The 96,093-nt window shown below is 70.1% G+C and carries 89 protein-coding genes and 1 pseudogene (1 of these 90 running past the window's edge); 57 read left to right on the top strand and 33 right to left on the bottom strand.

What is annotated here, in order from left to right; genetic code table 11:
- Positions 1–98: 98 nt before the first annotated feature.
- Positions 99–803 (bottom strand): SDR family oxidoreductase, encoded by a 705-nt coding sequence (locus tag ABD235_RS36635; RefSeq protein WP_344182689.1) that lies wholly within the window; start codon positions 801–803, stop codon positions 99–101.
- A 99-nt stretch (positions 804–902) separates the two neighbouring features.
- Between ABD235_RS36635 and ABD235_RS36630 the strand changes: the two genes are divergently transcribed.
- Positions 903–1,493: a TetR/AcrR family transcriptional regulator gene (locus tag ABD235_RS36630; RefSeq protein ID WP_344182687.1), complete on the top strand. Its 591-nt coding sequence runs from the start codon at positions 903–905 to the stop codon at positions 1,491–1,493.
- Positions 1,494–1,497: 4 nt separating this feature from the next.
- Here the strand turns inward: ABD235_RS36630 and ABD235_RS36625 are convergent, their stop codons facing one another.
- The gene (locus tag ABD235_RS36625; RefSeq protein WP_344182685.1) at positions 1,498–2,616 is read right to left on the bottom strand and encodes a glycoside hydrolase family 88 protein; all 1,119 of its coding nucleotides are present in this window, start codon (positions 2,614–2,616) and stop codon (positions 1,498–1,500) included.
- A gap of 180 nt (positions 2,617–2,796) precedes the next feature.
- Here ABD235_RS36625 and ABD235_RS36620 point away from each other — a divergent pair, with 180 nt between their 5' ends.
- Positions 2,797–4,011, top strand: a complete 1,215-nt coding sequence (locus tag ABD235_RS36620) for an alginate lyase family protein (RefSeq protein ID WP_344182683.1) — start codon at positions 2,797–2,799, stop codon at positions 4,009–4,011.
- A 54-nt stretch (positions 4,012–4,065) separates the two neighbouring features.
- Here the strand turns inward: ABD235_RS36620 and ABD235_RS36615 are convergent, their stop codons facing one another.
- A complete protein-coding gene (locus ABD235_RS36615; RefSeq protein ID WP_344182681.1) occupies positions 4,066–4,893 on the bottom strand; it encodes a siderophore-interacting protein in 828 nt (275 codons plus the stop codon).
- A 121-nt stretch (positions 4,894–5,014) separates the two neighbouring features.
- Here ABD235_RS36615 and ABD235_RS36610 point away from each other — a divergent pair, with 121 nt between their 5' ends.
- From ABD235_RS36610 to ABD235_RS36600, 3 genes are read left to right on the top strand one after another with little or no spacing between them, the layout of a single operon-like run.
- Complete coding sequence (locus ABD235_RS36610; RefSeq protein WP_344182679.1) at positions 5,015–6,091, top strand: FecCD family ABC transporter permease; 1,077 nt, start codon at positions 5,015–5,017, stop codon at positions 6,089–6,091.
- Positions 6,091–7,140, top strand: coding sequence for a FecCD family ABC transporter permease (locus ABD235_RS36605; protein ID WP_344182677.1), 1,050 nt, complete (start codon positions 6,091–6,093; stop codon positions 7,138–7,140). The genes ABD235_RS36610 and ABD235_RS36605 overlap by 1 nt, the downstream gene beginning before the upstream one ends.
- Positions 7,141–7,143: 3 nt before the next feature.
- A complete protein-coding gene (locus ABD235_RS36600; protein WP_344182675.1) occupies positions 7,144–8,049 on the top strand; it encodes an ABC transporter ATP-binding protein in 906 nt (301 codons plus the stop codon).
- On the opposite strand, the gene ABD235_RS36595 is transcribed toward ABD235_RS36600, so the two are convergent.
- The 3 genes from ABD235_RS36595 to ABD235_RS36585 all read right to left on the bottom strand — a co-directional run bounded on the left by ABD235_RS36595 (position 8,050) and on the right by ABD235_RS36585 (position 10,037).
- The gene (locus ABD235_RS36595; RefSeq protein WP_344182673.1) at positions 8,050–8,661 is read right to left on the bottom strand and encodes a DUF2238 domain-containing protein; all 612 of its coding nucleotides are present in this window, start codon (positions 8,659–8,661) and stop codon (positions 8,050–8,052) included.
- A gap of 105 nt (positions 8,662–8,766) precedes the next feature.
- Positions 8,767–9,138 (bottom strand): FKBP-type peptidyl-prolyl cis-trans isomerase, encoded by a 372-nt coding sequence (locus ABD235_RS36590; RefSeq protein ID WP_344182671.1) that lies wholly within the window; start codon positions 9,136–9,138, stop codon positions 8,767–8,769.
- A 29-nt stretch (positions 9,139–9,167) separates the two neighbouring features.
- On the bottom strand, positions 9,168–10,037 hold the full coding sequence (locus tag ABD235_RS36585; RefSeq protein ID WP_344182669.1) for an alpha/beta fold hydrolase: 870 nt from the start codon (positions 10,035–10,037) through the stop codon (positions 9,168–9,170).
- A gap of 76 nt (positions 10,038–10,113) precedes the next feature.
- On the opposite strand from ABD235_RS36585, the gene ABD235_RS36580 reads away from it, so the two are divergent.
- Together ABD235_RS36580 and ABD235_RS36575 are read left to right on the top strand one after the other, a co-directional pair.
- Positions 10,114–10,821 (top strand): hypothetical protein, encoded by a 708-nt coding sequence (locus ABD235_RS36580; protein WP_344182667.1) that lies wholly within the window; start codon positions 10,114–10,116, stop codon positions 10,819–10,821.
- 23 nt (positions 10,822–10,844) lie between these two features.
- Positions 10,845–13,046, top strand: a complete 2,202-nt coding sequence (locus tag ABD235_RS36575) for a DEAD/DEAH box helicase (protein ID WP_344182665.1) — start codon at positions 10,845–10,847, stop codon at positions 13,044–13,046.
- 50 nt (positions 13,047–13,096) lie between these two features.
- On the opposite strand, the gene ABD235_RS36570 is transcribed toward ABD235_RS36575, so the two are convergent.
- From ABD235_RS36570 to ABD235_RS36560, 3 genes are read right to left on the bottom strand one after another with little or no spacing between them, the layout of a single operon-like run.
- On the bottom strand, positions 13,097–14,506 hold the full coding sequence (locus ABD235_RS36570; RefSeq protein WP_344182663.1) for an ABC transporter substrate-binding protein: 1,410 nt from the start codon (positions 14,504–14,506) through the stop codon (positions 13,097–13,099).
- 17 nt (positions 14,507–14,523) lie between these two features.
- Positions 14,524–15,375: a carbohydrate ABC transporter permease gene (locus ABD235_RS36565; RefSeq protein WP_344182661.1), complete on the bottom strand. Its 852-nt coding sequence runs from the start codon at positions 15,373–15,375 to the stop codon at positions 14,524–14,526.
- The gene (locus ABD235_RS36560) at positions 15,372–16,289 is read right to left on the bottom strand and encodes a carbohydrate ABC transporter permease (protein WP_344182659.1); all 918 of its coding nucleotides are present in this window, start codon (positions 16,287–16,289) and stop codon (positions 15,372–15,374) included. Before ABD235_RS36560 ends, ABD235_RS36565 begins: the two co-directional genes overlap by 4 nt.
- A gap of 86 nt (positions 16,290–16,375) precedes the next feature.
- Between ABD235_RS36560 and purD the strand changes: the two genes are divergently transcribed.
- The 8 genes from purD to ABD235_RS36520 all read left to right on the top strand — a co-directional run bounded on the left by purD (position 16,376) and on the right by ABD235_RS36520 (position 25,163).
- Positions 16,376–17,653, top strand: a complete 1,278-nt coding sequence (purD, locus tag ABD235_RS36555; RefSeq protein ID WP_344182657.1) for a phosphoribosylamine--glycine ligase — start codon at positions 16,376–16,378, stop codon at positions 17,651–17,653.
- Positions 17,654–17,722: 69 nt separating this feature from the next.
- A complete protein-coding gene (locus tag ABD235_RS36550; RefSeq protein WP_344182655.1) occupies positions 17,723–19,168 on the top strand; it encodes an alpha/beta hydrolase in 1,446 nt (481 codons plus the stop codon).
- Between the two features lie 44 nt (positions 19,169–19,212).
- Positions 19,213–20,649 carry an adenylosuccinate lyase gene (gene purB / locus ABD235_RS36545; RefSeq protein WP_344182653.1) on the top strand — a complete coding sequence of 479 codons (1,437 nt, stop codon included), beginning with the start codon at positions 19,213–19,215 and terminating at the stop codon, positions 20,647–20,649.
- A 3-nt stretch (positions 20,650–20,652) separates the two neighbouring features.
- On the top strand, positions 20,653–21,009 hold the full coding sequence (locus ABD235_RS36540; RefSeq protein ID WP_344182651.1) for a hypothetical protein: 357 nt from the start codon (positions 20,653–20,655) through the stop codon (positions 21,007–21,009).
- Position 21,010: 1 nt separating this feature from the next.
- Positions 21,011–21,403, top strand: coding sequence for a hypothetical protein (locus ABD235_RS36535; protein ID WP_344182648.1), 393 nt, complete (start codon positions 21,011–21,013; stop codon positions 21,401–21,403).
- A 66-nt stretch (positions 21,404–21,469) separates the two neighbouring features.
- The gene (locus ABD235_RS36530; protein WP_344182646.1) at positions 21,470–22,687 is read left to right on the top strand and encodes a bifunctional glycosyltransferase family 2/GtrA family protein; all 1,218 of its coding nucleotides are present in this window, start codon (positions 21,470–21,472) and stop codon (positions 22,685–22,687) included.
- Positions 22,687–24,642, top strand: coding sequence for a glycosyltransferase family 39 protein (locus ABD235_RS36525; protein WP_344182644.1), 1,956 nt, complete (start codon positions 22,687–22,689; stop codon positions 24,640–24,642). Before ABD235_RS36530 ends, ABD235_RS36525 begins: the two co-directional genes overlap by 1 nt.
- A 98-nt stretch (positions 24,643–24,740) precedes the next feature.
- On the top strand, positions 24,741–25,163 hold the full coding sequence (locus ABD235_RS36520) for a hypothetical protein (protein WP_344182642.1): 423 nt from the start codon (positions 24,741–24,743) through the stop codon (positions 25,161–25,163).
- Here the strand turns inward: ABD235_RS36520 and ABD235_RS36515 are convergent.
- Positions 25,147–25,812, bottom strand: coding sequence for a TetR/AcrR family transcriptional regulator (locus tag ABD235_RS36515; RefSeq protein ID WP_344182640.1), 666 nt, complete (start codon positions 25,810–25,812; stop codon positions 25,147–25,149). The genes ABD235_RS36520 and ABD235_RS36515 overlap by 17 nt on opposite strands.
- Before the next feature lie 46 nt (positions 25,813–25,858).
- Between ABD235_RS36515 and ABD235_RS36510 the strand changes: the two genes are divergently transcribed.
- Positions 25,859–26,926, top strand: coding sequence for an FAD-dependent monooxygenase (locus ABD235_RS36510; RefSeq protein WP_344182638.1), 1,068 nt, complete (start codon positions 25,859–25,861; stop codon positions 26,924–26,926).
- Entirely contained in the window at positions 26,923–27,798 is an 876-nt protein-coding gene (locus ABD235_RS36505; RefSeq protein WP_344182636.1) for a phosphoribosylaminoimidazolesuccinocarboxamide synthase, read from the top strand. The genes ABD235_RS36510 and ABD235_RS36505 overlap by 4 nt, the downstream gene beginning before the upstream one ends.
- Here the strand turns inward: ABD235_RS36505 and ABD235_RS36500 are convergent.
- The gene (locus ABD235_RS36500; protein WP_344182634.1) at positions 27,762–28,619 is read right to left on the bottom strand and encodes a helix-turn-helix transcriptional regulator; all 858 of its coding nucleotides are present in this window, start codon (positions 28,617–28,619) and stop codon (positions 27,762–27,764) included. The genes ABD235_RS36505 and ABD235_RS36500 overlap by 37 nt on opposite strands.
- Positions 28,620–28,719: 100 nt before the next feature.
- On the opposite strand from ABD235_RS36500, the gene ABD235_RS36495 reads away from it, so the two are divergent.
- Complete coding sequence (locus tag ABD235_RS36495; RefSeq protein ID WP_344182632.1) at positions 28,720–30,291, top strand: tannase/feruloyl esterase family alpha/beta hydrolase; 1,572 nt, start codon at positions 28,720–28,722, stop codon at positions 30,289–30,291.
- A gap of 18 nt (positions 30,292–30,309) precedes the next feature.
- On the opposite strand, the gene ABD235_RS36490 is transcribed toward ABD235_RS36495, so the two are convergent.
- The 5 genes from ABD235_RS36490 to ABD235_RS36470 form a co-directional block, all read right to left on the bottom strand.
- Entirely contained in the window at positions 30,310–30,801 is a 492-nt protein-coding gene (locus ABD235_RS36490) for a hypothetical protein (RefSeq protein ID WP_344182630.1), read from the bottom strand.
- Positions 30,802–30,907: 106 nt separating this feature from the next.
- The gene (locus ABD235_RS36485; RefSeq protein ID WP_344182628.1) at positions 30,908–31,531 is read right to left on the bottom strand and encodes a CDP-alcohol phosphatidyltransferase family protein; all 624 of its coding nucleotides are present in this window, start codon (positions 31,529–31,531) and stop codon (positions 30,908–30,910) included.
- Entirely contained in the window at positions 31,531–32,868 is a 1,338-nt protein-coding gene (locus ABD235_RS36480; RefSeq protein ID WP_344182626.1) for an FtsX-like permease family protein, read from the bottom strand. Before ABD235_RS36480 ends, ABD235_RS36485 begins: the two co-directional genes overlap by 1 nt.
- Entirely contained in the window at positions 32,865–33,545 is a 681-nt protein-coding gene (locus ABD235_RS36475) for an ABC transporter ATP-binding protein (protein WP_344182624.1), read from the bottom strand. Before ABD235_RS36475 ends, ABD235_RS36480 begins: the two co-directional genes overlap by 4 nt.
- The gene (locus ABD235_RS36470) at positions 33,545–34,066 is read right to left on the bottom strand and encodes a PadR family transcriptional regulator (RefSeq protein WP_344182622.1); all 522 of its coding nucleotides are present in this window, start codon (positions 34,064–34,066) and stop codon (positions 33,545–33,547) included. The genes ABD235_RS36475 and ABD235_RS36470 overlap by 1 nt, the downstream gene beginning before the upstream one ends.
- A gap of 127 nt (positions 34,067–34,193) precedes the next feature.
- Between ABD235_RS36470 and purS the strand changes: the two genes are divergently transcribed.
- Genes purS through ABD235_RS36440 form a run of 6 tightly spaced genes read left to right on the top strand, consistent with a single transcriptional unit; the run spans position 34,194 to position 40,771 of the window.
- Positions 34,194–34,445 carry a phosphoribosylformylglycinamidine synthase subunit PurS gene (purS, locus tag ABD235_RS36465; protein ID WP_344182620.1) on the top strand — a complete coding sequence of 84 codons (252 nt, stop codon included), beginning with the start codon at positions 34,194–34,196 and terminating at the stop codon, positions 34,443–34,445.
- A complete protein-coding gene (purQ, locus tag ABD235_RS36460) occupies positions 34,442–35,110 on the top strand; it encodes a phosphoribosylformylglycinamidine synthase subunit PurQ (protein WP_344182618.1) in 669 nt (222 codons plus the stop codon). The genes purS and purQ overlap by 4 nt, the downstream gene beginning before the upstream one ends.
- Before the next feature lie 14 nt (positions 35,111–35,124).
- Entirely contained in the window at positions 35,125–37,203 is a 2,079-nt protein-coding gene (locus ABD235_RS36455; RefSeq protein WP_344182616.1) for a hypothetical protein, read from the top strand.
- A 3-nt stretch (positions 37,204–37,206) separates the two neighbouring features.
- On the top strand, positions 37,207–39,468 hold the full coding sequence (gene purL / locus ABD235_RS36450; RefSeq protein ID WP_344182614.1) for a phosphoribosylformylglycinamidine synthase subunit PurL: 2,262 nt from the start codon (positions 37,207–37,209) through the stop codon (positions 39,466–39,468).
- Between the two features lie 52 nt (positions 39,469–39,520).
- Positions 39,521–40,201, top strand: a complete 681-nt coding sequence (locus ABD235_RS36445) for a tyrosine-protein phosphatase (RefSeq protein WP_344182612.1) — start codon at positions 39,521–39,523, stop codon at positions 40,199–40,201.
- Between the two features lie 45 nt (positions 40,202–40,246).
- Positions 40,247–40,771, top strand: a complete 525-nt coding sequence (locus ABD235_RS36440) for a DUF1707 SHOCT-like domain-containing protein (protein ID WP_344182610.1) — start codon at positions 40,247–40,249, stop codon at positions 40,769–40,771.
- Between the two features lie 27 nt (positions 40,772–40,798).
- Here the strand turns inward: ABD235_RS36440 and ABD235_RS36435 are convergent, their stop codons facing one another.
- Together ABD235_RS36435 and ABD235_RS36430 are read right to left on the bottom strand one after the other, a co-directional pair.
- A complete protein-coding gene (locus tag ABD235_RS36435) occupies positions 40,799–41,671 on the bottom strand; it encodes a hypothetical protein (protein ID WP_344182608.1) in 873 nt (290 codons plus the stop codon).
- On the bottom strand, positions 41,658–42,263 hold the full coding sequence (locus ABD235_RS36430; RefSeq protein WP_344182606.1) for an RNA polymerase sigma factor: 606 nt from the start codon (positions 42,261–42,263) through the stop codon (positions 41,658–41,660). Before ABD235_RS36430 ends, ABD235_RS36435 begins: the two co-directional genes overlap by 14 nt.
- 128 nt (positions 42,264–42,391) lie before the next feature.
- On the opposite strand from ABD235_RS36430, the gene ABD235_RS36425 reads away from it, so the two are divergent.
- From ABD235_RS36425 to ABD235_RS36410, 4 genes are read left to right on the top strand one after another with little or no spacing between them, the layout of a single operon-like run.
- Positions 42,392–44,692, top strand: coding sequence for a beta-L-arabinofuranosidase domain-containing protein (locus ABD235_RS36425; RefSeq protein ID WP_344182604.1), 2,301 nt, complete (start codon positions 42,392–42,394; stop codon positions 44,690–44,692).
- A 15-nt stretch (positions 44,693–44,707) separates the two neighbouring features.
- Positions 44,708–45,370 carry a hypothetical protein gene (locus ABD235_RS36420; RefSeq protein ID WP_344182602.1) on the top strand — a complete coding sequence of 221 codons (663 nt, stop codon included), beginning with the start codon at positions 44,708–44,710 and terminating at the stop codon, positions 45,368–45,370.
- Between the two features lie 22 nt (positions 45,371–45,392).
- On the top strand, positions 45,393–45,944 hold the full coding sequence (locus ABD235_RS36415; protein ID WP_344182601.1) for a GNAT family N-acetyltransferase: 552 nt from the start codon (positions 45,393–45,395) through the stop codon (positions 45,942–45,944).
- Positions 45,941–46,597 carry a cupin domain-containing protein gene (locus tag ABD235_RS36410; RefSeq protein WP_344182599.1) on the top strand — a complete coding sequence of 219 codons (657 nt, stop codon included), beginning with the start codon at positions 45,941–45,943 and terminating at the stop codon, positions 46,595–46,597. Before ABD235_RS36415 ends, ABD235_RS36410 begins: the two co-directional genes overlap by 4 nt.
- On the opposite strand, the gene ptsP is transcribed toward ABD235_RS36410, so the two are convergent.
- The 5 genes and pseudogenes from ptsP to ABD235_RS36385 form a co-directional block, all read right to left on the bottom strand.
- Positions 46,582–48,519 carry a phosphoenolpyruvate--protein phosphotransferase gene (gene ptsP, locus ABD235_RS36405; RefSeq protein ID WP_344182717.1) on the bottom strand — a complete coding sequence of 646 codons (1,938 nt, stop codon included), beginning with the start codon at positions 48,517–48,519 and terminating at the stop codon, positions 46,582–46,584. The genes ABD235_RS36410 and ptsP overlap by 16 nt on opposite strands.
- Positions 48,520–48,567: 48 nt before the next feature.
- Positions 48,568–48,978, bottom strand: a pseudogene (gene dhaM / locus ABD235_RS36400) (dihydroxyacetone kinase phosphoryl donor subunit DhaM); the annotation flags it as partial.
- A gap of 61 nt (positions 48,979–49,039) precedes the next feature.
- On the bottom strand, positions 49,040–49,660 hold the full coding sequence (dhaL, locus tag ABD235_RS36395) for a dihydroxyacetone kinase subunit DhaL (RefSeq protein WP_344182716.1): 621 nt from the start codon (positions 49,658–49,660) through the stop codon (positions 49,040–49,042).
- A 2-nt stretch (positions 49,661–49,662) separates the two neighbouring features.
- Positions 49,663–50,667 (bottom strand): dihydroxyacetone kinase subunit DhaK, encoded by a 1,005-nt coding sequence (dhaK, locus tag ABD235_RS36390; RefSeq protein WP_344182597.1) that lies wholly within the window; start codon positions 50,665–50,667, stop codon positions 49,663–49,665.
- A 115-nt stretch (positions 50,668–50,782) separates the two neighbouring features.
- On the bottom strand, positions 50,783–51,343 hold the full coding sequence (locus tag ABD235_RS36385; protein ID WP_344182595.1) for an RNA polymerase sigma factor: 561 nt from the start codon (positions 51,341–51,343) through the stop codon (positions 50,783–50,785).
- A 107-nt stretch (positions 51,344–51,450) separates the two neighbouring features.
- On the opposite strand from ABD235_RS36385, the gene ABD235_RS36380 reads away from it, so the two are divergent.
- Together ABD235_RS36380 and ABD235_RS36375 are read left to right on the top strand one after the other, a co-directional pair.
- Positions 51,451–52,776 carry a serine/threonine-protein kinase gene (locus tag ABD235_RS36380; RefSeq protein ID WP_344182593.1) on the top strand — a complete coding sequence of 442 codons (1,326 nt, stop codon included), beginning with the start codon at positions 51,451–51,453 and terminating at the stop codon, positions 52,774–52,776.
- A gap of 94 nt (positions 52,777–52,870) precedes the next feature.
- Entirely contained in the window at positions 52,871–52,993 is a 123-nt protein-coding gene (locus ABD235_RS36375) for a hypothetical protein (RefSeq protein WP_344182591.1), read from the top strand.
- Here ABD235_RS36375 and ABD235_RS36370 read toward each other — a convergent pair.
- The 3 genes from ABD235_RS36370 to ABD235_RS36360 form a co-directional block, all read right to left on the bottom strand.
- The gene (locus ABD235_RS36370; RefSeq protein ID WP_344182589.1) at positions 52,985–53,689 is read right to left on the bottom strand and encodes a hypothetical protein; all 705 of its coding nucleotides are present in this window, start codon (positions 53,687–53,689) and stop codon (positions 52,985–52,987) included. The genes ABD235_RS36375 and ABD235_RS36370 overlap by 9 nt on opposite strands.
- 76 nt (positions 53,690–53,765) lie before the next feature.
- Entirely contained in the window at positions 53,766–54,464 is a 699-nt protein-coding gene (locus tag ABD235_RS36365) for a hypothetical protein (RefSeq protein WP_344182587.1), read from the bottom strand.
- Positions 54,461–55,072: a TenA family protein gene (locus ABD235_RS36360; RefSeq protein ID WP_344182585.1), complete on the bottom strand. Its 612-nt coding sequence runs from the start codon at positions 55,070–55,072 to the stop codon at positions 54,461–54,463. Before ABD235_RS36360 ends, ABD235_RS36365 begins: the two co-directional genes overlap by 4 nt.
- Positions 55,073–55,267: 195 nt before the next feature.
- Here ABD235_RS36360 and ABD235_RS36355 point away from each other — a divergent pair, with 195 nt between their 5' ends.
- From ABD235_RS36355 to ABD235_RS36330, 6 genes are read left to right on the top strand one after another with little or no spacing between them, the layout of a single operon-like run.
- The gene (locus ABD235_RS36355) at positions 55,268–56,566 is read left to right on the top strand and encodes an ABC transporter substrate-binding protein (protein ID WP_344182583.1); all 1,299 of its coding nucleotides are present in this window, start codon (positions 55,268–55,270) and stop codon (positions 56,564–56,566) included.
- Entirely contained in the window at positions 56,563–57,492 is a 930-nt protein-coding gene (locus ABD235_RS36350; RefSeq protein WP_344182581.1) for a carbohydrate ABC transporter permease, read from the top strand. The genes ABD235_RS36355 and ABD235_RS36350 overlap by 4 nt, the downstream gene beginning before the upstream one ends.
- Positions 57,489–58,316, top strand: a complete 828-nt coding sequence (locus tag ABD235_RS36345; RefSeq protein ID WP_344182579.1) for a carbohydrate ABC transporter permease — start codon at positions 57,489–57,491, stop codon at positions 58,314–58,316. Before ABD235_RS36350 ends, ABD235_RS36345 begins: the two co-directional genes overlap by 4 nt.
- 4 nt (positions 58,317–58,320) lie before the next feature.
- Positions 58,321–62,130, top strand: coding sequence for a hypothetical protein (locus ABD235_RS36340; protein WP_344182577.1), 3,810 nt, complete (start codon positions 58,321–58,323; stop codon positions 62,128–62,130).
- Positions 62,131–62,134: 4 nt separating this feature from the next.
- A complete protein-coding gene (locus ABD235_RS36335; protein WP_344182575.1) occupies positions 62,135–63,751 on the top strand; it encodes an alkaline phosphatase D family protein in 1,617 nt (538 codons plus the stop codon).
- On the top strand, positions 63,748–64,593 hold the full coding sequence (locus ABD235_RS36330) for a galactose-binding domain-containing protein (protein ID WP_344182573.1): 846 nt from the start codon (positions 63,748–63,750) through the stop codon (positions 64,591–64,593). Before ABD235_RS36335 ends, ABD235_RS36330 begins: the two co-directional genes overlap by 4 nt.
- Here the strand turns inward: ABD235_RS36330 and ABD235_RS36325 are convergent.
- Complete coding sequence (locus ABD235_RS36325) at positions 64,590–66,029, bottom strand: family 43 glycosylhydrolase (RefSeq protein ID WP_344182571.1); 1,440 nt, start codon at positions 66,027–66,029, stop codon at positions 64,590–64,592. The genes ABD235_RS36330 and ABD235_RS36325 overlap by 4 nt on opposite strands.
- 61 nt (positions 66,030–66,090) lie before the next feature.
- Positions 66,091–66,939, bottom strand: coding sequence for a hypothetical protein (locus ABD235_RS36320; protein WP_344182569.1), 849 nt, complete (start codon positions 66,937–66,939; stop codon positions 66,091–66,093).
- 570 nt (positions 66,940–67,509) lie between these two features.
- Between ABD235_RS36320 and ABD235_RS36315 the strand changes: the two genes are divergently transcribed.
- The 12 genes from ABD235_RS36315 (at position 67,510) to ABD235_RS36260 (ending at position 79,447) form a co-directional block, all read left to right on the top strand.
- Positions 67,510–68,895, top strand: coding sequence for an FGGY-family carbohydrate kinase (locus tag ABD235_RS36315; RefSeq protein ID WP_344182567.1), 1,386 nt, complete (start codon positions 67,510–67,512; stop codon positions 68,893–68,895).
- Complete coding sequence (locus ABD235_RS36310; RefSeq protein WP_344182565.1) at positions 68,892–69,509, top strand: histidine phosphatase family protein; 618 nt, start codon at positions 68,892–68,894, stop codon at positions 69,507–69,509. The genes ABD235_RS36315 and ABD235_RS36310 overlap by 4 nt, the downstream gene beginning before the upstream one ends.
- A complete protein-coding gene (locus ABD235_RS36305) occupies positions 69,506–70,300 on the top strand; it encodes a DeoR/GlpR family DNA-binding transcription regulator (RefSeq protein WP_344182563.1) in 795 nt (264 codons plus the stop codon). The genes ABD235_RS36310 and ABD235_RS36305 overlap by 4 nt, the downstream gene beginning before the upstream one ends.
- Before the next feature lie 10 nt (positions 70,301–70,310).
- Positions 70,311–71,801 (top strand): FGGY family carbohydrate kinase, encoded by a 1,491-nt coding sequence (locus ABD235_RS36300; protein WP_344182562.1) that lies wholly within the window; start codon positions 70,311–70,313, stop codon positions 71,799–71,801.
- A gap of 43 nt (positions 71,802–71,844) precedes the next feature.
- On the top strand, positions 71,845–72,831 hold the full coding sequence (locus tag ABD235_RS36295) for a 2-hydroxyacid dehydrogenase (RefSeq protein WP_344182560.1): 987 nt from the start codon (positions 71,845–71,847) through the stop codon (positions 72,829–72,831).
- Positions 72,828–73,520: an MgtC/SapB family protein gene (locus ABD235_RS36290; RefSeq protein WP_344182558.1), complete on the top strand. Its 693-nt coding sequence runs from the start codon at positions 72,828–72,830 to the stop codon at positions 73,518–73,520. Before ABD235_RS36295 ends, ABD235_RS36290 begins: the two co-directional genes overlap by 4 nt.
- 69 nt (positions 73,521–73,589) lie before the next feature.
- Positions 73,590–74,390 (top strand): inositol monophosphatase family protein, encoded by an 801-nt coding sequence (locus tag ABD235_RS36285; protein WP_344182557.1) that lies wholly within the window; start codon positions 73,590–73,592, stop codon positions 74,388–74,390.
- Positions 74,387–75,337, top strand: a complete 951-nt coding sequence (locus ABD235_RS36280; RefSeq protein WP_344182556.1) for a carbohydrate ABC transporter permease — start codon at positions 74,387–74,389, stop codon at positions 75,335–75,337. Before ABD235_RS36285 ends, ABD235_RS36280 begins: the two co-directional genes overlap by 4 nt.
- Entirely contained in the window at positions 75,334–76,149 is an 816-nt protein-coding gene (locus ABD235_RS36275; protein ID WP_344182554.1) for a carbohydrate ABC transporter permease, read from the top strand. Before ABD235_RS36280 ends, ABD235_RS36275 begins: the two co-directional genes overlap by 4 nt.
- Positions 76,146–77,468, top strand: coding sequence for an ABC transporter substrate-binding protein (locus ABD235_RS36270; RefSeq protein WP_344182552.1), 1,323 nt, complete (start codon positions 76,146–76,148; stop codon positions 77,466–77,468). Before ABD235_RS36275 ends, ABD235_RS36270 begins: the two co-directional genes overlap by 4 nt.
- A 25-nt stretch (positions 77,469–77,493) precedes the next feature.
- On the top strand, positions 77,494–78,177 hold the full coding sequence (locus ABD235_RS36265; RefSeq protein WP_344182550.1) for a glycerophosphodiester phosphodiesterase: 684 nt from the start codon (positions 77,494–77,496) through the stop codon (positions 78,175–78,177).
- 73 nt (positions 78,178–78,250) lie between these two features.
- Positions 78,251–79,447 carry a Gfo/Idh/MocA family protein gene (locus tag ABD235_RS36260; RefSeq protein WP_344182548.1) on the top strand — a complete coding sequence of 399 codons (1,197 nt, stop codon included), beginning with the start codon at positions 78,251–78,253 and terminating at the stop codon, positions 79,445–79,447.
- A gap of 50 nt (positions 79,448–79,497) precedes the next feature.
- Here the strand turns inward: ABD235_RS36260 and htpX are convergent, their stop codons facing one another.
- Complete coding sequence (gene htpX / locus ABD235_RS36255; protein ID WP_344182546.1) at positions 79,498–80,367, bottom strand: zinc metalloprotease HtpX; 870 nt, start codon at positions 80,365–80,367, stop codon at positions 79,498–79,500.
- A gap of 81 nt (positions 80,368–80,448) precedes the next feature.
- On the opposite strand from htpX, the gene ABD235_RS36250 reads away from it, so the two are divergent.
- On the top strand, positions 80,449–82,092 hold the full coding sequence (locus ABD235_RS36250; RefSeq protein WP_344182544.1) for a phosphodiester glycosidase family protein: 1,644 nt from the start codon (positions 80,449–80,451) through the stop codon (positions 82,090–82,092).
- A gap of 83 nt (positions 82,093–82,175) precedes the next feature.
- Here ABD235_RS36250 and ABD235_RS36245 read toward each other — a convergent pair whose 3' ends face one another.
- Positions 82,176–82,859, bottom strand: a complete 684-nt coding sequence (locus tag ABD235_RS36245) for a GntR family transcriptional regulator (RefSeq protein ID WP_344182542.1) — start codon at positions 82,857–82,859, stop codon at positions 82,176–82,178.
- A 126-nt stretch (positions 82,860–82,985) separates the two neighbouring features.
- Here ABD235_RS36245 and ABD235_RS36240 point away from each other — a divergent pair, with 126 nt between their 5' ends.
- From ABD235_RS36240 to ABD235_RS36205, 8 genes are read left to right on the top strand one after another with little or no spacing between them, the layout of a single operon-like run.
- The gene (locus ABD235_RS36240) at positions 82,986–85,703 is read left to right on the top strand and encodes a UxaA family hydrolase (protein ID WP_344182540.1); all 2,718 of its coding nucleotides are present in this window, start codon (positions 82,986–82,988) and stop codon (positions 85,701–85,703) included.
- An 11-nt stretch (positions 85,704–85,714) separates the two neighbouring features.
- The gene (locus tag ABD235_RS36235; protein ID WP_344182538.1) at positions 85,715–86,605 is read left to right on the top strand and encodes a fumarylacetoacetate hydrolase family protein; all 891 of its coding nucleotides are present in this window, start codon (positions 85,715–85,717) and stop codon (positions 86,603–86,605) included.
- The gene (locus ABD235_RS36230) at positions 86,602–88,056 is read left to right on the top strand and encodes an aldehyde dehydrogenase (NADP(+)) (protein WP_344182536.1); all 1,455 of its coding nucleotides are present in this window, start codon (positions 86,602–86,604) and stop codon (positions 88,054–88,056) included. The genes ABD235_RS36235 and ABD235_RS36230 overlap by 4 nt, the downstream gene beginning before the upstream one ends.
- Entirely contained in the window at positions 88,053–90,020 is a 1,968-nt protein-coding gene (locus tag ABD235_RS36225) for an IlvD/Edd family dehydratase (protein WP_344182534.1), read from the top strand. Before ABD235_RS36230 ends, ABD235_RS36225 begins: the two co-directional genes overlap by 4 nt.
- Before the next feature lie 53 nt (positions 90,021–90,073).
- Entirely contained in the window at positions 90,074–91,330 is a 1,257-nt protein-coding gene (locus ABD235_RS36220) for a nickel pincer cofactor-dependent isomerase, group 22 (protein ID WP_344182532.1), read from the top strand.
- Positions 91,327–92,187 (top strand): hypothetical protein, encoded by an 861-nt coding sequence (locus ABD235_RS36215; protein WP_344182530.1) that lies wholly within the window; start codon positions 91,327–91,329, stop codon positions 92,185–92,187. The genes ABD235_RS36220 and ABD235_RS36215 overlap by 4 nt, the downstream gene beginning before the upstream one ends.
- Positions 92,187–93,551, top strand: a complete 1,365-nt coding sequence (locus ABD235_RS36210) for an FAD-binding oxidoreductase (RefSeq protein WP_344182528.1) — start codon at positions 92,187–92,189, stop codon at positions 93,549–93,551. Before ABD235_RS36215 ends, ABD235_RS36210 begins: the two co-directional genes overlap by 1 nt.
- Before the next feature lie 54 nt (positions 93,552–93,605).
- Entirely contained in the window at positions 93,606–94,307 is a 702-nt protein-coding gene (locus tag ABD235_RS36205; RefSeq protein WP_344182526.1) for a class I SAM-dependent methyltransferase, read from the top strand.
- Between the two features lie 109 nt (positions 94,308–94,416).
- Here the strand turns inward: ABD235_RS36205 and ABD235_RS36200 are convergent, their stop codons facing one another.
- The 3 genes from ABD235_RS36200 to ABD235_RS36190 form a co-directional block, all read right to left on the bottom strand.
- Positions 94,417–94,614 carry a hypothetical protein gene (locus ABD235_RS36200; protein ID WP_344182524.1) on the bottom strand — a complete coding sequence of 66 codons (198 nt, stop codon included), beginning with the start codon at positions 94,612–94,614 and terminating at the stop codon, positions 94,417–94,419.
- Between the two features lie 30 nt (positions 94,615–94,644).
- Entirely contained in the window at positions 94,645–95,838 is a 1,194-nt protein-coding gene (locus ABD235_RS36195; RefSeq protein ID WP_425553216.1) for an RtcB family protein, read from the bottom strand.
- A 138-nt stretch (positions 95,839–95,976) separates the two neighbouring features.
- Positions 95,977–96,093: the end of an HNH endonuclease gene (locus ABD235_RS36190; RefSeq protein WP_344182522.1), read on the bottom strand. The gene runs 330 nt beyond the window's last position; only the last 117 of its 447 coding nucleotides appear in the window; its start codon lies off the right edge, out of view; its stop codon occupies positions 95,977–95,979.

The following is a 96,093-nucleotide window of genomic DNA, read 5'->3' as shown; positions in this document are numbered from 1 at the left end:
GTTCCTTAGACAGCTCCACTTCACAACCGGAGGCCTTCACCTGTCTCAACGACCCGCCGACTCACCAACCAACGGGACAACCTCCCTGGACATCACACCTAGGCCTTGAGCGCCTCGTAGACGTCCTCGATCGCGGCGGACGGGGCGCCCTTGGCGAAGCGGGCGGTGGCGTCGGCGAGGACCTCGTGGGCGCCGCTCTCGACGCCGTCCAGCGCGGCCTTGGCGATGTCGGCCGGGTTCTCCTTGGGGGCCGTGACGGCGGAGGCCATGTCGGTGTCGACGTAGCCCATGTGCAGGGAGGTGACGCCGATGCCGCGGCCGAGCAGCTCGATCCGCAGGGCGTTGGACTGCGACCAGAAAGCGGACTTCGTGGCGGCGTACGCGCCGTGGTACGCGACCCAGGACAGGGCGGACAGCATGTTCAGGATCTGGCCGCCGCCGTTGCGCTCGATCACCGGCACGAAGGCGCGGGTCAGCTGCAGCGGGCCGAAGAAGTTGACCTCCATCAACTGCCGGACGTCCTCGATCGGGCTGCCCAGGTAGGTGTTGCCGGGGATGTCGAGGCCGGCGTTGTTGACCAGCACGGTGACATCCGGCGCCGCCTTGACCAGGGCCTCGATCGAGGCCTCGTCGGTAACCTCGAGCGGGAGCGTCACGACGCGCGGTTCGGTGCTCGGCTCGGGCTTGCGGGAGGTCGCGTACACCTTGGCGACGCCGCGGGTGAGCAGGTCGTCGACGACGGCCTTGCCGATGCCGCGGTTGCCGCCGGTGACGAGGACGACGGCGCCTTGCAGTGAGGTCATGGGGTGCTCCGGGGTTCGAGGATGCGGGAAACTGATCTGTTTCCTCAAAACATACACCGATCGGTTTCTTCGATCAAAACGGGACGGTACGCTCGACGTATGAAGAGCCAGGCGACATCCCGTGAGCGGCTGCTGGAAGCCGCGAGCGAACTGTTCTACCGCGACGGCGTGAGCATCGGCGTCGACGCACTCTGCAAGGCGGCCGGAGTCTCGAAGAAGTCGATGTACCAGCTGTTCCGGTCCAAGGACGAGGTGATCGCGGAGAGCCTGGCCGCCCGCGGTCCCTACTACAACGCCCTGCTGCTGCCGAGCCCGGACGACGAGCGCTCGCCGCGGGAGCGGATCCTGTCGGTCTTCGAGCGCGAGGACGAGCTCGCCGCCAGCAACGAGTACTTCGGCTGCCCGTTCGTGTCCACCGCGACCGAGCTGAAGAACCCGGAGCACCCCGGCAGCGTCGTGGCCCGCCACTTCAAGCAGGCGCTGACCGACTTCTTCCGCGCCGAGCTCGTCCGGGCCGGCGCCGAGGACGCGGACACCCTCGCGATCCAGCTCACGATGATCTTCGACGGCGCCGGCGCCCGTGCGGTCGTCCGCGCCCAGCCGCTGCGCAACGTCGGCGTCCAGCTCGCGAGCACGGTGCTCGACGCAGCCGGCGTACGCGACGAGCAGCTCGCCGCGCACGCCCGCTAGACCCTCAACTGGCCAGCGCCGCCAGCTCAGCACCCGCCAGCAGGAACGCACCCACCCCGAAGTCCGCCGTCGAGTCGTAGGTGACCGGCTGGCTGGACTCCGGCCGGTCGCCGACCTTCTGCACGTACCCGAGGAACCCGTCGGGATGGACGGCCGTGGCCACCATCCCGTTCCACGCCTTCGCCGCCGTCGCGCGATAAGTTGCCGAGGGCACCAATCCGGTCCGGACGGCGTACGCCGTCGCGTAGCAGAAGAACGCCGTCCCGCTCGTCTCCGGCCCCGGCAGGTGGTCGGGGTCGCCGAGGTTCACGTTCCAGAACCCATCGGTCCGCTGGATCGGCCGCAACGCACTCACCAGCTGCGTCAGGGTGCTCTTGTACTCGGCAACGTTCGCTTGCCCGGAAGGCAACGCCTGAAGGGTTTTCGCGTGCCCGGCCGCGACCCACCCGTTGCCGCGCGACCACAGCACCGGCTTGCCGTTCGGCGACACGATCTTGCCTGGCAGGAAACGGTCGTCGCGGTACCAGAGCCCGCTCGACGGCGCCCACAACCCGCGCCGCCGCTTGGTGTCGTTGTAGAGCTGGTAGAGCTTCGACCAGTACGCCGGATCGTTGCGCAGCCGCCCGATCCGGGCGAACGGCGGCATCGCCATGTGCAACGCGTCGTCCCACCACCAGTCGTCGACCTTGGTGCTGTTGACCATCCGCCGCAGCGTCTCGGTCGCGGCGGTCAGCTTGTCGGGTGACGGCTCCACGTCGTACAGGTCGAGGTAGGCCTGGATCGCGTTGTGGTTGTCCGCGTGCCGCGTCTGCACGCCCTCGCGGATCCCGTACCGGTGCTTCTCGGCCCAGCTGCGCGTGTAGTCGAGGTAGCGCTTCTCTCCTGTGAGGCGGTACGCCGCCATCAGGCCGCTGAAGAAGGTGGCGCGGGCCCAGCCGTTGTCACCGGAGTCGGCGTGGCCTGCGATCCACAGGTCGGCGACCCGGCGGACCAGGGCGATGATCTGCGCCCGCGACGGGACGACGTCGGAGGGCGGTCCGGCGTACGCGGTGCTGGTGACGGAGGGTAGTGCCGGGGCGGCCAGAGCGACGGTTCCGAGGGTCAGGAACTGGCGTCTTCTCATGGGACAAGACCTCACTTCGTTCCAGAGGAGTGGGACAAAAAAGTCTTTCGTTCCACAGTGAAGTTTCTTCGTCTTTGGATATTGACGGGTTCACCCTGCGTCGTCAAACTTCCGAAAAGACCCTGCGGTAATGGGGGAATCGCAGCGTCCTCCCGCCCCCGGAGAACAGGACATCCGCCCATGCGAAGCAAGCCCATCCTGCTGGCCGCGGCCTGTGCCGCGCTGGTCGCCGGCACACTCAGCAGTCCCGCCGTCGCCGCGACCAAGGCCGAACCGGCCCCGGCCGCGCCGTCCGCCGTACTGGCGCCCGCCGCCTTCACCCACCCCGGCGTCGGGGTGAGCAGGCCACAACTCGACTTCGTCCGCGCCAAGGTGCAGGCCGGGGCGCAGCCCTGGACGAACGCCTTCAACCAGGCGAAGAACAGCGCGTACGGTTCGCTCAGCCGGACCGCGAAACCGCGCGCGGTGGTCGAGTGCGGCTCGTACTCGAACCCGAACTACGGCTGCACGGACGAGCGCGAGGACGCCATCGCGGCGTACACCGACGCGCTGATCTGGTACATCACCCGCGACGACCGGTACGCCCAGAAGGCGATCCAGCTGATGGACGCGTGGTCGGCGACGATCCGCGACCACACCAACAGCAACGCCCCGCTGCAGACCGCGTGGGCCGCGTCGTCGTGGCCCAAGGCGGCCGAGATCATCAAGCACGTCTACGGGAACTGGCCCAACCAGGCCCGGTTCGGCACGATGCTGCGCAACGTGTACCTGCCCGAGATCATCAACGGCTCCAACTCCAACGGCAACTGGGAGTTGAGCATGACCGAGGCGATCCAGGGCATCGGCGTGTTCCTGGACGACCGGGCCGTGTACGACAAGGCGATCTCGCTGTTCCGGGTCCGGACGCCCGCGTTCGTGTACCTGGAGTCCGACGGCGCGCTGCCGCGGACGAAGCCTTCGCAGAACCTCGACACCCGGGACAAGATCATCGCGTACTGGCAGGGCCAGAGCACGTTCGTCACCGGCCTGACCCAGGAGACCTGCCGCGACTTCGTCCACACCGGGTACGGCATCTCGGCGATCTCGCACGTGATGGAGACGTCGTACATCCAGGGCGAGAACCTGTACCCCGAGTTCGGTGAGCGCCTGCGCCAGGCGCTCGGCTTCCAGTCCAAGTGGGAGCGCAACCTCGAGCCGGTCCCGTCCTGGCTCTGCAAGGGCACCCTCAACCGAGGCCTCGGCCCGATCACCGAGGTCGGCTACAACGGCCTCCACACCCGCCTCGGCATCGCGATGTCCAACACCCAGGCCCTGACGGAGTCCCGCCGCCCGGCGGGCTCCAACAACCTCTTCGTGGCCTGGGAAACCCTCACCCACGCAGAGAACCCGAGCTAGTCGGTCCACGGCACAGCGCCCCCGGATGATCTCCGGGGGCGCTGTGCTGTCCGCTCAGACCTGGGGTTCGCCGCGTTTCCAATAGCCCTGGAAAGAGATCGCGGTCTTGGGGAGGCCGACGGTGTCGACCAGGTGGCGGCGGACGGCCTTGATCATGCCGGACTCGCCGGCGACCCAGGCGTAGTCGACGTCGTACGGGAGCTCGGCGGCTTTGAGGGCCTCGGGCAACGACTTGGGTGCGCCCTCGACGGGCGCGATCCAGGTGATGTCGGCGGTGCCCGGGGTCGGGAGCGGGCGGAGGTCGCGCAGGTCGGGGACCTGGACGAAGACCGTGGCGTGGACCGTCGGGGGGAGCTGCTCGAGGATCGACGCGAGGGCGGGGAGCGCGGTCTCGTCGGCGACCAGGACGCGGCGCAGGCTCGTGGCCGGGGGCACGTAGTCGACGCCCGACTGGAGCAGCCCGCGGGTGCTGGTGGTGTCGACCTCGAAGGGGACGATCAGCCCGACCGTGTCCCCCAGCTCGACCGAGCTGACCCACGCCGAGGCCGGGCCGTTGACCCCGTGCAGGACGAACTCGATGTCCAGCTCGGCCACCTCGGGCCGCAGCGCGCGGATCGTGTACGTGCGCATCACGAACCGCTCGTCGGCCGGCATCGCGCACCACTCGGCGTACCACTCAGGTCCCTGGGGCAGGATCAGCTCGCCACCGTCCGGCGGCGTGAGCAGCACCTTGATCCGCTGGTCCGGCCCGGCCGGTACGACGTCCGCGAGCCGCGGCGCGACGAACGTCACCTTCCGCAGGTGCGGACTGAGGTCTTCGACCGCCGCCACGCTCACCAGGACGGAGTCGAACGTGATGGGACGCTCGAGCACTGTGGTCATCGCAGGGTCTCCGCACCGAAAGTAGTGACAAAGCAGGGGTCCCCAGATGCGGCCCGGTAGCGAGCGGGCTATTCTGAGGCGTCTAGAGGTAAGCCTTACCTAAGAGGATCCCAAAAGTCCAATGACCTCGCCGCCCGCCGCCGTCTCCAGGCCGGCCACCACCCCCCGTTCGGACAGCGCGAAGCGCCGGCCGGCCGTCCGCCGGACCACCCTGGTCGCCGGGCTGCTGGTGGCGGTCGCGCTGCTGCTGGTGGTCTGCCTGCTCAGCATCGCCGTCGGGTCGAAGCAGATCCCCCTCGGTACGGTGCTCGACGCCCTCCGCCACTACGACGAGACGAACACCGACCACGTGATCGTCCACTCGCTCCGGATCCCGCGGACTCTGATCGGTTTGCTGGTCGGCGCCGCCCTCGGCCTGTCCGGCGCGCTGATGCAGGGCGTCACCCGCAATCCGCTGGCCGATCCCGGCATCCTCGGCGTGAACGGCGGCGCCGCGCTTTTCGTTGTCGGCGGCATCTACTGGTTCGGCCTGACCAGCCTGACGGCGTACGTGTGGCTCGCCTTCGCCGGCGCCGCGGCCGCGTCCGTCGCGGTCTACACGCTCGGCTCGCTCGGTCGTGAGGGCGCGACCCCGGTCAAGCTTGCGCTGGCCGGCGCAGCTCTGACCGCGATGCTCGGCTCGCTGACCACCGCGCTCCTGATCGGCGACGTGGACACGTTCGACCAGTTCCGGTTCTGGTCGGTCGGCTCACTGGCCGGTCGCGGCTCGGACATCGCCGCGCAGGTCGCGCCGTTCATCCTGATCGGCATCGTGCTCGCCCTGGTCTCCGGCCGCCTGCTGAACGCGCTGTCCCTCGGCGACGACGTCGCCCGCTCTCTCGGTCAGCGCGTCGGCCTGGCCCGCGTGTTCACCGCGGTCACCGTCGTCCTGCTCTGCGGCGCGGCCACCGCTGCCGCTGGACCGATCGGTTTCATCGGCCTGACGATCCCGCACGTCGCCCGCCTGATCACCGGCCCGGACTACCGCTGGATCCTGCCGTACTCGATGATCCTGGCCCCGATCCTGCTGCTCGGGTCCGACGTGATCGGCCGCGTCGTCGCCCAGCCCGGCGAGCTCCAGGTCGGCATCGTCACCGCCGTGATCGGCGCGCCGTTCTTCATCGCCCTGGTCCGCCGCCGGAAGCTGGCGGACCTGTGATGACCCAAGTCACCGACCTCACGCCCGCCCAGATCATCACCCGGGCCCGCACGGTCCGCCAGGCCCGCAACCTGGCCGTCACGCTCGTCGTCGCCGTACTGGTGTTCGCCGCGTTCTGCGTCTCGCTGTCGCTCGGGGACTTCAAGATCCCGGTGATCGACGTGGTGAAGACGCTGTTCGGCCAGGGCGACAAGGCGACCGAGTTCATCGTCAACCGGCTCCGCCTGCCGCGGGCGCTGACCGCGCTGCTGGTCGGCGCCGCGCTCGGCATGTCCGGAGCGATCTTCCAGAGCATCGCCCGCAACCCGCTGGCCAGCCCGGACATCATCGGCGTCACGTACGGCGCCAGCGCGTTCGCCGTGTTCGCGATCGTCACGCTCGGGCTGACCGGGCCGGCCGTGGCCGGGATGGCGATCCTCGGCGCGTTGCTGACCGCGTTCACGATGTACGTGCTGGCCTGGCGGCGCGGTGTGTCGAGCTACCGGCTGATCCTGGTCGGGATCGGCATCGGCGCGATCGCGACCAGTGTCACGTCGTACCTGCTGACCAAGGCGCGGGTCGAGATCGCGCAGCAGGCGCTGATCTGGCTGACCGGCAGCCTGAACGGGCGGGACTGGTCGCACGTCCGGATGATGGCGATCACGCTGGTCGTGCTCGCGCCGTTCGTCGTGGTGCTGGTGCACCGATTGCGGATCCTGCAGCTCGGCGACGAGACGGCGTACGGGCTCGGGCTGCGGGTCGAGGGCTCGCGGCTCGGGCTGATCGTGATCGCCGTGCTGATGGCCGCGGTCGCGACGGCGGCGGCCGGGCCGATCGGGTTCGTCGCCTTCGTGGCGCCGCCGATCGCCCGCCGGCTGACCCGTTCGCCCGGTCCGGCGATGGTCGTGTCGGCGCTGATCGGCGCGCTCGTGGTGGCGCTGTCGGACCTGATCGCGCAGCACGCCTTCGGTGACACCCAGCTGCCCGTCGGTGTTGTCACCGGAGTGGTCGGCGCGCCGTACCTGATGTTCCTGCTGGCCCGGTCGAACCGGGTGGGGAGTGGTGGCTGAGAGATGGAGAACCCTGTGGACCACAGTCTTTCCGCCAACGATCTGGCGGTCGGCTACGACCAGCGCGAGATCATCCACGACCTGTCGGTGAAGATCCCGACCGGCAAGATCACGGTGATCGTCGGCGCGAACGCGTGCGGCAAGTCGACGCTGCTGAAGACGCTGGCCCGGCTGCTGAAGCCGTCCCGGGGCACGGTGATGCTGGACGGCAAGAGCATCCAGCAGGTGTCCACCCGCGAGGTCGCGACCAAGCTCGGGCTGCTGCCGCAGTCGCCGACCGCGCCGGAGGGGATCACCGTCGCCGACCTGGTCGGCCGCGGACGGTACCCGCACCAGGGCTGGATCCGGCAGTGGACGAAGGCCGACGACGAGGCGGTCGCCGCGGCGATGATCTCGACCGACGTGCTGGAGATCGCCGACCGGCCGATCGACGAGCTGTCCGGCGGTCAGCGCCAGCGGGTCTGGATCGCGATGGCGCTGGCCCAGGAGACCGGGATCCTGCTGCTCGACGAGCCGACCACGTTCCTCGACCTGACCCACCAGTTCGAGGTGCTCGACCTGCTAGTCGACCTGAACCGCAGCCAGGAGCGGACGATCGTCCTGGTGCTGCACGACCTGAACCAGGCCTGCCGCTTCGCCGACCACCTGATCGCGATGAAGGACGGCGCGATCGTCTGCGAGGGCAACCCGCGCGAGGTGATCACCGAGCAGATCGTCGAGGACGTCTTCGGGCTGGCCGTGAAGATCGTGCCGGACCCGGTCGCCGGTACGCCGATGGTCGTGCCGATCGGGCGGCACACCACGCGCGAGGACGCGCCGGCGGCCGTCGTACAGGACACGAATCCTGCTGCCCGAGCACTGGCTGCGAGTGCGCTGGCCAGCGGGATCTGCCGGCCGACGGACCGGTAGTCAGCTCTTCCTGGTCCGGAAGACGATCAGGCCGGCCAGCAACGCGCCCAACGTGCCGAGCGCCAGGTCGCCGAGCGTGTCCGTGTACGCCGTCTGCAGCTCGTTCGAGTGCCGGATGAACGCGTAGTACTCACCGACCTCCCACACCACCGCGGCGGTGGCACCGAAGCCGAGGGCAACGAACGCCGTCAGCCCGCGCGAGAGCGGCCGAGGCGCGAACGCAAGCAGTACGCCGGCCGTCAGGAATCCCCACAGCACGAAGTGCATCGCGTCGTCCCACCACGGCACGGTGTCGAACAGGTTCAGCCGGTTGCCGACCAGGTCGATGAGCCAGGGCAGCGTGATCAGCAGGTCGGCGGTCCACGGGAAGCGCTGGTGTAGCTTCGACCGGGTCCGCCCGGCGGCCCACCACCACAGCGGCAGGACCATCGCGCCGATCGGGTAGACGACCAGGCGCGCGGTCGAGGCCTTGCCCTTGATCCCGCTCAGGTCGGGCCAGATCAGGGCCGTCAGCAACAACAGGAACAGGGCCGCCTTGGCCGCCAGGGCGGCGTACCGGACCCACCCGGCGGTCCGGGCGGACGGGAGCGTGGTCGCAACCATCGTCGTCATGCCTCCCAGTCAAACCTGGCCGGGCGGTGGCGCGGATGAGTGGAACTACGCGAAAGCCCCCGGATGCGTCGATTGTGACGCACCCGGGGGCTGGACAGCGGTAGGTCAGCTGACGCTGATCAGGTCGACCACGAAGATCAGGGTCTCGCCGGGCTTGATCGCGTTGCCCGCGCCCCGGTCGCCGTAGCCCAGGTGCGGTGGGATGACCAGCTTGCGGCGGCCACCGACCTTCATGCCCTGGACGCCGGTGTCCCAGCCCTGGATGACCTGGCCGACGCCGAGCTGGAAGGCCAGCGGCGCGCCCCGGTTGTACGACGCGTCGAACTCCTCGCCGGTGGAGTGGGCCACGCCCACGTAGTGCACGTTGACGCGGGAACCGGCCTTGGCCTCGTCGCCGTCGCCCTCGGTGATGTCGGTGATCTCCAGATCCGCCGGCGGCGGGCCGTCCGGAAAGTCGATCTCAGGCTTGTCAGTCATGTCACCAGCTAAGCAGATCGGGACGCCGGTCAGGCGTCGAGGGTCTCGCGGAGCTTCCCGGCGAATGCTTCGGGCTGTCCCGGCATGCCGTACTCGTCGCCGAGGAAGCCGCCGTGGTTGGACGGGAAGACCACCGGCGTGAGCCCGAGCTTCGCGGCGATCGCCTCGCCGCCACGGCGGGCCATCTGCGTGCCCGACTCCTCGCCGACCGCGACCACCAGGCGGTCGGTCGCCTTGCCGAGCGCGTCCACGTCCGGCCGGTACGACGTACAGCCGCGCAGGTTCTGCCCGATCAGCGCGTCGTTGCGGCTGCCGTCGTCCTCGCTCGGCAGGCCGAACATCGCCGGGTCCGGCGCCGGCTGCTTCAGGTACTCGTCGGTGAACTCGCCCTCGAAGCTGGTGATCGCGATGAACTTGGCCATCGCCTTGCCGGAGCCCTCGCGCTGGTAGGTCTGGTAGATGTCCTCGCAGGCGGCCAGCGCGGCCTCGGAGTCCGGGAGCAGCGCGGCCAACGGCGGCTCGTGCGCGACCAGGCGGCGTACCAGGTCGGGCCTCTGCGCGAGCAGGCCCAGCGCGTTGACCGCGCCGCCGCTGCTCGCGAACACGTCGACCGGGCCCGCGTCGAGCGTCTCGATCAGCGCCGCGAGGTCGGCGGCGTGCTGGTCCGGGGACAGCTCGCCGCCGTCGTCGGTCCGGGTGCTGCGCTCGACGCCGCGCGGGTCGTAGGTCACCACGGTCCGGTCCTCGAAGTACGACGCCAGCGTCGGGAACCCGCTCGCGGCCATCGGCGAACCGATCAGCAGCAGCACCGGCTGGGTGCGATCGGCGAGATCACCGCGGACGTCGTACGTCAGGACGGCCCCGGGGACCTCGAGTGTGTGGCTGACGGGATCCGGCATCTCAGCTCCTCAGAACGGACTTTCCTGGACCCTAGCGGTGCCGCGGTGATCCTGAACAGCACTACTCTCGGTGGTCATGCGAAACAAAGTCGTGGCTCTGCTCGCTGCCCTCGTGCTCGTCTCCGGAACGCCGACCGCGCAGGCTGCCGCCGAGAACTACGGTCAGTACTCGCTGATGTTCGAGCGCTCCGCCGGGCAGTACTGGGCCGGCGGTACGGCGGCCGGCCAGTGGGCCTGGACCCCGCTGACCGCTGACTCGGCCGACATCTCGTGGGGCGACCCGAAGGCGTGGCCGCCGAAGTCCGCCGAGCACTTCGTCCGCGACGGCGACTGGGTCCTGCTCGACGGCTACAACGACGGCGCCGGGCGTCCGCTGACCCAGATCCAGCGGGTCACGTCGGAATCGATCGGGACCGCGAGCTGCACGAACATGACGCCGATCCCGTCGGCGGGCGGTCGCCAGCACTACGTGAAGTGGACGATCCCCTCCAGCGGCTACTGCCTCGACGCGACCGGCACGATCAAGCCGCCGAACGGCTCGACGACCGTCACGTTCCGCCATCGCCAGAAGTGGCTTCCGCCGCACCCGTGCTCGAATCCCTCCTTCGCGAACCAGACCTGCATCACCCAGGTCGAGCAGTGGTGGGACGACAACAACCATCCGTACTCGCTCCAGCTCTCGAGGTCCCTGGAGCTCGCCCGAGGCCTCGGGATGGCCTTCACCAACCGCACCACCGTCCCGGTGAACTGGAACGCCGACGGCAAGTACTACTGGCACTACTGACCCCGGGCGTCGAGACTGGGGTGGTGAGCGAGTCGCCGGACATCGATCGGATGCGGTCGAGTGTCGGTCAGCCGGCGCGGCGGCTGATCCAGCGGATCTCGGCGCTGCAGGCTCGGGCCGAGGAGCTCGTCGAGCGGCCGGGCACGCTGCGTGCTCAAGCGCGGGACCAGTTGCGGTCGCTGACGCGGCGACAGGTGCAGAGCGAGCTGGACGGGCTGCCGGTGGCGTCGCTGCAGGAGGTCGTGGGAGCGCGGTTCGTCGGCGTACTGGAGGAGGCTCGGTACGCGACGATCGGGCGGCTGGTCGGTGTGTCCGACGAGGAGCTCGTCGCGCTGCCGGGGATCGGGCCGAAGACGGCAGCGAAGATCAGCGCCGCGGTGCGGACCGTGGTCTCGGACGTTGCCGGTTCGTCGCGGTTCCGGATCGATCCTGATCGGCCGGACGCGCAGCAGGAGAAGTTGCTGGCGACGTTGGCCGCCGTACGGCGTGCTGATGCCGCCGCGGCGGAGCTGATCGGGCCGGCGCGGGAGATGGCGAGTACGGCGCGTCCGTTGCTGGACGCCGCGGGCCCGGCGCGGGGGCGGCTGCGGTTGTGGCTGACCGGGCGGGCGAAGAAGCGGGCGGCGCTGGAAGCGTTGAGCCGGCTCGAGGTGATCGACTCGAATCCCCGGACCGCCTGGCTGGAGGCGGAACTGGCGCGGCACGCGGCGATTGTTGCCGAGGGCGACTTGTGGGGCGAGTACGCCACGGACGCCGCGTCGTACCACGCGATCTTGTCGACGGTCGGCGAGGTCGCGGTCGAGGACGAGGCGGCGCGCGGGTTCATCCCGGACGAGCTGCGGCAGCGGATCACCGCCGTACCGCTCGACACGTCGCTGATCAGGTCGACGTTGCGGGGCTATCAGGTGTTCGGTGCGCAGTACCTGATCCACCAGCAGCGGTCGATCCTCGGCGACGAGATGGGACTCGGCAAGACGATCCAGGCGCTGGCCGCGGCGGCGCACCTGGCGGCTCGGGGACAGCAGCGGTTTCTGGTGGTCTGTCCGGCGAGTGTGCAGATGAACTGGCTGAACGAGATCGCCAAGCACACGCAACTGCAGGCGCACAACCTGCACGGCGCGGGGCGCGAGGGCGTCGCCCAGCGGTGGCTGCGCGACGGCGGCGTCGCGGTCACGACCTTTGGCACCTTGGGCAGCCTCGATTCGGTCGTGGGCAGCGAGGTCGCCCTGCTGATCGTCGACGAGGCGCACTACGTCAAGAACCCGAAGGCCCGTCGCTCGAAGGTCGTCGTCACGGCGGTCGACGCCGCTCAGCGCGTGGTGTTCCTGACCGGTACGCCGATGGAGAACCGGGTCGAGGAGTTCCGCACGTTGGTCCGCTACCTCCAGCCGCTCACCGCAAAGGGGCTCAAGGCAACGGATGCCGTGGCCGGCGCCAAGCAGTTCCGCCGCGCGGTCGCTTCGGTCTACCTGCGCCGCAACCAGGAGGACGTGCTCACCGAGCTCCCCGAGAAGATCGAGATCGACGACTGGGTCCTGCCGGGTGCTGCCGATCAGACGGCGTACGTCGCCGCCGTCCGCTCCGGCAACCTGATGCGGATGCGCCAGGCCGCCTTCGAAACCCCTGACTCCGCCAAGCTCGAACGCATCGCGGAAATCGTCGAAGAAGCCCGCGAGGACGGTCGCAAGGTCATCATCTTCTCCTTCTTCCTGAACGTCCTCGACCGCATCCAGCAGGCCGTCGCCCCCACCGCCGGCTCGATCCGCGGCGCCGTACCGCCCGCCGAACGCCAGCGCCTCATCGACACCTTCACCACCACCCCCGGCCACGCCGTACTCCTCAGCCAGATCGAGGCCGGCGGCGTAGGCCTCAACGTCCAGGCCGCGTCGGTCGTCATCCTCGCCGAGCCCCAGTGGAAACCCAGCACCGAGGACCAGGCCATCGCGCGAGCCCACCGCATGGGCCAGATCCGCACCGTCCAGGTCCACCGCCTGCTCGCCAAGGACAGCGTCGACGAACGCATCCGGGAGATCCAGGAGAACAAACGCCTCCTCTTCGACGAGTACGCCCGCCAAAGCGAAGCCAAGACCTTGGACCCCCGAGCCGTCGACACCCTCAACCACCTCACCGACACCACCCGCCCCCTCCAGGACCGAGTAGTAGAAGCAGAACAACACCGCCTGGGCCTCACCCCAGAACGCTCACCCGTCCAGGACAAGCTGTAGAAACGCCGAAGCGGCCGGCCCCCGGGAGGGAGCCGGCCGCTTCGAAAGACCTACTTCTTGACCGTCTTGTTGTACTGGTCGATCTGGGGCTTGATGGATTCTGCGGCGACCTTCATGGCCACGGCCGGGTCGGTGCCGAGGACTGCTTTTTCGAGGCCGTCCTCGGAGGCCTTGCGGGCCTGGGGCATGACGCCGAGGATGCAGCCCGAGGACGCGTTCGACGGCTTGGTGTTGTGGAGCTGGGTGATGGCGGTGGTGAACTGCGGGTACTGCGCGACCCACGCCTTGTCCTCGGGGAGGTCGAGGGCCTTGGAGTTGATCGGGAAGTAGCCGGTGCCGGTGTGCCAGGCGGCCTGCTGCTCAGGGGAGGAGGCGAACTTCACGAACTCCCACGAGGCGCGCTTCTCGGCGTCGGAGTGGCCGGGGCCGTCGACCCACAGGGAGGCGCCGCCGATGATCGGGCCGCCGGTGCTGTCGGCGGACAGCTTCGGGAACGGCGCGGTCATCACGGTGAACTTGCCCTTGGCGGCGTCCAGGTAGCCGCGCAGCGAACCGGTCGACTCCAGGTGCATCGCGGACGTGCCGGACTTGAACACGGCCTGCGCGTCGTCGGTCTTCTTGCCGGTGTTCGGCATCAGGCCCTGCTTCACCATCTGCTGGTACCAGGTCGCGACCTTCACGCCCTGCTCGTCGGCGAAGTTCACCTGCGTCGCGAGGTCCTTGCGGCCGTTCTCGTTGTCGCAGTACGTCGTACCGGACTGCGCGATCAGCTGCTCGACGAACCAGCCGTAGATCGCCGCGTTGAAGCCGTACTGGACCGTCTTGCCGCCCTGCTTGACGGTCAGCTTCTTCGCGGCCTCCATGATCTCGTCGAGGTTCGTCGGCGGCTTGGCCGGGTCCAGGCCGGCCTTCACGAAGGCTTCCTTGTTGATGTAGAGCAACGGCATCGACGTGTTGAACGGCATCGAGTTCAGCTTGCCGTCGATCGAGTAGTAGTTCGCGATGTTCGGCTCGATCGAGTCCAGCGTGTAGCCGTCCTTGTCGGCGAACGACTGGATCGGCACGGTCTGCTTGGAGTCGATCATGAACCGCGAACCGATGTCGTAGATCTGCACGACGGACGGGGTGTTGCCCTGCTGCACCGACGTCTTGTACTTCGTGATCGTGTCGTCGTAGTCACCCTGGTAGACCGCGGTGACCTCGATCTTGCCGCTGTTCTTGGCGTTGAACGCCTTGACCAGCTTGTCGACGGCCTCGCCGTTGGCGCCCTTCATGCCGTGCCAGAACGTCACCTTGGTGACGCCGGTCGCGTTGTCCAGCGCGCTCGCGTCGGGCGCGTCCTGCCCGCCGCTGGAGCCGCCGTCGCCGGAGTCGCTGCCCCCGCAGCCGGCCGCCACCAGGGCGAGCACCGCCAGCAGGGACGCCGCGGTCGCCGTACGCCGTTGTCGGATCGATCGCATGCTCAATACCTCTTTCATCAACGAATCGCGCCCGCGGTCAGCCCGCGGACGATGAAGCGCTGGCCGAAGATCACGATGGCCAGGGTGGGCAGGATGGACAGGGTGACGCCGGCCAGGATCAGGCCCGGGTCGGCGGCCTCGGCGTCGTTCAGCTGGCTGATGCCGATCTGCAGCGTCCGGCGGTCGGCCGAGTCGCCGATCAGCAGCGGCCAGAAGAACTGGTTCCAGGCGGCCAGGAAGACGTACAGCCCGACCGCCATCAGGGCCGGCTTGTTCAGCGGAACCAGGATCCGGGTCAGGAACCGCCAGTGCCCGGCGCCGTCGATCGTCGCCGCGTCCCGCAGCTCCACCGGGAACTGCAGGAACGACTGCCGCAGCAGGAACACCCCGAAGGCGTTGGCCAGGAACGGCAGCACCAGTGCGATCATCGTTCCGGCGTACGACGCGGTCAACCGCTCGCCGCCGAGCTGCCAGCTGGTGATCGTCAGGTAGTTCGGCAGCACGATCGACTCCCACGGCACCATCAGTGTGGCCAGGAAGAGCCCGAACAGCACGGTCCGGCCCCACATCTTCATGAAGACGAACGCGTACGCCGCCAGCACGCTGGTGATCAGCTGCGACAGCGTGATGATCGACGTCTGCAGGATCGAGTTCAGGTACTGCCGGCCGATCGGCGTCCCCGACGACGACGCGCCCTCGTAGTTGCCGGTGAAGATGCCGTGCGGGAACAGATCCGGCGGGTACGCCGAGATCTGGCCGGGCGACATGATCGAGCCCGCGATCACGTAGTAGACCGGGAAGACCACAGCCAGGGCGGCCACGATCAGTACGGCGTACGTCACCAGCCGTCTGGCGGTCAGGTTCCTCACTTGTAGTGCACCCGCCTCTCGAGGACGCCGAACTGGATCGCGGTGCAGGCCAGCAGGATGACGAACAGCACGATCGCCTGCGCCGACGCGGCGCCGAAGTCGCTCGCGTTGTTCGCGAACGCGGTGTGGTAGATCGAGTACACGAGCGTCTTGGTGGACTGCTCGGGACCGCCCTCGGGGGTGAGGATCTTGATCTGGCCGAAGCCCTGCAGCGACTGGATGGTGGAGATCACCACCAGGAAGAACAGCTGCGGGCCGAGCAGCGGCACGGTGATGAACCGCGACGCGCGCCAGCCGCCGGCGCCGTCGAGCGTGGCCGCCTCGTTGATCTCCTGCGGGATCGCCCCGATCCCGGCCGAGAGCACGAGCACGTTGTAGCCGATGCTCATCCAGACCGTGGTGATCGCGACGCTGATCAGCGCCCAGGACGGGTCGGTCAGCCAGCCGATCCGGTCGACCCCGAACCTGCCGAGGACGCCGTTGGCCAGCCCGATCGCCGGGTTGTAGATGGTCGCGAAGATGACCGACGCGCTGGCGACCGAGAAGGCGAACGGCAGCGCGAAGGCGGTCCGGAAGATCCGGATCCCCTTGATGTGCTGCTCGAGCAGCAGCACGATCGCGAGACCGCCGAGAACGCCGGGGATCACGGTCAGCAGCACGAAGGCGAAGGTCACCCACAGGATGTGCCGGAACTCCGCCGAGCCGAGCATGTCACGGTAGTGCTGCAGCCCGACGAAGGCGTCCGGCCGGCCGAACAGGTCCGAGCCGTGCAGGGACAGCGAGACCGATTTGCCCAGCGGCCAGACGATGAACAGCGCGAAGATCACGACGCAGGGCGCCAGCATCAGCCAGGACAGCAGGGACGCGGGGGTGGGCCGGCGACGCAGGGGTGCCGGTGCCGAACTTGTAGTCAATCGAGTACCTCCAGTAGGGCGCAGTCTTACACCGCCCGGGGCCGACGAGACTCGGTACCCGCCGGGGTGCACTAGGCTCAGGGCCCGTGAAGGTTCTTGTTGTCGGCTCTGGCGGCCGTGAGCACGCACTGGTCTGGGCGTTGAGTCAGGATCCCGACGTCACGCAGGTGGTGGCGGCCCCGGGCAACCCTGGCATCGCCGCGTTGCACCCGGCGTACGACGGGCAAACGATCGTTTGCCGGCCGGTGGACATCTCGGACCACGACGCGGTCGTCGCGCTGGCCCAGGAGACCGGCACCGACCTGGTCGTCGTCGGGCCCGAGGTCCCCCTGGTGGCCGGTGTCGCCGACCCGCTGCGCGCGGCCGGGATCGCGGTCTTCGGGCCGTCCAAGGAAGCGGCGCAGCTCGAGGGCTCGAAGGCGTTCGCGAAGGACGTGATGGCCGCCGCGAGCGTGCCGACCGGCCGGGCGTACGTCTGCAGCACGCCCGAGCAGGCCGCCGAGGCGATCGACGCGTTCGGTCCGCCGTACGTCGTGAAGGACGATGCGCTGGCCGCCGGCAAGGGTGTGGTGGTGACCTCGGACCGTGAGGAGGCGCTCGCACACGCGGCCGAGTGCGGGCAGGTGCTGATCGAGGAGTTCCTCGACGGTCCGGAGGTCTCGCTGTTCGCGATCACCGACGGGACGACCGTGCTGCCGATGCAGCCGGCCCAGGACTTCAAGCGCCTCGGCGACAACGACGAAGGCCCGAACACGGGCGGCATGGGCGCGTACACACCGTTGCCCTGGGCCCCGGACAAGCTGGTCGAGGAGATCACCGAGAAGGTGCTCCAGCCGACCGTCGACGAGATGCGCCGCCGCGGGACGCCGTTCAGCGGCCTCCTGTACGCCGGGCTCGCGCTGACCAGCCGCGGCGTCCGCGTGATCGAGTTCAACTGCCGCTTCGGTGACCCGGAGACGCAGGCGCTGCTGCCGTTGCTGAAGACCCCGCTCGGCGGCGTCCTGTACGCCGCGGCGACGGGCAAGCTGGCCGACGCCGAGCCGCTGGCGTGGAAGAACGGCTCCGCCGTCGCGGTGGTGGTCGCGGCGAAGAAGTACCCGGCCAAGCCGCGCAGCGGCGACCCGATCGCCGGGATCGACCAGGCCGAGGCCGGCCACGTCCGGGTCTTCCACGCGGGGACCAGCCAGGACGGCGACGAGCTGGTCACCGCCGGTGGGCGCGTCCTCGCGGTCAGCGCGACGGGCAAGGACCTCGACGAGGCCCGGCAGCGCGCGTACGCCGGAGTCGGCCAGATCCGGATCAAGGGCTCGCAGCACCGCACGGACATCGCCCTCAAGGCCGCCCGGGGCGAGATCACCGTCTGATCGGTCGGTGGATTGCGCAACGTCGTCAATCCACCGGCCGTACGCCGCCTGGGCTGTTCGACTGAGCCCATGCGTACACCGACAACCTCGGCGGCCGAGGCCGCCCAGCTGATCCGGGCCGATCGACGACTCCTGCTGGACCTCGTGGACGGCCAACCGGAGGACAAGCTCCGCGCGCCGTACCAGGTCCGGGCCGGGACGCTCGGCCACTTCTGCGACTCGCTGCACGACCTGGTCGCGCACATCCTGATGTGGGACGAGATCGCGCTCGCGGTTCTGCGGGAATCGGCCGCGGACCGGCCGCACTGGAGCCTCGATCCGCGCTGGGAGACGGCGGAGCTCGGCAGCGCGCTCAACGCCGGCGGCATCGAGGCCGGGCGGCACCTGCCGTCCGGGTTGCTGGTCGAGCGCCTGGGGTCCGTGGTCGACGCGCTGGTCGCCGAGATCACCGCGTACGACGAGGCGGCGTGGCAGGGCCAGGCCGCCGGTGGGGAGTTCGCCGGCAGCGTGGGGGCGCTCGCCGAGTACGCGGCGTCCCCGCCCGACGGTTCGCCGTACGGGCATGTCGCCCGGCATCTGGCGAACACCGTCAGTGAAGTGGTCGAGGATCCGCGGTTCGGACCGGAGACGGACGCGCTGCTGGCGCGATTCGCCGCGGCGCCCCAGGAGGAGGAAGAAGACCAGTACAAGGCGCTGCTGAAGGACCGCGAGGAGCTGCCTGATCCCGAGCTGGCCGGTGCGACTCACCCGGCGGCGCGGGTGACCGACCTCCAGGTCGAGCTGCCCGGGCGGACCCTGGAGGCGCGGCTCTACCAGCCGGGGACCGACGAGCCGCGGCCGGTGTTGCTGTGGCTGCACGGCGGCGGGTTCATCGGCGGCGATCTGCGCGACATCGAGTACGCCGCGTCGGGGATCGCCGTCCACGGCGACCTCGTCGTGGTGTCGCTCAACTACCGGCTGGCGCCTGAAAACCCTTATCCAGCAGGGCTCGACGACGTCGTCGACACGCTGGCCTGGTTGCGTGAGAACCACGGTGACGGTCGCGTGCTCGTCGGCGGTCAGAGTGCGGGTGCGGCACTCGCGGCCGGCGCCTGTCTGGTCGCGGCGGAGCGCGGACTGCCGATGCCTGACCGGCAGGTGCTCTGCTACCCGAGCCTGGATCACGACCAGCACACCGAGTCGTCCCTGCTCTTCGACGGGGTCTTCCTCAGCACCGCGCCGAGCTGGGCCGACGAGGTCTACTTCCCGGCGGGTGAGCTCCCGGCGACCGCGGTCCCGCTGCGCGCCGAGGACCTGACCGGCCTGCCGCCGGCGCTGATCCTCGCCGCCGGGCGCGACCCGCTCCGCGACGACGCCCGCGGTTACGCGACGCGGCTCACGCGCGCCGGCGTACCGACGAAGCTGGTCGAGTACGCCGACACGATGCACGCGTTCCTCAACTTCCCGGCGGCCCTTTCGGCCGGCCGCCACGCGGTCGAGCTGATCGGCGCGGACCTGCGCGCGGCCCTGGGCTGAGACCCCGTACGGCCCGATTCGCCCGACCGGGGGAGAATGGAGCCGTGCCGAACTCCAGCAAGCCCCGGATCCCGAACGTCCTCGCCGCGCGTTACGCCAGTCTGTCGATGGCCGAGCTGTGGTCGCCGGAGCACAAGATCGTGCTCGAGCGGCAGCTGTGGCTGGCGGTGCTGAGCGCGCAGAAGGACTTCGGCGTGGACGTGCCGGACGGGGTCCTGGAGGACTACCGCCGGGTGCTGGACCAGGTCGACCTGGAGTCGATCGCGCAGCGTGAGCGGGTGACGCGGCACGACGTGAAGGCCCGGATCGAGGAGTTCAACGCGCTCGCCGGGCACGAGCACATCCACAAGGGCATGACGTCGCGCGACCTCACCGAGAACGTCGAGCAGCTGCAGATCCGGGCCGGGCTGGAGCTGGTCCGGGACCGCGCGGTGGCGACGGCGGTGCAGCTCGGCCAGAAGGCGGCCGAGCACGCCGCGCTGGTGATGACCGGCCGGTCGCACAACGTCGCGGCCCAGGCGACCACGCTGGGCAAGCGGTTCGCCTCGGCCGCCGACGAGCTGCTGGTCGCGATCGCGCGGCTGGAGGACCTGATCGAGCGGTACCCGCTGCGCGGCATCAAGGGCCCGGTCGGTACGTCGCAGGACATGCTCGACCTGTTCAGCGGCCAGGACAAGCTGCTCGCCGGGCTGGAGTCCGAGGTCGCCCAGCACCTCGGCTTCCGGCGGACGCTGACCAGCGTCGGCCAGATCTACCCGCGCTCGCTCGACTACGAGGTGGTCTCCGCGCTCGTCCAGCTGTCGTCGGGCCCGTCGAGCCTGGCGACCACGATCCGGCTGATGGCCGGGCACGAGCTGGTCACCGAGGGCTTCAAGGAGGGCCAGGTCGGCTCGTCCGCGATGCCGCACAAGATGAACACCCGGTCCTGCGAGCGGGTCAACGGGCTCGCGGTGATCCTGCGCGGGTACGCCTCGATGGCCGGCGAGCTGGCCGGCAACCAGTGGAACGAGGGCGACGTCTTCTGCTCCGTCGTACGGCGGGTGGCGCTGCCGGACGCGTTCTTCGCGCTCGACGGGTTGTTCGAGACGTTCCTGACCGTGCTCGCCGAGTTCGGCGTCTACCCGGCGGTCGTGGACCGCGAGCTGGAGCGGTACCTGCCGTTCCTGACCTCGACGAAGATCCTGATGGCCGCGGTGAAGAACGGCGTCGGCCGGGAGACCGCGCACGAGGTGATCAAGGAGCACGCCGTCGCCACCGCTCTCGACCTGCGCAAGGGCCTGGCCGCCAACGACCTGTTCCACCGCCTCGGCGCCGACGGCCGGCTCGGGCTGACCGAGGAGCAGATCGTCGGCATCGTCGGCGAGCCGCTCACCTTCACCGGCGCGGCCGTCGCCCAGGTCGACGCGGTCGTCGCCAAGATCGACCAGCTCGCCAAGCGCTACCCGGAGGCGGCGTCGTACGCGCCGGGTGACATCCTCTAGCTCGTGTACGAGCCGCTCACCTGGGTCCTGGTCGGACTGTCCCTCGCCGCGATGGTCTACGCGATCGTGCTGGCGGGACTGGACCGCCGGATCAACTGGACGCTGCTCGCGGTGCTCGGCGTGGTCGAGGTCGGGCTGGTCGCGCAGCTCGTGGTCGGGATCGTGCAGTTCGCCGGGACCGAGCGGGACGTGTCCGGCGGGTTCTTCTTCGGCTACCTGATTGGCTCACTGCTGATCCTGCCGCTGGGCGCGCTCTGGGCGCTGGCGGAGAGCAGCCGCTGGGGTGCCGGCGCGCTGGCGGTCGCGTGCTTGGTGATCCCGGTGCTGGAGCTGCGCATGCACGAGATCTGGACCGCCTGAGATGAGCGAACCGGAAGCAACCCGGCACGGGCCGGGACGCGTCCTGATCCTGGTGTACGGCGTGTTCGCGCTGGCGGCGACCGCGCGGGCGGTCTTCCAGATCGTCAACCAGTTCGACCGCGCCCCAATCGCGTACCTGCTGTCCGCGCTGGCCGCGGTCGTCTACTGCGTGGCGACGTTCATGCTGGCCAAGGCCACCAAGCTGTCCCGCCAGGTCGCGACGATCGCGATCGTGATCGAGCTGATCGGCGTCGTCGGCATCGGCGCGTTCAGCTACGCCGTCCCCGACGACTTCCCCGACGCGACCGTCTGGTCCCACTTCGGCCAGGGCTACGGATTCGTCCCGCTGGTGCTGCCGATCCTCGGCCTGCTCTGGCTCCGCCGTACCGCCTGAGCACTCCCAGGGAACTCCCAGCCGCGCGCAGGGACCGGCACAGGTTGGGTCGACAGCCTGGGAGGCATGCAGAACTCAGGTCATCCGCGGGTCGAGATCGTCGTACCCGTTCGCAACGAGGAGTACGACCTCGGCCCGAACATCCGGCGGCTCCGGGACTTCCTGGACACCGCCTTTCCGTTTCCGGCCGAGGTCTGCATCGCCGACAACGGGAGCACCGACGCCACCTTCGAGATCGGTACGCTGCTGGCCACCGAGCTGCCCGGCGTACGGATCGTCCGGATCGAGCAGCCGGGTCGCGGCCGGGCGCTGAAGCAGGTCTGGTCGTGCAGCTCGGCCGACGTGCTGGCGTACATGGACGTCGACCTGTCGACCAACCTGAACGCGTTGCTCCCGCTGGTCGCGCCGCTGGTGGCCGGTCACAGCGACGTCGCGATCGGGACCCGGCTCGCCCCCGGCTCCCGCGTCGTCCGGCGGCCCCGGCGCGAGCTGATCTCGCGCGGCTACAACCTGTTGCTCAAGGCAACTCTCGGGACGCGGTTCTCGGACGCGCAGTGCGGGTTCAAGGCGATCCGGGCCGACGTCGCGGCGCAGCTGTTGCCGCTGGTCGAGGACACGAGCTGGTTCTTCGACACCGAGCTGCTCGTGCTGGCCGAGCGGGCCGGGCTGCGGATCCACGAGGTGCCGGTCGACTGGGTCGACGACCTGGACTCCCGCGTCGCGATCGCGCAGACCGTCGCGGACGATCTGCGGGGGATCGCCCGCTTGCACCGGACGCTCGGGCGGCTGCCGCTCGAACCTGTCAGACAGTCCTTTGGCCGTCCAGCCGTCGCTGATCCACGGACGGCGTTGGCGGCGCGCGTGCTGCGTTTCGCCTGCGTCGGCGTTCTCAGCACGATCGCCTACGTCCTGCTGTACCTGCTGCTCCGGCAGACGATGCCGGCCCAGGCCGCGAACCTGGTCGCCCTGCTGGTGACAGCCGTCGGCAACACCGCGCTGAACCGCCGGATCACCTTCGGCGTCCGCGGCATCGAGAACCGAGGCCGGCACCAGTTGCGCGGTCTCGTCACCTTCTTCATCGGCTGGAGCCTGACCGCGTCGTCGCTGTGGCTGCTGCACACGGCGGTCGCCGTACTGGCCACCGCGGTCGAGGTGACCGTACTGACGATCGCCAACCTGGCGGCCACGGTCGTCCGCTTCAGCCTCTTCCAGAGCTGGGTCTTCGACGACGACGCACCCGCCCTGCCCACCGTGGAAATCCTCGAGCACAGCCGGAGCAACTGATGAGCACCCTGACCGAACCCAGACGCGTGGCCCTCGCCGCGTCGTACCCGATCAGCCGCGAGAAGGCCCTGTACGGCGGGCTCCTGGTCCTGACCGCGATCGCCTATCTCTGGGGCCTGTCCAAGAACGGCTACGCCAACGAGTACTACGCGGCCGCCGTCCAGGCCGGGTCGACGAGCTGGAAGGCCTGGTTCTTCGGGTCGTTCGACTCCTCGAGTTTCATCACCGTGGACAAGACGCCGGCCTCGTTGTGGGTGATGGGCCTGTCGGGCCGGATCTTCGGCTTCGGGGTCTGGAGCATGTTGATCCCGCAGGCGTTGACGGGCGTGGCGAGCGTCGGGTTCGTCTACGTGTCCGTCCGCCGGTGGTTCTCGCCCAACGCGGCGCTGCTCGCGGGCGGGATCCTCGCGCTGACACCGGTCGCCGTACTGATGTTCCGGTTCAACAACCCGGACGCGTTGCTGGTGCTGCTGCTCGTCGCCGGTGCGTGGGCGGTGACGCGGGCGATCGACTCGGAGCGGTTCGCGGGGCGCTGGATGGCGCTGGCCGGGCTGCTGGTCGGGTTCGGGTTCCTGACGAAGATGCTGCAGGCGTTCCTGGTGCTGCCGGCGTTCGGCCTGGCGTACCTGGTCGCCGGCCGGCCCGCGCTCGGGAAGCGGATCGTCCACAGCCTGGTCGCGCTCGGCGCGATGATCGTCGGCGCCGGCTGGTGGATCGCGATCGTCGAGCTGCTCCCGGCCTCGGCCCGCCCGTACGTCGGTGGGTCGCCGACGAACAGCATCCTCGAACTGACCCTGGGCTACAACGGGCTCGGCCGGCTGACCGGCGATGAGGCCGGATCGGTGGGCGGCGGCACCGGTAATCCCGGGTGGGGTGGGGCTACCGGGCTGCAGCGGTTGTTCGGCGGGGAGTTCGCGGGGCAGATCGCGTGGTTGTTGCCCGCGGCACTGATCGCGACGGTGGTGCTGGTGGTCGCGGCCGGGCGCTCGGCGCGGACGGATCGGACGCGAGCGTTCGCGATCCTGTGGGGTGGGTGGCTGGTCGTCACCGGGCTCGTCTTCAGCTACATGCAGGGGATCATCCACAGCTACTACATGGTCGCGCTGGCACCGGCGATCGCGGCGCTGATCGGCGCGGCGTCGATGGTGCTGTGGCGGCGACGTACGGAATGGATGCCACGCGTGGTGCTTGCGGGAGGGGTGTTGCTGACCGCCGGGTGGAGCTTCTCGCTGCTGTCGTCGACGTCGGACTACCTGCCGTGGTTGCGGTGGACGATCCTGCTCGTCGGGGTCGCGGCGGCCGGCGCGGTGATGGTGCTGCCGGAGTTGGGCCTACGTCGTACGGCGGCTCGTCGGGGTGGAGTGCTGGCCGGGGTGCTGCTGGTGCTCACGGCGCTGGCCGGGCCTACGGCGTACTCGGTGTCGACGATCAGCGAGGCGCATGCCGGGGCGCTGCCGTCGGCCGGGCCGGCCGGTGCGAGTGGTTTCGGCGGCCGCGGCGGAGGAATGGGCGGTCCGCCGCCTGGAGGCCCGCCCGGTACGGCGAACGGCGCGGCCACCCGAGGAGGTGGCGGCGCCGGCGGGTTCCTGGGCGGTGGTGGGACCAGTGGAGTCTCCAGTGAGCTGATCACCTTCTTGCAGCAGGGCTCGAAGGGCTACACCTGGGCTGCGGCAGCCGTCACCGCGAACGGCGCGGCTCCGCTCCAGATCGCCGCGGAGGTTCCGGTGATGGCGATCGGCGGCTTCAACGGGACCGATCCGGCGCCGTCGCTGGCCGAGTTCCAGCAGCTGGTTGCCCAGGGCAAGGTCCACTACTTCGTCGGATCCGGCGGCGGAGGCTTCGGCGGCGGCCGGGGCGGAACGACCAACGAGATCTCCACCTGGGTGCAGGAGAACTTCCAGGCCCAGACCATCGGCAGCACGACCGTCTACGACCTCACCGGCAACGGAGCGTGACGACGACGGAGAACTTCAGGCGTGTCGGTCCACTCTTCACAGGGTGGACCGACACGTCGGGGGTTCCGTCCGGGCCCAGGTGGGGTAAGGATCGGGTCGTGGAATGGTCGAACGTCACCTGGTTCCTGACCGGTCTGGGCGCTGTCGTCGTACTGCTGACGCGGATCCGGCTCGGGGGTGAGAGCGCGGGTGAGCGCAATCGCTCCAGCGGCGTCGCGGGCTACTCGTCGGCGCTGCTGCGGCTGCACACGGTCGTCGGTGTGCTGACGCTGCTCGTCTGGATCGTTGCCCTGGTCACCACCCGCCGCGAGGTCGCTCTCGCCGCCCTGGCCGGCTGGTGGTTGCTCGCGATCATCGGATTGTTGCTGCTGGCCCGCTGGTTGCCGAGTGGCGGGAAACACTCCGAGGACAAGGCGGCCGACGCCTGGGGATCAGGGGCCGGCCTGTCGTTGCTCGGTCACCTGGGCATGGTGGTCGGTGTCGCCTACTTCACCTTCATCGTGCTCACCGACCGGCTGTAGCGCGGAAGCCGGCCAGCAGCGCGCCGACCGCACGCCGTACGGCGGTCTCGAAGGCGTCGTCCGCCATCGTCCGGCCGGCGCCGGCGACGCGGTCCCAGATCAGCCCGTCGAGCATCGCCGCGAACGGCCAGGCCGCCTGCTCGGGCTGGTCGATGCCGAGGCCGCCGAGGATCCCCGCGAGGTGCTCGCGCAGGACGCGCCCGCCTTGGGTGATCGCGTCCAGCAGTTCTGGCTGCCGGCTGGCCTCGAGCGAGAGCTCGTACCGCGCCAGCTGATCGTCGGCCCGGTGCCGGATCAGCCCGAGCACCATCTCAGTCAGCAACCTGGCGACCTGCTCGCCGGGCAGGTTCGCCAGGTCGGCGGAGCCGACCGGCGGAGCGGGGGCGAGCGGCTCTTCCTCCCTCCCCACCTTCCCCGCCCCAAGGTCGGGTTGAGCTGCGAGGTCGCGTTCGAGCATGCGGGTGACGCAGGCCGTGAGCAGGGCATCTCGGGTGCGCAGGTAGTACGACGTGGAGCCGGGCGGTAGACCGGCCTCGGTGTCGACGGCTCGGTGGGTGAGGCCGCGGAGGCCGCGGGTGGCGACCAGGTGGATGGCGGCGTCGGCGATCGCGGCGCGGCGGTCGTCTCCGCGTGGGGGATTCTTCGGCACCCGCTCACTCTACCGCCGGTGACTCTACAGATGTAGAGTCCCGGGCATGAGGACAGCGATAGTGGTGGGGGCAGGCATCGGAGGAGCCGCGGCCGCGGTCGGGCTCGAGCGGGCCGGCTGGCAGGTGACGGTGCTGGAGCGAGCGCCCGAGCTGGGCGAGGTCGGCGCGGGGATCTCGGTCTGGCCGTCGACGGTGAAGGCGCTGGGGGAGCTCGGCGTCACCGGAGTGGAGAAGGCTGCCGTGGTGTCCGCGCCGGCGGGGATGCGGCGGTCGGACGGGCGCTGGGTGGTGAAGGCGTCGGCGCTGGGCGTCGAGCTGCCGGTGATGATCCACCGGGCGCAACTGCACGACCTGATCACGAGCCGGTTCGGGTCGGGGGTGACCGTGCGGACCGGCGTGACGGTCGACGGGTTCGAGGACGGCGCGGTGCTCGTTGGCGGTGAGGAGTTGCGGGCTGACCTCGTGGTGGCGGCGGACGGGCTGCGCAGCGTCGTACGGGGTGCGTTGTATCCGGAGTACGGCGGGCCGCGGTACTCGGGTTATACGGCGTACCGAGGGATCGCCGACGTGGAGCTGGCCGACGGCGGTGGGGAGACGTGGGGGCGGGGGAGGCGGTTCGGGTTCGCTCGGCTGATCGACGGGCGCTACTACTGGTACGCGACGGAGAATCGTCCGGCGGGAGCGGAGAACGCCGACGTGTGGACGGGATTCGGTGAGTGGCACGATCCGATCCCGCGGCTGCTGAAGGCCACGGAAACCGTGCTGCAGAACGACATCTACGACCTGGTGTTGCCGTTGGTCCCGTTCGTCCGAGGCAATGTCGTGCTGCTGGGCGATGCCGCCCATGCGATGACTCCGAACCTGGGGCGAGGAGCCTGCACAGCGATCGAAGATGCCGCCGCGCTGCCGAGACACCTCGGGAACTTGGCGGCGTACGACGCCGAGCGGCGGCCCGCGGCGACCAAGCTCGTCCGGGTGTCTCGGGCCATCGGCCGCGTCGGTCAGCTCGACAGCCGGGTGCCGTGCGGCGTACGGGACGGCGTGCTCACCGTCGGCGGCAAACTGGCCGGGGTCCTGGGGCGGAAGCGGGAGATGGGAGAATCCCGGGTGTGACCACTCTTCCGCAGGCTGTTGAGATCCCTGGCGCCAAGCATCTGCACTCGGGCAAGGTCCGGGACCTGTACGAGCTCGAGTCCGGCCACCTGCTGATGGTCGCGAGCGACCGGATGAGTGCGTTCGACTGGATCCTGGAGACGCCGATCCCGGACAAGGGCAAGGTGCTCACCGCGATGAGCCTGTGGTGGTTCGAGCAGCTCGACGTGCCGAACCACATCGTCTCCACCGACGTCCCGGCGCAGGTCGCCGGCCGCGCGGTGATCTGCGAGAAGCTCGACATGTTCCCGGTCGAGTGCGTCGCCCGTGGGTACCTGAGCGGCTCCGGCCTGCTCGACTACGTGGCGACCGGCGAGGTCTGTGGCATCCCGCTGCAGGCCGGCCTGGTCGAGGGCTCCCGCCTGGACGCGCCGATCTTCACCCCGGCGACCAAGGCCGAGCTCGGCGAGCACGACGAGAACGTCTCGTACGACGCGGTGGTGGCGACGGTCGGTGCCGACATCGCCGGCCGGCTCCGCGACCTGACGCTGGACATCTACGCCCAGGCGCACGCGACGGCCGAGCAGCGCGGCATCATCCTGGCCGACACCAAGTTCGAGTTCGGGGCCCGCGCGGACGGCACGATCGTGCTCGCCGACGAGGTGCTCACGCCGGACTCGAGCCGCTTCTGGCCGGCCGACGAGTGGTCGCCGGGCCGGCAGCAGCCGTCGTACGACAAGCAGATCGTCCGCGACTGGCTGCAGTTCGAGTCCGGCTGGGACCGCAACTCGGGCGAGGCGCCGCCGCCGCTGTCCGACGAGGTGATCGAGCGCACGCGCTCGGCGTACGTCGACGCCTACGAGCGCCTCACCGGCCGCACCTTCAGTTCGTAGCGCACGAGGGAGAGGAAGCGCAGCTTCTCCTCGCTCTCGCTCCCGGGCGCGGTCGTGTAAACGATCAGGTGCTGGGAGCGGTCCGGGCTGTGCAGCGTCTCGCGGTAGAGCTGGACGTCGCCGACCTCCGGATGCCGGACGAGCAGCGGCGCCGGGTCCTCCTCGGTGACCGGGTGCTCGTGCCACAGGGCCGTGAACTCGCGACTGGTGTGCAGCAACGAGCCGACCAGCGCGGCCAGCCGGGGCTCCGACTTGTTCTGGGTGTGCGCGAGCAGCAGGTGGGCCACGATCGTGCGGGAGTGCCGCGCGTGGTCCTCGACGGGGAACGGTGCCCGCTCGGTCTCGGGATCGGTGAACCAGCGGTAGGCCATCGCGCGCCGCATGCCGGTCCAGCGGGTCTGGTCGCCGAACAGAGCCGTGGACAACCGGTTCTGCACGATCTTCTCGGTCAGGTGGTTGACCACTTCGGCCGGTGAGCCGTCGAGCTGCTCGAAGATCCGCCGTACGCCGGGCGACAGGCGGCCGTGGTCCTCGACCATCAACGGCGCGGCGTACCCCGCGATCCGGAACAGGTGTTCACGTTCGGGCTGCGACAGCCGCAGCCCGGTCGCGATCGCCGCGAGCAGCTGCTCCGACGGCTGCGGTCCGCGTTGCTGCTCGATCCGGCTGTAGTAGTCGGTCGACATCCCGGCCAGCGCGGCGACCTCCTCGCGGCGCAGTCCGGAGGCCCGGCGGCGGCGAGCGCGCGGCAGCCCGACGTCCTCCGGCTGCAGCGCCTGGCGGCGGCTGCGCAGGAAGTCGGCGAGTACGGTGCGGTCCACGCCTCAGATAGTAACCGGTCAGACCGGTGATGGCCGTGACCTGGATCACGGGACACATCGACCCTGTTTCAGCGCCGCCGGTCTTGTTTCGATCGAGGTCATGAAACGACTAGTGATGATTCTGGCGGCGGGGGTGGTGCCGGTGTCGGTGCTGGTGCCCGCCAGTTCAGCGGCTCCGGCCGCACCCGAGGCCGCGACCTGCGCGCCGGTCCAGGTCCAGGCGCCGGCCGGTGCGCGGATCGAGTCCGTCGTGGCCGTCGACCGGCCCGGCGGCACGGTGACGTTCCCGTCCAACCCGCCCTTCCCGACGACGCCGCCGGTCGAGGGCGTCCCGGCGTACTGCGAGATCACCGTGACGCTGACCCACGGCAGCGACCACGTGAAGGTGACGAACCTGCTGCCCAAGGAGGGATGGAACCAGCGGTTCCAGGCGCTCGGCGGCAGCGCGTACGCCGCCGGTGACGTGATCGGGGACGCGTCGGTGAAGGCGGTCAAGGCCGGCTACGCGGCCGCGACGACGGACGCCGGCGTCGGCCCGTCGCCGATCGACCCGGCCTGGGCGCTGACCAGCACGGGCGCGATCGACCAGACCTTGCTGAAGAACTTCGCGTCCCGTTCGCCGCACGAGCTGGCCGTCGTCGGCAAGGCGGTCACGAAGGCGTACTACGGCCGCGCGGCCGGCTACGCGTACTGGAACGGCTGCTCGACCGGCGGCCGCCAGGGCTACTCGGAGGCGCAGCGCTACCCGGACGACTTCGACGGCATCCTCGCCGCCTCGGCGGCGATCAACTGGGACCGCTGGGCGCCCTCGGCGGTCTGGCCGGCCGTCGTCGTCAACCAGGAGCAGCACGCGCCGACGAGCTGCGAGCTGGAGGCGTTCAACGCCGCGGCGATCAAGGCGTGCGACACCAAGGACGGCGTCCGCGACGGCGTCATCGCCGAGCCGGCCAAGTGCGGCTGGGCGCCGGAGAGCCTGATCGGCCAGAAGGTCGAGTGCTACGGCGAACAGGTCACGGTCACCGCTTCCGACGCCCGGATCGTCCGGCGGATCTGGGAGGGCCCGAAGGGCCTTTGGTACGGACTGACCCGCGGTACGACGTTCGCCGGGCTGCTGCCGACCGATCCCGCTCATCCCGCCGCGCCGGTCGGCTCGCCGTTCGTCGTCGGCGACGCCTGGGTCAAGTACTTCCTCAAGCAGAACCCGGCGTTCGACACCAAGACCGTGCGGTACGCCGACTTCGTCAAGCTGTTCCTGCAGTCGGAGCTGCGCTACAACGACGTCATCGGCACCGACGACCCGGACCTGTCGGCGTACCGGAAGTCCGGCGGCAAGCTGCTCGCCTGGCACGGCCTGGACGACCAGCTGATCCCCGCGCAGGGCTCGGTCGACTACCGCAAGCGGGTCGAACGGACCGTCGGTGGCAACGTCGACAGCTTCTACCGGCTCTTCCTGGCCTCGGGTGCGGTGCACTGCGGCCCGGGTGCGGGCCCGGCGCCGACCGACCCGCTGGCCTCGCTGGTCACGTGGGTGGAGCAGGGTAAGGCGCCGAACACGTTGCCGGCAGCAACAGCCGACGGGAGCACGGTGCGCGAACTGTGCGTCTACCCCAAGCTGCCACGCTACGTCGGCCACGGTGACCCGAAGGTTGCCGAGAGCTACCGCTGCGCCTGACCTGTAGGGCTCTCGGCGTCAGAACAAACCGACGCCGAGAGCCAGCAGGACGAACCGGGCGGCGCGGCCGGTCAGCACCGACAGTGCGAAGGTGACCACGCCCATCCGGCTGGCGCCCGCGATCAGCGCGACGCCGTACAGCGGGGGAATCCCGACCGATGCGCTGAGCAACGTCACCGGGACGCCCCAGCGCCGGTCGCTCAACGCGTCCAGCAGCCGCTTGCTGAGATCGCGGTTCCACTGCACGAACCGGCCCCAGCGGGTGTCCAGGTCGACGGCCTTGGGCTCCTTCGACTTCCGCTTGCCGGTGTAGCCCGGCCGGTGCCGGACCGCGAGGAACATCGCCACCTTGCCGATCGTCTGCCCGATCGAGACCCCGACGGCGGCGACCACAGGGTTCAGCGCGCCGGACACCCCGACGCCCAGCACGTACGCCTCCGCGTTCAGTACCGGTACGACGGCCGACCCGATTCCGAAGCCGATCGCCAGCACCAGCTGCCACACCCACATGACACCGAGGCTATGCGCACTCACCAGAGCCGTCACGGAACCCACCCCCATCTCGGGGGTGAACCAGGGACCCACCCCTCCGGGGTCCCCGCACCCTTGACACCCGTCATGGCAGCGCCGGCAGGGCCGGGCGCCGGCCGCGCAGGATGTCGACCAGCCGGACCAGCGAGACGACCTTGACCACCACGGCGGCGCAGGCGACGACGTACGGAAGCCACAGGAGGTCCAGCTGGTGGGCGACCACCAGCGAGACCACGACCGCGCCCGTGTTGACGGCCTTGGCCGGCTTCGACCAGTTCCAGACGTAGATCGGCTGGTCGACCTTGTAGAAGTAGTTCGGGCTGAGCGTCTCCTTCCAGAGCAGGAAGGACAGCGTCAGCATCGTGTCCAGGACGCCGAACTGGATCAGGTAGATCGCCAGCGGGCCGATCGTCTCGGGGTAGGTGGTCATGAACGCCGCCGCCAGCAGGAACGAGCAGGCGCGGTCGCAGACGATGTCGAACACCGCGCCGGAGACGGTCTCCTCGTTGCGGATCCGGGCCACCCAGCCGTCGAGCGAGTCGCCGAACCAGTAGACGACGTACCCGATCACGAGCAGCCACAGGTCGCCGCTCGCGAAGGCGAAGGTCGCGACCAGCATCGACACCACGGTCCGGACCAGGGTGATCCGGTTGGGGACCCCGAGCAGGTGCGCCGGGTAGACGGCGACCGGCAGAGTGGTTGTAGTCATCAGGCTGCCCTCAGATTCTCGGGATCGAGTGCGTCCCGTAGCTGGTTGCGCAGGAGGAGACCGGCGAGCGCCGCCCCGGCCGTGGCGGTGGCCCAGCCGAGGACGAGCAGCACCAGTGCGGCGTACAGGGTGTTGGTGAGCGGGTTGCCGTCGTCGTACCGGCTGCCGATCAGGCGACCGAGGCCGGTCAGGACGCCGGCGACCAGTCCGAGGCACAGTGTGGGCCCGGCGGTGATCACCAGCTGCCGGTGGATCACCCGGCCGAGCAGACGGGTGTCGACGCCGAGAGCGGTGAGTGAGGCCAGCTGTCGACGCTGGTCGACGAGCTGGTCGGCCATGCCGACCGTGAACGCCGCCAGGGCGATCACGGCGATCAGCAGTACGCCGACCATGCTCAGGCCGAAGCCGGTGACGTAGAACTGCAGGTCCATCCAGTCCGACCGGTCGTGCATGACGCCCTGCAGCGAAGCGACCAGGGCGCCGATCAGGAAGCCGCAGCAGAACAGCAGGGTGGCCATCCGGGCAGCAGCACGAGCATCCGCGACCAGGCGGGCGCCGGTGAGCAGGTTGACCGGGTCCGCCGAGCGCGTCAAGCGCCGGCCGACCACGCGGCTCAGTCCGGCGGCGCCGGTCCACCAGAGCATGCCGAGCCCGATGATCGTGGCCGCTGCGCCGAAGTAGCCGATGAACGGCGCCAGCGTGGCTCCCGCGACCAGGAGCGCGGCGCCGACGATCAGCCGGGCCCGGTCGGGTGCGCCCGTGGGGGACTCGGAGGTGGTCGGCTGGTCCCGGTGCAGGAAGTAGCCGATGAGCACGCCGCCGAGTGTGAGCGGGCCGACGATGAAGAGCCAGGACACCAAGTCCCACGCGCTGACACCCGGGAACAGTCGCGCCATGCGCGGCAGCTGACCGAACAGGGCGGTGAGCAGCACGTAGAGCGGGCCGGCGAACAGGCCGCCCGCCAAGCCGACCAGACCGGCGTCCGCCATCGACAGTCGCCGTACCTGGGACCTGGAGGCTCCGGCCAGCCGGAGTGCGCTCAGCCGGCGCTCGCGGGCGGCAGTGCCGATCCGCAGCGCCTGCACGGCCAGACCGCCGGACAGGACGGCCATGATCACCAGGATCGCGCCCAGCCCGGACCGCAGGCCGATCTCCGCGATGTAGTTGCTGTAGACGCTGTTGTCGAGGTTGCCGGGGCCGATCCGGAAGACGCCGATCGCGTTGATCACCAGTGCGCCGCTGAACGCGAGCGCCGCGGTGGCCAGGCGGACGCGGCTGCGGTCGGCCGGGGTACGCGTCCTGGCCAGGTGCAGCGTCGTACTCAGCGGCAGGCTCATCGCAGCGTCACCTCGTGCTGGATCCTGCCGTCGCGGAGCCGGATCTCCCGGTCAGCGGACGCGGCGATCAGGTTGTCGTGGGTGACTATGACCAGCGCGGCGCCACGGTCCCGGGTGGACTGCAGCAGCACTTTCAGCAGGTCCTGCCCGGCCCGGCTGTCCACACTGCCCGTCGGCTCGTCCGCCAGTACGACGGACGGATCGGTGATCAGCGCACGGGCAATCGCCGCCCGCTGGGTCTGCCCGCCGGACAGCTGCGCCGGTACGGCGTCCGCCTCGTCGGCGATGCCGACCCGGTCGAGCCACTGGACGGCCGCGGCCCGGGCGGCGTCCCGCTTGGCGCCGCCGAGCAGCAGCGGCAGGGCGACGTTGTCGGCCAGCGACAGGTCCGGAACGAGCTGGCCGAACTGCAGCACGATGCCAATGCTCGTACGGCGAAGTGCGGATCGGTCCTGCTCGGCCAGCGTGGACAGGTCCTGGCCGGCGACCTGGACCGTCCCGGAGTCCGGCCGGAGGATCCCGGCCGCGCAGTGCAGCAGCGTCGACTTGCCGCAGCCGCTGGCGCCGGTCACCGCGACCACCTCGCCCGGGGCGACGGCCAGGCTGACTCCGCGCAGTGCGACGTTGCGACGGTAGGCGTACTCGAGCCCGCTGAGCTGCAAGGCCGGCGTGGTCATCAGCTGGACTCTTTGTCGTCGGTGAGGCGCTCCAGCGCGAGGTCCAGCCAGCGCAGGTCGGCATCGAGATGTGTGACGAGGTAAGAACGCACCAAGTTCGCCGTCGGGTCGTCCGGCACGGGTGGCAGTTCCTGCAGCTCGCGGATCCGGCGCAGGTGGCCGGCCCGCTGCCGGGCCAGGAACGAGGTCGCGTCGCCGCCGGTGCGCAGCGCGGTGACCAGCTTGCGGATCATCTCGTCGGCCGTGCCCCAGGCGGGCGGGACCGGGTCGGCGAGCCAGTCGTCGAGGTGCTTGCGGCCCTTCTCGGTGATCGCGTACACGGTCCGGTCCGGGCCGCCGCCGGAGGTCTTCTCGGTCACCTCGACCAGGCCGTAGCGCTCCAGCCGCGCGAGCGTCGTGTAGACCTGCCCGAACGCGAGCGGCCGGCCGTCGGGGAACCAGGCGTCGTGGCCGCGTTTGACGTCGTACCCGTGCGCGGGGGCACGGGACAGCAGTCCCAGAACCAGCTCCGCGGTCGCCATGATCCCGACTATACACTCCGTGTATGTACTGAGTGAATAGTCCGCTGCGCGCCTGCCGGATGCTGGGTTCTGGGCTCCGGTCGGTAGGATTCGGCTCGTCACCCCGGATCGAAACCAGGAGTAGTCAGTGGCTCGCGTTGTCGTCGACGTCATGCTCAAGCCCGAGATCCTCGACCCGCAGGGCAAGGCGGTGCACGGCGCGTTCGGCCGGCTCGGCTTCGACGGCGTGGCCGACGTCCGCCAGGGCAAGCGCTTCGAGATCACCCTCGAGGGCGAGGCGACCGAGGAGCGGGTCGCCGAGATCCGCAAGGCCGCGGACACCCTGCTGGCCAACCCCGTGATCGAGGACTACACGCTGCACGTCGAGGGCGACCGATGAAGATCGGGGTCGTCACCTTCCCGGGCTCGCTGGACGACGTCGACGCGCGCCGCGCGGCCGCCGTGGCCGGCGCCGAGGCGGTCGCGCTCTGGCACGGCGACGCCGACCTGCACGGGGTCGACGCGGTGGTCCTGCCGGGCGGCTTCTCGTACGGCGACTACCTGCGCGCCGGCGCGATCTCCCGGTTCGCGCCGGTGATGGAGACCGTGATCAAGCGGGCCGGCGAGGGGATGCCGGTGCTCGGCATCTGCAACGGCTTCCAGGTGCTCTGCGAGGCGCACCTGCTGCCCGGCGCCCTGATCAAGAACAACGTGCGCAAGTTCGTCTGCAAGGACCAGCCGCTGCGGATCGAGAACAACCGCACCGCGTGGACCAGCGACTACGACGCGAACCACGAGATCACCATCGTGCTGAAGAACCAGGACGGCTCCTTCGTCGCCGACGAGGCCACCCTGGACCGGCTCGAGGGCGAGGGCCGGGTGGTCGCGCGCTACCTGGGCAACCCGAACGGCTCGTACCGCGACATCGCCGGCATCACCAACGAGCGCGGCAACGTGGTCGGCCTGATGCCGCACCCCGAGCACTGCGTCGAGACCCTGACCGGCCCGAGCACCGACGGCCTCGGCTTCTTCACCTCGGTCCTGAAAGCCGTCGTCGCCTCCTGATGAACCTTCCGGGGATGCGGCGGCTGCTGGCCCGCACCCTCATCCCGATCGCCGCCCTCGCCGGCGCCGCGGCCGCCCTCCCCGCGGCCGCCGCGCCCGCCACTCCTCTTTCCCCCTCCGCGCCGCAGGCGCGGGAAGCGCTGGCGGCGAAGGTGGTCGTCATCGGCGTACCGGGGTTGACCTGGTTCGACGTACAGAACTCACCCGAGCTGACCGCTCTGGTCGGCCAGGCGAACGTCGGGTCGATCGCCGTGAAGACCGCCGGCCCGCACACCTGTCCGGTGGACGGCTGGCTCACGCTCGGCGCCGGGACGCGCGCCTGGGGCAGCGTTCCCGACCAGCCGTGCGGCGAGCTGCCTGCTGTTGCCGACGGCAAGGTCCAGGGCTGGCAGACGTACGTCGACCGCCAGGCCGAGCACCACACCGGCGCGCCGCTCGGCCGCCTCGCCGAGAGCCGCGCGAACGTCTGCGGTTTCGGCCCGGGCGCCGCGCTCGCCCTGGCGAGGACCGACGGCACGGTCACCAACTGGCAGCCCACCTTCGACGCCACCAAGCTCGCGAGCAGCACCTGCGGCGACGCGATCGTGGACGCCGGCGCGATGCCGATCCGCGAAGGCCGCAAGGAGTTCCGGGCGAAGGTCGCCGACCTCGTCGTCCAGGCCCGCGCGGCCGGCGGCTGGGTGATCCTGGCCGGCATCAGCCAGGAGGTCGAATGGGCGCACCAGGAGACGCTCCCGGTGCTGCAGCTCCCGCCGGACAACGGCGCCCGCTGGCTGACCAGCGACTCGACCCGCCGCCCCGGCCTGATCCAGCTCACCGACCTGACCGCGACGATCCTGCGCGGCGAGGCCAAGCCGATCGACCCCGCCGGCGAGGAGAAGCCCGGACCGCTCGACGGCAACGAGATCCGCGTCGACGGGGACGTCCACACCGACTCCGCCGCGGTGATCGACGAGCGGATGGACACCAACCAGCGCTTCGACCAGCCGCGCCCGATGCTGGTCGCGGTCTCGATGACGATCCTCGCCGCCGAGCTGATCGCGCTCGGCTGGTTCTGGTTCAGCCGCAGCAAGCGGTCCCGCAGCGTGTTCTCGTTCACCCTGCTCACCCAGGGCGGCTTCTTCATCGCCGTGTTCCTGTCCACCGCGACCTTCTGGTGGCGCTGGCCGTCGCCCGGCCTTTCCCTGTACGCCGTGGTGCTCGCGATCAGCGCCGGTTTCGCGGCCGTCTCGAAGGTGCTGTTCGGCAGGTACGCGTACGTCGGGATCGCGCTCGCGGCGTACCTGATCCTCCTGGTCGACGGCGTCCTCGGCACCCCGCTGCAGTTCGGCAGCATGTTCGCCGACGGCCCGGTGATCGGCGGCCGGTTCTACGGCTTCGGCAACTCGACCTTCGCGACCCTGGCCGTCGCCGCGCTCGTGGTCGCCGGTGTGGCCGCGCAGAAGCTCATCGACCGCAGCCGCGTCCAGGCCGCGCTCGCCGTCCTGGCGATCGGCGGCGCCGCGATCGTGGTCGACGGCAAGCCCGGCTGGGGCACGGACTTCGGCGGCATCATCGCGCTGACCCCGGCCGTCCTGCTGATGGCCTGGCTGACCTGGCGCGGCGGCATCACGCTGCGCGCTCTGATCGGCATCGGCGTGACCGGCGTCCTGGCGGTCTCGGCGGTCGCGTTCCTGGACTTCCTGCGGCCCGAGGACCAGCGCAGCCACTTCGGTGCGTTCGTGGCCCGGTTGCTCGACGGCGACGTGGCCGACGTCCTGATCCGCAAGCTGGAGATGGCCGTCGCGTTCTTCTCCGGCCCGGCCGGCTGGGCGATGCTGGTCGCGGTGGTCCTCGCGATGCTGGCGACGATCCTTCCCGACCGGGTGCCGTCGGCGGCGTACCGGGCCTTCTACCCGAGCCGGACGATGGTCCGGCCCACCCTGCTCGCGCTGTCGACCTGCGGTCTGGTCGGCATGCTGCTCAACGACGCGGGCGTCGCCCTGCCCGCGATCATGACCGGCTTCGCCGTCCCGCTGCTGGTGGCCCACCTGGTCGCCTCGCCGAGGCCAGCTACCGTTTCTCCCGAGTCCCACCTAGTTCAGGAGCACTAAATCGTGTCCACCGACACCGTGAGCAACGCGACCAGTACGCCGGACGTCGAGCAGCCGTGGGCGGAGCTCGGCCTCAAGCCGGACGAGTACCAGCGGATCCGGGACATCCTCGGCCGGCGCCCCACCAGTTGCGAGCTGGCGATGTACTCGGTGATGTGGAGCGAGCACTGCTCGTACAAGTCCTCCAAGGTGCACCTGAAGAAGTTCGGCGACATCCCGCAGGAGACCCCGGCGGGCAAGATGCTGGCCGGGATCGGCGAGAACGCCGGCGTGATCGACATCGGTGAGGGCTACGCGGTCACCTTCAAGGTCGAGTCGCACAACCACCCGTCGTACGTCGAGCCGTACCAGGGCGCGGCGACCGGGGTCGGCGGCATCGTCCGCGACATCCTGGCGATGGGCGCCCGCCCGGTCGCGGTGATGGACCCGCTGCGGTTCGGCCCGCTGGACGCGCCGGACACCAAGCGTGTGCTGCCCGGGATCGTCTCCGGCGTCGGCGGCTACGGCAACAGCCTGGGCCTGCCGAACATCGGCGGCGAGGTCGTCTTCGACTCGACGTACCTCGGCAACCCGCTGGTCAACGCGCTCTGCGTCGGCGTGATGAAGCACGAGGACCTGCACCTGGCCAACGCGACCGGGGTCGGCAACCAGATCATCCTGTACGGCGCCAAGACCGGCGGCGACGGGATCGGCGGCGTCTCGGTGCTCGCGTCGGAGACCTTCGCCGACGGCGGCCCGACCAAGCGTCCCGCGGTCCAGGTCGGCGACCCGTTCATGGAGAAGCTGCTGATCGAGTGCACGCTCGAGCTGTTCGCGGCCCGGATCGTCGAGGGCATCCAGGACCTCGGCGGCGCGGGGCTGTCCTGCGCGACCTCGGAGCTGGCCAGTGCCGGCGACGGCGGCATGCACGTCTCGCTCGACAAGGTCCCGCTGCGCGACGCCTCGCTCGCTCCGGAGGAGATCCTGATGAGCGAGTCGCAGGAGCGGATGATGGCGGTGGTCACGCCGGACAACGTCGAGCAGTTCCTGAAGATCTGCGAGAAGTGGGACGTCCAGGCCGACGTGATCGGTGAGGTCACCGACACCGGGCTGCTGCAGATCGACTGGCACGGCGAGCGCGTGGTCGACGTACCGCCGCGCACCGTCGCGCACGACGGCCCGGTCTACGAGCGCCCGTACGCGCGGCCGTCCTGGCAGGACGAGCTGCAGGCCGACGGCGCCGAGAAGTTGCCGCGGGCAACCACTGGTGAGGAGCTGCGGGACACCCTGCTCAAGCTGATCGCCTCGCCGAACCTGTGCGACAAGTCGTGGGTCACCGACCAGTACGACCGGTACGTGCTCGGCAACTCGGTGCTCGCGCAGCCGGAGGACAGCGGCATGGTCCGGGTCGACGAGACCAGCGGGCTGGGTGTCGCGGTCTCCACCGACTGCAACGGCCGCTTCGCCAAGCTCGACCCGTACACCGGCGCGAAGCTGGCGCTGGCCGAGTCCTACCGGAACGTCGCCACCACCGGCGCCCGCCCGGCCGCGGTCACCGACTGCCTGAACTTCGGCTCGCCCGAGGACCCGGCGGTGATGTGGCAGTTCTCCGAGGCCATCCGCGGCCTGGTCGACGGCTGCATCGAGCTGGGCATCCCGGTCACCGGCGGCAACGTGTCGTTCTACAACCAGACCGGTGAGACCCCGATCCTGCCGACGCCGGTGGTCGGCGTCCTCGGGGTCATCGACGACGTCACCCGGCGTACGCCGATCGGCTTCACCGCCGAGATGGAGGGCCACCAGCTCTACCTGCTCGGCGAGACCGAGGAGGAGCTGTCCGGCTCCGAGTGGGCGCACGTCGTCCACGGTCACCTCGGCGGCCGCCCGCCGGCCGTCGACCTGGGCGTCGAGCAGCAGCTGGCCGACATCCTGATCAACGCGTCGCGCGACGGCCTGATCGACGCCGCCCACGACGTCAGCGACGGCGGTGTGGCGCAGACGCTGGTCGAGTCCGCCATCCGCGGTGGCACCGGCGCGCGGGTCTGGGCACCGGACGGTCTCGACCCGTTCTTGTTCCTGTTCGCCGAGTCGGCGGGCCGCGCGGTCGTCGCCGTTCCCCGCACGGAGGAGGTCCGGTTCACCGACATGTGCACCGCGCGCCGCTTCCCGCACGCCAAGATCGGCGTCGTCACCGGCGACACCTTGGACGTCCAGGACCAGTTCGAGATCCCGCTGACCGACCTGCACGCCACCTGGTCGGCAACGCTTCCGGCCGCTCTGGGCTGACCGGTCGGGGCCGGGCCGATCGTGGTCCGGCCCCACCGGTAGCCTCCGCCGCATGCGTGAACTCGAGTGGGACGGCGCTCTCAACGCGCGAGACCTGGGCGGCCTCCCGGCCACCGGCGGTCCGATCCAGTACGGCCGCGTCTACCGCTCGGCCCACCCCGACGCCCTGACCGACACCGGCCGCGAGGCGCTGCTCGCGGCCGGGGTCACCACCGTCATCGACCTGCGCAACGCCGATGAACGCGCCGGCGTCCAGGTCGTCGACGGCGTGACGATCCACCACCAGCCCGTCGAGGACCAGTCCGACCAGGCCTTCATGGCCGAGTGGGGCGAACGACTCAACAGCCCGGCGTACTACAACGCCGTACTGCACCGCTGGCCGGGCCTGGTCACGGCAGTCTTCGCCCGCCTGGCCGACGCCCCACCAGGCGGCGTCCTGATCCACTGCCGAGCCGGCTGCGACCGCACCGGCATGATCGTCTCGATGCTCCTGTCCCTGGCCGGTACGCCGGTCGCCGACATCCTCGACGACTACGAACTGGCGCTGCGCAGCAACCCGGACGACCGTCCTCTCCCCGGCCAGACCCTCGACCAGCACTGCGCCCAAGCCTGCGCCGAACTGATCGCCTTCCTCGGCTCCGTCGACATCCCCCGCTACCTGACCTCCAGCGGCCTCAGCTTCGAGCAGCTCGCGCGCGTACGGGAACGGCTGGTCGCGACCACGTTCGCGTGACCAGGGGTCTGGCACACTCGGTACGACGCTAGTGGGGAGTGTGGGATGGCTGACAACGAGTGGGAGCGGCGGCCTGATCTGCCCTTGGGGAAGGCGGCTGGTGGGCAGCTGGGGAACCTGGCGGGGATGGCGGCTGCCGCGGGCCAGGAGGCTCGGGTGGTGGCGGCTCGGCGGCGGATGGCTTCGGTGCGGTTGACCGACGAGGAGCGCCGGGTTTGTTTCGACGAGCTGGCGGAGCAGTTCGCGGTGGGCCGGTTGGACGAGGACGAGCTGCATCGGCGCGTGGACCTGGCGCAGGAGGCGGTGACGCACGGGGACCTGCTGGTGGTCTTCGGCGGTCTGCCGGCGCCGTCGTTCTACTCGCCGCCGGCCAAGAAGCCGGGGCGGTGGCGGTGGGCGGCGTTCGTCGGGGCGGTGTGGCTGGCGTTGCCGTTCTTCCTGGCCGGCTTGGTGTTCCTGGTGTTCGGGAAGGAGATCGCGGCGGCGATCTTCGGGCTGCCGGCGATCGCCTGGGTGCTGGTGACCTGGCGCTGGGCCTCGGCGCCGAAACGTCAGGCTCGCCGCCGCTGACCGGTGGGTCGAGCGGCGGCGAGTGCCCTACTTGGTTTCGGCGACGTCCAGCTGGACCTCGCCGGCGATGTACGACGTGGCGTCGTGCACGTACCAGCTGTCCGGCGGGGTGCCGATCGGGCCGGTCTCGGGACGCGTGCCCGCGGCGTGGTAGCTCTCGATGGTGAGGCCGTGGGCGGCGAGGACCGGCTTGACCTGGGCGATCGTCAGGCCGCGGAACTTCACGCCGGCCAGGATCTCACCGGGGTCGTCGATGTTGCTGCTGAAGTGGTGGTACAGCTCACCTTTCTTCGCGGCCCGGCCGAAGTCGATCTCGGCCCAGCCGACGAAGTTCTTCGGCACCTCGACGCCTTCCTGGCAGCCCGGGTCGGAGGCGTTCAGCGTGCCTGAACACTTCTCGCCCGGTTCGAGCAGCCGGAGCTTCGACTGCTCGTTCGGGAACGAGTAGCCGACGAACTTGCCGACGCTGGGCGGACTCACCGGGACCGCGTTGACCTTCACCTTCAGGCCCATCGACTTGAACTCGGCGTTGTAGCGCTTCGGGTCGGCGCTCGGGTCGACCACCCGGACGATCACCGAGCTCCCGGTGTCGGTGAAGGACAGCGCCCGCGGCTGGTCCTGCCCGGGACTCCGTACGACGGTCGCCGCGACGACACCGACGATCAGCAAGCTGAAGGCACCGGCCAGAGCGAGGCGAGGCCGGGCCGGACGGAAGCGGGTGCGCGGGGTTCCGCCCGAGCCGACCGGCTCCGCCCCGGCTGCCGCCGTGGGCGAGGCGTGTGGCGCCTCGGAGGTGGTGACGATGTCGTCGGCGAGGTGGGCCCACGTGTCGTCCCCGACGGCGGTGGTGGTGCTGGGCTTGAGCGCGCGGACGGCCGCGTCGGTGTCAGATGTCTTCATGGGAAACCTCTCCTCTCACCGTGGCCGGTGCGCTGGTGGTGAGCAGCTTGGCAAAACGTTTGCGGGCCCGGTGCAGGCGAATTCGGACGGCGTTGCGCGAGCAGCCGAGCACGGTCGCGATCTGGGCGGTGTCCAGGTCCTCCCAGGCGACCAGCGTGAGCAGCTCGCGATCAGGCTCGGGCAGGGCGCGGAACGCCCGCGCCGCGGCCGAGTCGCCGTCGACGGGCTCCGGGCCGGGGGTGGCCGTGTCGACCAGTTCGTCGCGCAGCCGGTCGGCCAGCGCGTTGCGCCGGCCCTCACCGCGCCGGTGGTTGGCGAGCACCCGCCGGGCGACGCCGTACAGCCAGGGCTTGGTCTGGTCCCCGCCGGGCACCTCGTCGAGGCGGCGCCAGGCCACCACGAACGTGTCGGCCAGCAGGTCCGCGGCGTCGTGGCTGGAGCCGGTACGGCGCTGCAGGTAGCCGAGCACCGCCTCCCGATGGGTGCCGAACACCTCCTCGAAGCGCTCCCGGCGCCCGCTGTCCCCCGGCGGGTCGTGCACGGCTGCCTCGCTCACTGGCCCGGGGCGGGGCCTGATCGGTGTCTGCGTCATACCCCGTACCTGTCCGGCACCCTTCGGCCCATTTCACCGCGGTGAAGTGTCAGCGGGCGCTCGGGAAAGTGTCAGCCGGTCATCACCCGGGGTAGGACTGAGGCGACCCCGACCCGAAAGGCTCGCCCATGCCTCTTCCCCCTGCCACCCGCGGCGGCCACTACGTGCCGAACCGGGAGCCGCTGCGGCCGGTGCCGTTCCAGAAGCTCCCGCCGGGCGCGATCGAGCCGCGTGGTTGGCTGGCGCAGCAGCTCGACCTCCAGGTCAAGGGCCTGTGCGGCCGGTACGACGAGATCTCCGACTTCCTGGTCTACGAGACCAACGGCTGGGTCGACCCCGCGAAAGACGCGTGGGAGGAGCTGCCGTACTGGTTGCGGGGCTTCGGCGACCTGGGCTACGTCACCGGTGACACCGGCGTCCTGACCCGGACCGAGCGCTGGATCAACGGGATCCTCGGCACCCAGGCGGCCGACGGGTGGTTCGGCCCGGAGCGGTTGCGGACCTCGCTCGAGGGCGGTCCGGACTTCTGGCCGGGGATGCCGCTGCTGGGAGCACTGCGGTCGTGGTTCGAGTTCACCGGCGACGAGCGGGTGATCCCGTTCATGAGCCGGTACCTCGCGTTCCAGAACAAGCAGCCGGCCGAGGTGTTCAACCGCTCGTGGGGCGCGTTCCGGTGGGGCGACAACATCGACAGCGCGTACTGGCTCTACAACCGGACCGGCGACGCCTGGCTGCTCGACCTGGTGCACAAGATGCACGCCGGGTCGGCCGACTACGTCAGTGGCATCCCGAACTGGCACAACGTCAACCTCGCGCAGGGGTTCCGCGAGCCGCTGCAGTACGGGCTGCTGGCAACGGATCGGGAGTACGCCGCGGCGACGTACCAGAACTACGCGACGATCATGGAGCGGTACGGGCAGTTCCCCGGCGGCGGGTTCGCCGGGGACGAGAACTCGCGGCCCGGGTTCGGCGATCCACGGCAGGGGTTCGAGACGTGCGGGATCGCGGAGCTGATGCACAGCTTCGAGATGCTGACTCGCTTCACCGGGGACACGGTCTGGACCGATCGGTGCGAGGAGCTCGCGTTCAACTCGCTGCCGGCGTCGTACGACCCGCTGCAGCAGGTCATGCACTACATCACCTGCGCGAACAGCGTCCAGCTCGACGACCGGGTCAAGCACGGGCAGTTCGAGAATCCCTTCGCGATGCAGGCGTTCAAGTACGGCGTACGTCAGTACCGGTGCTGCCCGCACAACTACGGAATGGCCTGGCCGTACTACGCGCAGGAGCTCTGGCTGGCGACGACGGACCACGGGCTGGCGGCGTCGATGTTTGCCGCCGGCAAGGTGACGGCGAAGGTGGGTGACGGGACGGTGGTGACCGTTGTCCAGGACACCGAGTATCCGTTCGACGAGACCGTGACGTTGACAGTGCAGACCGCTGCTCCCGTTGCCTTTCCCTTGTACGTAAGGATTCCCGGTTGGGCTGAAGGGGCTGAAGTCAACGGAGAGCGGGCTGAGGGCAACTGGGTCAAGCTCGATCGGACGTGGAACGACGGCGACCAGGTGACGGTGAGGTTGCCGATGCGGACCAGCACCCGGGTGTGGTCGAGCAACCACAACTCGATCTCGGTCGATCGCGGCCCGCTGACGTACTCGCTCGCGATCGCCGAACGGTACGAGCGGATCGGCGGCACTGACGAGTGGCCGGAGCTCGCGGTCTACCCCGAGTCGCCGTGGAACTACGGCCTGCCGGTCGACGCGACGTTCGAGCTCGTACGGCGGGAGCCCGGTCAAGATCCGTTCACGCAGGACGGCGTACCGGTCGCGCTCACGACAACCGGGCAGCGGATCCCGCAGTGGGAGACCGACACCGAGGACGTCGTCGGCCTCCTGCAGCCGAGTCCCGCCGCGACCGCGGAGCCGGTCGAGCAGATCGCGCTCATCCCGATGGGGGCCGCGCGCCTACGGATCACGTCGTTCCCACAAGTCGATGCCCAGGGCAAGGAATGGATCCACCGCACCCGGATCACCGCGTCCCACGTCAACCACGGCGACTCCCTGGAGGCACCCCACGACGGCCGCCTCCCGACGTCTTCGTCCGACGACACCATCCCGCGCTTCACCTGGTGGGACCGCTGCGGCACGACCGAGTGGATCCAGTACGACCTGCGCACCCCGCGCGACCTGTCTCAGGTCGCCGTCTACTGGTACGACGACACCGCCACCGGTCACTGCCGCGTCCCCGCGTCCTGGCGAGCCCTCTGGCTCGACGGCGACACCTGGCGCCCGATCGAGACGACGTACGAGACCGCCCCCGACCGCCTCAACACCGCGACCTTCCCACCCGTCCACGCGCAGGTCGTGCGCATCGAAGCCACCCTCCAGCCGACCTTCTCAGCAGGCATCCTGTCCCTAGCATTCAGCTGAGCTCTGGGGGATGGCATGCCGGACGACGTCCTGACGGCGCACATCGTGCGACTGCTCGCCGGTGGTCCGCGGAGCTGCTCCGACCTGGCGCGGCGGATGGGCGTCCCCGCGGAGGACCTCGGCGTCGTGCTCGACAGCCTGGTCGGCGAGGGACTGCTCCGTGGCCGGGACCCGTACGAGCTGAGCGAGGCCGGGCGCGCGCGGGCGCAGTGGAGCACCCAACTGCTCGTCGGCGGCCCGGTCGACCCGACCGGTCACCTCGACGCGGCCGAGCAGCGCCGGATCCGGGAACAGGAGGAGGCCAAGCAGCGCCGAATCCGGGAGTTGAGGGAGGCGGATCAGGAAGCACACCGGCGGGAGAAGGCGCGGAGGCTCGCCAGAGCACGGCGCCGGGCCAGGCGTTGGGCCGCCGCCCGCGAGAAGCAGCGCCAGAGAACGTTGAGGCGGACACAGCAGTCGCTCGAGCAGGGCGGACGCACGCCGGTTCCCGCTGGAACGTTCCGGTGGTGGATGGAGGCCGTCGTGCAGGGCGTCGCCGGCTGCTGTGTGCTGGTCGGGCTGCTGGTCCTCCTGATCGTCAGCGATCACCCCGACAAGGGGGCCCACGCCTTCAGCGTCCTGCTCGTCGGTGGCACCCTCCTGTTCAGGGCCGTTCGGGCTCACTTCGGGTCGCCGTGAGCGATGAAATACCGTGGCCCTCGTGACTCCTGTACTGCGGCCGGCGGTGCCGGCGGATGCTGCTGCGATCGCGGAGTTGATGCGGGCTTCCACCGTCGAGCTGTTCCCGGCGTACTACGACGAGCGGCAGACGGCGAGTGCGGCGGTGCACATCGCCGCGCTGGACCTGGCGCTGATCGAGGACGGGACGTACTACGTCCACGAAGCCGCGGGGGAGATCGTCGCGTGCGGCGGGTGGAGCCGACGGAACAAGCTCTACAACGGGACCGGCGCCGGTGCGGACGCGCGGCTGCTCGATCCGGCGACCGAACCGGCGCGGATCCGGGCGATGTTCGTCCGCGGCGACTGGACCCGCCGCGGGCTCGGGCGGGCGATCCTGACCGCCTGCCTGGACGCCGCGAAGGCGGAGGGGTTCACGAAGCTCGCGCTGATGGCGACCCTGCCCGGCGTACCGCTGTACAAGTCCTTCGGCTTCACCGAGCTCGGTGCGGAGGAGCTGACCATGCCTGACGGCGTCGTCCTGGGCGGCGTCGCGATGGAACGATCCGTCGACCGATCGGAGATCCACCAATGACCGCTGGAACCACCGTGACAGCCCCCGACGGCACCGAGGTCGTGCTCGGCGAGATCGGCACCCGGGTGCTGCTGGAGAACCCCCGGGTCCGGGTCTGGGAGGTCGCGCTCGACCCGGGCGAGGCGCAGGGCTGGCACCTGCACCACAACCCGTACGTCGTGCTGTGCCTGTCCACGTCGCCCTGCCACATGGACTGGCTCGACGGCAGCCCGGCCCGGCAGCTGAGCGAGACGGTCGGCGGTTCGGTCTACCGGCCGGTGTCGCCGGTGCACATGCTCACCAACCACGGCGACGCGGCGTACCGGAACCGGCTGATCGAGGTGCTGGACCTGGGCGAGGAGGCCTCCGGCCTGCCGTACGACGTACCGCAGGGTGTTGCCACCGGCAGCAGCTTCGCCGAGGTCGGTGAGGTCCCGGCGAAGGTCGTGGTGGACGAGGACGACGTACGGGTCCAGCACGTCACGCCGGACGCCGGGGAGTCCTACACCTGGCAGACCGGCGCGTATCCGGCCCTGGTGGTCGACCTGGACCTGGAGACCGAGCCGCTGGCCGGTCTGGTCTACCTGGAGCCGGGGGAGTCGTACACGCTCCCGGCCAAGCCCAGCAGGACCTCCGGCTACAACCTGGTCGAGCTGCGCTACTTCAGCCGCTGACGCACGGCCGCTGCGCTGTCCAGGGTCAGTGCGGTCGCTGCAGCCATCGCTGCGTCGACCGCGCTGATCTGACGCAGCTTCGCCTTCACCAGTGGGACCTGCGGCCCGACCGCACTGAGCTCCTGTACGCCGAGGCCGACCAGGAGCGTCGCAGCGAGCGGATCGCTGGCCAGGTCCCCGCACACGGCGACGTGAACGCCCAGCGGCACCTGACGAACCACCCGGTCGATCAGCCGCAGTACGGCGGGATCGAGGCCGTCGGCCAGCGGCGCGACCGCCGTGTTCGTACGATCCGCCGCTGTCGTGTACTGCGTCAGGTCGTTGGTACCGATGCTCACGAAGTCGAGCCCGACAGCCAGCGTCTCGATCCGCAGCGCGGCGGCCGGGACCTCGACCATGATGCCGACCTTGAGTCCCTCGGGTCGCGGGCCGAGCTGCTGCAGCGCCCAGGCGACCTCCTCGGCCGTGGTCACCATCGGAAACATCACCTGCACCGGCGTCTCGCCCGCGACCTCACGAATCGCCTCGAGCTGCGTCGCGAGCAGCTCGGGCCGCCGCCGGAACGTGCGAATCCCACGGTCCCCGAGGAACGGGTTCGCCTCGACGTCCTGCGGCAGGAAGCGCAGCGGCTTGTCGCCGCCGACGTCCCAGGTCCGGATCGTGATCGGCTTCCCGCCCAGCGCGGCAGCGATCTCCCGGTACGCCGCCGCCTGCTCGGCCACGCTCGGCGCGGTCATCCGGTCGCCGAACAACACCTCGGTCCGGACCAGCCCCGACCCGTCGGCACCGCGTGCGTCGCGCGCGTCCTGCACGGATCCCACATTCACCATCACCGGGATCGTCCGCCCGTCGACAGTCGTCGCCGGCTCGTCGACCGCGCGCAAAGCCGCATCACGCTCGCCCTGGCGCTCGCGGATGGTCACCTCGAACGCTTGCCGATCCGGCTCGACCACGAACGACCCGGTCCGCGCGTCGAACCCCACGGTCGCACCGTCGGTGACCGCAACGTCCCCGATCCCTGTGATCAAAGGGATCCCGCGCGACCGCGCGACGATCACCCCGTGCCCGGTCGTCCCCGCGGCCCGTACGGCGATCCCCGCGACGGACGCGTCGACCACGGCCGCCGTAGCGGCATCCAGCTCGGGCACGACCAGAACGCTTCCCGGCGAAGGCTCCGCGGGTTCGGGCGAACCGGTCAGCGCGCGCAGTACCCGGTCCCGCACGCTGCGGACGTCTTGGGCCCGCTCCCGCTGGTAGACGTCCTCCAGCCGGTCGAAGGTCGACGCCAACGCGTCGAACGTGTGCTTCCACGCTGTCGGCGCGTCGATGCCCTCGCCGACTTCCTGGAACACCGGGCTGATCAGCTCGTGGTCGCGCAGCAGACCGGCCTGGGCCTCGAAAATGGCCGCCTCGTCGGCACCGATCCGCGCGCTGGTCGCAGCCTGCAGCTCCGCCAGCTGCACGCCGGCCGTGTGGACGACCTGCTCCGCTCGGGCCCACTCCGTCTTCATGTCGCCAGGCCGGTAGCCGCTCAGATCCACGCCGTCGGCAACAACTACCGCGGGTCCCAGCGCCACGTCCAACCCAGATCCGCTCATCCGGGTGACTGCAGGGTCCGGGCTGTCCGGCGGTGCGGCCTCGGACTGCCCGGTGGCGGGTGCCTCGTCGAAGTTCCGGTCCGCAAGCTCCCGGATCGCCCGCAGGGCATCGAGGGCATGCTCGCCGCTGGCGATGAACTCCAGGATGTGGCCCTTTTGTGCGTCAAGGGTGGCGACGCGACTCAGGCTGCGCGCGTCGACCGGACCTCGTTCGCTCATCAGGTTGCGGACCGAGACGTAGGCATCGAACCGGCCGACCACGCCGACCAGCTTCGCCGCCGGTCGCGCGTGCAGGCCGTGCTCGATGCGAAGTACAACTTCCATGCTGTGCTGGTCGGCGTGCGCGACCTCCCTGGGCGGGGCCGCGGCGGCCGCGTCGCCCAAGTGGTCCTGCTTGCCCGCCAGACCTTGCGCGGCCTCCGCGAGGACTGCGTCCAACGTTGCTCCGGTCGATGCCGTGACGACGGCGGCGACCAAGCCCTCCACCAGCGGGGCGCTCGACAGCTTCACCCTCTGCGCCGTCTCCGGATCCACGAACTCCAGCGCCATCTCGGCGCTCAAGACCGCACTCCCCAGATCAAGCAGCACCAGTACCCCGTCCGGCCCGTCCGCCGCACCGATCGCCTCCGCGACCGCCGCCGCGTCCGTGCCGAAGGTGGTCTCGTCCAACCCGGCCGCCACCGCGATCACCGGACGGTTGTCAGCAGCAACCATCTCCGACGCCAAGCCAACAGCCGCGTCGGCCAGCGCGCGGCTGTGCGACACGACAACGATGCCGATCAAGCCACCCTCACCCCATCAGAGCCAGAGCCCACGCCCCACGACGACGAGCGCCGAGAGGAGTTCATCCGAGCGTACGGGCGGCCGACTCCAGCAGCAGCGTGGTGCTGGTCGCGCCCGGGTCCTGATGGCCCGCGCTGCGCTCACCGAGGTAGCTCGCGCGACCCTTCCGGGCAACCAGCGGCACCGTTGCGTCCCGCCCCTTCGCCGCGGCCTCCGTGGCGGCGACCAGCGCGCCGCGCAGGTCCGCGCCTCCGGCAACGGCCTCGTCGTACGCCGACAGCGCCGGCGCCCACGCGTCGTACATGGTCTTGTCGCCGGCCTCGGCCTTGCCGCGGGCAAGAATTCCGCCGACCCCGGCCTTCAACGCCTCACCGACAGTCGCCGCCGACACCTCGGCACCGGCCAGTGCCGTCCCGAAGCGCAGGAAGAACGTCCCGTACAGCGGTCCGCTCGCGCCGCCGACCTTGCTGACCAGCGTCATCCCGGCCTTCTTCAGCAACTCGTCGACCGAGTCGAAGGTGGTCTCGTCGAGCACCGCGACGACCGCTGCGAAGCCCCGGTCCATGTTGCTGCCGTGGTCGGCGTCGCCGATCGCCGAGTCGAGCTCGGTCAGGTACGCCGCGTTGTCGTGCAGCGTCCGTGCGAGGTCCCGTAGCCAGTTCGCGAAGTCGTCGACACCCATGCTCACGCGCCCCAGCGTAGGCCGGGGGTGTTCACGGGGGCGTCCCAGAGCCGTACCAGCTCGTCGTCCACCTTGAGCAGCGTCACCGAGCAGCCGGCCATCTCCAGCGAGGTGATGTAGTTGCCGACCAGCGAGCGGGCCACGGTGATCCCGGCGGCGTCGAGCAGCTGACGGACCTCGTTGTACATCACGTACAGCTCGATCAGCGGCGTCCCGCCCATCCCGTTGACGAAGGCGATCACCGAGTCGCCCTGCTGGTACGGGAGATCCTGCAGCACCGGGTCGACCAGCAGCGCCGCGACGTCCTTGGCGGGGGCCAGTGGCAACCGTTGCCGGCCGGGCTCGCCGTGGATGCCGATGCCGACCTCCATCTCGTTCTCGGCCAGCTCGAACGTCGGCTTGCCCGCGGCCGGCACCGTGCACGAGGTGAGCGCCATGCCCATGCTGCGGCCCTGGGCGTTGACCTTCTTGGCCAGGTCGGCGACCTCCTGCAGCGGACGGCCCTCCTCGGCGGCCGCGCCGACGATCTTCTCCAGCAGCACGGTCACGCCGACGCCGCGGCGGCCGGCGGTGTAGAGGCTGTCCTGGACCGCGACGTCGTCGTCGGTGACCACGGACAGGACCTCGGTGCCGGCCTCGGCGGCGGCCAGCTCGGCGGCCATCTCGAAGTTCATCACGTCGCCGGTGTAGTTCTTCACGATGTGCAGGACGCCGGCGCCGCCGTCGACCTCCTTGGTCGCGGCCATCATCTGGTCCGGCACCGGGGAGGTGAACACCTCACCCGCGCACGCCGCGTCCAGCATGCCCGGCCCGACGAACCCGCCGTGCATCGGCTCGTGCCCCGACCCACCACCGGAGATCAGCCCGACCTTCCCGCTGCGGGGTGCGTCCTTGCGGTAGACGATCCGGTTCTCGTGGTCGACCCGGACATGGTCGGGATGCGCGAGAGCGATCCCGCGCAACGCTTCACTCACAACATCGGCAGGGTCGTTGATGAGCTTCTTCATGGGACCCATCTGAGCACACAGCACGCCGTGGCGGGAGTCCCCGGCGGTGCCGCAAATGTTGAACGTTCAAAGTCGGCCGGGCCGCCCTTTCGGGCAGACCTCGGACCGGCCGGTCCTAGTCCTTGGGACGCAGCAGCGGCCGGACGACCTCGCGGGCGTCGTGGATCCGCGACTTGACGGTGCCGAGCGGGGCGCCGACCTCCGCCGCGATCTCCTCGTACGACAGGCCGTAGACGTCGCGCAGGACCAGCGGCGTGACCATCTGTGGGCGGGACTTCTCCAGCGTCTCGAGGGCCTCGAGCAGGTCCAGGCGGGTGCCGGCGATCACGCTCGTGGTGCGCGGGTCCGGGCGGTCCATCGTCTCCGGGTTGTGCGCGGCCTGCGCGGTCCGCTTGAGCTTGCGGTACGTCGAGCGCGCCGAGTTCGCCGCGACCGAGTGCACCCAGGTGGAGAAGCTGCTGCGGCCGGAGTACGTGTTGATCTTGGTGGCGATGTTGAGCAGCGCCTCCTGCGCGGCGTCCTCGGCGTCCGCGGAGTACGGCAGCACGCTGCGGCAGATCCGCAGGACCCGCGGATGGACCAGCCGGAGCAGGTCGTCCAGGGCGTTCTTGTCGCCGGCCTGGGCTCGCTCGGCCAGGACCCCGAGGTCGTCGGTCGGACCGCTGGTGTCGCTCATCAGCACCTTGTCTGTTCGTTTCCGCCACGGTGGTGCCCCGGAGGTTGTCAACAGGGTTGTCAACACGGCCGGGACCAGGGAACTCCCAGTGATCCATAATGCCTTGTATGGGGGTCCCATCCAGACTAGGCCGGTACGTCGTGCGCCGACGCCTGGGCTCAGGCGGTTTCGCGACGGTGTGGCTGGCTCACGACGAGCAGCTGGACGCCGAGGTCGCGGTCAAGGTGCTGGCCGAGAACTGGGCCCACGACGACGCCGTCCGGCGGCGGTTCCTGGAGGAGGGGCGCTTCCTGCGCCGGGTCGAGTCCGAGCACGTCGTCCAGGTGCACGACGTCGGTGAGCTGGAGGACGGGCGCCCGTTCCTGGTGCTGACGTACGCCGATCGCGGCACGCTCGCGGACCGGTTGAAGAAGGAGCCGCTGACCCCGGCCGACGCGGTGGGGGTCGTCGTCCAGGTCGGGCGCGGTCTGCAGGCGCTGCACCGGCGCGGGCTGCTGCACCGCGACGTGAAGCCCGCGAACGTGCTGTTCCGCAGTACGGACGAGGGCGAGCGGGCGGTGCTGTCGGACCTCGGCCTGGGCAAGTCGCTGGACGAGGTCTCACGGATCACGATGCCCGGCGGTACGCCGTCGTACGTCGCGCCGGAGCAGGCGATGGGTGAGCGGCTCGACGAGCGCGCCGACCAGTACTCGCTGGGCGCGGTCGCGTACGCCGCGCTGACGGGCCGGTCGCCGCACCAGGTCGACGGGCTGGGCGCGGCCGGGCGGGTCAACGCGCCGGCGCCGCCGAGCAGCCTCGGGTTCGACGTACCGGACAAGATCGACGAGGCGATCGTGCGCGCGCTGGACCCGGACCGGGCGAACCGCTGGCCGGACGTCGCGAGCTTCACGCGCGAGCTGGTCGGGGCGCTGGACGAGACGACGCACGGGTTCGTGCCGCCGTCGGTCACGGGGATGACGACGGAGTCGATCTCGGTGACCGGAGCGGGAGTGGACGCTCCGACCGAGCGGCCGCCGTCGGAGGCGCCGACCGAGCTCCGGCCGACCGAGCCGGTGGCCGACGCGGACCCTGAGCCGACGGCCTTCAGTGACGAGAACGCGCCGACCCTGCTGAAGCCGGAGCAGGCGGAGAAGGCGCCTGAGACCGCGCCGGTGCTCGAAGACCAAGCGGTGGCGGTCTCGCCGTTGGCCTCGGTCGGCTCCGTCGGCGAGGTCGTTGCGGCAGGCAAGTCCAAGAAGGCCCGCAAGGCCGAAGCCAAGGAAGCGAAGGCAGCGGCCAAGGTGGCCAGGCCCCCGCGGCGGAAGGGCCGGTGGATGGCCGCGGCGGTGGTGGCCTTGCTGGTCGGAGGCGCCGCCGGCTTCAGCTACCAGCGGTACGTCGAGCCGCGCACGATGGGCGATCTGCACGGGCAGAGCACCGTCCAACGCAACTGATTCGTAAACTTTGGTGTCAGGGGGATTTCACTGAGCGCGCCCGGACGCCTACTCTGCTGCGGCCCCCGTTTCACCGCGCCGCTGAGGAGTCCCCGTGCGGGATGTGATCGACCGGCTGATGCCGTCGCCAGCCCTGGTCCAGTCGAGCCGTCGCCGGTTCTACCGGTTTCGCTCCATCGTCTTCCGCACCATCTGGCCGCGCGAAGCCTCACAGTGAGGAGTCGGAGCGCGTGACGTTGTCCGTCGCGCGCTCCAGGACCGCCGGGATCGCTTCCTTGTCCTGGCTCAGCCCGGACACGGCGATCTCGACGGCACAGTTGCCGGAGTCGTCGAGCGCGACCCAGCGCACCACGACGTACCGCAGGATGTTCTCCGGGTCCGGGACGTACGTGTAGGTCAGCGTCGCCGACCGCTTGTCCTCGGCGACGCGCCGGCTCACGATCTGCAGGTCCTGCCGGTACGGCGTGCCGTCCAGCTGCCCGATCCGCTCGGCCATCGACGCCGCCGGTGGCCGCTCGATGGTGAACCCGGCCTGGACCCGGACGAAGCGCCGTCCGGTCGGATCGGTGAACCGGGCCTCGTTCTGCGGGTCGGCGGACAGCGTCATGTGCCAGTTCTTCGGCACGTGGACGGTCACCCGCGACCGGACCGTCTTCTCCGCGACGAACTCCCGCTCCTTGTACTTCAGCTCGTCCTTGTCCAGCGCCGGCGTCGGATCCTTCACCGCGACGTTCAGCGGCTCGGTCGGTGTCGGCGTGACGTCCTCACTCGGACGCAACGGAGCCGCCGACCCCGTCGGCTGGTCCCGGGGCTCGGTGAGATGCCCGATCCCGTACCCACTGGCCGCACCGGCCAGCGTGACCACGACCAGCCCGGCACTCACCAGCACGCCACCCACGAATCGCCCGGCCACGGGCATGCCTCCTCTCCCGGTTCCGTCCCCGATGGCACTTGGACACCGTAAACCGGCGAAAGGTTCGCTCCGCGGGTCAGTAGTCCCTGATCGTGACCGATTCGCTGGCCTTGGCCAGCACAGCCTTCAGTCCGGCCGCATCCTGCGGCAACCCGGTGACACTCATCTCGACGGTCGCCTGCGAGTCGCCGCCCGTGGCGACCCAGCGAACGATCACGTACCGCAGGGTCTCGGTCGGGATGTAGGTGTAGATCAGCGTTGAGACTTCCCGCGTCCTGCCGTCGTCGCCGGTCACGGTGGAGTCGTAGTTCTCGAGGATCTTCAGGTCGTTCTCGGGAGCCTGGCTGGAGACGAGTCCGGCGATCAGTTTCTCCCGCTGCTCAGCGGTGGTCAGGTCCGGCGGGAACCCGGACTCGACCCGCACCCCGCGTTCCTTCAGCGGATCGAGGAACTTCACCTCAGCCGGTGTCTTCGGCGAGCTGGTGAGCTGCCAGCCGCGAGGCATGTCGATCGACACCTTGACCCTCGGCGACGGCTCCTGCCGGACCGTGAAGGTGTGTTCGCGGTAGCGCAGCCCGGTGGCCTTGAAGGCGGGCACGTGATTCGGTATCGGACTTTTGACGATGACGTCGGCCGAGGGCGAGTCGCCGCCGCTCGGGTAGCCGTTGCTCGCGCTGGCCGTGGTCGGCTGGGTCAGGTCGCCGACCAGGTAGCCGCCGGCCGCGCCGATCAGGCCGAGTGCGACGACGCCGCTCGCGAGGACCGCTGTCTTCACCCGTGCACCAGGTCCCAGAACGCGATCTCGAAGCGGGCGACGCGGTCGAAGGCGAGCTCCATCGCAGGGGTCAGTTCCTCGCGGTCGACCAGGGCGCCGAGCTGTTCGACGTACGCCGCGAACTCCGGTGACGACCAGTTCGCGATGAAGCCGGCGTACTGCGTGTCCGGGCCGGTGGTGTCGCGGACCGACGCCCAGGCGTCGTAGTACGCCTTCTCCACGGCGTACAGGACCGTGATCGCGACCGGCCAGCCTTCACGCACGGTGCTCAGCAGGTACGACGAGTAGCCGACGTTCAGCAGCGACGGTTCGCCGGTGAGGTCGAGGCCGCGTTCGGCGGCGGCCTTCTCGAACAGGGCGAGCTCCGGCACCAGGGCGGCGATCCCGTCGGCGAGGACGGCGCGGGCCCGGTCGTCGGGGGCGATGGCGGTCAGCTCGCGCAGGTAGTCCTGGAAGGACCGCACGAAGAAGTGGTCCTCGGCCAGCCACCGGTCGAACGTTGCTGTCGGCAACGACCCGGCGGAGGTCTCGGCGACGAACGGGTGGTCCAGGATGCGCTGCCAGGCGCTGGCCTGCCCGGTCAGCAGGGTACGGGTGGTCTCGGGCACCTGGCCATCTTCTCAGGCCCTTGGTCGGCCCGCCGCACTGAATCCTTTCAACCGGTGACGCCCGAACCCTTGACATGCCGTCGGCGCGCTTCGTACCGTGCCGCAGAGACGAAGATAACACTCAATCCCGATTTCTTCCCAGCCAACCGTGATAACTCACGGGCGCTGCGTGCTGCCCGAAACTCAGGAGGAACCATGGCACCCGAGGTCATCCGTACGCCGGTCAGCCGCAGGCGGCTCCTGCAGTTGATGGGCGGAGCGCTGGGCGCCGGCGCCCTGGCCGCGTGCGGCAGCACCAACTCCCGCGGTGGTGGAGCGAGCGGCGGCGGCCTGAAGGTGATCGGCGCCGGCAGCCAGGAAGCGGGGCTGCGGAAGGCGCTCGACGAGTACAAGAAGAAGGACAGCTCGTTCGACTTCAACCTGTCCTTCTCACCGGCCGACCAGCTCCAGACCGCGCTGCGCGCCCAGTTGGCGGCGGGCAACGCGCCGGACCTGCACGCGGTCTACCCGGGCAACGGCAGCGCGATGTCGATGGTCCAGCTCAGCAAGGCGAACCTGCTGGCCGACCTGAGCGACCAGGCCTGGACGCAGAAGATCCCCGCCGGCTTCAGGGGCGCGTACCAGCAGGACGGCAAGACCTACATCTTCTCGCCCGGCACCAGCGTGCTCGGCGCGATCTACAACAAGAAGGCGTTCGCCACCGCTGGTGTGGAGGTGCCGACCACCTGGAGCGAGCTGCTCACGGTCTGCGAGACGCTGAAGAAGAAGGGCATCGTCCCGCTCGCGCTCGGCGCCCAGACCCCTTGGGTGACACAGCTGGTCAACTACGCGCTGGTCCCGGGCACGGTCTACGCCAAGCAGCCGGACTTCGACGACAAGATGATCGCCGGTTCGGCCTCGTTCGCGGACTCCGGCTGGGCCGACGCGATGGGCAAGTACCTCGAGCTGCAGAAACGCGGCTTCTTCAACGACAACCCGAACGGTACGACGTACGAGCAGGCGACCTCGATGGTCGGCACCGGCAAGGCCGCGATGGCGGTCCAGGTCTCGGCCGTGCTGCAGGCCTACCGCGAGGCGGCGCCGTCGCCGGACGACCTCGGCATGTTCCCGTTCCCGGCCACCGACACGGTCGCCGACAACTGGATCCCCGGCGGCATCGTGGTCGGGCTGGCGGTCAGCGCGAAGAGCAAGCAGGCCGACCAGGCGCGCAAGTTCATCGAGTTCTGCGGCCAGCCGGACATCGTCAACGCCTGGTCCGAGGCCGTCGCCTGCGTGCCGCTGTACTCCGACGGCGAGCCGAAGGTGGATCCGGTGCTCACGCCGTTCCTGCCCTACCTGTCCGGCAACAAGGCGGTCCCGTTCATGGACCAGCGCTGGCCCAACGCCGAGGTCCAGCCGACGCACTTCGCCGTCGTCCAGGAGCTGCTCGGTGGCCGGAACACCGTCGCCGGTGCGCTGAAGAAGATGGACGAGGCCTACCGGAAGAGCGCATGACGGCGCAGGCCCTGGTGACCCAGCCGGCCGCGGTCAAGCGGGTACGCCGGGGCGGTGGCATCGCGCCACCCTGGCTGTTCGCCGTACCGGCGTTGCTGGTCTACGCGCTGGTGATGCTCTACCCGAGCATCGTCGGCGCGGGATCGGCCTTCACCGACTGGTCGGGCGTCGGTGAGCAGCGGTCATTCGTCGGGCTGGCGAACTTCCGGGAGCTGCTGCACGACGACCAGGCGCTCGGCGCGCTGCGCAACACGCTGCTGCTGACGCTGGCGATCGTGGTCGTGCAGAACGGGATCGGCCTGCTGCTCGCGCTCGGCGTGCACACCACGATCAAGAGCCGGATGGTGCTGCGGGTGATCTTCTTCGCCCCGGTCGTGGTCAGCCCGGTGATGGTGTCGTTCCTCTGGAAGTACGTCTACAACCCGGCGCCGGACGCGGGCCTGAACGCGGCGCTGAACGCGGTCGGGTTGGGGGCCTTGCGGCAGGACTGGCTGGGCAACCCGTCGATCGCGATCTGGTCGGTGGCCTTCACCGTGATCTGGCAGTGCGCCGGCTACTCGATGGTGATCTTCCTGGCCGGCCTCGAAGGCGTACCGAAGGAGCTGCACGAGTCGGCGATGGTCGACGGCGCCGGGACCGTCGCGCGCTTCCGGCACATCACTTGGCCGCTGCTGGCGCCCGCGGTGACGATCAACGTGATGCTGTCGACGGTCGGCGGCCTGACGCTGTTCACGCAGATCATCGCGATGACGAACGGCGGACCCGGCTACGCGACCGACACCTTGTCGACCGTGCTCTACAAGCAGGCCTTCGTGTTCGGGAAGTTCGGCTACAGCACCGCCGTCGCGCTGGTGCTGGCGATCTTCGTCGCCGCGGTCTCGTTCGTCCAGATCGCCTACCTGCGTTCCCGGGAGACCACCGCATGAGGACCGGATACCGCCCACGGACCTTCGTCCTGGAGATCGTCATGGTGGCGGCCGCGGTCGCCTTCCTGTTCCCGGTCTACGCCCTGGTGACGCTGGCGTTCAAGGATCCGGGCCAGATCGCCAACGCGCCGCTGTCGCCGCCGAACCCGCCGTCGGTGGACAGCTTCGGGACCGCCTGGCAGTCGGCGACGCTCGGCGCGGCGCTGTTCAACAGCACGCTGATCACCGTGAGCAGCGTGCTCGCGCTGATCGTGCTCGGCTCGCTGGCGGCGTACTTCCTGGCCCGGCGGGCCGGCCGGCTGAGCTACGGCCTCTACATCCTGTTCCTGGTCGGCATCATCCTGCCGTTCCAGCTCGGCATGATCCCGCTCTACCAGCTGGTCAACGACCTCGGCCTGATCGGCACCTACCAGGGCATGATCCTGTTCTACACCGGGATCCAGCTGCCGTTCACGGTGTTCCTCTACACCGGCTTCATCCGCTCGCTGCCCGCCGACTACACGAACGCGGCGCTGATCGACGGCGCCTCACATCTGCAGGCGTTCGTGCACGTGATCTTCCCGCTGCTGCGACCGATCACCGGCACCGTGCTGATCCTGAACGCGGTGCACGTCTGGAACGACTTCTTCACCCCGCTGCTGTACCTCGGCGGCTCCGGCCGGGAGACCGTCCCGGTCAAGGTCTTCGCCTTCGTCAACGAGTACACCTCCGACTACGGACTCGTCGCGGCCGGGCTGGTGCTCGCCGCGCTGCCGATCCTGGTCGTCTTCCTGGTCCTCCAGCGCTACGTCATCCGCGGCTTCTCCAGCGGACTGAAGGGTTGAGCCGATGCCCCTGCCCGATCGCCTGGCGGCTGTCCTGACCGAACCCCCGAAGGAGTTCTCGCCGGTCCCCATCTGGTGGTGGAGCGGCGAGAAGCTCGACCCGGCCCGCCTGCGCTGGCAGCTCGAGCGCTTCGTCGAGGGCGGGGTGTACCAGCTCGTCGTCCTCAACCTCGCTCCGGCCGGGTCCGACCACGGCTGCGACGCCGACGAACCGCCGTTCCGGTCCGAGGCCTGGTGGGAGATCTTCCTCGGCGTCTGCGCGGACGCCGAGGAGCTCGGGGTGTCGTTGTGGTTCTACGACCAGCTCGGCTTCTCCGGTGCCGATCTGCAGGCCCGGCTGGTCGCCGGCCGTCCGTCGTACGCCGGACGCCGGTTGCATCGGGCAACCATCACCGGGACCGGCCGGCTCGTGCTGCGCTGGCCGTCGGGAGGTCGCGCGATCGCGGCCGTGCTCGAGCCGCTCGACGGCGGTCCGGGGCAGGCGGTCACGGCCGCGGACGGTCAGGTCGAGTGCCAGGCACCGATGGAGTCGCGGTTGTCCCTGTTCTACGAGACCGACCACGGGTTCGACTACCTGAGCGGTGAAGCCTGTGCCGCGTTGCTCGACCAGGTGCACGGAGAGTTCGCCCGTCGTCTCGGGCCGCTGCTCGGCACGGTGGTGGTCGGGTCGTTCCAGGACGAGCTGCCGTCGATGCCCACGTGGTCGGCGACTTTCGCCGAGGAGTTCGTCGCCAGGTACGGGTACGACGTCCGCGACCGCCTGGCCGCGTTGTGGGGATCCGACTTGCCGGATGCGGACCGGGTACGCCGCGACTACCACGCGCTGCGGGCGGCGCTGGCCGAGGAGGCGTTCTTCAAGCCGCTGTTCGACTGGCACGAGAGGTACGGACTGACGGTCGGCTGCGACCAGCAGGACCCGGCCCGAGGCGGCCTCCCGGTCGAAGGCGTCCAGCTGTACGCCGACTACGCGCGAACGCATCGCTGGTTCAGCGCACCCGGATCCGACCACCACGGCGACGCCCGGTTCCACTCGTCGCTAGCCCACCTCTACGACCGGCCGCGGACCTGGATCGAGGCGTTCCACTCGACCGGTTGGGGCGGGACGCTCGAGGAGACCTTCGACTGGTTGCTGCCGTGGCTGCGCACCGGCGCGACGCTCTACAACCCGCACGCGGTCTACTACACGACTCGCGCCGGGTGGTGGGAGTGGGCGCCGCCGTCGACCGACTGGCGGCAGCCGTACTGGCGTCACCACAAGCACTTCGCCGATGCGGTCGCCAGGTTGTGCGCCGCGCTGTCGTTGGGCCGGCACGTCTGCGACGTCGCGGTGCTGTTCCCGAACGCGACGGCGCAGGCCGGGCTGACGATGGACGGGCCGGGCGCGGACGCCGTACGGGCTCAGGCGGTGTACCGGGAGCTGATCGGTGACGCGACCTGGTTCGCGCCGACGCTCGGCGTCCTGGATCGGGCGCGGCTCGACGCGGACGTGATCGACGACGACTCCCTGGCCGGCGCGGAGGTCAGCGCGGACGGTCGGTTGCACATCGCCGACGAGCAGTACGCCGCGATCGTGTTGCCTGCGGCCACTGTTCTCGAGGCTGCCGTGGCCGAGCGGCTCGACGAGTTCGTTGCTGCCGGTGGACTGCTGGTTGCCGTCGGCGCCCTTCCGGAGCGGGCGGTGGCCGGGAGCGACAAGACGGTCGCGCTGCTGCGGGAGCGTTTCGCTCGTGGCGAAGCGTTGTCGGTGCCGACCGCGAACGACGTCCCGAACGCGCTGGCGCGGTTGCCGCGGCGGGTCGAGGCGGAGGTGCCGACGCTGGTTCGCGAGGTGGACGGCGCGCTGGTCGTCTTCGTCACCGCGACCGAGTGGAGCGCGACGCGGGTCGGCGACGGGCGGGCGGTCGAGCGCGGGATCAGCCACGACTGGGCGACGGTCGGCTACGACTTCGACACCAGCCGCTACCTGCGCGAGACCACCCTGCGGGTCCGCAACGCACCTGGTGCGCCGCTGTTGTGCTCACCCTTCGGCGCCGAGCACGAAGCTCTTCCCTGTCGCGTGATCGGCGAGTTCACCGAGGTCACGGTTCCGTTCGAGGCCGGTCCGGCCGCTCTGCTGATCTTTGCTGAGGGCAACGAACTGGTCGACCAGGCTCCCGCTGCCGAGTGGACCGACGAGCAGCTGGACGGTGATTGGGACGCGACGCTGATCCCGACGCTCGACAACTCGTGGGGCGACTTCGCCTGGCCGGCCGCTCCCGAGGGCGACGAGGTCGTCGTGGAGCGCTGGGGTCTGCTGCACCGGGTCGAAGGTGATGAGCAGTGGAGGCCGGCGCACGCGACCTTCGGCCTGCACGGGCTGATCGACGGCGTACCGGTCGAGTACTCCGAGCGCCTCGGCATCCACAAGGACCGGATCCACAAGGACTCCCTCGGTCCGAAGGGGCACGTCCCCGAGGAGTTCCTCGACTTCGGCGTGGTCGAGGCCGGGCGGACGGTGAGCTTCCAGGCTGCCTTCACACTGCCGGAGGAGCTCCGCACCACGATCGTCGTGGGCGCTCCGGCCGCCAAGGAGCTGCTGATCGACGGGGTGCTTGTAAAGATCGACGACGCGGGTGGGCACTTCGCCACGGCGGCCGCCCGTCTCTCCGCCGGACCGCACCTGCTGGAGCTGCGGCTGACTCCTGACGAGGAGCTGCCGCTGCGCGCGAACCTGGCGTTCGTCCGCGACCTCGCGGCGTACCGGCGTCCGGAGTGGATCGCTCTGTCGGAGCCACCACCACCCGGTACGGCGATCCGGCTCAGCACCACCGTCGTACCGGCGGGTGAGTCGGAGCTGACGGTGACCGCGAGCGGATCGGCGCGGCTGTTCGTCAACGGTGTCGAGGTGGGTCGCCAGGGCGGGTTCCTGCCGTACGAGCGGCCGACGCCGAGAGTTCGCCGGTACGACGTCGCCGGCGCGCTGCGGCCGGGCGAGAACGAGATCGCGATCGAGCTGAGCCAGTCGACGCCGATCATGGTCGACGGTTTGGTGGTGTCAGATCACAACTGGTCAGGGCAAGTCGTCGGGACTGTTGGTGATGGCAAGGTGGTCCGGCGCAGGCAACGCCACCGGGCTCTGGCCGACCTGTATCTGCACCGCCGACCGCACCCGCTGCCAGCGGCGGCCTGGCTGGACGGCACGGACACCTCGGTGGTCGAGCCGATCACCTTCGCCGTACCGCGCGACGATCCGCAGCGGACCGAGTACCTGCGGTTCGACCTTCCGCCCGGAACCCTGCGACTCGAGTTCGACCTGAACTGCCGAGCGGTGCTCGCCGTCGACGGGCACGAGCTCATCGCCGGGACAGGTCACCTGGTCGCAGCCAGCCCGGCGGGTGCGCGGACCGGACAGTTGACGCTGCGGACCGAGCCGGGCTTCGAAGCAGGCGCGGCCCTCGCGGGACCGATCCGCGCGATCGTCGGCCCCGGCCGGATCGGGCTCGGTAACTGGGAGGACCACGGCCTGGCGGAGTACAGCGGGGGAGTCCGCTACCGCCGCCGGATCACCGCGACCGGCACGGTCCAGCTCGACCTGGGCCGAGTGCGCGGTACGGCGGAAGTCCTGGTGGACGGCCGCAGCGCGGGTGTCCGGTTCTGTGCGCCGTACGTCGTCGAGCTGACCGGGCTGACCGGTGAGCACACGCTCGACATCGAGGTGTTCGGCACCGTCGCGCCGTACCTGGACGCGGTCGGGCCGACCCATTTCGTCTTCGGGGGACAACGGACGTCCGGCCTGTTCGGGCCCGTCCAAGTGAGGCACCCAAAGGAGCGCTGATCACGTGACCGAAGATCTCAGACCCGCGGTGGGCCTGGCCCGCCGCCGATTCCTCACCCTGACCGGCGCCGCGACCGCGGTGGCGTTCGGGACCAACCTGCCGGGCAGCGCGGCCGGCACCGGTGGAACGAGCGGGCTCACCGGCGATCCCTTCACGCTCGGTGTCGCCTCGGGCGATCCGCTGCCGGACGCGGTGGTGATCTGGACCCGGCTGGCGCCGAAGCCGTTCGATCCGCTCGGCGGTGCGCCGTACCAGGACGTCGGCGTCGACTGGCAGGTCGCGGCCGACGAAGGGTTTCGCCAGATCGTGCGGTCCGGACGCGCGACAGCGCGACCGGAGTTCGCGCACAGCGTGCACGTCGACGTACGGGGACTGCAGCCCGGGCGGCACTACTGGTACCGCTTCCGCTGCGACGGTTATCTCAGCCAGACCGGCCGGACCCGTACGGCGAACGCGCCCGGTCAGCGTGGTGGCCGGCTCACTCTCGGCGTCAGTTCCTGCCAGGCGTGGACCGACGGCTACTACACCGCGCAGCGTCACCTCGCGTCCGAGGACCTCGACGCCGTGGTGTTCCTCGGCGACTACATCTACGAGTTCGGCATCGCCGCGAACGGCGGGCTGCGCAATGTGACCGACCCGGTGCCGAGCCAGTTCCGCACCGAGGCGGACACCCTCGACCGGTACCGCCTGCAGTACGCGCTCTACAAGGCCGATCCCGATCTCCAGGCGGCCCACCTGACCGCGCCGTGGATCACCACCTGGGACGACCACGAGGTCCAGGACAACTACGCCGGCGCGATCTCCAAGAGCAACGCCCCGATCGAGGACTTCCTCGTACGCCGGGCGAACGCCTACCGCGCGTACTGGGAACACCTGCCGTTGCGCGGTCCCGCTCCGCAGGGACCGAACTACATGCTCTACCGGCGGTTCGACTTCGGCCGCCTCGCCCGGCTCACGGTGATGGACACCCGCCAGTACCGCTCCGACCAGGCCGCGGGCGACGGCTGGAAGGTCGACTCTGAGGCCCGACGCGACCCGGCCCGGGTGATGGCCGGTCAGCAGCAGACCAGGTGGGCGCTGGACGGCCTGAACCGCTCCCCGGCGACCTGGAACGTGCTGGCCAACCAGGTGATCCTGAGCCGGATGGACCTGGATCCCACCGCGGGCGACCTCTACAACATGGACGCCTGGGACGGATACGGCGCCGAGCAGAAGGTGCTGCTCGACGGCCTCGCGGTCAACCGGCACCGCAACCCGGTCGTGCTCACCGGCGACGTGCACGCCGGCTACGCGATGGACATGAAGCGGAACTACGCCGACCCGTCCTCGCAGACGGTCGGGGTCGAGCTGGTGCCGACCTCGTTCAGCAGCGGCGGCAACGGCGTACCGGTGTCGGCCAACGGGCAGAAGTTCCTGGACGGCAACCCGCACCTGAGGTTCGTGGACGAGCGGCGCGGCTACTCGGTGCTGCGCTTCGACGAGAAGGAGCTGCGGGTGGACTGCAGAGTGGTGCCCTACATCGACCGGCCCGGTGCGCCGATCTCAACGGTGCGCTCGTTCGTGGTAGAGGCCGGCAACCCCGGCCTGAACACCGTCGGGCAGGAGGTGACGGTCCGATGAAGCTCAGGGCGATGATCGCGCTCGGTGCCGTGCTGGCCGGTCTGGTGGCGACCGGCCCGGCGGCGGCCAGCAGCTCCGCACAGCGCGGTCTGAGTCTCGCGACCGACGTACCGAACCTGACGGTGTCGCCGGTGCCGTGCGCGAAGCAGACCTTCGAGCTGCGGTTCGGCAACACCGGGAGGACCGCCGTGTACGCCGACGCGTTCATCACCGCGCCTGCGCCGCTGAACGTGTCCCGGCAGATCGTGTCCAGCTACCTGCCACCGGGATACACGCTCAAGGTGCCGATCGACGTGACCGCGCCGAAGGGCTCGGCGCCCGGCCAGTACACGGTGCAGGTGACGGCGGGAGACCAGAAGCTCAGCCTGCCGGTCGAAATCGGGCAGCCGCCGGTCGACACCACCGGCAACCTGGCGCGCTACGTACCGGTCTCCGCGTCCACCGAGCACGTGCCGGTCTACCCGGCCTGCGGGGCTGTCGACGGCGACCGCGACCAGGAGCACTGGGGAATCAGTACCGGCTGGAACGACGCGAGCAGGGGCAAGTTCCCGGACTGGTTGCAGGTCACCTTCGATCAACCGCAGTCGGTCGGCCGGGCCGACTTGTACACGCTCGACTCGAAGAAGTACCCGGCCGCCGGCTACGGGCTGAAGGACTGGGACGTGCAGGCGCAGGTCGGTGGTGCCTGGCAGACCGTCGCTGAAGTCCGGGACAACAAGGCCGGGCTGACCAGCACCACCTTCACCCCCGTCACCGCCACCGCCGTACGGATTCTCTGCCTGGCCAGCAACGAAGGTCTCACTTACTCGCGCATCGTGGAGCTGGAGCTCTATGCGAGCTAGTAGACCTCGATGCGGTCCACGCTGATCTGGGTGCTGGTCGAGGCCGGGTTCTTCTCGCCGGTGACGCGGATCTTCAAGGTGTGCGGGCCGCTGGGCAGGGTGGGACTGACGTAGGTGAGCTGTTCGCCGACGCGAAGGGAGCTGTAGTAGTCGACGCGCTGCTCGGGTCCGCCGTCGATCGAGAGGGCAGCGATGCCGTTGCCGACGTCGACGACGCTGAGCAGCGCGATCTTCGTGCCGGTGAAGCGGATGGTCGCGGACGCTCCGGCGATGCCGGTCCAGTGGTCGTTGCCCCAGAAGCACTGGTTGCCGCAGCCGGAGCCGGAGTTCCACGTTCCGGCGTACTGGACCTGGTTCTGGCCGGTGCCGACGTCGGTGTCGTTGATCACCGACGTCGTGGCGCCGGGATCACCGGACGGGAGTTGCTGGGTCGCGCCGGCGGCGAGCGGGCTGCCGAGGTTCGGCGAGCCGTCGGCGTTCCAGCTGATCTTCTGCACACGCGCGGTGCGGAACGCGTACGTGTAGGCGCTGGTGTTCTTGCCGTGGTAGGCGATCCAGTCCTCGGTGCCGTCCGGCGAGGTGAAGAACGAGTGGTGGCCGGGACCCCAGACGCCGTTGGCGTCGTTGCGGGAGAAGATCGGACCCGGGTGCTGGACCCAGTTCGTCGCGACCATCGGGTCGGCGCCGTTCGCGATGCTCTTCATCCACAGCTGGTAGTCGGGTTTGCCGGTGTCGCAGGAGGAGTAGGTGAGCCAGGTCCGGCCGTTGCGGTACAGCGGTGTCGGGCCCTCGCGGACTTCGCTGCAGCCACCGTCGGCCGGGATCGCGACCCGGTTGCCGGTCGCCGTCCACGGGTTGCTCATCCGCACGATGTAGAGCTGCGCCGGTCCACCCTGGCCGCGGCCCGGGCCGGTCCAGACGAAGTACTGCTGCCCGTTGTGCGTGATCGGCTCGCCGTCGATCGCGTACTCGCCGAAGTCCGCGATCTTCGCCTTGAACGTGTACGGGCCGAGCGGGTCGTCGCCGGCCGACTCCAGCACGTACATCCGGTGGTTCGCGTCGACGCCGTCCGAGGCGGTGTAGTAGACGTACCAGCGGTTGCCGACGTGGCGGAACGCCGGTGCCCACATCTGCGTGTTCCGGCTCGGGTCGCTGTCGCGGTAGACGACCTTCTCCGGTGCGACCAGCAGCGTGGCCAGGCTGGGCGACGACCAGATGCCGATGTGGTCACCGGTCGTGGTGGCCACGTGGTACTGGCCGTTGTAGTGAATCAGCGACGGGTCGGCCCCGGTGTTCACCGGGTTGCGGAAGGTCTGCGCCATCACGGTCTCCGTACGGGCAGGTGATTCGGGCAGTTCGGCGCCGGCGGCCGGTACGGCGGCGGCGGTCAGCATCAGGGCGGTCAAGCCGGACAGGACAAGGTGGGCGATCCTCATGGCCCATTGGTACAACGTTGGAACAGGGAGTGGAACCCTTCACGCCCAGATCGAACAGCGGTCACTCTCCGCAGGCGGCCGGCCGGCGTGGTTCGGCCGGGGCGTTCGCGGCCCAGAAACGGTTGCGTAGGGCAAGCATCGTCTGGGTCAGCAGCTCCGCGCGCGGTCCGACCAGCTCGTCGTCGAGCAGCTGGGTGGCGCCGGACGTCTCGAACTCACGGGCGCTGGTCGCGACCAGGTTGAGCAGCTCGGTGTTGCTGCGCAGGGTCAGTCGCTGCAGTGCGATCCGGTGCGCGGCACCACCGCGCAGGCCGAGCAGCAGCCGTTCGGCGAGCAGGATCTCGGCCCACGCCTCGGCCAGCTGCTGCGAGAGGCCGCCCGCGCCGAGCCAGGGTTGGACTGCCGGGTCGAGTTGTTGCCGGTAGCCCGCAAGCCACGGCGAGCAGTCGGCCTCGATCGCGGCCGTCGTGAAGTACGCCGGGGTGGAGCCGTCGCCGACCATCGCGCGGAGCATCGCGACCTTGTCCCGGACGCCGGCGAAGCGCGGCGTGCCCGCGAACAGGTCCAGGTCGTACTCGACCAGGATCCCCAGGCTGCGCAGGACCTGGACGGCGAGCACGAGCTCGCGGACCCGGGCCGGTTCGCCGGCGACGTCCTTGAGGTTGACCCGGACCAGGAACAGTCCGCTGTCGCGGAGCTGCTGGAAGTTGGCCATGGCCACGTCGGTCGCCGTACAGGTCGTGCTCCAGAGGACCTGGCCGAGCAGGCCGTCGGTCGTGAGCTGGGTGACGGCGTCGGCGCCGAACGGGCGGCCGGGACGCGCTCGGGCGCAGCGCAGCGTCAGCAGGGTCGCGCCGCTGCTCCGACCGGTGAACCGGTGCGGCAGGACGACGCTCTGACCAGTATCCATGGTCCCCCCACGACGCCGATCGACTGAGATCAAGGTCCGTCCGTCCGCTGGTGTTGTCAACCCTCGGTGACCTTCGCTGCGCACCGTGACGAGTGGTGGCTGTCGGCAACGGCACGCAGAGTGGCGGGTCGTCACTACCTGTTGGGGTGTCCGAAAGGGGTCCTGGGCCATAAACTTTACGAAGATTTAGGCGTGACGTTCGGACGACGAGTTCGTTGAGGAGTCAGACACTTCTCACCGATGAGTCTCCTGGGGAATCCGGAAGGGCCGCCCGTGCATCGATTCAACACACCACCGGACTGGCCTGAGCCACCGAGTGACACCTGGCGCCCACCCGTGGGCTGGGAGCCGGACCCGGAGTGGCCGGACGCCCCGGCGGGCTGGGGATTCTGGACCAATCGGCACGGCCGGCCGGTGAGTGGTCCGATCGGGGCCTTCGGTGCGGTCGACGCGGGGCGCCTCGAGGTGGCCACCGCGCATCCGTCACTGCTCCTGATGCACAGCTGAGAGCAGCTCTTACCGCTTCTTGGTGTTATGTTACCAACGTAACTAACACTGGGAGGCGGAACTGTGGCGTGGATCGGCATTGACCTCGGCACGCAGAGCGTGCGAGCCGTGCTGGTCGAAGCCACCGGGAAGGTGCTCGCGCGGGCGGCCCGGCCGCTGACCAGTCGCCGCGGCGAGGTCTGGCACGAGCAGGACCCGCGCGAGTGGATCACCACCGTCGAGCAGGTTCTCGCGGAGGTCTCGCCGTTCGGTGAGGTCGAGGGGCTCGCCATCTGCTCGACCTCCGGCACGGTCCTGCTGACCGACCACGACGGCCGGCCGGTCTCGCCGGCTCTCATGTACGACGACGCCCGCGCCGCGGACTTCCTGCCACGGATCGTCGCCGCCGATCCGGAGCGCTGGGGATCGGCGATGCAACCGACGTGGGCGCTGCCGAAGATCCTCTGGCTCCAACCGGGCGATGACCAGTTGGTCGCCCACAGCGCGGACGTGGTGGCGGCAGACCTCGCCGGCCACCCGGTCGCCACGGACACCAGCCATGCGTTGAAAACGGGCTACGACCTCACCGGCTCTTGGCCCGCCGATGCCTTCGATCGACTCGGCCTACCCGTTGGCGTCTTACCTCGAGTTGTCCTCCCCGGCACCACCATCGGCACCGTCTCCGCCGCAAAAGCCCAGGTCACCGGGGTCCCAGCCGGTACCCCGATCGTCGCCGGCATGACCGACGGCTGCGCTGCGCAGATCGCGGCCGGCGCGCTGACGCCCGGCGCCTGGAACTCCGTCCTCGGCACGACGCTTGTCCTCAAGGGCGTCACCAAGGACCTCGTCAACGATCCGACCGGGGCCGTTTACAGCCACCGCCATCCCGACGGCGACGGCTGGCTCCCCGGCGGCGCGTCGAACACCGGCGCCGGTGCGCTCACCACGATGCTGCCCGGCGCGGACCTCGACGCCCTCGACCGTGCCGCGATCGCGCTCGACGGACCGGTCGGCGCCACGATCTACCCGCTCACCAAGCCCGGCGAGCGATTCCCGTTCGTCGCGCCCGAGGCGGTCGGGTTCGAGCTGGGGGACGTCGAAGACGACCTGCATCGCTATGTCGGCGTCCTGCAAGGCGTCGCGTTCATCGAGCGGCTCGCCTTCGAGCACCTGGCCGAACTCGGCGCCGAGCCGCCGCGATCCGTCGCCCTGACCGGCGGCGCGGTCCGCAGCGAGCACTGGAACCAGCTCCGCGCCGACGTCCTCGGCGTACCGGTCGAACTGCCGGAGGCCGCCGACCCGGCGTACGGGATGGCGGTGCTCGCGGCGTCCGGCGGTACGTCGGTGGCCGAGACCGCGCGGCGGATGGTCCGGATCGGCCGCGTGATCGAGCCGCGCCCGAGCGAACGACTCACCGACTTGTACGGCGGGTTCGTGGCCGAGCTGGATCGCCGGGGGTACCTGCGATGAGAACCACCGTCGTCCTCGCGCGCCACGGGCGCACCGAGTGGCACCACGGCAACCGCTACACCGGCTCCACCGATCTGCCGATCGACTCGGTCGGCCTGCAGCAGGCGGAGCTGCTCCGGGTGTGGGCCGAGGACTTCCGGCCGGAGGCGCTCTGGTCGTCCCCGATGCTCCGGGCCCGGCAGACCATCGCGCCGACGGCCGCGGCCCTCGGGCTCGAACCGACGACCGACGCGCGGCTGCGGGAGGTCGACTTCGGATCGGCCGAGGGCAAGATGTTGAGCGAGCTGCCCCCGGCGGTCGCCGGCGCCTTCACGCTGGACCCGGTCGCGAATCCCTTCCCAGGTGGGGAGAACGTCGCCGACGCCGCCGAGCGGGTGCGGCGCGGTTTCGACGAGATCGTCCAGCGGCACGCGGGCGGGAAGGTCCTCGTCGTCGCCCACAACACGCTGATCCGGCTGCTCGTCTGCCGGGTGCTCGGCCTGCCGGTCCGCGACTACCGCAGACTGCTCCCGGCTCTCGGTCCCGCGGCGCTGGTGCGCTTGCGGCAGCAGGACGGCACAGTGGGTCTCGAGGCTTTCAACGTCCCCGCAGTCCGAACGGAGATCCCCGCATGACCGATGTCGACGACAGCACCGAACTGAGCCGGCCGGCCCGGCGCCAGGCCGAGATCGCGGCGTACGTCGTGCAGCACGGCTCGGTGTCCGCGAACGACCTGGTCGAGGCGTTCGGGGTGAGCGTGATGACCGTGCACCGCGACCTCGACGAGCTGGAGCGGCAGGGGGTCGTGCGCAAGTACCGCGGTGGGGTCAGCGCGCAGCCGACCAGCGTGTTCGAGAGCAACGTCGCGTACCGGCTGACGACGGCGTCGGCGGAGAAGTCGGCGATCGCCCGGCACGCCCGGACGATGATCGAGCCCGGCATGTCGGTGATGCTCGACGACTCGACCAGCGCGCTGGCGCTGGTCGAGCTGCTGGAGGACATCACTCCGTTGACCGTGGCAACGAACTTCCTGCCGGCGATCACCCGGCTCGCGCAGCTGCGGGACGTCACGCTGCTGGCGCTCGGCGGGATCTACTCGGCGACGCACGATTCGTTCGGTGGACTGCCGTGCGCGGAAGCGGTCGGCGCGTTGCACACGGATCTGCTGTTCTGCAGCGTGTCCGCGGTGTCGCCGACGCACGCCTTCCACCAGGAGCAGGAGATCGTGCTGGTCAAGCAGGCGATGCTCAGGTCGGCAAGGACCAAGGTCCTGCTGGTCGACCACGGCAAGCTCCAGCGCACCGCGCTGCACCGGCTCGCACCACTGACCGACTTCGACGTGGTCGTCGTCGACGAGAAGACCCCCGAGGACCTGGTCACCGCGCTGCGCGACCAGGGCGCCCACGTCGAAGTAGCCCCTCTGTAGGAGACCGCTCATGGACATCGGTGTCGACGTCGGAACGACTGTCACCAAGGCCGTCGCCTTCGACGACCACGGCCGGCAGGTGGCCGAGGCTTCCCGGCCGACCCGCCTGGTCCGCCCCGGCCCCGGTCGCTTCGAGCACGACACCGACGAAATAGTTGCCTCAGTCAACGAGGTGATCAAGGAGCTGTCCGGTGACGTCGACCTTGTAGCCATTACAGGACAGGGCGATGGGTTGTGGCTGGTCGACGACTCCGGCCACCCCGTCCGACCTGCCATCTCCTGGCTCGATGCTCGGAGCAGCTCGATCCTCGGTGAGTGGACCGAGAGCGGAGTGGCCGAGCAGGTCTTCCGGCGGTCGGGCAACCGCATGTTCCCCGGCGCTTCCGGCCCGCTGCTGGCAGCGGTGCTCGCTGAAGAGCCGGAAACCCTCAGCCGGGCAACCACAGCGGCGTACTGCAAGGACGTCGTCATGCAGCGGCTCACCGGCGTCCGCGCCACCGACGTCTCCGATGCGTCGGCGCCTTTCCTTGATCCACGGACAGGCGAGTACGACGCCGAGGCCCTGGCCACCTGCGGGCTGACGGACTGGCAGCACCTGCTGGCACCCGTCGGCAAGCCGGTCGGCGAACTGCAGGACGACAGCCTCGGGCTCCCGCAAGGCACCCGAGTCTCCTCGGGCCCGTACGACCTCCCCGCCGCGGCGATCGGCGCCGGCGTGACCGAGGTGGGCGACGCCTTGCTGACCGTCGGAACCACCTTGGCCTGCCAGGTGGTGACCAGGGACCTACCCGTCGACGGCGAACCGGCGGGCCTCTTCCTCGGCACCTGGACCCCCGGCGTCTGGCTGCGAGCGATGCCCGCGATGGTCGGCACCGCAGCGCTCGACCAGGTGCTGAAACTGGTCGGCGCGACCACCACGCAACTGCAGCAACTCCTGACCGACAGCCGCCCCGGCGCGAACGGCGTCACCGTCCTGCCCTACCTCTCCGAAGCCGGCGAGCGCGCTCCCTTCGTCGACACCAACGCCCGCGGCACCTTCGACGGCATCTCGCTCTCGACCACCCAGGGCGACCTCCTCCGCGCGACCTGCGAGGGCATCGCGTACGCCGCCCGCCACTGCCTCGACGCGGCAGGCTGGACCGGCAAGGTGACCGTCTGCGGTGGTGGCGCCCGCAGCAGCGAGTGGACCCAGATCCTCGCCGACGTGCTCAACGCCCCGCTGCACACCACCGAGGCTTCGCAGGTCGCCGCACGCGGCGCGGTGATCGCGGCCAAACGCCTCGAAGGCGAGGTCGGCGACGAGTGGATCGCCGAGACGCGCCAGATCGATCCCGATCCCGCCCGCGCGGCCTTCTACGCCGAGGGCTACGCCCACTACCTGCGCCGGATCGAGGCTGCCCGCCCCCGCTGGGCCGATCCCGCACCGACCTACCGGCCGACGACGTCCGGACCCTCGGCGGTCAGTGCTGCGCGCCCGACGACCTCCGGAGTCCCGGCGTAACCGCCGCCCGCCCAGCCCACCGCCCGACGAATTCAGGAGTTCGATGAAGACCTTGCTGGCCGGCGACCATTTCGTCCGCAACGAACTGCTCGCCGAGAAGCTGTCCGCCCTGCCTGGCGTGACGTTCGAGTTCAGCGAGCTGACCCTGCCCTGGCCGCTGACGCCGTACGGGCGGGTCGGGGAGGTGGACGAGGCGAGTGACGTCGAGGACGCGCTGATCGAGGCGCTGCCCGGGATCGAGCTGGTGGTCACGCAGATGGGCCCGTTCACCGAGCGGGTCCTCGAGGCCGCGCCCGACCTGCGGTACCTGGTCTGCTGCCGCGGCGGTCCGGTCAACGTGAACGTGCCCGCGGCAACGAAGCGCGGCGTCCAGGTGGCCTCCACGCCCGGCCGCAACGCGGGTGCGGCTGCCGAACACGCGATCGCCCTGATGATGGGTGCCCTGCGCAAGCTTCCGCAACTGCAGCGCACTCTGGAGCAGGGCGAGTGGCGTAGCGACCTCTACGCGTACGACGAGTGCGGCGGTGAGCTGGACGGCTCGACGGTCGGCCTGATCGGGTACGGCGCGATCGGCAGCCGGGTCGCCCGCGTGATGCTCGCCTTCGGCGCGCACGTCCTGGTCGCCGACCCGATCCTCGACCCGGCCTCGCCGCCCGAGGGCATCGAGGTCGTCGAGCTGGACGAGTTGCTGACCAGGTCGGACGTGGTCAGCCTGCACGCCCGCCTGACCGAGACCACGCGCGGCATGATCGGCGCCGACGAGCTCGCGCGGATGCCGCGCGGCGCCGTACTGGTGAACTCGGCCCGCGGTGGCCTGCTGGACTACGACGCGACCGTCGACGCCCTGGAGTCAGGTCACCTCGGCGCCGCGGCCTTCGACGTCTTCCCGACCGAACCGCTGCCCGAAGGCTCCCGGTTGCTGACGGCCCCGAACATCGTGATGACTCCGCACCTGGCCGGTGCGACCCGCCAGACCGCGCATCGGGCCGCTTCTCTGGCTGCCCAGGCTGTTGCAGACTTTCTGAGATGAAGTTCGTCTCCGGCAGCACGGGCACCGAGTTGCTGCTGCTCCTGATCGCGTTCGTGCTCTCGATGATCATCGGCCTCGAACGCCAGTTGCAGCAGAAGAGCGCCGGCCTGCGCACGCACACCCTGGTCGGCACCGGCGCCGCGCTGTTCACCCTGGTCTCGGGCTTCGGGTTCTCCACCGTGCTCGGCTCGGAGGTCAATCTGGACCCGTCCCGGATCGCCGCGCAGGTGGTGTCCGGCGTCGGGTTCCTCGGCGCCGGCGTGATCTTCATGCGCCGGGACGTCGTCCGCGGGCTGACCACGGCCGCGACGATCTGGATGACCGCCGCGATCGGCATGGCCTGTGGGGCAGGGATGCCGGTGCTCGCGGGCGCGGCGACCGTGCTGCACCTGATCGCGGTCGGTGCCTTCGGCCGCCTGGCGCGTTTCCTACCGTCGCCGGACCGGAACCGGATCGTCACCGTGCGGTACCTGGACGGCGCCGGCGTCCTGCGGGCGATCCTGCACACCGCGACCGCGATGGGTTTCGAGGCATCGATCCTCGGCACCGACGTACGGCGTGAGGACGGCAAGCAGCAGGTCCGGGCGGCGATGCGGTTCCGGGGCAAGCCGCCGTTGCAGAACCTCGTCGTCGCGCTCGAGGAGCTGGACGGTGTGACCGCGGTCCGGCTGCGCGCAGACGAGGACTGATGTGAATTGAGTGAGAAAATCACATCGTAGGACTGTTTGAAACCATCATTCGATGATAATTTCACCGGCATGCCCACTCCCGACCTTCGCGACCTGCTCGGCTTGGCAACGCGTCTGGCCCATGCGGCCGGTGCGGAACTGCTGGCCCGGCAGGACCAGGTGTCACTGGAGAGCGCGCAGACCAAGAGCTCGGGCACGGACCCGGTCAGCGCGGCCGACCGGGCCTCGGAGCAACTGATCGTCGACGGGCTGCTGAGTGCCCGTCCGGGCGACGGTCTGCTCGGTGAGGAAGGCGCCCGTGAAAAGTCCACGACCGGACTGACCTGGGTGATCGACCCGCTCGACGGGACGGTCAACTACCTGTACGGGCGGCCGGACTGGTGTGTGAGCATCGCGGTCCAGGATGCTCGCGGCGGGCTCGTCGGCGTCGTCCACCAGCCGATGACCGGCATCACCTGGTCCGCCGTACGGGGTGCGGGTGCGTCGCGCGACGGGAAGTACCTGAAGGTCCGCGAGGGCCGCAAGTTGGCCGAGGCGCTGGTCGCCACCGGCTTCTCGTACCTGGCCGAGCGCCGCGCGGAGCAGGCCGAGTACCTGCGGCAGGTGCTCCCCGCCGTACGAGATCTGCGGCGTGGTGGATCGGCCGCGCTCGACCTGTGCTCGGTCGCCGACGGTACGGCGGACGCGTACTACGAGCACGTGATCCAGCCGTGGGACGTGGCGGCCGGTGGATTGATCGCCCGGGAGGCCGGCGCCCGCACGATCGGCGGACCGGGCACGTCGTTGCCGGGCGGGTTGCTCGCAGCCCCGCCCGATCTGGCCGAGTCCTTGGCCGGGGTGTTGAGCAGGGTGAGGAGACGAGTGGCATGACAGTGGTGGACCTGCCGGCCCGGGCGCATCCGGACGAGGTGAGAGCGCCCGCCGGGACCGACGAACGACGGCGGCGCCGGCGTCGCGAGTACGGGCTGTTCGCGCTCCTGGTGGCGCCGAACCTCCTGGTGATCGCGGTCTTCGCGTACTGGCCGATCCTCTACAACGCGTTCCTCAGTCTGACCGACTGGAACATGATCGCGGCCCGGCCGACCTTCGTCGGCCTGGACAACTACGCGAACACGCTGACCGACCCGGCGTTCCACAAGACGCTCGGCGTCACGGTCGCGTTCACCGGACTGATCGTGGCCGGCAGCCTGGTGATCGGCCTGGCGCTGGCGGTGCTGTTCAACCAGCCGCTGAAGGGCCGCGGGCTGGTCCGGACGATCTCGTTCGCGCCGCACATCCTGTCCGGCGCCGCGGTCGCGACGATCTGGCTGTTCGTCTTCGATCCCGGCTACGGGCTGATGCGCGCGCTGATCGAGCCGTTCGGCGCCGAACCGCCGGACTGGATGAACAACTCCGACTGGGCGCTGCCCGGGCTCGTCATCGTCTACCTGTGGAAGAACGTCGGGTTCACCGCGCTGATCTACCTGGCCGGCCTGCAGGGCCTGCCGAAGGAGCTCGACGAGGCCGCCGCGATCGACGGCGCCGGCACCTGGACGCGGTTCCGGGCGATCAAGCTGCCGCTGCTCGCGCCGATCTCGTTCTTCCTGCTGATCACGACCGTGATCGGCACCTTCCAGGCCTTCGACGTGATCGCCGTGATGACCGGCGGCGGTCCGGGCGACGCCACCACGACGCTGAGCTGGTCGATCTACAACGAGGGCTTCCAGGCGTTCAACGCCGGCCGGGCCGCGACGTTGTCGATCATCATGTTCGTGATCCTGCTGGTAGTCACCACGGTCCAGGCCCGCGTGATGGAGAGGCGGGTGCACTACCGATGAAGGTGCGTGCGGTCCAGTACGTCGTCCTGCTCGGCGTCGCGGCGATCTTCCTGGGACCCCTGTACTGGTTGATCTCCGCGGCCGTGAAGCAGCCGGCCGACATCTACCAGTGGCCCCCGGTCTGGTGGCCCGACGACTTCACCTGGGACAACTTCAAGCTGGCCTGGGAGGCGGCGCCGTTCGACCGGTTCTTCGTCAACTCGACGGTGATCACGGTGGCCGGCACGATCCTGAAGGTGGCCAACGCCGTGCTCACGGCGTACGCGTTCGCCTACCTGCGCTTCCCGTTCAAGAAGGTGCTGTTCCTGCTGGTCCTCGGCGCGATGATGGTGCCGGGGCACGTGACGCTGCTGCCCAACTACCTGACCGTCGCGTCGCTGGGCTGGATCAACACGTACGCCGGACTGATCATCCCCGGCATCGGCTCGGCGTTCGCGACGTTCCTGATGCGCCAGCACTTCCTCACGCTGCCCGGCGAGGTCACCGACGCGGCCGCGGTCGACGGCGCCGGCCACCTGCGGACGTTGTGGCGGGTCGTGCTGCCGATGTCGCGGCCGATGCTGGTCACCGTCGTGGTGATCACCGCCGTCGAGGAGTGGAACAACTTCGTCTGGCCGCTGATCGTCACCAACACCGCCGACATGCGCACGCTGCCGGTCGGTCTGCTGATCCTGAAGGACGAGGAAGGCCTGGCCAACTGGGGAACGATCATGGCCGGCACGCTGCTCGTGCTCGCGCCGATGCTGCTGATCTTCCTGTTCGCCCAGCGCTACATCGTCGGCGGCATCACCCAAGGAGCGTTGAAGGGATGACCATTCGTCGCAGGGCGTTTCTCGGCCTGGCCGCGGCGGCCTCGCTGGCCGGGTGCGGCTACCGGTCGCCGGACGCGGAGTACCAGCAGCCGGCCGGCGCCATCCCGAAGCAGTACGCCGGGCGGACCAGGGTCGTGTTCTGGTCGTCGTACGGCGGGACGAACGGCAAGGCGGTCGACAAACTCGTGGCCAAGTTCAACGAGTCGCAGAGCGACGTGTACGTCGAGGCCCAGTTCCAGGGCAGCTACGACGACGTGGCGCAGAAGGTCGCGGCCGGGCTGATCGCGCGGCAGACGCCGGATCTCGCCGTGCTGTCCGATGTCACCTGGGAACGGTTCTTCCTCAACGACGCGCTCGAACCGCTGAACGGGTACTTCACCGACGGGTTCGGCCCGGCGGTCTTCCACTCCAAGCTGTTCAACGAGTACGTCGTGAAGGGCCAGAGCTGGTGCGTGCCGTTCGCCCGCAGTACGCCGATCCTCTACTACAACCGCGACGTCTTCGCGAAGGCCGGACTGCCCGACCGGGCACCGCGGACCTGGAGCGAGCTGCGGTCCTGGGGTGACACGCTCGCGAAGGTCGACGCCAAGGGCCGGCCGATGCGGACGCTCGCGCTGGCGAAGGTGGACGGCGACTGGCAGTTCCAGGGCAATGTCTGGCAGTTCGGCGGCGCGTACTCCCACGGGCTCGACGTCGCGATCGATCAGGACGGCGCGGTCGCGGCGGGCGAGTTCCAGCGGCAGTTGATCCACGAAGACGGGCACGGCTACATGGCCAGCAGCCCGATGACGGACTTCGCGGGCGGACTGGTCGCGATGTGCCAGGACTCGACCGGTGGGCTGAAGAGCGCGATGAGCAAGGCGAAGTTCAAGGTCGGCGCCGGGTTCATCCCCTCGGAGGTCGCCGCGGGACTGGCGACCGGCGGTGGCGGGATCGGGATGTTCCGGAACGCGTCGGCCGAGCGCAAGCAGGCGGCCGCGAAGTTCCTGGAGTTCCTCGCGACGCCGGAGAACTCGGCTTGGTGGACCACGCAGAGCGGGTACCTCCCGGTGGTCGACAAGGCCCGCGAGGACCCGGCGCTGAAGAAGCTGGTCGCCGACGAGCCCAACTACGGCGTCGCGATCGCGCAGCTGGTGAACGCGCGGCCGCAGGACGCGATCCGGCTCTACGGGCGGAACGCGAACGTCGCGATCTACACCGGCCTGCAGCAGATCTACGCCGACAACGCGGCCCCGAAGAAGGTGTTCGCGTCGGTCGCCCGGCGGCTCGAGGCGATCGGCGAGGAAGTGTCCCGGCTGTACGAGGAGAAGGTGCTGTGAGCAACCATCGGCGCGAGGAGGCGTTGTGATCGTCACCGGCCATCGCGGGGTGATGGGGTCCGAACCCGAGAACACCCTGCGCTCGTTCCGCAAGGCGATCGAGTACGGGTGCGACGAGATCGAGCTCGATCTGCGGGTGACCGCCGACGACGAGTTGATCGTGCTGCACGACGCGACCGTCGACCGGACCACTGACGGGACCGGCCCGGTCGAGGAGCTGACCTTCGACGAGCTGCGGAAGCTCGACGCCGGCCTCGGCGAGCAGGTGCCGACGTGGGCCGAGACGATCGCGGCGGTCGGCGTACGGATCCAGGCCGAGGTGAAGGCGGCGCGCGCCGTACCGCTGCTGGTCGAGTCGCTGCAGGCCGATCCGGCGTTGGCCGGGCGGACGATGGTGACGTCGTCGAACGCGGAGATCCTGCTCGCCGTACGCCGGGCGATGCCGTCGGCCACGACCGGGCTCATCTTCGGGCGGACGCCGGAGGTCGCCGACGTACTGGCACTGACGCGGGCCGCGGAGGCCACGTGGGCGTTGTGCGGGATCGCCGGGCTGACCGTGGAGGGCGTCGCCGAGCTGCACCGCGAGGGGCTCGACGTGACCGCCTGGCCGGTCCCGGACGCAGCGGTCTTCGCTCGCGCGGTGGAGCTGGGCGTCGACGGGATTACCACGGATCATCCGGATCGGCTGATGGCGGCCGCGCGGCGCTGAGTGGCCTGGATCACAGATTTCAACGTGCGGATTTGTTCTTTCGTGGAACAAAAATGTGTGATTGCCTTGATCCATGAGCATCAGCATCGGTGTGGTCGGAGCCGGCCAGTTCGCCCCCTCGTTCCTGCGGTTGTGGACCGCGCACCCCGACGTCACGGCGGTCTCGCTGACCGACGTGCTGCCCGACCGGGCGGCCGAGATGGCCGCCAAGCAGGGCGTGGAGGTCACCTACGCCTCGTTCGAGGACATGCTCGCCTCGGACGTCGACGCGGTGGCGATCTTCACCCAGCGGTGGCTGCACGGCGAGATGGCGATCCAGGCGCTGGAGGCCGGCAAGCACGTCTACTCGACGGTCCCGATGGCGATCGAGGCCGACCAGATCGCCCGGATCATCGAGCTGGTCAAGGAGACCGGCCTGACGTACATGATGGGCGAGACCAGCTACTACTACCCGTCGTCGGTGTACTGCCGGGACCGGCTGGCCAAGGGCGACTTCGGCCGGGTCTTCTACTCCGAGGGCGACTACGTGCACGACATGGACCTCGGGTTCTACGCGGCGTACCAGTACTCCGGTGGTGAGGACTGGAAGAAGACCGCGTCGTTCCCGCCCATGCTCTACCCGACGCATGCCGTGGGCAACGTTCTCTCGGTGACCGGGCAGCACGCCACGCACGTGTCCTGCGTCGGGGTGAAGGACGACCGCGGGGACGGGGTGTTCGACAAGGAGATCAGCCAGTTCGACAACGACTTCTCCAACGCGACCGCGCTGTTCACGCTCGCCGACGGCGGCGTGATGCGGACCAACGAGATGCGCCGGGTCGGGTACCCCTCGCACATCCGTGAGTCACGGCTGCGGGTGTTCGGGACCGAGGGCAGCTTCGAGCAGCTCGCCACCACCACGGTCTGGCAGACCAAGGAGGGTGTCGAGGACATCAGCCACCTGATGGAGACCAAGCCGAGCGGCTCGCTGGAGGACGACGACCTGGTCAACGTCGACCCGGCGCTGCGGGACGCGTTCCTGTCCGGGCTGTCGCCGGTGCACGACCGGTCGCGCCTGCCCAAGGAGTTCGCCGGGCTGCACAACGGGCACGAGGGGTCGCACCACTTCCTCGCCGACGACTTCGTCCGGGCGGTCGTCGACAAGACGATCCCGCCGGTCAACGCCTGGGTCGCGGCGCGCTACACGCTGCCGGGGATCTACGCCCACCAGTCGGCCCTGCAGGGCGGCGTACAGCTGGAGATCCCGGACCACGGGGACGCTCCGGCCTAGAACGCACGAACAGCCCCGACCTTCCCGGTCGGGGCTGTTTCTTTGTGTGGCTAAGCAGCTACTGCGTGGGCCTGCTGCTGGAGGCGCTTGATGCGTTCCTCCATCGGCGGGTGCGTGGCGAACAGCGCCGCGACTCCCTGGCCGTTCAGCGGGTTGGCGATCATCAGGTGGCTCTGGGTGGCGACGCCGGACTCCGCGGGAAGCGGCAGCGCCGCCGTACCGCGACTGATCTTGGCGAGCGCACTGGCCAGAGCCAGCGGGTCACCGGACAGCTCGGCGCCGTCGTGGTCGGCCTGGTACTCGCGGCTGCGGCTGATCGCCAGCTGGATCAGGCCGGCGGCCACCGGCGCGAGCAGGACGGTCAGCAGTACGGCGAACGGGTTGGGCCGGTCGTCGTCGTCCGAGCCTCCGAAGGGCAGGAAGATCGCGAGGTTGGCCAGCATCGTGACGATCCCGGCCAGGCCGGCGGCGATGCTGGAGGTCAGGATGTCGCGGTTGTAGACGTGGGCCAGCTCGTGGCCCAGTACGGCGCGCAGCTCGCGACGGCTGAGGACCTGCAGGATTCCGTCCGTCACCGCGACCGCCGCGTGCTCCGGGTTGCGCCCGGTGGCGAAGGCGTTCGGCTGGGCGACCGGGCTCACGTAGATCCGCGGCATCGGCTGGCCGGCGCGCTGCGCCAGCTCCGCGACCACGGCGTACAGCTCGGGAGCCTGCTGAGGACTGACCGGGCGTGCAGCCATCGACCGCAGGGCCAGCTTGTCGGAGTTGAAGAAGAGGTAGGCGTTCAGCCCGAGCGACAACGCGGCCGCGATCACCAGACCGGTCGTGCCCGCGACCAGGCCACCGACCGCAACGATCAGACCGGTCAGAACCGCCAGCAGAACGGTGGTTTTGACGGTGTTGCTGAGAGTTCGCGTCACGGTGTTTTCAACGCCGGCGGGCCGGTACTCATTCCGCGCGACTCCTTGCGGACACGGCTGGTTCAAACGTAGGAACTACCTATGACCCTTCGCCGTACTGCCCTGTCCGGCACCGCCCTCCTCGTCACCTCGCTCGCCACCGGTGGGCTCGCGACCGCCGGGCCGCCGGACGGCCATCCGTCTGTCGCGCCGCCTGGCCAACTGTCTGCCCGTCTGCCGCTGGGACCTGCTGACCTGGCGGAATCGCGGGTGAGCAGCACGCTGCTGCCCGGTGTCACGTTGACCAAGATCACCCGCGGCCAGGCGGGGCCTGGTTCTTTCTGGACGGTCGAGGTCGCGATCCCGTCCAGCTCGCCGGATCCTGACGCGCCGGCGACGGCGTTGTCGGACAAGGCCGGGGCTGATGCTGCCGCGGCGAAGCTCAAAGCGGCTGGGCTCGATTCTCGGGTCGAGGACGTGCCGACGCCACGACTGGCCGACGCCGGGGGAGGGAACCTCGGGTGGCGGGTGCGGCTCGGGTCGTTCGCGACCAAGGCCGAGGCGGACGCGGTGCGGACGAAGGTGATCGCCGCCGGGCTGAGCGGGTCCAGCATCTACACCGGGTGGGACGGTGAGCCGGACGACGTCCGGGGCTCGACCGGGCCGTGGCACGTTCAGGTGCTGACGATCGACCCGAGGAAGTTCCGCGGGACGCTCGACGCGTCGTACGGGCTGGACCTGGAGGCGCGCGAGACGACCAGCACGCTCGCGACGCTGACCGGCGCGACGGCCGCGGTGAACGCCGGGTTCTTCGTGCTCGATCCCAAGGCGGGCGCGCCGGGTGATCCCGCGGGGGTTGCCGTGTACGACGGTCGCCTGGTGAGTGAGCCGACCGCGGGACGTCCCGCGCTGGTGATCCACGACCACGCCGTCGGTACGACGGTCGAGCGGTTCCGCTGGCGGGGCGAGGTCCGCGGTCTTGGTCGTCCGCTGCCGCTCGACGGGCTCAACCGGGTGCCGGGGCTGATCCGCAACTGCGGCGGCACCGCCGACGATCTCCCGACCGCCAAGCCGCTGCACGACGTGACCTGCACGGATGCCGACGAGCTGATCGCGTACGACGCGTCGTACGGGGTGGCGACACCGAGCGGACCGGGGGCCGAGGTGATCGTGGACCGGCGTGGTGTGGTTTCCGCGATCCGAACGACGACGCGCGGCGGCGCGATCCCGGAGGGTGGCCGGACGGTCCAGGCGACGGGCAACCAGGTCGCGCGCTTGCTGGCGGCCGCGAAGATCGGTCAGCGGCTGCAGATCCGCGCTGGTCTCGTCGACCTCCGCGGTCACGATGTCAGGCTGTCGCCGAAGACGACGATCGTGAACGGCGGCCCGGAACTGGTCCGGGACGGCCGCGTCACCGGCACGGTGAAGGCCGACGGCATGGCGCCGGCCGACAACCCGAACTTCTACTACGGCTGGGTCCACAAGCGGAACCCGCGCACGATCGCCGGTGTCGACGCGCAGGGCCGCACCGTCCTGATCACCGCCGACGGCCGCGGCGTCGGCAGCCTGGGGTTGGGGATCGGTGAGGCGGCCGCGGTCGCCAAGTCCTTCGGTCTGCGGGAGGCGATCAACCTGGACGGTGGAGGCTCGACCACGATGGTCGCCAACGGCAAGGTCGTGAACACCCCGTCCGACGCGACCGGAGAGCGGCCGGTGGGCGACGCGTTGGTCGTCACCCCGCGCTGAACCCCGACTTTGTGTACCGGCCAGCCGCTTTTCGCGCCCGCCGATGGCTGGGCGGTGCTCAAAGTCGGCTTCGGGTGCGGCTGTTACTGGTCGTAGATGCCGCGGAGCCGGATCGACATCGAGTTGATCAGGTGCTGGGTCATCGAGGCTTCGGCGGCCGTGGGGTCGCCGGAGCAGATGGCTTCGACCAGGTGGCGGTGTTCGACGAGGACCTCGGGGCCGGTGTCGCGGTCGTAGTGCAGACGGAAGATGTGCAGGTGGCAGTGGGTCCGCTCGAAGGCGAGGCGGACCTGCTCGCTGCCGGACAGTTCGGCGATCAGCGTGTGGAAGCGGTTGTCGTGCGCGGTGAGTGACTTGTACCCGGCGTAGTCGACCGAGGTCGGCTCGACTGCGGTCGACAGTTCGGCGGCGAGGCGTTCGCGGCCGGTGTCGTCGATCAGTTCGGCGGCGCGGCGCGCGGCCCACGGCTCCAGCAGCCGCCGGAACGAGTACAGGTCCTCGAACTCCTCGAGCGACAGCAGTGGCGTCGCCCGGTACCCCTTGAGCGGCTCCTTGTCCGCGAGCCCCTCCGACTCCAGCCGCGCCAGCGCCTCCCGGACCGGTGTCGACGAGACCTGGAACTCGCGCGCGAGCCCGTCGATGGAGATCCGACCGCCGGGCCGGATCGTGTGGTCCATCAGCATCGTCTTGATCGCCTCGTAGACGTCGTCCGCCAGCATCTGCCGGCGCAGCAGCCGCCGGTCGTGCGGCTCCAGGATGTCCGTCATCGGCCTCTCCAGCCCGTGGTCCAGCCCTTGACCCAGCCTCGTGGATTAGGCAGGGTTACGGTCGTAATCATGCATCATGCACGATTTCATGAACGGCGACCAGCACCCAGGGGTGTGGGAGAAGCGATGCTGAGGTTCGACGAGATCGGGGTCCTGCCGGAACCGGAGGACAACGCGGCGATCTGCTCCCGCCGGCTCGAGGCCGGGACGGTGATCGACTTCGGCGGTACGCCGGTGACGCTGCCGCACACCGTGCTCGAAGGCCACCGGATCGTCGTCCGGCCGGTCCGCGCGGGCGAGGCGATCACTTCCTGGCAGACGCCGTTCGCGCGCGCCCTGCGTGACCTCGACGTCGGCGACTACGTCTGTACGCCGCCCAGCCTGGCCGCCGTCAGCGCGCGCGGCGTCGAGGGCCTGCCGGACGAGCCGTCCGCGAGCAACGAGCCGCTCGACCCGTACGCAATGGACGAGAACGCCCTCAACTTCGGCCGCCAGGTCACCTCCGTCGAGCAGCCGGGCACCTTCCTCGGCTACCCGCGCGAGCGCGGCCCGGCCGGCACCCGGAACCACGTCGTCGTGATGGCGACCAGCTCGCGGTCGAGCGGTTTCGTCACCGAGCTGGCCCGGCGATTCGACGGCGCGGCGGCCGGCGACGGCGTCGTACCGGTCGCGCACACCGAGGGCGGCGAGGACGGTACGCCGAACAACCTGCACTTCCTGCTCGCGACGCTGGCCGGCTTCGCGCTGAACCCGAACGTCGGCGCGGTGCTGATCGTGGACACCGAGGAGGACGTGGTCTCGGGGCAGGCGATCCGGGAGTTCGTCGCCGCGCAGGGGTACCCGGAGATCCTGGTGCCGCACGCGTACTTCACCCGCACCGGTGGGTTCGAGGCCGACCTCACCGCGGCGGGGAAGCTGATCGAGCCGTGGCTGCCGGTGGTCGACGCGCAGCAGCGGGTCGAGGTCCCGCTGTCCGACCTGCTGATCGCGCTGCAGTGCGGCGGGTCCGACGCCTTCTCGGGAATCTCGGCCAACCCGCTCGCGGGCAACGTCGGCGCCGAGGTGATCCGGCACGGCGGCGCCGCCGTACTGGCGGAGACCGACGAGCTGATCGGCGCCGAGGGATACGTCCTGAAGAACGTCCGCGACCTGGGGACCGCGCGGCGGTTCCTGGAGCTCGTCCAGTCGTTCAAGGACCGGGTCGGCTGGCACGGGCACACCGCCGAGGGCAACCCGTCCGGCGGCAACATGTACCGCGGGCTCTACAACATCGTGCTCAAGTCGATCGGCGCGGCCCGCAAGCTGCCGCGCGAGGTCCGGCTCGACCACGTCATCGACTACGCCGAACCGCTGCCGGGCACCGGGTACATCTTCATGAACAGCCCCGGCAACGACCTGGAGTCCGTCGCCGGCCAGATCGCCAGCGGCTGCAACCTGATCTTCTTCACCACCGGCAACGGGTCGATCACCAACTTCCCGTTCGTGCCCACGCTCAAGTTCGTCACCACGACGACCCGGTACGAGCACCTGCGGGCCGAGATGGACGTCGACGCCGGCCGCTACCTCACCGGTACGCCGATGGACGAGCTCACCGCCGACACCTTCGACCTCACCGTCCGCGTCGCCTCGGGCGAGCGCAGCGCCGGCGAACGCGCCGGCCACAGCCAGGTCTCCATCTGGCGCAACTGGCGCCAGTCCGGCCCGGTCGAAGGAATCTCCATCACCACCGACGGCCGCATGAGCCGCAAGCTGGAGGACCTCCCGGCAGAAGACCGCGACGCACTGCTGCCGGGTCTTCCGCTGGACGTACCAAGTACTTCTGAAGCAGCTACAGCAGTAAAGCTTTTGTCTGTTGATGATCGGCAGTTGCCGGAGGCTGTCGGACTGATTCTTCCGACCAGCTTGTGCTCGGGGATGATCGCGCTTCGACTCTCCGCGCAGGCCGAGGCCGAAAAGTGGGCGGGCGACGCCGTCACCCGGATGGTCGCGCTGCCGCACACCGAAGGGTGCGGCAGCTCCGGCGGTGCTTCCGAGGAGACCTTCGCCCGGACGATGCTCGGCTACCTGCTGCACCCGAACACCCGGATGGCTCTCCTCCTCGAGCACGGCTGCGAGAAGACGCACAACGACTACTTCCGCGCGAAGCTCGTCGAGGCCGGCGCGGATCCGTCGCGGTTCGGCTGGGCGAGCATCCAGGCCGACGGCGGACTCGACGCGGTCGGCGAGCGGGTCCGCGACTGGTTCGGCAGCTTCGACCTGCCGGCGCCGGTGGAGGTCGACGGGGACGTCGGCGCGCTGACCGTCGGGCTGGAGGCGCGTGGGCCGTTGAGCGACGAGACCGCCGAGGCGTTGGCGCTGATCGGGGCAGAGATCGTCGGTGCGGGTGGCTCGGTGATGCTCTCCTCGCGGGGCGGACTACTCGAGAACAAGGTGTTCCGGACGGCTGCCTTCGGATCCACAGCGGAGGTTGGACCGACCGTCGCCCACGGCCAGCGGTTCGCCGTACCGGGCTGGCACGTCATGCGCATGCCCGGCACCGACTGGATGGAAACGGCCACCGGCTTCGGCGCCGGGGGCGTCCAGCAGATCCTCGCGCACGTTGCCGGCGGCACCTTGTCCGCGCAGCGCTTCGTCCCGGTCGTCGAGTTCAGCAGCGACGCCGAGACCGTCGCGAAGTACGGCGACGACCTGGACGCCGTCGCCGCCGGTGACGCCGCGGACCAGGCGCGAACCGGCCTGGAGGCGATCGCCGCCGTCGCGAGTCGCCGGCAGGTCCCCAAGGCAGTTGCCTCAGGCAACGTAGGTTTCCAGATCACCCGTGGTCTGCTCGGGACGTCGATGTGAAAGGTGAACCCATGCACGTGGTCCGATTCCAGTCTCCCGGCGGCCGTCCGCAGGCCGGCGTCCGCACCGGTGACACGGTGGCACCGGTTCTCGGCGTCACCGACCTGGCCGAACTGCTCCGGCTGACCGCCGAGGAGTTCCGCGCGGCGGTGGCGAAGACGGGCGACCCGCTCCCGGTCGGCGACGTCAAGCTGCTGCCGCCGCTGGACGGTCGCGGGGAGGTCTGGTGCGCGGGCGTCACGTACGAGCGGTCCCGCGGCGCCCGGATGGAGGAGAGCGGCGACGAGGACATCTACGACCGGGTCTACTCGGCCGAGCGTCCCGAGCTGTTCCTCAAGTCGCCGGCCTGGCGGCTCGTCACGGACGGCGAGCAGATCGGCATCCGCGTCGACTCCGGTCACGACGTACCGGAGCCGGAGCTGGCGATCGTCGCCAACGCGCACGGCGAGATCGTCGGGTTCACCGTCTGCAACGACATGAGCTCGCGCTCGATCGAGGGCGAGAACCCGCTCTACATCCCGCAGGCCAAGGTGTTCGCCGGCGGCTGCGCGCTGGCCACCGGCATCCGCCCCGTCTGGGAGGTCGCCGACCCGAAGGACCTGACCATCGACCTGGTGATCCGGCGCGGCGACGACGAGGTCTTCACCGGTACGACGTCGACCGGGCAGCTGATCCGCGGGCTGCAGGACCTGATCGACGTGCTGTTCGTCCCGAACGACTTCCCCGACGGCGTGATCCTGGCCACCGGGACCGGCATCGTGCCGGAGCTCGACTTCGCGCTGCAGGCCGGTGACGTGGTCGCGATCACGATCAGTGACATCGGCACGCTGACGAATACCGTGGTGGTCGGACGTGAACCGTTCAGCTATCTGGCCACTGAATCCCTGGAGGAGAACCGATGACCCGCGACACCACTCCCGCTGAGCTCGAGCAGGCGCTGGCGGACGCCGCCGAGGCCGCGGCACCGCTGGCGGCGTCCGCGCCCGCCGTACGGGCCGGGTGGATTCGTGCGGTCGCCGACGCGCTCGACGCGGCGTCCGACGAGCTGGTCCCGATCGCGCAGCGGGAGACCTCGTTGCCGGAGGCCCGGTTGAAGGGCGAGGTCGGGCGGAGCAGCGGGCAGCTGCGGATGTTCGCCGACGCGCTCGAAGAGGGATCGCTGCTCGAGGTGATCATCGACACCGCCGACGCTTCGGCCAAGCCGGTGCCGCGGCCGGATCTGCGGCGCGTCCTGGTGCCGCTCGGGCCGGTCCTGGTGTTTGCTGCGAGCAACTTCCCGTTCGCGTTCAGCGTCTGTGGTGGCGACACGGCGTCGGCGCTGGCGGCCGGTTGCCCGGTGATCGTGAAGGCGCACCCGGGGCATCCTGAGCTGTCCGTCCGGACGGCCGAGGTGATGATCGAGGCGCTGACCGCGGCCGGCGCGCCCGCCGGGACGTTGGGCCTGATCCAGGGGTACGACGTCGGCGTCGAGGCGCTGAAGGACGCGCGGATCACCGCCGCCGGGTTCACCGGGTCGGTGCCGGCGGGCAAGGCGCTGCACGAGATCGCGGTGACGCGGCCGGAGCCGATCCCGTTCTACGGGGAGCTCGGCAGCCTGAACCCGGTCTTCGTCACCCAGGCCGCGATCGATGCCCGGGGCAAGGACATCGCCAGCGGGTACGTCGCGTCGTACACGCTCGGGGTCGGGCAGTTCTGCACGAAGCCCGGGCTGTTGTTCCTGCCGGCCGGGCACGGGCTGCAGGAGCAGCTGGTCGAGGCGACCGGTGGAGTTGCTCCGGCGACGATGCTGAACGAGCGGATCTCCGAGGGGTTCTCCTCGGGGCTCGACCGGCTGCGCAAGGTCGACGGGCTGCGGGTGTGGAGCGAGGGCGGTGGTGCGACGCTGCTGCAGACCACGGTGCCTGAGCTGCTCGCCCGGTCCGAGGAGATCCTCGAGGAGTGCTTCGGCCCGGTGTCGGTCGTCGTCGAGTACGCGTCGGTCGACGAACTGGTCGCGGGGATCGAGGCCTTCGGTGGCAACCTGACGGCGACGTTGCACGCTGAAGATGCTGACGCCGAGCTCGCCACGCGTCTTCTTCCGCTGCTCACGGCCCGCGCCGGCCGCGTGCTGTGGAACGGCTGGCCGACGGGTGTGGCCGTCTCGTGGGCCCAGCACCACGGCGGCCCGTTCCCGTCGACGGTCGGCTCGATCCACACCAGCGTCGGCGTCACCGCCGCCCGCCGCTTCCAGCGCCCGGTCGCGTACCAGGACACGCCGGACGCCGTTCTCCCCGCCGTACTGCAGGACAAGAACCCGGCCGGCATCAGCCGCCGGGTGAACGGGACGATCACCACCGCGGAGGTTCCTCGATGACCGACCTGCCCCCGACCGACGACCCCAACGACATCAACACCCCGGCCGACCAGGGGCCGGCTGCATCCGGCGGAGCCGGGGCGGGTTCTCCCGCCGCCGGAGGCGAGGCGGGGGCGGGCGGCCCCTCTATTCCCTCCCTCCAGCGCGATGCCGAAGGCGAGCCGACTCCGGAGAAGACGGGCAGGCCGGCCGGCGAGCCGCCGAGTGCGGCGGGCCACGGTGAGACCGGGCGGCGGAGCTTCGATCACTGGTTCGGGGAGAAGGACCGGAACGGGTTCATCCACCGGTCGTGGATGCGGGCGCAGGGGTTCTCGGACGAGGTGTTCGACGGGCGGCCGGTGATCGGCATCTGCAACACCTGGTCCGAGCTGACGCCCTGCAACGCCCACCTTCGGCGGCTCGCCGAGTCGGTGAAGCGTGGTGTCTGGCAGGCCGGCGGGTTCCCGCTCGAGTTCCCGGTGATGTCGCTCGGCGAGACCATGCTCCGTCCGACCGCCATGCTGTTCCGGAACCTGCTCAGCATGGACGTCGAGGAGTCCCTGCGCGGCAACCCGATCGACGGCGCGATCCTGCTGACCGGCTGCGACAAGACGACACCGGGCTCGATCATGGGCGCCGCGAGCGTCGACCTGCCGACCCTGGTGGTGACCGGCGGCCCGATGCTGAACGGCAAGTTCCGCGGCTGCGACATCGGCTCCGGTACGGCGGTCTGGCGCTTCACCCAGGACCGCAACGCCGGCCGCATGTCCGAAGAGGACTACGCCGCCGCCGAGTCCGGCATGTCCCGCAGCAACGGGCACTGTATGACGATGGGTACGGCGTCGACGATGGCCTGCATGGCCGAGGCGCTCGGCCTGCAGCTCACCGGCTCCGCCGCGATCCCGGCCGTCGACTCCCGCCGGTACTCGATCGCCCAGCAGGCCGGCCAGCGGATCGTCCAGATGGTCCACGAGGACCTGAAGCCGAGCGACATCCTCACCCGCGACGCGTTTGCCAACGCCGTCCGGGCGAACGCCGCGATCGGCGGCTCGACCAACGCGGTGATCCACCTGCTGGCGATCGCCGGCCGGGTCGGCGTCGAGCTGACGCTGGACGACATGGACGAGTGGGCGCGCGGCGTCCCGTGGCTGGTGGACCTGCAGCCGTCGGGCAAGTACCTGATGGAGGACTTCTACTACGCCGGCGGCCTGCCCGCGGTGATGCGGGAGATCTTGCCCTTGCTCAAGGCCGACGCGATCACGGTGACCGGCAAGACCATCGGCGAGAACGTCGCCCGCGCGGAGCGGACCGACTGGAGCGGGCAGGAAGGCGAGCCCGCGCACCCGGTGATCCGCCCGGTCGGCAACCCGCTCGGCAGCGGCGCGGGAACCGCCGTACTGAAGGGGAATCTCGCGCCGGACGGTGCCGTGATCAAGCAGTCGGCGGCGTCGGAGCGGTTGCTGCAGCACCGGGGCAAGGCGCTGGTGTTCAGCAGCATCGAGGAGTACGACAAGGCGGTCGACGACCCGGAGCTGGACGTCGACGAGGACACCGTGCTCGTGCTGCAGAACGCCGGGCCGCGCGGCTACCCGGGCATGCCGGAGGTCGGCAACATGACGATCCCGCGCAAGCTGGCGGAGCTCGGGGTCGACGACATGGTGCGGATCTCGGACGCGCGGATGAGCGGTACGGCGTACGGGACGGTCGTCCTGCACGTCACGCCGGAAGCCGCCGTCGGTGGGCCGCTGGCGCTGGTCCGCACCGGCGACTGGATCGAGCTCGACGTCGCGGCGCGCCGCCTGCACCTGGACGTGCCGGACGAGGAGCTCGCCAAGCGCCGGGCCGACTGGCAACCGCCGGCGGCGCCGACCGGTCGCGGCTGGGCGAAGCTGTACGTCGAGCACGTCACCCAGGCCAACCAGGGCTGCGACCTCGACTTCCTGATCGGCAAGACCGGCTCCGCCGTCGCGAGACAGAGTCACTGATGAGCGGCTGGGGGCCGTTCGAAGCGATCCGTGGGCTGCGGCCTGAGGGCACTATGCCTCAGGTCACGCCCGTTCGGCGGCTGATGCCTGACCTGCCGTTGGAGACCGATCCGTACGGCGCGGCGCGAGCGGCGCTGGACGACATGCCGACCGTGGTCGCGCCTGGTGCGCGGATCGCGGTCACTGCGGGGAGTCGCGGCATCCGCGACCTGGTTCCGGTGGTGAACGCTGCCGTGGACTGGCTGCGGGCGGCCGGCGCTGAGCCCTTCGTCGTACCGGCGATGGGCTCGCACGGTGGTGCGACGGCTGACGGCCAGCGCGAGATGCTGGCCGGGCTCGGCGTGACGCCGGAGTCGGTTGGTTGCCCCATCGAGGCAACGATGGAGACCGTTGTCATCGGCAAGCTCGACGACGGCACTCCGGTGCACCACGACGCGATCGCCGCCGCGGCGGACGGCGTCCTGCTGGTCAACCGGGTCAAACCGCACACCGACTTCCACGGGCCCGTCGAGAGCGGCCTCGCGAAGATCCTCGCGATCGGTCTCGGCAACCACCGCGGCGCGGCTGCGCTGCACGCCGGCGGCATCCCGTCGCTCGGCGGGGCGATCGAGGCCGCCGCCCGCACAGTGGTTGCTGAGGGCAAGATCATTGGCGGCCTGGCGATCCTCGAGAACGCCGTCGACCAGACCGCGTCGGTCGAGTTCGTCCCGGCCGACGGGATCGGCGCCGCCGCGGAGAACGGCTTGCTGCAACGCGCCGGCAGCCTGATGGGCCGCCTGCCGTTCGACCAGCTCGACGTCCTGGTGGTCGACGAGATGGGCAAGGACAAGTCCGGCACCGGCATGGACACGAACGTGATCGGCCGGTGCTGGGTGCACGGCATCCCGGAGTTCGACTCGCCGCAGATCGCCGCGATCACCGTCCACCGGTTGTCGGAGGCGTCGCACGGCAACGCCTCCGGGCTCGGGATGGCCGACGTGATCCCGGCCCGGATCCTGGAGCAGATCGATCTGCGGGCGAGCTACGTGAACGCGCTGACCTCGGGCGCCGGCGGAGCACGGCGTTCGCGGTTGCCGATGGTGCTGGAGGACGACGCGGCCGCCGTACTGGCCGCCGCGACGATGAGTGGACGGCGGGACTGGTCCGAGCTGCGGCTGGCGCGGATCCGGGACACGTTGTCGCCGCACGAGTTGCTGGTGTCGCCTGCGCTGCTGGTGGAGGCAGGCGATCGGTTCGATCTGGAGATCACCGGGACAGCGCGGGACCTGACCGACGCGTCGGGCTCGCTCGGGAGCTGGGGAGAGGTATGAGGCTGCAGGAAGCACGCGCGTTGCTGGCCGAGCGGGGATTCGGCGCGGCCGGCGACTCGGACAAGCGGTTCGCCGACGGTACGCCGTACAAGGTGGAGATCCCGAGCTGCGAGGGTCCGGCGGTGATGCGGGCCGTGCTCGAGGAGGCCAAGACTCGCGGCGTTCGCGTCGACCGCGTCTCGCAGGGCAGCGGCGTGATGATGCTGACCGACGACGAGATCCGCGAGATGGTCTCGCTCGGCGAGGCCGAGGGGGTCGAGGTGTGCCTGTTCCTCGGGCCGCGCGGCTCCTGGGACATCGGCGGGCAGGCCAAGGTGTCGGCCGCGGTCGGAGGTGTTGCGCGCGGCAACGACATGGTTGCCGCCTCGCTGTGTGACGCGTACCGGGCGGTCGATCTCGGGGTGCGCAGCCTGCTGGTCGGCGACCTCGGGGTGCTGGAGCTGCTGGGTACGTTGAAGAAGGAAGGGTCGTTGCCTGCGGATCTGGTGCTGAAGACCTCGGTGCTGATGCCGTTGCCCAACGCACCGACCGCGGCGCTGTACGAGCGGCTCGGGGCCACGAGCCTGAACGTCTCGACCGACCTGCCGGTGCCGGTGCTGGCCGAGATCCGGTCGGTGACGTCGGTGCCGATCGACATGTACATCGAGGTGCCGGACGACCAGGGCGGACACGTGCGGTTCTACGACGTACCGGACGTCGTACGGGTCGCTGCCCCGGTCTACCTGAAGATGGGCCTGCGGAACGCGCCGAACATCTACCCGGTCGGCGCGCACCTGGCCGCGACGGCCGAGGCGCTCGGCCGGGAGCGCGTCCGGCGGGCCTCGTTGATTCTGCGGTTGCTGGAGGAGCAAGGCTGATGGACAAGCTCGTCGACCGACTCGGCTCGGTGGTGGGATCGGTGGTCGTCGATCCCGACGTCCTGGAGGCCCATCGGCAGGACGCGGCGACGTTCTGCACGGCCGGCGCACCGCTGGTGCTGGTGCGGCCGTCGACGACGGCGGAGGTGCAGGAGGTCGTCCGGGCGGCCGGCGAGTACGGCGTACCGATCGTGACGCAGGGCGCGCGGACCGGCCTGTCCGGCGCCGCGAACGCGATCGACGGCTGCATCCTGCTGTCGACCGCGCGGATGAACCAGGTGCTGGAGGTCTCCGTCGAGGACCAGGTCGCCGTCGTCCAGCCCGGCGTGATCAACGCGGACCTGTCCCGCGCGGTGCTCGAGCAGGGGTTGTTCTACCCGCCGGACCCGTCGTCGTGGGAGATGTCGACCGTCGGCGGCAACATCGCGACGAACGCGGGCGGGCTGTGCTGCGTGAAGTACGGCGTGACCGGCGACTTCGTCCGCGGGCTGGAGGTCGTGCTCGCGTCGGGCGAGGTGATCCGGACCGGACGCCGGACGGTGAAGGGCGTCGCGGGGTACGACCTGACGCACGTGATCGTCGGGTCGGAGGGCACGCTGGGCATCGTCACCGAGGCGACGCTGGCGTTGCGGCCCGCGCCCGAGGCCGCGCTGACCGCGGCGGCGACCTTCCTCTCGATCGAGGAAGGTGTCGCCGCCGCTGCCGCGGTGATGGGTTCGGGCCTGCGCCCGTCGCTGCTCGAGTTCATCGACGGCGTCACCGCGCGCGCGATCCAGGACTACCGCGACATGGGCCTGCCGGCGAACGTCGGATCGTTGCTCCTGGCCCAGTCCGACCGCGGCCCGCGCGCCGCCGAGGACGTCGCCGCGATCGCCGAGATCTGCACCGCGCACGGCGCCGTCGACGTCGCGGTCGCCTCCGACGCGGAGGAGTCCGCGATGCTCCTGGAGGCCCGCCGCCTGGTGCACTTCGCGAACGAGAAGCTCGGCACGTCCCTGATCGACGACGTCGCCGTACCGCGCTCCCAGCTGGTCGCGCTGCTCCACGGGATCGATGCCATCAGCAAGCAGTACGACGTGCTGATCGCCTGCCCCGGCCACATCGGCGACGGCAACATGCACCCCACCGTCATCTTCGACCAGGCCGACCCCGCCGCCCAGGCGCGAGCCCTCGAAGCCTTCGGCGCGGTCATGGACCTCGGCCTGTCGCTGGGCGGCACCATCACCGGCGAACACGGCGTCGGCAAGCTGAAGCGGCAATGGCTCGCCCAGGAACTCGGGCCGGTGGGTCTGCAGCTCCAACGCGACGTCAAGGCCGCCTTCGACCCGCGAGGTTTGCTGAACCCGGACAAGCTGTTCCTCTGACGGCGAACGGCGCCCCGGGTGAGTCTCGGGGCGCCCGCCGGTACGTTTTCGAGCATGACTGCTGCGCGGTACGACGAGGTGGCCGACTACTACGCCGCCGGGTGGAGCGACGAGCTCGACGACCCGGTGACTGTCTCACTGCTGGAGCTGCTCGGTCCGGTCGGGGACCGCGAGGTGCTGGAGATCGCCTGCGGGCACGGGCGGTTGTCCCGCGGGCTCGCTCGGCTGGGCGCGCCCGTCGTCGGTGTCGACCTGTCCTCGGCGATGCTCGCCAAGGCGGCAGAGGCCGAGGCACGGGAGCCTCTGGGGATCACCTACCTACAGGCTGACGTGGCCGCGCCCGATCTCCTGGCAGGCAAGACGTTCGACGCGGTTCTCTGCAGCTTCGGGCTGTCGGACATCGACGACCTCGGGGGCGCACTCGCGACCGTGCGCCGGGTCCTGCGTCCGGGCGGTGTCTTCGCCTTCTGCATCCTGCACCCGTGCTTCCCGGGCGTGGACGGCGTTTCCGGCGCCTGGCCGAGCGACGGCTCGTACTACGACGAGCGCTGGTGGCAGGCCGACGGCTCGCTGTCGACGCTGCGCCAGCAGGTCGGTGCCAACCACCGCACGCTCTCCACGTACCTGAACTCGCTGCGTGAGCACGGCTTCACCCTCGACGCCTTCGCCGAGCCGCAGCCGGCCGTCGACGCCGACTCGCCGCGAGCGGCGATGACGTCGTACCCGGTGTTCCTCGTCGCGCGGTGCGTCGTCTAGGTCTCCCTGCCTGGAGTCGAACCAGGTACCCGGCCTTCGGAGGGCCGGGTGTGCATCCGTCACCAGGGAGTTGGCGGCGGCCCGTCCCCTGATCGGGCCGCCGTACTTGCTACTCGTGGACCACGACCACGCGGACCCAGTCCGCGCAGCCGGCTTCGCACCAGACGTGGTCGCCTGCGTGCGCGATCCGGTCGCGCTGCGTGTGACCGCAGGCGAGGTCGACGCGCCGGAGCGCGTGACCCTGCTGAACCGGAGCACCGGTCCTGCCGCCGGGAATCTTGCGTCGCTTGTTCCTGAGGTCGGCCATGGCCGGTCCTCCTCTCGTTCGATTGGTTGTTCAGCCCTTCACACACACCACCTGCTTGAGGTGGGCAACGACCTCGACCAGGTCGGACTGCGCCGCGATGACCGACTCGATGTCCTTGTACGCCGCCGGCAGCTCGTCGAGCACCCCCGCGTCCTTGCGGGACTCGACGCCGGCCGTCTGCGCGATCAGGTCGTCGACCGTGTAGCGCCGCTTGGCCTCGTTGCGGCTCATCCGCCGGCCCGCCCCGTGCGAGGCCGAGTAGAACGAACGCTCCGAGCCGAGCCCGCGCACGACGTACGAGCCGGTGCCCATCGACCCCGGGATCAGCCCGAGATCACCGAGCCCCGCCCGGATCGCGCCCTTGCGGGTGACCAGCAGCTCGAGGTCGTCGATCGTCTCCTCCGCCACGTAGTTGTGGTGGCACGAGATCGGCTTCTCGAACGTGATCTCGTGGTCGAACGACTCCCGCACGGCCTGCATCACCAGGGCGAGCATCACCGCGCGGTTGCGCGACGCGTACTCCTGCGCCCAGGTCAGGTCGCGCCGGTACGCGTCCATCTCCGGCGTACCGGACAGGAACACGGCCAGGTCGCGATCCGGCAGATCGGCGTTGTGCGGCAGCGCGCGAGCGATCCGCATGTGCCGCTCCGCGAGCTCCTTGCCGATGTTGCGCGACCCCGAGTGCAGCATCAGCCAGACCCGGTCCACGTCGTCGAGGCAGACCTCGATGAAGTGGTTGCCGCCACCGAGCGAACCCATCTGCTGCTGCGCCTTCTTCTCCCGGTCCTGCACCCCGTCGTGCAGGCTCGAAAACATGCCCCAGAAGGTGTTCCAGCCCCGGTCGAGCCCGAGCTTGCGCACGCTCACCGGGTACTCGTGGGCGCGGAACCCGACCGGTACGGCGGCCTCGATCCGGGTCCGGATCTTCGACAGGTCGTCCGGCAGGTCCGCAGCGGTCAGCGAGGTCAGCACACCCTCCATGCCGCACCCGATGTCGACGCCGACCGCGGCCGGCGACACCGCCTGCTTCATCGCGATCACCGATCCCACTGTCGCGCCCTTGCCGAGGTGCACGTCCGGCATCACCCGGACGCCGTGCACCCACGGCAGCGCGGCGATGTTCCGCAGCTGCTGCAGGGCCTGCGCGCCCACCTCGTGCTCCTGCGCCCACATCAGAGTGGAGCTCTTGGCCCCACTCAGCGGGACCGGGTACTGACCGTTCATCTCCCCACTCCTGTTCTGCAGTGTCTGAAGCTGCCAGGGCAGGGCTCGAACCTGCGGGGCCTCGGGTCAGAACCGAGGATGGGACGCCGTCGCCCACCTGGCACCGCTCCGACCGGCGCACCAGGAGAGGGGCTCAGGTCAGAGGGCTATCTCCGCACGGGAGGGGATCCAGGGCTGCCACAGCAGCGGCATCCCGGCTTCCTCGGGGGTGCGGCACCCCTTCTTCTCGTTGCACGCCGCGTGCGCGGCGACCGC

It is taken from the genome of Kribbella lupini (assembly GCF_039529595.1).
Lineage (GTDB): Bacteria > Actinomycetota > Actinomycetes > Propionibacteriales > Kribbellaceae > Kribbella > Kribbella lupini.
The sequence above is the reverse complement of the archived record's forward strand: the minus strand, read 5'-3'. Positions and strand labels throughout refer to the sequence as shown.

Excerpts from the sequence above, each read along its gene's own strand:
- ABD235_RS36635 (WP_344182689.1), bottom strand. The coding sequence starts at position 803 with ATGACCTCACTGCAAGGCGCCGTCGTCCTCGTCACCGGCGGCAACCGC.
- ABD235_RS36630 (WP_344182687.1), top strand. The coding sequence starts at position 903 with ATGAAGAGCCAGGCGACATCCCGTGAGCGGCTGCTGGAAGCCGCGAGC.
- ABD235_RS36625 (WP_344182685.1), bottom strand. The coding sequence starts at position 2,616 with ATGAGAAGACGCCAGTTCCTGACCCTCGGAACCGTCGCTCTGGCCGCC.
- ABD235_RS36620 (WP_344182683.1), top strand. The coding sequence starts at position 2,797 with ATGCGAAGCAAGCCCATCCTGCTGGCCGCGGCCTGTGCCGCGCTGGTC.
- ABD235_RS36615 (WP_344182681.1), bottom strand. The coding sequence starts at position 4,893 with ATGACCACAGTGCTCGAGCGTCCCATCACGTTCGACTCCGTCCTGGTG.
- ABD235_RS36610 (WP_344182679.1), top strand. The coding sequence starts at position 5,015 with ATGACCTCGCCGCCCGCCGCCGTCTCCAGGCCGGCCACCACCCCCCGT.
- ABD235_RS36605 (WP_344182677.1), top strand. The coding sequence starts at position 6,091 with ATGACCCAAGTCACCGACCTCACGCCCGCCCAGATCATCACCCGGGCC.
- ABD235_RS36600 (WP_344182675.1), top strand. The coding sequence starts at position 7,144 with ATGGAGAACCCTGTGGACCACAGTCTTTCCGCCAACGATCTGGCGGTC.
- ABD235_RS36595 (WP_344182673.1), bottom strand. The coding sequence starts at position 8,661 with ATGACGACGATGGTTGCGACCACGCTCCCGTCCGCCCGGACCGCCGGG.
- ABD235_RS36590 (WP_344182671.1), bottom strand. The coding sequence starts at position 9,138 with ATGACTGACAAGCCTGAGATCGACTTTCCGGACGGCCCGCCGCCGGCG.
- ABD235_RS36585 (WP_344182669.1), bottom strand. The coding sequence starts at position 10,037 with ATGCCGGATCCCGTCAGCCACACACTCGAGGTCCCCGGGGCCGTCCTG.
- ABD235_RS36580 (WP_344182667.1), top strand. The coding sequence starts at position 10,114 with ATGCGAAACAAAGTCGTGGCTCTGCTCGCTGCCCTCGTGCTCGTCTCC.
- ABD235_RS36570 (WP_344182663.1), bottom strand. The coding sequence starts at position 14,506 with ATGCGATCGATCCGACAACGGCGTACGGCGACCGCGGCGTCCCTGCTG.
- ABD235_RS36550 (WP_344182655.1), top strand. The coding sequence starts at position 17,723 with ATGCGTACACCGACAACCTCGGCGGCCGAGGCCGCCCAGCTGATCCGG.
- ABD235_RS36535 (WP_344182648.1), top strand. The coding sequence starts at position 21,011 with ATGAGCGAACCGGAAGCAACCCGGCACGGGCCGGGACGCGTCCTGATC.
- ABD235_RS36530 (WP_344182646.1), top strand. The coding sequence starts at position 21,470 with ATGCAGAACTCAGGTCATCCGCGGGTCGAGATCGTCGTACCCGTTCGC.
- ABD235_RS36525 (WP_344182644.1), top strand. The coding sequence starts at position 22,687 with ATGAGCACCCTGACCGAACCCAGACGCGTGGCCCTCGCCGCGTCGTAC.
- ABD235_RS36510 (WP_344182638.1), top strand. The coding sequence starts at position 25,859 with ATGAGGACAGCGATAGTGGTGGGGGCAGGCATCGGAGGAGCCGCGGCC.
- ABD235_RS36495 (WP_344182632.1), top strand. The coding sequence starts at position 28,720 with ATGAAACGACTAGTGATGATTCTGGCGGCGGGGGTGGTGCCGGTGTCG.
- ABD235_RS36490 (WP_344182630.1), bottom strand. The coding sequence starts at position 30,801 with ATGTGGGTGTGGCAGCTGGTGCTGGCGATCGGCTTCGGAATCGGGTCG.
- ABD235_RS36485 (WP_344182628.1), bottom strand. The coding sequence starts at position 31,531 with ATGACTACAACCACTCTGCCGGTCGCCGTCTACCCGGCGCACCTGCTC.
- ABD235_RS36480 (WP_344182626.1), bottom strand. The coding sequence starts at position 32,868 with ATGAGCCTGCCGCTGAGTACGACGCTGCACCTGGCCAGGACGCGTACC.
- ABD235_RS36475 (WP_344182624.1), bottom strand. The coding sequence starts at position 33,545 with ATGACCACGCCGGCCTTGCAGCTCAGCGGGCTCGAGTACGCCTACCGT.
- ABD235_RS36470 (WP_344182622.1), bottom strand. The coding sequence starts at position 34,066 with ATGGCGACCGCGGAGCTGGTTCTGGGACTGCTGTCCCGTGCCCCCGCG.
- purQ (WP_344182618.1), top strand. The coding sequence starts at position 34,442 with ATGAAGATCGGGGTCGTCACCTTCCCGGGCTCGCTGGACGACGTCGAC.
- ABD235_RS36455 (WP_344182616.1), top strand. The coding sequence starts at position 35,125 with ATGCGGCGGCTGCTGGCCCGCACCCTCATCCCGATCGCCGCCCTCGCC.
- ABD235_RS36445 (WP_344182612.1), top strand. The coding sequence starts at position 39,521 with ATGCGTGAACTCGAGTGGGACGGCGCTCTCAACGCGCGAGACCTGGGC.
- ABD235_RS36440 (WP_344182610.1), top strand. The coding sequence starts at position 40,247 with ATGGCTGACAACGAGTGGGAGCGGCGGCCTGATCTGCCCTTGGGGAAG.
- ABD235_RS36435 (WP_344182608.1), bottom strand. The coding sequence starts at position 41,671 with ATGAAGACATCTGACACCGACGCGGCCGTCCGCGCGCTCAAGCCCAGC.
- ABD235_RS36430 (WP_344182606.1), bottom strand. The coding sequence starts at position 42,263 with ATGACGCAGACACCGATCAGGCCCCGCCCCGGGCCAGTGAGCGAGGCA.
- ABD235_RS36425 (WP_344182604.1), top strand. The coding sequence starts at position 42,392 with ATGCCTCTTCCCCCTGCCACCCGCGGCGGCCACTACGTGCCGAACCGG.
- ABD235_RS36420 (WP_344182602.1), top strand. The coding sequence starts at position 44,708 with ATGCCGGACGACGTCCTGACGGCGCACATCGTGCGACTGCTCGCCGGT.
- ABD235_RS36410 (WP_344182599.1), top strand. The coding sequence starts at position 45,941 with ATGACCGCTGGAACCACCGTGACAGCCCCCGACGGCACCGAGGTCGTG.
- ptsP (WP_344182717.1), bottom strand. The coding sequence starts at position 48,519 with ATGGAAGTTGTACTTCGCATCGAGCACGGCCTGCACGCGCGACCGGCG.
- dhaL (WP_344182716.1), bottom strand. The coding sequence starts at position 49,660 with ATGGGTGTCGACGACTTCGCGAACTGGCTACGGGACCTCGCACGGACG.
- dhaK (WP_344182597.1), bottom strand. The coding sequence starts at position 50,667 with ATGAAGAAGCTCATCAACGACCCTGCCGATGTTGTGAGTGAAGCGTTG.
- ABD235_RS36385 (WP_344182595.1), bottom strand. The coding sequence starts at position 51,343 with ATGAGCGACACCAGCGGTCCGACCGACGACCTCGGGGTCCTGGCCGAG.
- ABD235_RS36380 (WP_344182593.1), top strand. The coding sequence starts at position 51,451 with ATGGGGGTCCCATCCAGACTAGGCCGGTACGTCGTGCGCCGACGCCTG.
- ABD235_RS36355 (WP_344182583.1), top strand. The coding sequence starts at position 55,268 with ATGGCACCCGAGGTCATCCGTACGCCGGTCAGCCGCAGGCGGCTCCTG.
- ABD235_RS36350 (WP_344182581.1), top strand. The coding sequence starts at position 56,563 with ATGACGGCGCAGGCCCTGGTGACCCAGCCGGCCGCGGTCAAGCGGGTA.
- ABD235_RS36345 (WP_344182579.1), top strand. The coding sequence starts at position 57,489 with ATGAGGACCGGATACCGCCCACGGACCTTCGTCCTGGAGATCGTCATG.
- ABD235_RS36340 (WP_344182577.1), top strand. The coding sequence starts at position 58,321 with ATGCCCCTGCCCGATCGCCTGGCGGCTGTCCTGACCGAACCCCCGAAG.
- ABD235_RS36330 (WP_344182573.1), top strand. The coding sequence starts at position 63,748 with ATGAAGCTCAGGGCGATGATCGCGCTCGGTGCCGTGCTGGCCGGTCTG.
- ABD235_RS36325 (WP_344182571.1), bottom strand. The coding sequence starts at position 66,029 with ATGAGGATCGCCCACCTTGTCCTGTCCGGCTTGACCGCCCTGATGCTG.
- ABD235_RS36320 (WP_344182569.1), bottom strand. The coding sequence starts at position 66,939 with ATGGATACTGGTCAGAGCGTCGTCCTGCCGCACCGGTTCACCGGTCGG.
- ABD235_RS36310 (WP_344182565.1), top strand. The coding sequence starts at position 68,892 with ATGAGAACCACCGTCGTCCTCGCGCGCCACGGGCGCACCGAGTGGCAC.
- ABD235_RS36305 (WP_344182563.1), top strand. The coding sequence starts at position 69,506 with ATGACCGATGTCGACGACAGCACCGAACTGAGCCGGCCGGCCCGGCGC.
- ABD235_RS36300 (WP_344182562.1), top strand. The coding sequence starts at position 70,311 with ATGGACATCGGTGTCGACGTCGGAACGACTGTCACCAAGGCCGTCGCC.
- ABD235_RS36295 (WP_344182560.1), top strand. The coding sequence starts at position 71,845 with ATGAAGACCTTGCTGGCCGGCGACCATTTCGTCCGCAACGAACTGCTC.
- ABD235_RS36290 (WP_344182558.1), top strand. The coding sequence starts at position 72,828 with ATGAAGTTCGTCTCCGGCAGCACGGGCACCGAGTTGCTGCTGCTCCTG.
- ABD235_RS36285 (WP_344182557.1), top strand. The coding sequence starts at position 73,590 with ATGCCCACTCCCGACCTTCGCGACCTGCTCGGCTTGGCAACGCGTCTG.
- ABD235_RS36280 (WP_344182556.1), top strand. The coding sequence starts at position 74,387 with ATGACAGTGGTGGACCTGCCGGCCCGGGCGCATCCGGACGAGGTGAGA.
- ABD235_RS36275 (WP_344182554.1), top strand. The coding sequence starts at position 75,334 with ATGAAGGTGCGTGCGGTCCAGTACGTCGTCCTGCTCGGCGTCGCGGCG.
- ABD235_RS36270 (WP_344182552.1), top strand. The coding sequence starts at position 76,146 with ATGACCATTCGTCGCAGGGCGTTTCTCGGCCTGGCCGCGGCGGCCTCG.
- ABD235_RS36260 (WP_344182548.1), top strand. The coding sequence starts at position 78,251 with ATGAGCATCAGCATCGGTGTGGTCGGAGCCGGCCAGTTCGCCCCCTCG.
- ABD235_RS36250 (WP_344182544.1), top strand. The coding sequence starts at position 80,449 with ATGACCCTTCGCCGTACTGCCCTGTCCGGCACCGCCCTCCTCGTCACC.
- ABD235_RS36245 (WP_344182542.1), bottom strand. The coding sequence starts at position 82,859 with ATGACGGACATCCTGGAGCCGCACGACCGGCGGCTGCTGCGCCGGCAG.
- ABD235_RS36240 (WP_344182540.1), top strand. The coding sequence starts at position 82,986 with ATGCTGAGGTTCGACGAGATCGGGGTCCTGCCGGAACCGGAGGACAAC.
- ABD235_RS36235 (WP_344182538.1), top strand. The coding sequence starts at position 85,715 with ATGCACGTGGTCCGATTCCAGTCTCCCGGCGGCCGTCCGCAGGCCGGC.
- ABD235_RS36230 (WP_344182536.1), top strand. The coding sequence starts at position 86,602 with ATGACCCGCGACACCACTCCCGCTGAGCTCGAGCAGGCGCTGGCGGAC.
- ABD235_RS36225 (WP_344182534.1), top strand. The coding sequence starts at position 88,053 with ATGACCGACCTGCCCCCGACCGACGACCCCAACGACATCAACACCCCG.
- ABD235_RS36220 (WP_344182532.1), top strand. The coding sequence starts at position 90,074 with ATGCCTCAGGTCACGCCCGTTCGGCGGCTGATGCCTGACCTGCCGTTG.
- ABD235_RS36215 (WP_344182530.1), top strand. The coding sequence starts at position 91,327 with ATGAGGCTGCAGGAAGCACGCGCGTTGCTGGCCGAGCGGGGATTCGGC.
- ABD235_RS36210 (WP_344182528.1), top strand. The coding sequence starts at position 92,187 with ATGGACAAGCTCGTCGACCGACTCGGCTCGGTGGTGGGATCGGTGGTC.
- ABD235_RS36205 (WP_344182526.1), top strand. The coding sequence starts at position 93,606 with ATGACTGCTGCGCGGTACGACGAGGTGGCCGACTACTACGCCGCCGGG.
- ABD235_RS36200 (WP_344182524.1), bottom strand. The coding sequence starts at position 94,614 with ATGGCCGACCTCAGGAACAAGCGACGCAAGATTCCCGGCGGCAGGACC.
- ABD235_RS36195 (WP_425553216.1), bottom strand. The coding sequence starts at position 95,838 with ATGAACGGTCAGTACCCGGTCCCGCTGAGTGGGGCCAAGAGCTCCACT.